General features: G+C 39.2%; 82 protein-coding genes and 1 riboswitch. Of the genes, 49 read left to right on the top strand and 33 right to left on the bottom strand.

Annotated elements, in window-relative coordinates:
* From FY049_RS18045 to FY049_RS18070, 6 genes are all read left to right on the top strand, one after another.
* Nucleotides 1-1,429 (top strand): DUF2345 domain-containing protein (locus FY049_RS18045; protein ID WP_446084127.1); only part of this gene is annotated, 1,429 nt, incomplete at its 5' end.
* A complete protein-coding gene (locus FY049_RS18050) occupies nucleotides 1,429-2,286 on the top strand; it encodes a hypothetical protein (protein ID WP_446084128.1) in 858 nt (285 codons plus the stop codon). The genes FY049_RS18045 and FY049_RS18050, both read left to right, overlap by 1 nt.
* Nucleotides 2,276-5,260, top strand: coding sequence for a T6SS effector BTH_I2691 family protein (locus FY049_RS18055; RefSeq protein WP_446084129.1), 2,985 nt, complete (start codon nucleotides 2,276-2,278; stop codon nucleotides 5,258-5,260). The genes FY049_RS18050 and FY049_RS18055 overlap by 11 nt, the downstream gene beginning before the upstream one ends.
* Complete coding sequence (locus FY049_RS18060; protein WP_446084130.1) at nucleotides 5,260-6,258, top strand: DUF6708 domain-containing protein; 999 nt, start codon at nucleotides 5,260-5,262, stop codon at nucleotides 6,256-6,258. The genes FY049_RS18055 and FY049_RS18060 overlap by 1 nt, the downstream gene beginning before the upstream one ends.
* 96 nt (nucleotides 6,259-6,354) lie before the next feature.
* Entirely contained in the window at nucleotides 6,355-7,347 is a 993-nt protein-coding gene (locus FY049_RS18065) for a DUF6708 domain-containing protein (RefSeq protein ID WP_446084131.1), read from the top strand.
* Nucleotides 7,344-8,324 (top strand): hypothetical protein, encoded by a 981-nt coding sequence (locus FY049_RS18070; RefSeq protein WP_446084132.1) that lies wholly within the window; start codon nucleotides 7,344-7,346, stop codon nucleotides 8,322-8,324. The genes FY049_RS18065 and FY049_RS18070 overlap by 4 nt, the downstream gene beginning before the upstream one ends.
* 160 nt (nucleotides 8,325-8,484) lie before the next feature.
* Here the strand turns inward: FY049_RS18070 and FY049_RS18075 are convergent, their stop codons facing one another.
* From FY049_RS18075 to FY049_RS18105, 7 genes are all read right to left on the bottom strand, one after another.
* Nucleotides 8,485-9,888 carry an efflux transporter outer membrane subunit gene (locus FY049_RS18075; protein WP_096735183.1) on the bottom strand — a complete coding sequence of 468 codons (1,404 nt, stop codon included), beginning with the start codon at nucleotides 9,886-9,888 and terminating at the stop codon, nucleotides 8,485-8,487.
* Between the two features lie 22 nt (nucleotides 9,889-9,910).
* Nucleotides 9,911-11,902: a MacB family efflux pump subunit gene (locus tag FY049_RS18080; RefSeq protein ID WP_446084133.1), complete on the bottom strand. Its 1,992-nt coding sequence runs from the start codon at nucleotides 11,900-11,902 to the stop codon at nucleotides 9,911-9,913.
* 2 nt (nucleotides 11,903-11,904) lie between these two features.
* On the bottom strand, nucleotides 11,905-13,269 hold the full coding sequence (locus tag FY049_RS18085) for a MacA family efflux pump subunit (protein ID WP_004725852.1): 1,365 nt from the start codon (nucleotides 13,267-13,269) through the stop codon (nucleotides 11,905-11,907).
* Nucleotides 13,270-13,380: 111 nt separating this feature from the next.
* Nucleotides 13,381-14,373: a DNA polymerase III subunit delta gene (gene holA, locus FY049_RS18090; protein WP_446084134.1), complete on the bottom strand. Its 993-nt coding sequence runs from the start codon at nucleotides 14,371-14,373 to the stop codon at nucleotides 13,381-13,383.
* Between the two features lie 4 nt (nucleotides 14,374-14,377).
* Nucleotides 14,378-14,911: an LPS-assembly lipoprotein LptE gene (locus tag FY049_RS18095; RefSeq protein ID WP_004725857.1), complete on the bottom strand. Its 534-nt coding sequence runs from the start codon at nucleotides 14,909-14,911 to the stop codon at nucleotides 14,378-14,380.
* Between the two features lie 212 nt (nucleotides 14,912-15,123).
* The gene (gene leuS, locus FY049_RS18100; RefSeq protein WP_105714397.1) at nucleotides 15,124-17,760 is read right to left on the bottom strand and encodes a leucine--tRNA ligase; all 2,637 of its coding nucleotides are present in this window, start codon (nucleotides 17,758-17,760) and stop codon (nucleotides 15,124-15,126) included.
* A gap of 119 nt (nucleotides 17,761-17,879) precedes the next feature.
* Entirely contained in the window at nucleotides 17,880-18,272 is a 393-nt protein-coding gene (locus FY049_RS18105; protein WP_446084135.1) for a DUF4124 domain-containing protein, read from the bottom strand.
* A gap of 576 nt (nucleotides 18,273-18,848) precedes the next feature.
* Between FY049_RS18105 and FY049_RS18110 the strand changes: the two genes are divergently transcribed.
* The 19 genes from FY049_RS18110 (at nucleotide 18,849) to FY049_RS18200 (ending at nucleotide 38,336) form a co-directional block, all read left to right on the top strand.
* A complete protein-coding gene (locus tag FY049_RS18110; RefSeq protein WP_016539389.1) occupies nucleotides 18,849-20,576 on the top strand; it encodes an acetolactate synthase 3 large subunit in 1,728 nt (575 codons plus the stop codon).
* Nucleotides 20,573-21,064, top strand: a complete 492-nt coding sequence (ilvN, locus tag FY049_RS18115; protein ID WP_004725868.1) for an acetolactate synthase small subunit — start codon at nucleotides 20,573-20,575, stop codon at nucleotides 21,062-21,064. Before FY049_RS18110 ends, ilvN begins: the two co-directional genes overlap by 4 nt.
* Nucleotides 21,065-21,213: 149 nt before the next feature.
* Complete coding sequence (gene ilvC / locus FY049_RS18120) at nucleotides 21,214-22,230, top strand: ketol-acid reductoisomerase (protein ID WP_004725869.1); 1,017 nt, start codon at nucleotides 21,214-21,216, stop codon at nucleotides 22,228-22,230.
* A gap of 87 nt (nucleotides 22,231-22,317) precedes the next feature.
* Entirely contained in the window at nucleotides 22,318-23,115 is a 798-nt protein-coding gene (locus FY049_RS18125) for a tetratricopeptide repeat protein (protein ID WP_224964310.1), read from the top strand.
* A gap of 107 nt (nucleotides 23,116-23,222) precedes the next feature.
* On the top strand, nucleotides 23,223-24,053 hold the full coding sequence (locus tag FY049_RS18130) for an XAC2610-related protein (RefSeq protein WP_224964309.1): 831 nt from the start codon (nucleotides 23,223-23,225) through the stop codon (nucleotides 24,051-24,053).
* A gap of 86 nt (nucleotides 24,054-24,139) precedes the next feature.
* Nucleotides 24,140-25,426, top strand: coding sequence for a glycosyltransferase family 4 protein (locus tag FY049_RS18135; protein WP_224964308.1), 1,287 nt, complete (start codon nucleotides 24,140-24,142; stop codon nucleotides 25,424-25,426).
* A gap of 31 nt (nucleotides 25,427-25,457) precedes the next feature.
* The gene (locus FY049_RS18140; protein ID WP_004725875.1) at nucleotides 25,458-26,009 is read left to right on the top strand and encodes a phosphatase PAP2 family protein; all 552 of its coding nucleotides are present in this window, start codon (nucleotides 25,458-25,460) and stop codon (nucleotides 26,007-26,009) included.
* 218 nt (nucleotides 26,010-26,227) lie between these two features.
* The gene (gene iscX / locus FY049_RS18145; RefSeq protein WP_004725877.1) at nucleotides 26,228-26,428 is read left to right on the top strand and encodes a Fe-S cluster assembly protein IscX; all 201 of its coding nucleotides are present in this window, start codon (nucleotides 26,228-26,230) and stop codon (nucleotides 26,426-26,428) included.
* 143 nt (nucleotides 26,429-26,571) lie between these two features.
* On the top strand, nucleotides 26,572-27,003 hold the full coding sequence (ndk, locus tag FY049_RS18150; RefSeq protein WP_004725878.1) for a nucleoside-diphosphate kinase: 432 nt from the start codon (nucleotides 26,572-26,574) through the stop codon (nucleotides 27,001-27,003).
* Between the two features lie 178 nt (nucleotides 27,004-27,181).
* Nucleotides 27,182-28,426 (top strand): 23S rRNA (adenine(2503)-C(2))-methyltransferase RlmN, encoded by a 1,245-nt coding sequence (rlmN, locus tag FY049_RS18155; RefSeq protein ID WP_004725880.1) that lies wholly within the window; start codon nucleotides 27,182-27,184, stop codon nucleotides 28,424-28,426.
* Nucleotides 28,427-28,491: 65 nt separating this feature from the next.
* On the top strand, nucleotides 28,492-29,295 hold the full coding sequence (gene pilW / locus FY049_RS18160) for a type IV pilus biogenesis/stability protein PilW (protein ID WP_004725881.1): 804 nt from the start codon (nucleotides 28,492-28,494) through the stop codon (nucleotides 29,293-29,295).
* Nucleotides 29,286-30,074: a helix-turn-helix domain-containing protein gene (locus tag FY049_RS18165; protein ID WP_446084136.1), complete on the top strand. Its 789-nt coding sequence runs from the start codon at nucleotides 29,286-29,288 to the stop codon at nucleotides 30,072-30,074. Before pilW ends, FY049_RS18165 begins: the two co-directional genes overlap by 10 nt.
* A gap of 21 nt (nucleotides 30,075-30,095) precedes the next feature.
* Nucleotides 30,096-31,211 (top strand): flavodoxin-dependent (E)-4-hydroxy-3-methylbut-2-enyl-diphosphate synthase, encoded by a 1,116-nt coding sequence (gene ispG / locus FY049_RS18170; protein WP_004725885.1) that lies wholly within the window; start codon nucleotides 30,096-30,098, stop codon nucleotides 31,209-31,211.
* Nucleotides 31,208-32,503 carry a histidine--tRNA ligase gene (hisS, locus tag FY049_RS18175; RefSeq protein WP_446084137.1) on the top strand — a complete coding sequence of 432 codons (1,296 nt, stop codon included), beginning with the start codon at nucleotides 31,208-31,210 and terminating at the stop codon, nucleotides 32,501-32,503. Before ispG ends, hisS begins: the two co-directional genes overlap by 4 nt.
* Nucleotides 32,504-32,533: 30 nt before the next feature.
* Nucleotides 32,534-33,235 (top strand): YfgM family protein, encoded by a 702-nt coding sequence (locus FY049_RS18180; RefSeq protein WP_004816992.1) that lies wholly within the window; start codon nucleotides 32,534-32,536, stop codon nucleotides 33,233-33,235.
* A complete protein-coding gene (gene bamB, locus FY049_RS18185; RefSeq protein ID WP_004725891.1) occupies nucleotides 33,235-34,383 on the top strand; it encodes an outer membrane protein assembly factor BamB in 1,149 nt (382 codons plus the stop codon). The genes FY049_RS18180 and bamB overlap by 1 nt, the downstream gene beginning before the upstream one ends.
* A 200-nt stretch (nucleotides 34,384-34,583) precedes the next feature.
* Nucleotides 34,584-35,993 carry a ribosome biogenesis GTPase Der gene (gene der, locus FY049_RS18190; protein ID WP_446084138.1) on the top strand — a complete coding sequence of 470 codons (1,410 nt, stop codon included), beginning with the start codon at nucleotides 34,584-34,586 and terminating at the stop codon, nucleotides 35,991-35,993.
* 59 nt (nucleotides 35,994-36,052) lie between these two features.
* On the top strand, nucleotides 36,053-36,724 hold the full coding sequence (locus FY049_RS18195; protein WP_004725895.1) for a 4'-phosphopantetheinyl transferase family protein: 672 nt from the start codon (nucleotides 36,053-36,055) through the stop codon (nucleotides 36,722-36,724).
* A 379-nt stretch (nucleotides 36,725-37,103) separates the two neighbouring features.
* Nucleotides 37,104-38,336: an ammonium transporter gene (locus FY049_RS18200; protein ID WP_446084139.1), complete on the top strand. Its 1,233-nt coding sequence runs from the start codon at nucleotides 37,104-37,106 to the stop codon at nucleotides 38,334-38,336.
* 84 nt (nucleotides 38,337-38,420) lie between these two features.
* Here the strand turns inward: FY049_RS18200 and rsfS are convergent, their stop codons facing one another.
* From rsfS to FY049_RS18225, 5 genes are all read right to left on the bottom strand, one after another.
* Nucleotides 38,421-38,822, bottom strand: coding sequence for a ribosome silencing factor (rsfS, locus tag FY049_RS18205; RefSeq protein ID WP_016539395.1), 402 nt, complete (start codon nucleotides 38,820-38,822; stop codon nucleotides 38,421-38,423).
* Nucleotides 38,823-38,924: 102 nt separating this feature from the next.
* On the bottom strand, nucleotides 38,925-39,719 hold the full coding sequence (locus FY049_RS18210) for a hydroxypyruvate isomerase family protein (protein WP_446084140.1): 795 nt from the start codon (nucleotides 39,717-39,719) through the stop codon (nucleotides 38,925-38,927).
* Nucleotides 39,720-39,810: 91 nt separating this feature from the next.
* A complete protein-coding gene (locus tag FY049_RS18215; protein WP_004725902.1) occupies nucleotides 39,811-40,686 on the bottom strand; it encodes an NAD(P)-dependent oxidoreductase in 876 nt (291 codons plus the stop codon).
* Between the two features lie 36 nt (nucleotides 40,687-40,722).
* The gene (locus FY049_RS18220; RefSeq protein WP_004725906.1) at nucleotides 40,723-41,511 is read right to left on the bottom strand and encodes a crotonase/enoyl-CoA hydratase family protein; all 789 of its coding nucleotides are present in this window, start codon (nucleotides 41,509-41,511) and stop codon (nucleotides 40,723-40,725) included.
* 332 nt (nucleotides 41,512-41,843) lie between these two features.
* Nucleotides 41,844-44,651, bottom strand: coding sequence for a GacS-like sensor histidine kinase (locus FY049_RS18225; protein ID WP_151802138.1), 2,808 nt, complete (start codon nucleotides 44,649-44,651; stop codon nucleotides 41,844-41,846).
* A 314-nt stretch (nucleotides 44,652-44,965) separates the two neighbouring features.
* On the opposite strand from FY049_RS18225, the gene cysM reads away from it, so the two are divergent.
* The 4 genes from cysM to FY049_RS18245 are packed head-to-tail and all read left to right on the top strand — an operon-like array spanning nucleotide 44,966 to nucleotide 50,504.
* Nucleotides 44,966-45,886 carry a cysteine synthase CysM gene (gene cysM, locus FY049_RS18230; RefSeq protein ID WP_446084141.1) on the top strand — a complete coding sequence of 307 codons (921 nt, stop codon included), beginning with the start codon at nucleotides 44,966-44,968 and terminating at the stop codon, nucleotides 45,884-45,886.
* 59 nt (nucleotides 45,887-45,945) lie between these two features.
* A complete protein-coding gene (locus FY049_RS18235) occupies nucleotides 45,946-46,767 on the top strand; it encodes a 3'-5' exonuclease (protein WP_419279526.1) in 822 nt (273 codons plus the stop codon).
* An 8-nt stretch (nucleotides 46,768-46,775) separates the two neighbouring features.
* Nucleotides 46,776-48,170 carry a 23S rRNA (uracil(1939)-C(5))-methyltransferase RlmD gene (gene rlmD, locus FY049_RS18240; protein ID WP_209828017.1) on the top strand — a complete coding sequence of 465 codons (1,395 nt, stop codon included), beginning with the start codon at nucleotides 46,776-46,778 and terminating at the stop codon, nucleotides 48,168-48,170.
* Nucleotides 48,171-48,197: 27 nt separating this feature from the next.
* Nucleotides 48,198-50,504 (top strand): RelA/SpoT family protein, encoded by a 2,307-nt coding sequence (locus FY049_RS18245; protein ID WP_004725915.1) that lies wholly within the window; start codon nucleotides 48,198-48,200, stop codon nucleotides 50,502-50,504.
* A 146-nt stretch (nucleotides 50,505-50,650) separates the two neighbouring features.
* On the opposite strand, the gene FY049_RS18250 is transcribed toward FY049_RS18245, so the two are convergent.
* Nucleotides 50,651-51,433, bottom strand: coding sequence for an SDR family oxidoreductase (locus FY049_RS18250; protein ID WP_327857773.1), 783 nt, complete (start codon nucleotides 51,431-51,433; stop codon nucleotides 50,651-50,653).
* Nucleotides 51,434-51,538: 105 nt separating this feature from the next.
* On the opposite strand from FY049_RS18250, the gene mazG reads away from it, so the two are divergent.
* From mazG to yjgA, 9 genes are all read left to right on the top strand, one after another.
* On the top strand, nucleotides 51,539-52,318 hold the full coding sequence (mazG, locus tag FY049_RS18255; protein ID WP_446084142.1) for a nucleoside triphosphate pyrophosphohydrolase: 780 nt from the start codon (nucleotides 51,539-51,541) through the stop codon (nucleotides 52,316-52,318).
* Nucleotides 52,311-52,772, top strand: a complete 462-nt coding sequence (locus FY049_RS18260; RefSeq protein WP_446084143.1) for a ComEA family DNA-binding protein — start codon at nucleotides 52,311-52,313, stop codon at nucleotides 52,770-52,772. Before mazG ends, FY049_RS18260 begins: the two co-directional genes overlap by 8 nt.
* Before the next feature lie 147 nt (nucleotides 52,773-52,919).
* On the top strand, nucleotides 52,920-54,401 hold the full coding sequence (pcnB, locus tag FY049_RS18265; protein ID WP_056512336.1) for a polynucleotide adenylyltransferase PcnB: 1,482 nt from the start codon (nucleotides 52,920-52,922) through the stop codon (nucleotides 54,399-54,401).
* Nucleotides 54,395-54,880 (top strand): 2-amino-4-hydroxy-6-hydroxymethyldihydropteridine diphosphokinase, encoded by a 486-nt coding sequence (gene folK / locus FY049_RS18270; protein WP_105714384.1) that lies wholly within the window; start codon nucleotides 54,395-54,397, stop codon nucleotides 54,878-54,880. The genes pcnB and folK overlap by 7 nt, the downstream gene beginning before the upstream one ends.
* A 46-nt stretch (nucleotides 54,881-54,926) precedes the next feature.
* Nucleotides 54,927-55,736, top strand: coding sequence for a 3-methyl-2-oxobutanoate hydroxymethyltransferase (gene panB / locus FY049_RS18275; protein WP_004725927.1), 810 nt, complete (start codon nucleotides 54,927-54,929; stop codon nucleotides 55,734-55,736).
* A 3-nt stretch (nucleotides 55,737-55,739) separates the two neighbouring features.
* Nucleotides 55,740-56,585, top strand: coding sequence for a pantoate--beta-alanine ligase (gene panC / locus FY049_RS18280; RefSeq protein WP_004725929.1), 846 nt, complete (start codon nucleotides 55,740-55,742; stop codon nucleotides 56,583-56,585).
* A 25-nt stretch (nucleotides 56,586-56,610) separates the two neighbouring features.
* The gene (gene rapZ, locus FY049_RS18285) at nucleotides 56,611-57,462 is read left to right on the top strand and encodes an RNase adapter RapZ (protein WP_004725931.1); all 852 of its coding nucleotides are present in this window, start codon (nucleotides 56,611-56,613) and stop codon (nucleotides 57,460-57,462) included.
* Nucleotides 57,459-57,728 carry an HPr family phosphocarrier protein gene (locus FY049_RS18290; RefSeq protein WP_004725933.1) on the top strand — a complete coding sequence of 90 codons (270 nt, stop codon included), beginning with the start codon at nucleotides 57,459-57,461 and terminating at the stop codon, nucleotides 57,726-57,728. The genes rapZ and FY049_RS18290 overlap by 4 nt, the downstream gene beginning before the upstream one ends.
* 2 nt (nucleotides 57,729-57,730) lie before the next feature.
* Nucleotides 57,731-58,270, top strand: a complete 540-nt coding sequence (gene yjgA, locus FY049_RS18295; RefSeq protein ID WP_446084144.1) for a ribosome biogenesis factor YjgA — start codon at nucleotides 57,731-57,733, stop codon at nucleotides 58,268-58,270.
* A gap of 60 nt (nucleotides 58,271-58,330) precedes the next feature.
* Here yjgA and FY049_RS18300 read toward each other — a convergent pair whose 3' ends face one another.
* Nucleotides 58,331-58,951, bottom strand: coding sequence for a hypothetical protein (locus FY049_RS18300; RefSeq protein ID WP_446084145.1), 621 nt, complete (start codon nucleotides 58,949-58,951; stop codon nucleotides 58,331-58,333).
* 138 nt (nucleotides 58,952-59,089) lie between these two features.
* Between FY049_RS18300 and baeS the strand changes: the two genes are divergently transcribed.
* Both baeS and FY049_RS18310 read left to right on the top strand, forming a co-directional pair.
* Complete coding sequence (gene baeS / locus FY049_RS18305; protein WP_056512390.1) at nucleotides 59,090-60,832, top strand: sensor histidine kinase efflux regulator BaeS; 1,743 nt, start codon at nucleotides 59,090-59,092, stop codon at nucleotides 60,830-60,832.
* Between the two features lie 16 nt (nucleotides 60,833-60,848).
* Nucleotides 60,849-61,535, top strand: a complete 687-nt coding sequence (locus FY049_RS18310) for a response regulator (RefSeq protein ID WP_004725942.1) — start codon at nucleotides 60,849-60,851, stop codon at nucleotides 61,533-61,535.
* Nucleotides 61,536-61,738: 203 nt separating this feature from the next.
* On the opposite strand, the gene FY049_RS18315 is transcribed toward FY049_RS18310, so the two are convergent.
* From FY049_RS18315 to FY049_RS18350, 8 genes are all read right to left on the bottom strand, one after another.
* On the bottom strand, nucleotides 61,739-62,119 hold the full coding sequence (locus FY049_RS18315) for an MmcQ/YjbR family DNA-binding protein (RefSeq protein ID WP_446084146.1): 381 nt from the start codon (nucleotides 62,117-62,119) through the stop codon (nucleotides 61,739-61,741).
* 24 nt (nucleotides 62,120-62,143) lie between these two features.
* Nucleotides 62,144-62,743 carry a L,D-transpeptidase family protein gene (locus FY049_RS18320; RefSeq protein WP_151956594.1) on the bottom strand — a complete coding sequence of 200 codons (600 nt, stop codon included), beginning with the start codon at nucleotides 62,741-62,743 and terminating at the stop codon, nucleotides 62,144-62,146.
* A gap of 179 nt (nucleotides 62,744-62,922) precedes the next feature.
* On the bottom strand, nucleotides 62,923-64,380 hold the full coding sequence (locus tag FY049_RS18325) for a protein adenylyltransferase SelO (protein ID WP_446084147.1): 1,458 nt from the start codon (nucleotides 64,378-64,380) through the stop codon (nucleotides 62,923-62,925).
* Between the two features lie 77 nt (nucleotides 64,381-64,457).
* Nucleotides 64,458-64,787 (bottom strand): DHCW motif cupin fold protein, encoded by a 330-nt coding sequence (locus FY049_RS18330; RefSeq protein ID WP_004725953.1) that lies wholly within the window; start codon nucleotides 64,785-64,787, stop codon nucleotides 64,458-64,460.
* A gap of 96 nt (nucleotides 64,788-64,883) precedes the next feature.
* Nucleotides 64,884-66,047 carry an acyl-CoA desaturase gene (locus FY049_RS18335; protein WP_224964302.1) on the bottom strand — a complete coding sequence of 388 codons (1,164 nt, stop codon included), beginning with the start codon at nucleotides 66,045-66,047 and terminating at the stop codon, nucleotides 64,884-64,886.
* Between the two features lie 359 nt (nucleotides 66,048-66,406).
* Nucleotides 66,407-67,129 (bottom strand): glycerophosphodiester phosphodiesterase, encoded by a 723-nt coding sequence (locus FY049_RS18340; RefSeq protein ID WP_224964301.1) that lies wholly within the window; start codon nucleotides 67,127-67,129, stop codon nucleotides 66,407-66,409.
* Nucleotides 67,130-67,242: 113 nt separating this feature from the next.
* A complete protein-coding gene (locus tag FY049_RS18345; protein WP_004725958.1) occupies nucleotides 67,243-67,821 on the bottom strand; it encodes a cob(I)yrinic acid a,c-diamide adenosyltransferase in 579 nt (192 codons plus the stop codon).
* A gap of 108 nt (nucleotides 67,822-67,929) precedes the next feature.
* Nucleotides 67,930-69,789, bottom strand: a complete 1,860-nt coding sequence (locus tag FY049_RS18350; RefSeq protein WP_224964300.1) for a TonB-dependent receptor plug domain-containing protein — start codon at nucleotides 69,787-69,789, stop codon at nucleotides 67,930-67,932.
* Between the two features lie 36 nt (nucleotides 69,790-69,825).
* Nucleotides 69,826-70,033: riboswitch (cobalamin riboswitch) on the bottom strand.
* Between the two features lie 142 nt (nucleotides 70,034-70,175).
* On the opposite strand from FY049_RS18350, the gene FY049_RS18355 reads away from it, so the two are divergent.
* The 8 genes from FY049_RS18355 (at nucleotide 70,176) to ygiD (ending at nucleotide 77,492) form a co-directional block, all read left to right on the top strand.
* Nucleotides 70,176-70,826 (top strand): phosphoribosylanthranilate isomerase, encoded by a 651-nt coding sequence (locus tag FY049_RS18355; protein ID WP_224964299.1) that lies wholly within the window; start codon nucleotides 70,176-70,178, stop codon nucleotides 70,824-70,826.
* Nucleotides 70,810-72,051: a tryptophan synthase subunit beta gene (gene trpB, locus FY049_RS18360; RefSeq protein ID WP_004725964.1), complete on the top strand. Its 1,242-nt coding sequence runs from the start codon at nucleotides 70,810-70,812 to the stop codon at nucleotides 72,049-72,051. Before FY049_RS18355 ends, trpB begins: the two co-directional genes overlap by 17 nt.
* Before the next feature lie 152 nt (nucleotides 72,052-72,203).
* Nucleotides 72,204-72,923: a CPBP family intramembrane glutamic endopeptidase gene (locus tag FY049_RS18365; protein WP_056512353.1), complete on the top strand. Its 720-nt coding sequence runs from the start codon at nucleotides 72,204-72,206 to the stop codon at nucleotides 72,921-72,923.
* Between the two features lie 9 nt (nucleotides 72,924-72,932).
* Nucleotides 72,933-73,466: a DUF1543 domain-containing protein gene (locus FY049_RS18370; RefSeq protein WP_056512356.1), complete on the top strand. Its 534-nt coding sequence runs from the start codon at nucleotides 72,933-72,935 to the stop codon at nucleotides 73,464-73,466.
* A 200-nt stretch (nucleotides 73,467-73,666) separates the two neighbouring features.
* Entirely contained in the window at nucleotides 73,667-73,855 is a 189-nt protein-coding gene (locus FY049_RS18375) for a hypothetical protein (RefSeq protein ID WP_004725970.1), read from the top strand.
* Nucleotides 73,856-74,197: 342 nt separating this feature from the next.
* Complete coding sequence (locus FY049_RS18380; RefSeq protein ID WP_004725972.1) at nucleotides 74,198-75,841, top strand: nitrite/sulfite reductase; 1,644 nt, start codon at nucleotides 74,198-74,200, stop codon at nucleotides 75,839-75,841.
* Nucleotides 75,834-76,319 carry a DUF934 domain-containing protein gene (locus FY049_RS18385; protein ID WP_056512359.1) on the top strand — a complete coding sequence of 162 codons (486 nt, stop codon included), beginning with the start codon at nucleotides 75,834-75,836 and terminating at the stop codon, nucleotides 76,317-76,319. The genes FY049_RS18380 and FY049_RS18385 overlap by 8 nt, the downstream gene beginning before the upstream one ends.
* A gap of 306 nt (nucleotides 76,320-76,625) precedes the next feature.
* Nucleotides 76,626-77,492, top strand: a complete 867-nt coding sequence (gene ygiD, locus FY049_RS18390; protein WP_446084148.1) for a 4,5-DOPA-extradiol-dioxygenase — start codon at nucleotides 76,626-76,628, stop codon at nucleotides 77,490-77,492.
* Between the two features lie 183 nt (nucleotides 77,493-77,675).
* On the opposite strand, the gene FY049_RS18395 is transcribed toward ygiD, so the two are convergent.
* The 4 genes from FY049_RS18395 to FY049_RS18410 all read right to left on the bottom strand — a co-directional run bounded on the left by FY049_RS18395 (nucleotide 77,676) and on the right by FY049_RS18410 (nucleotide 80,735).
* The gene (locus tag FY049_RS18395; RefSeq protein ID WP_004725978.1) at nucleotides 77,676-78,296 is read right to left on the bottom strand and encodes a rhomboid family intramembrane serine protease; all 621 of its coding nucleotides are present in this window, start codon (nucleotides 78,294-78,296) and stop codon (nucleotides 77,676-77,678) included.
* Nucleotides 78,297-78,379: 83 nt separating this feature from the next.
* On the bottom strand, nucleotides 78,380-78,820 hold the full coding sequence (locus FY049_RS18400) for a VOC family protein (protein ID WP_151802158.1): 441 nt from the start codon (nucleotides 78,818-78,820) through the stop codon (nucleotides 78,380-78,382).
* Between the two features lie 143 nt (nucleotides 78,821-78,963).
* On the bottom strand, nucleotides 78,964-79,899 hold the full coding sequence (locus FY049_RS18405) for a mechanosensitive ion channel family protein (protein WP_004725982.1): 936 nt from the start codon (nucleotides 79,897-79,899) through the stop codon (nucleotides 78,964-78,966).
* A gap of 14 nt (nucleotides 79,900-79,913) precedes the next feature.
* On the bottom strand, nucleotides 79,914-80,735 hold the full coding sequence (locus tag FY049_RS18410; protein ID WP_004725984.1) for a hypothetical protein: 822 nt from the start codon (nucleotides 80,733-80,735) through the stop codon (nucleotides 79,914-79,916).
* 111 nt (nucleotides 80,736-80,846) lie between these two features.
* Here FY049_RS18410 and gspE point away from each other — a divergent pair, with 111 nt between their 5' ends.
* Nucleotides 80,847-82,334 (top strand): type II secretion system ATPase GspE, encoded by a 1,488-nt coding sequence (gene gspE, locus FY049_RS18415; RefSeq protein WP_004725986.1) that lies wholly within the window; start codon nucleotides 80,847-80,849, stop codon nucleotides 82,332-82,334.
* Nucleotides 82,335-82,400: 66 nt separating this feature from the next.
* On the opposite strand, the gene FY049_RS18420 is transcribed toward gspE, so the two are convergent.
* From FY049_RS18420 to FY049_RS18450, 7 genes are all read right to left on the bottom strand, one after another.
* Nucleotides 82,401-83,495 carry a hypothetical protein gene (locus FY049_RS18420; protein ID WP_327857765.1) on the bottom strand — a complete coding sequence of 365 codons (1,095 nt, stop codon included), beginning with the start codon at nucleotides 83,493-83,495 and terminating at the stop codon, nucleotides 82,401-82,403.
* Between the two features lie 133 nt (nucleotides 83,496-83,628).
* Nucleotides 83,629-84,054, bottom strand: coding sequence for an organic hydroperoxide resistance protein (locus tag FY049_RS18425; RefSeq protein WP_423853086.1), 426 nt, complete (start codon nucleotides 84,052-84,054; stop codon nucleotides 83,629-83,631).
* An 89-nt stretch (nucleotides 84,055-84,143) separates the two neighbouring features.
* A complete protein-coding gene (locus FY049_RS18430; RefSeq protein WP_105714376.1) occupies nucleotides 84,144-84,581 on the bottom strand; it encodes a MarR family winged helix-turn-helix transcriptional regulator in 438 nt (145 codons plus the stop codon).
* Between the two features lie 87 nt (nucleotides 84,582-84,668).
* Complete coding sequence (locus FY049_RS18435; protein WP_004725995.1) at nucleotides 84,669-85,493, bottom strand: carbon-nitrogen hydrolase family protein; 825 nt, start codon at nucleotides 85,491-85,493, stop codon at nucleotides 84,669-84,671.
* 32 nt (nucleotides 85,494-85,525) lie between these two features.
* Nucleotides 85,526-86,050, bottom strand: coding sequence for an anti-anti-sigma factor GigB (gene gigB, locus FY049_RS18440; protein WP_016539397.1), 525 nt, complete (start codon nucleotides 86,048-86,050; stop codon nucleotides 85,526-85,528).
* A gap of 113 nt (nucleotides 86,051-86,163) precedes the next feature.
* A complete protein-coding gene (gigA, locus tag FY049_RS18445) occupies nucleotides 86,164-87,132 on the bottom strand; it encodes an RsbU family protein phosphatase GigA (protein ID WP_004725998.1) in 969 nt (322 codons plus the stop codon).
* 123 nt (nucleotides 87,133-87,255) lie between these two features.
* Entirely contained in the window at nucleotides 87,256-88,209 is a 954-nt protein-coding gene (locus FY049_RS18450; RefSeq protein ID WP_446084149.1) for an MlaA family lipoprotein, read from the bottom strand.
* Nucleotides 88,210-88,449: the final 240 nt, after the last annotated feature.

Below are 88,449 nucleotides of genomic sequence, written 5' to 3' on the forward strand. Positions count from 1 at the left end.
GAGCAATTGGGTCAATTCAAATGTAGACTCAAACAACCCAGAACGCCAAGCCAATCAATTGGTGCTACAACGCCGTAATATCACCACTGTTCCTGAATACCACCCACGACAACACCGCCCTAGTACCTATCCACAACGAGCCAAAGTGGTTGGGCCAAGTGGAGAAGAAATCCATGTCGATGAATGGGGACGTATTAAAGTTCGCTTCCTGTTTACCCGCAATGAAGATCACAGTCATGATGGTGGTGCAGGGAGCAATGACAACGACACTGATTCCGCTTGGGTGGATGTACTGACCCCGTGGGCAGGTGAGGGCTATGGTGCGCGGTTCTTACCGAGGATTGGTGAGATTGTCGTGATAGATTTCTTTGATGGTAATATTGACCGACCATTTGTGGTGGGGCGTATCCATGAAGCGCAACGAAGTCCAACGAAATTTGATGACAAAGGGCAATTGCCTGATACCAAAAAACTAGCAGGGATCAAAAGTCGAGAAGTTAAAGGCAGTGGCTATGGCCAGCTTAGATTTGACGATACCACAGAGCAAATCAGCAGCCAGCTACAAAGCAGTCACGGTGCGAGTCAACTTAACCTCGGTAATCTGAGTCATCCTAAAGAAACCGATACCAGTGAAGGGCGAGGCCAAGGCTTTGAACTAAGAACAGACCAATGGGGAGCAGTGTGTGCAGGACAAGGTCTATTGCTGAGTACCTATGCTCAAGATTCAGCCTCGGGTAACCATCTCGATGCAACCGCCGCCAAAAGTCAGTTAGAAAGTAGTCTAAATAATTCCAAAGCCTTAAGTGAAGTTGCTAAGAATCAGCAAACTGATCCTTTGGAAGTGTTGGAAAGAATAAAAGGATTTATCAATACACTAGACCAACAAGATCCGAAAAAAGCAGATGCATTTAAGTCTGCGGTGATGATGTTGGCTTCACCTAATTCGATTGCACTTGCCAGTAACGAAGATATTCATCTTTCAGCAGATGGGCAAATCAGTCATACCGCAGGCGACAGTATCAACCTAAGCACACAAATGGCTTTGATTGGGCATGCCAGTGCTAAGATCAGTCTTTTTGCGGCACAGGAAGGGGCAAGGTTATTTGCTGGAAAAGGTAAAGTTGAACTTCAAGCTCAAGATGGTGGTGCAGATGTGATTGCACGCAAAGGGATTCAAATCATTTCGACCGAAGACGCGGTTTATATCATTAGTCCGAAAGAGATTAAGTTGATTGGTGATGGTTCTGAATTAAAGATTAATGGCTCAGGGGTATTTTCAACTACAGGTGGTTTGTTTCAGGTGAAGTCGGGGCAACAGAAGTTTACCAGTGGCGCGAAGATTAATTCAGACATTCCTCAGCTTCCTATTTGTGAAATGCGTGTTTCTGGTGCTGCGGCAAAAGGTGATGCTTCTGTGGAGCTTTCATAATGTTATTAGAGGCTATACATCCAAAAGAGGTGATTGAGTATGATTACGTCATTATTGACCCGAATCTAAATGCGCAATATTTTTATGAAGTGGAAGCTCAACTTAAGTCTTTAGCACCTGATTATGCGAAGAATGTACAGCATGTTTTTCCGTATTTATTGCGTTTAAATTCAGTCGGTGCTTCGCTTGTCGATGAAATAAAGCAACATGATCAAAATCAGATCAAAGCGGGGCTTTCACCTTTTTTTCTAATGACGTTTAAAAGTGTTCCAACTCGAGAACCTGATATTGTTAATCACTTAAAACAAAATTTAGTCTATGAAGTAGGCACTAAGAAGTATTTGTATCGGTTTTTTGATCCGAAAATTTGGATGCTACTCAATTATTTTGAGAGTCAGGATTTTTTATGGATCAATAAATATTTTAAAAATATTGAATTTAATTTCTTAAATGAAACATTGTGCTTTGACGCTGGATCTGAGGGGGATTTTATTCAACAGCCTGATCATGATTTATTGGACAAAATCAGTGTAAACAACAGAGTATTTGAAAAGTTAAAATTCAAGACTGACGATCTGCCAGCATACTTTTTAAAAGTTAGTCAGATTTTTAATTATGCAGACTTAATAAAAAATAAAGGGATTTTGACCAAGGATGATACTGTAGCATCCATTTTTCATGCAGATTTAATCGGTGAAAGCTTTCTTGAAACCCACTTTTTTCAACGTTTAACAGAAAGTCCCAAAGGCTATGAACAGGCAAGCAAACAGCTTTCAACCTCTGAGTGGGATGATTTTTTTAAAAAACAAAATATTGATGATGAAAATTTAAAAAATAAGGTGATGTATGGATTCTAAGAGTTGTGATTTTTGTAAAAGAGATATTGGCTTAAAGATTTTTGTGAATCGCTATATATTTTCATCAACAGGTACAAATATTTCGCTTGATGTCGCTGAAAATCAAAAGGAATTATATGATATAACAGATATAAAATCACAGATTGATGAATATTTATCGAGTTTAGAAAAAACCAAGTTTGATTTTATTAACTCCTATAAGCCATCTAGTCCTCAAGCTTCAACAACTACGTCAGCTTTAGAAGCATCTAGTCATGATTCAACTAATGATCCTGAAGCACCACTTAAGTCCCTGCCTACGATTGAGGTTACAGCTACAGAGGCTAGTTATAGTTATCCTACACACAAAACTGAAACATCAATGGAACAGTATGGTTTTAAAGGGAGTACTTTAAGAAAAGGTTTTTTATATGTTTTCCTAAAGCATTTAAATCAATGGCAAGAATATAAAATTTCTGAAAAGGGCTTTTTAAAACGTATTAATGAATCAAATTATGATCAAGATTACTCATCTAGACCCTTAGTTTTAATGGAGCAGGGTGATGAGCCTTGCATGAATATTAAGCATAGAGCAAATGCTTTAACGATCGTTGTACCCAAACCCAATGAAGCCTCTTTTGTATATTTAAAATATTCTGAAAACGCATGGAGCAAAGCAACGAAGCTGAGAAACAAGTCACCTGAATTTTACGAAAAATATATGGATAAATTTGACGTAAAAAAATTTATTGCAGGACAGTACGCAAAAGGCACATTTCCAATGCAGACGGGAATTGAGAGTTTTTGTGCAGATTCTAAGACAGAATGGGGGGCTGGCGAAAAAGGTGAAGGAACTCTAGAAAACAGTCTGTTAAAAAATAATATATCAAAAGATTTATTTTCATATTCAGAGTATTTTTCCTATCTGTCAGGGAAGACACCTAAAGATATACTTGAAAACACTATGTCTCAAAATGAAGATATTAACCAAGTTAAAACTAATAATTTAGCTTATAGATTATTTTCAGACTCAAGTTTGGATTATTCATTTCTTAAAGAGCATAGCAAAGAGGAACTCACCGCGGCTTTGTCAAATGATGCAAAAACAAGAATACTTTTTGGAGCTGTATTTGCGATTGATGACCCTGTTGGCGTAGTGATGGATATTTCAGCTCAAGTTGCAAATCAAATGATAAGTGACGAAGATTATACTGATGATGAAAAAACCGTAAATACATTAGAAGTGTTAAAAAATAACTTTGGGATTAATGATTATCCTTACTTTACCAATGATGAATTAAAAAGAAATGAGGAAGCAAAACAAAAAATTCGTATGTATGGTGGGCAAGGAGCAATTATTGGTGGACTCATTGAGGACGTGTGGGATGAGAAAAAAACAACAGAAGAACTCAATGCTAAGGAGCGAGCCCAAAAAGCAGCAGAACAAAAAGTAAAAAATCAAGAATGGAATACAGAATATGTCCAGCATATTGATTCAAATAGATTTAATGCAGGTTTAGCCACGCTTAAACAGAAAAAACAAGTGCAGGCAGGCTATGCGGATACGCTCGATGGAATAGGTCAGGAGTTTCTTAAGGAAAGCGTAATTGCGGACCATTTTTTCTTTAACCAAGAAAAAGATAATTTAGTTGATGGTGTTTCTCTTGGCATGTGTGTCAATCTAGTTTTAGAAAGTAGCAAATTATGTCCAAAAATGAATAAATACATGGGGCAATACTTATACAACGCTCGAGATCCTAACAATTATTTTTTAAATTTTCTTGCTTTAAATTCAAGTGCCCTTCGTCAAAAGTTAAATGAACAAATTAATAAATGGTCTCTCACTAATTTAAATGGAGCTTTTGCTACACAGCCTTTTGGGGATTTCATCAATTCATTTCATGGCTTTTTAAGTACAGCTCGAACGGAAGAATTAAAATTTACATTGTTGACGAATATCAGCAAAGCCTTTTTAAATATCACAGGGCTATCTGCCCCGAATGCTTTAGCTGCTCATCCATTCCAGCCTTTAATGATTTCAATGTTTAGTTTGTCTGAAATCAAGTCTGAGCGAATTACTTTTACGAACAAAAGCGATTTCAACACGAAAATGCGAAATTATTATAGATCACATCAAAATATTGTGGGTAAAGATAATGGTCTAGGCAATGTCATAAAAAATAGTGATTGGAACTATCTATATGACAAATACAAACATCTAAAATATATAGATGTGCCACGTTTAGAAGTAAATCCTGAGTTTGAGAGAAATTTACCAAAAAACTTTAGAGAAGCTGTAAAAAAGCATGCTGAGTTATTAAAAAAACAAAGTACGATGAATGTCAGTGTTATTGCTGAAGATGTTATAGAGCCAAGCCCGAGCTCAGATTATTATAAATTCTTTATGATTAAAGTCGCCATTGTTGGCTTACAAGGCTGGGCAATCTGTACTGTTTTTAGTCAAAGCTTTGACAATAAATATGAAAAAGTTGGTCGCAGAAGTGCTGCTGTGATTGGTCTAACCATGTCCACTGTAGAAGCAGTGGGCGCACTGTTGAATTCTAGTGATAAAATCACGTCACAATCTCGGCTGTTAAAGTCAATGAATAGTTTTATTATAAAACTTACTACAGATGATAGAAGTGTTTTAGCAGGAAAAATTTGGCGAGGTTTCGGGTTGTTTGCAGGATTAATTTTTGGTGGATTTGATATTTATAATGGATTTGATGCAATTAGAAATGGTGAGCGAAGCTATGGTACTTACTTAGCCTTGAGTGGTGTTGCTGTTGTATTGGGAAGTTATCTTATATTTGCATTGAATCCATTAGGATGGATTGCAATTGCTGTAGGGATTATTTTTTCTTTAATTGCTTATTTTGTAAAAGAGAACAATATTCAAATATGGATTCAACGATGCCTACTATCGACCAATACTGAAAAGAAAAGATTTAGCGATATCTTCGAGCAAACAGGTCAGTTAAAGACGGTAATGTGATGAAAAGTAAAATTAAAAAACATGCGTTTGGTTATGACGTATTTAAAGAAAATATACCTTTTTCAAAATTGGATGAAGGTGATGTACTTTTATCGCCCTATGATGAATTTAAACGCAATCATAACTGGTCTTTTCTAAGAATGAACGATGATTATATAGAGCTTATTGATCAAACCTATGCGAGGCTTGGGAAGGGAATAAGCCTTTTAGTTTTAAGTTCCCCTATATTATTATTAATATTTTATATTTTATATTTATATTTTACATTTAATGGGGGTACTAATGAATCTATTTCTTTTTCAATATTTGTCGTAATTTCGGGATTGACTATATTTTTTATACCAGTATATGCGTTCTTAAGTCCTTTTTTTAAATATGATTATAAGAAACCGTTATGTAAACCGGTTTTGTTTAATCGAAAAACAGGGAAGGTATTTTTTTATTTAAATGAAGCTGAGTATATCGAACGAGATTGGAAGGATGTTGTTTATGTGATGGGGACAAGTTTCGGGCTTTCAGGATTTACCCTAAGGGAGCTTAGAGCGCATATTGTCGAAGATGGTCTGTTAAAACATACCTTTGTCATTGGCTTTCCAATGATCGGTTGGGATAATACCCAAGGCTTATGGTCATTTATATGTCATTTCATGCATAAAGGACCAGCAGAACTATATCCAAAGCCTAATCCGATGTATGGAACAATAGACCCGTTTACACAATTAACGTTTTGCCAACAGGTCATTGGAGCAAAAGAAAGTTATCGAGATACATGGAAGTCATTTCGAATTATTTATCATGATAACTGGGTTCCTGGGTTATTTTCCTTCCCTTTTGATCTTGGTAATTTTATTGCAAGACGAATATTGCTTAATATAAAGCCTCTACCTGTATGGCATAAAGAGGTTATCCTTAAAAATAAAATGGAAAAAGAACGACCAGAGGAAATTAGTTTTAAAGACAACTTTGAATTTAGTATGTTTGAGATGAAAGATAAATGATAAAGCGCGCAAGCGCTTTGATCTTTAATGATTAAAATGAAAATTATATTTTTTTGTGAGCTTAATATTTGGAAGCATCAGTAAAATGGTTGCATGATGAAAAGTAAAATTAAAAAACATGCGTTTGGTTATGACGTATTTAAAGAAAATATACCTTTTTCAAAATTAGAGAAAAATGATGTACTTTTAACGCCTTATGATGAATTTATACGCAATCATAACTGGTCTTTTTTAAGCATGAATGATGATTATATAGAGCTTATAGATCAATCTTATACAAGGTTAGGGAAGGGAGTCAGTATTTTAATAATGTTGTTTCCTGTATTTTTAATTTCACTTCATTTTATATATTTTATTTTTAATGTAGGTGGGGATAAAAACCTTGGCATCTCATTTTTAATAATGTTTATAATATTTTTGATATGGTTGCTTCCATTAATTTCTACTCTTATACCATACTTTAAGCATGATCATAAAAAACCTATTTGTAAACCGATTTTATTTAACCGAAAAACAGGCAAAGTATTTTTTTATTTAACTGATGCTGAGTATATAGAGCGAGATTGGAAAGATGTTGTTTATGTAATGGGTACAAGCTTTGGGCTTTCAGGATTTACCTTAAGAGAACTGAGAGCACATATTGTTGAAGATGGTCTGTTAAAACATACTTTTGTCATTGGCTTTCCAATGATTGGTTGGGATAATACCCAAGGATTATGGTCATTTATATGTCATTTTATGCATAAAGGGCCAGAAGAATTGTATCCAAAGCCTAATCCGATGTATGGAACAATAGATCCTTTTGCTCAATTAACATTTTGCCAACAGGTCATTGGTGCACAAGAAAGTTATCGAGATACATGGAGGTCATTTCGAATCATTTATCATGATAACTGGGTTCCTGCTTTATTTTCCTATCCTTTTGATGTGTGTAATTTTATTGCAAGACGAATATTGCTTAATATAAAGCCTCTACCTGTATGGCATAAAGAGGTTATCTATAAAAATAAAATGGAACAACAACGTTCAGAGGAAATTAGCTTTAAAGATAATTTTGAATTTAGTATGTTTGAGATGAAAGATAAATGAAAAATCCATGGTATTTTGTTCCTCGTACTAGAGTCGGAGAAAGTGTAAAAAAGTATCAACTTTTTAAACTGGATACTTTTGAACTCAACCGAGTGATCAATCATAATTTTTCATTGGTTCAAATGAATTCTGGTTATATTGAATTAACAAATAAAAATTACGCGTGGAAGGGGAAAGTATTAATATTTTTATCTGTTTTTGCTTTGCCTATTTTTCTATTAATTATTTATCTATTATTTTTTACTTTAAGTGATGGTGTTGAAGATGAAAAAATTATTATTTATTCAAGTGCTATATTACTAGCATTTGGCGGATTATACGTTTTTTTTACAATGTTAATTCCTTTTTTGAAATTCGATTTTTTAAAGCCTATTTATTTACCAGTCGTAATAAATAGAAAAAATAAGACAATGACTGTGTGTTCTGATGGGAATAACACCACTCAGTTTTTATTAAACGATTTGTATTTTGATATCGTTCAATCGCAAGGTGTAGTGGGACTACCGCTATATGAGTTACATGCCTATATACTTGATGGTGAAGTGATAAAACATGATATACAGTTGGGTACACCCAATATTCATAAAGACTATATAGAAGGCTTTTTATTATTTATAAAAACTTATGTAGAGCAAGGCCCTGAACCACTGTATTACAGGAAAGGGATAGATGATCCTGAGCAAGATTATAAAAGTAAATTAACATATTGTTATGATATTCAAGAGAAAAAAGAATCCTCTAAGCAAAGTTGGCAAACCGTGTTTATCAATCATTTTCAGACACCACTCTATGCGCTTATTTTTGCCATACCTGAATTTATTCGGTTCTTTGGACGACGAATCACAGTTCTTTTTTCAAAACCATTTTATTGGAGTGAACAGCTTAAAAAAGATTATTCCGTAGATGAAAATGATCCATATATAGTGACAGCGAAAGACAATTTAAAATTTGGTTTCTTTAGTGTGAAAGATAAATAAAAAGATTAAAATTAATTTTTATCTTTAATTATATTAATAGTTTAGATGTGTTAAGTGGTGCTTTATAATACCCAGTTTATAAGAATAGTAGCGTATTGACTCAAAAAGAAAACATAGCATTAAAAAAAGCCCCTCAGGGCTTTCTCATCTCAACACATTCTTAAGGTAATTGCTTAATCGGACTGCCACCCAAAGCTTGCATCAAAGTGACATAAGCATTGTATTGGCTCTGCTTGGCTTGGACTAAAGACAAACGAGCACTACGCGTGGTTTCTTGAGCATCCAAAACATTTTTTAAAGCAATTGCACCATTACGGTAACGTACATTGGTTAAACGTTCTGTTTTTTCCGCAAGTTCCAAGTTCTTTTGTTGAAAGGCGACTTGTTTATCTAGCTCAGTACGATTCGACAATGCATTTTCAGTATCTGCAAAAGCTTGGTACAAGGTATTGCGATATTGAACAATGGCTTTTTCATAGTCCAGTTCACTGATTTTTAAATTCTTTTGCATATCATTATATTGTAAAAACGGCAGGCTTAAGCTTGCGCCTAAAGTCAGTGCAGGATTTTTCAATAAATTTGTCAATGATGTGCTGGTTGAACCTAAATTCCCCGTCAAACTGATTGAAGGATAATAGCTGGCTTTGGTGGCATCTTTGGTCGCCAAAGATTCACGTAAACGCAATTCGGCTGCTTTTAAATCAGGACGGCGCGACAAGATATCTGCCGGTAAACCCGCTGAGATATTGGGTAGACTGATCTGCGGTAATTGCTGTGGTTCTTGAATATTTAACTGTTGCACAGGTATTTGTAATAACACGGCCAAAGCGGTACGTGTTTCAACACGTTGCTGTTCAATCTGACTTAAACTGGCTTTTTGGCTTTGTACCGATTGCTCAGCTTGGGTCAAATCTAGTCCTGAAACAGCACCAGCACGATATTGAGTACGCACCAATTCAAAGGTTTTTTGAGTAGCAGCTAGGCTTTGTTGGGCAGAGCTGTAACGTTCATTTAAATAACCCAATTGCCAATATAAATTTGCGGTTGTGGCAATTAAGGTCTGCCCAGTGGCTTGTAAGTCTTGTTCAGTGGCTAAAGATTCCCACTTCGATGCTTCAGTTTGACGTGCTAATTTTCCAAACAAATCCACTTCATAACTGACACCCGCACTGAGAGATAGACCTTTGGCAGCATCATCACCTGAATGAAGGTCAAAGCTATGTCCCGTAGATACCCCTGAATTAACACGAGGACCTTGTTGGTCACGCGCTAAGCCAGCTCTTAAACGGGCTGTTTGTAAGTTAATCCCTGCAACAGCCAAATCAGCATTACGTTGAATTACTTGATTGACCAGTTGATTTAACTGAGCATCACCAAATAAGGTCCACCACTGATCTGCATATAAATCTGCCTGAACGTGTTTAGATTTTGCATTGTCATAAACAAAACCATTTGGAATTTGCACAGCAGGGGCCTCGTATGGGGTTTTAACCACAGCCGCACAACCGACCAATGAACTCCCAAGAATCAAGGCGCTTGCAAGTTTACTTAAATTCATTTGCATTAATAATTTCCTTATTCTTCGGTTATTCACGCGAAAGTGCATCAACAGGATTGAGCTGTGCTGCATTGCGAGCTGGGATAAATCCAAATACCACACCAATCAAGGTTGAACATACAAATGCCGCAATGATTGAGGTGCTTGAATACGCCATTTGGAAACTGCCTTTGGCAATATGTCCAATCAACTGTCCAATGCCTAAAGAGAGCAGCACCCCTAAGATACCGCCCAAAATACACACCAAAACAGCTTCGATCAGGAACTGTTGCAGAATGTCACTTTGACGCGCACCTACAGCCATACGCACACCGATTTCTTGGGTACGCTCGGTTACAGACACCAGCATGATGTTCATTACCCCAATACCACCGACAACCAATGAAATCACCGCAATGGCTGAAACCAGTAAAGTCATGGTTTGTGTGGTCTGTTCAATGGTTTGACGAATACTGTCAGAGTTTTGAGTAAAGACATCCTGTGCGCCATGACGTTGTTCCAACAAACTTAAAATGGCATTTTCAGCAACCGCAGTTGGATATTCATCTTTAATACGCACGATGATGCTACGGACATTGGATTGTCCTAACATTCGGCTCATGACGGTTGAATAAGGCAGATAAACATTGAGACTGTCTGAGTTGCCCATAAAACCTTGCTGTGCATCAATCACACCAATGATTCGGCTTGGAACACTACCCAATAATAGCACTTGCCCTACAGGGTTAGTGCCATCTGCAAAGAAGGTCTTTTCAGTATTGGCATCAATCACCACATCCTGTGCTCGCCCAGTGATACTGTTTTTATCAAAAGCTTGCCCAGATTTAAAGGTCATACCACGTACATAGAAGAAATCAGCACTGACACCATTGACGGTTGCAGAAGCTTCGGTGTCTTTAAAACGCGCTGTTACGCTACTATTGACTGTTGGACTGACTGCTTCGACATAAGGTTGCTCTGAGAGTGCTTCAGCATCTGCTGGAACCAAGGTTTTAAACTGTGCTGTTTTCGAGTTATCACCAAAGCCACGTCCCTGAAAGACAGTAATGGTATTGGTGCCTAAACTGCTGATGTTATCAAGAATCTGCTTTTGTGAGCCATTGCCCAAAGCCACCACCGAGACCACAGATGCAATCCCGATAATAATACCCAGCATGGTTAAAAAGGTACGCATACGGTGGGCATTCATTGCCAGCAAGGCCATACGGAAGGCTTCTGCAAAACGATCTAATGCAGAACGCCATTTAGATGACTTTTTACGATTCGATTTAGGTTCTGGATCGACAACAATATCAATCTCATCATCATGTTCGGGAACATTTGGCTTATCCGCGATGATGTTGCCATCACTGATTTCAATGATACGTGTCGCATTTTTTGCCACATTCATATCATGGGTAACCAGGATAATGGTATGCCCTTTAGCATTGAGCTCACGCAAAATACGCATAACCTCAACACCACTGTGCTTATCCAGTGCACCAGTTGGTTCATCCGCAAGGATGACATCACCACCATTCATCAAAGCACGTGCAATTGAAACACGTTGTTGTTGTCCACCCGAAAGCTGATTTGGACGGTTTTCAGTTTTTTCACCGAGTCCTAAGTCAGTCAAGATTTCATGTGAACGCTTTTGACGCACACTCGGATCCATACCAGCATAAATCGCTGGGACTTCAACGTTTCCTGCGGCATTTAAATCACCTAATAAGTGATAGCGCTGGAAAATAAAACCAAAATATTCACGGCGTAATTGCGCGAGCTCATCGGGTTCAAGTTGACCTGTTTCACGTCCATTGACTTGATAACTACCTGATGTAGGTTGATCAAGACAGCCCAAGATATTCATTAATGTCGATTTACCCGAACCAGATTGCCCTACAATAGCAACCAGTTCACCGGGGTAAATTTTAAGGTTAATACTCTTTAAAATCTGAATAGTGGATTCACCCGCAGGGAACTCACGAATCAGATTACTGACCTCAAGTAGAGGTTTGATCTGATGATTGTTCTGATTCATGCTTAGAGTCTCATTGGGCCACTGTTTTTATTGCTTCGTTTTGCAGAGTCATTGGATGTATCTGAACCATCTGCTAGTACAACTTGATCACCTTCATTGAGGCCACGCAGTACTTGGGCGGTTACACGGTTATTTAAACCAATTAAAACTTGTTTACGTTGAGCACTACCATCCGCCTGTAAAACACGAACAATCGAAACCGAAGCTTTACCCTGATCAATCAAAGTCTTTTCATCTGCGGTGAGTTCAAGGCGTTCTGGGCGATCAGCAGCATTTTGTCCATTTTTATTTGCTTGACCTTGAGGTGCAGATGCTGAACGAGTTGAATTTGCACCAGATGCGCCATTTGCGGATTTATTGGCACGTTGTGGGCGGTTTGAAGACTGTAATGCCGCAGCAGGAACAGTCAGTGCATTTTTGGCTTCAGCCAGAATGATATACACCTGTGCGGTCATATCAATTCGGAGTTTACCGTCATCGTTTGGTACATCGAATAGGGCATTATAATAAATCGCTGTACTTGTTGATGATGAAGATGAGTTGCTTGATGTTTCAGTATTAATTGATTCTGGTGCTGGCTCTACTTGACGCAGTGTTGCATAGCGTTTTTTCTCACTATCACCCAGTGTAGTGAAATAAACTTTTTGACCTTCTTGAACTTTCATGACATCTGCTTCAGACACTTGTGCCTTGATGGTCATGGTGTCCAATTTTGCAAGTTTCACAATAGTCGGTGCACTTTGGTTGGCGTTTACCGTTTGACCTTCTTCGGTCACAATGGCTACCACGGTGCCGTCCATAGGTGCAACAATACGGGTATAACCTAAGTTTTCTTGTGATGTTGCAAGTGTAAGTTTGGATTGTTCAATTTGTGCATCCATCGAAGCAATATCAGCTTGTGCTGTTTTAAATGCGGCTAAGGCACTGTCATAATCTGCTTTAGACGTTGCATCTTGTGCAAACATATTTTTTTGGCGGTTATATTCTGCCTCAGCTTTGGCTAAAGTCGCCTGTTTGGTTGTCAGTTGAGCCTGTTGATTTTTAATACTTGCTTCAGCTGTTTTTAAATCGTTGCTTTGACGCACTGAATCAATTTGTGCAATCAGTTGACCTTGTTTAACTTGGTCACCCAGCTTGACGTACATTTTTTTAACTTGACCCGAAACCTGCGCACCAACGCTCACCATCTTGGTTGCTTCTAAATCACCTGTTGCAAGAACTGCATCTTCAATATCACCACGTGTGACTTCTGAGGTTATATACTGCGGTTGTGTATTTTTAGGCTTTAATACATACCATGCGATTGCGGCAATGATGGCAAGACAAACCGCTATAAGAATGGCTTTGGCTGGTTTTATTTTTGGCATAGCGATAATTGGGCTGAGAGAAAAATTGATCAAATTATAATGATTAAATAAGGATAAAGCGTGAATTTTTTAAAATAAATGGAAATGAGAATTATTCTGCATAATATCTATCTAAGCATTGATAAATAAAGTTTTTCCACACAACTCAGCAATACATTGTTGAATGATATGTTCTGGACTTTCTTTGCTGAGTCCTTTGATTGCAGCATCTACACGCAATAACAGTTGTGGCCAAGTTAAAAATGAATGTGGATTTAAGCGTCTAAGTGCTTGTTGATACAAAGAAATCTTGGTTTTCCAAATACCGAGCTGTAAGGCATTTTGTGGTTGTTCATACAACTGCATCAAAAGACGCATTTCTTTACTAATTGTCCATAAAATTAAACTGTTGGGTTCGCCTGACTCCACAAGATATTGGAAAATTTTAATCGAAAGTGCCAAGTTTCCAGCAATCAATGCATCATTTAAATCAAAGGTGCTATAACGTGATTGATCCTGTAAACATTCTTGTAAATGTTCAATTGAAATCTGTTTTTGATCTGGGAAGGTATCGGCAACACGCATCAGGCTATTTTTGGCAGCCAAAAGATTATGTTCATGATGTTGTTCAAGCCAGATCCAGGCATCTTGATTTAATTGGACACCGAGCTGATCTGCTTCGATTGACAATATTCGTTGACGGTCTTGCGGGTAATTTGCGGTTAAAGCAATCACCACACCATTGGCTTCAACGGTTTGAAAGAAACTTGACTTTAGACTACTTGAGTCTTGTTTGGGCATAATGATCACAAGCAAGTTGTGTTCATTATGTTGAATATAGTGTTTGAGTTGTTTGAGTCCATTGGCATCGGGTTTGATATTGCCATGGACTTCAAGTGCAAGATTTTGAGAAAATAAAGATAAGCTATTCAACGCATTAAAGACATTTTTCCAGTCGGAAACGCTATTGAGATCATAGCGTTGTCTTTCTACTTCATGTTTTGCCCAGCTTTTTCTTAAAGCATCGAGTAGGTTTTGTTCTAAAAGTGGTTCTTGACCATGTAAAATCCAAACACCTCGCGCTTCATCAACACGTTTAAGGGCTTGTAAATAGTCAAGTTTCATAGAATTATTGCGCTACAGGTTGGGTCGAAAGAGTACGTGCTTTAGGTAAGCGATTGGCTGCAATTTGACGTGACATTTGTTGTGCAATGTCATCAATCAAAATTTGGCTCAGATATTTATATTGTTGATCATCTGTGTTGACCGTTGCAACATCGTATTGATAACTACGAGATGCATTCAAGGTTCGAGGTTCAGTAATCGGATTTCCTTGTTTATCTTCAATCTGGAAAGTAACACTTAGACGGAGTAGTGTTTCTACCAATTTACCATTTAACTCATGACGAACGGGTTTGTAGTCTAATACTCGTAATACATAAGCATCACTTGAATTACTCAGTTGGACACCTGTCGCAGTTAAATAAACACTGAGTTTCTTTTCAAGATCTTCAGTATTCGCTGGTAACACCAGTTGTAATTTGGTGTAAACCAAAGGCGTTGCTTGGGCATTGGTGCCCTTTAAATGAAAGCCACAACCTACTAAGCCCGCACTCAGACCCAAAGTTAATACAACTGCAGCAACACGTTGAACTAAATGCATGCTTTGTCCTCATGAAATTCCATTGGATATGGAATATTTAATCTTTATAAATTCACGCCATTTTAGAATCAAAGCCCGTTGAATGACAACGGGCTTTGTTTGGGTTTTGTTTATTCTACTAAAGTCCCTTCTCCCTTAGGGAGAAGGTTAGGATGAGGGGAATGACCTCTCCCTAACCCTCTCCTAGAAGGAGAGGGGATTTAAGCAGGAAATTAAACCACCAAATTCACAAGCTTATTTGGAACCACAATTTCTTTCTTGGTTGGACCTGTTAAGAATTGTTGAACCTCAGGCAGCGCTTTAGCCAATGCCAATAATTCATCTTTCGATGCATCAACAGAGACTTCTAACTTGCCACGAAGCTTACCATTGACTTGAACTACGATGGTTTGTGTATTACGTGTTAATGCAGACTCATCAACCGTAGGGAACAGTACCGAAGTTAAATCGATATCAAACTCAGTCAATAAGGTCTGACTTAAGTGTGGTGCAAATGGTGCAAGTAAAGTCAGTAAAGTGGTAATCGCTTCACGTGCTACAGCAACATCGTTGTCATCTTTTGCTTCAAACTTATTGCTGGCATTGAGTAATTCCATCAAAGCTGCAATCGCGGTATTGAATGCATGACGACGTTCGATGTCATCACCCACTTTTTGAATCGTTTCATGGGTCTTACGACGCAGGTCTTGTGCTTCAGTGGAAAGTTTCGAAGCATCAATTGCTGTTGCATGGTTGCCTTTTTCAAGGAAACCTGCAACTAAACGCCATACACGTTTTAAGAAACGATTTGCACCTTCAACGCCCGCATCAGACCATTCTAAAGATTGATCTGGTGGTGCAGCAAACATCATAAATACACGTGCAGTATCCGCGCCGTACTGGTCAATAATCGCTTGTGGGTCGATACCGTTATTTTTCGATTTCGACATTTTCTCTTGACCACCAACCACAACGTCTTGACCGTCACCTGAATATTTAGCAGAAAGTACACGACCTTTCTCGTCTTTTTCTAACTCAATATCCGCAGGATTAAACCAAGTTTTTTTGCCACTTTCCGCTTCACGATAGAAGGTATCCGCTAAAACCATACCTTGAGTCAATAAGTTGGTAAATGGTTCATTGCCTTGTACCACACCCTCATCACGCATAAGTTTATGGAAGAAACGAGCATAAAGTAAATGTAGGATTGCATGCTCTACACCACCAATATATTGGTTTACAGGCAACCAAGATTTTGCAGCTTCAGGTTTAACTAAACCACCCGTGAAATCAGGAGAAGCATAACGTGCATAATACCAAGACGACTCTACAAAGGTATCCAAAGTATCGGTTTCACGACGTGCATCACCACCACAGCTTGGGCATTTTGTTTGATAGAATTCAGGCATTTTATTTAAAGGATTACCTGAACCATCTGGAACCACATCTGTTGGAAGAACAACCGGCAGTTGATCTTCTGGAACTGTGACTTGACCACACTTGTCACAGTTGATCATCGGAATTGGACAACCCCAGTAACGTTGACGAGAAACCCCCCAGTCACGTAAACGGAATTGAACTTTAGCGCTGGCAAGACCTTGTGGTTCTAATTTGCTTAGGAATGCATCAAAAGCAGCTTGGAAGTCTAAACCGTCAAATTCAGCCGAATTGACCAATTTACCTTCTTTAGAACCGTACCATTCTTGCCATTCAGACGCAGAATATTCGGCATCATCTGAGCCTTTGGCATCAATGACTTGTTTGATTGGTAAGTTGAACTTATTGGCAAACTCAAAATCACGTTCATCATGTGCTGGAACGGCCATCACCGCGCCTGAACCATATGACATCAATACATAGTTTGCGATCCAAACAGGGATATCTTGACCCGTAACAGGGTGTTTAACAGATAAACCTGTTGCCATGCCTTTTTTCTCAGCAGTCGCAAGATCCGCTTCTGCAACAGAACCCATACGACATTCTTCAATAAAGGCAGCAAGTTCTGGCTTGCCTGCTTCAGATTGAATCGCAGCAGCTTTGAGCGCTAGAGGATGTTCAGCTGCAACCGCAACATAAGTTACCCCCATCAAGGTATCGGCACGTGTGGTATAAACCGTTAAACCATCTGCATAAACTTCGGGATTTGCTGACGGGAAGGTAATGTCCATACCCGTTGAACGACCAATCCAATTGCGTTGCATGGTTAAAACTTGTTGTGGCCAACCGTCTTTTAAGGTATCTAAATCGTCTAATAATTCTTGTGCATAATCGGTAATACGGAAGTAATACATTGGAATATCACGTTTTTCTACCAATGCACCTGAACGCCAACCACGTCCATTTTCAACTTGTTCATTTGCAAGAACAGTTTGGTCTACAGGATCCCAGTTTACTGTAGACAACTTGCGATAGATCAAGCCTTTTTTATAGAGCTGTACAAATAACCATTGTTCCCAGTGGTAATACTCTGGTGTACAGGTGGCAAATTCGCGATCCCAGTCGACAGATAGACCAAGTTTCTTCAATTGATCGCGCATATATGCAATATTTTCAAAGGTCCACTTTGCTGGTGCAACTTGATGAGCAATCGCTGCATTTTCAGCAGGTAAGCCGAAAGCATCCCAACCCATTGGTTGTAGCACAGTTTCACCTTTGAGACGGTGAAAACGGCTGATCACATCACCAATAGTATAATTACGCACATGACCCATATGCAGTTTGCCGCTTGGGTAAGGGAACATCGAGAGGATATAACGATGTGGACCTTCTACAGTGTCGGCAACTTTAAACGATTTGCGATCTTCCCAGTCTTTTTGGACTTGAGGCTCAATCGCATTTGCTTGATATTCAGGGTCAATATGAGTAGTCATAAATGTATTTGAGAATAATGGTTAAAAAACTGTGCACACAGCATAGCGCAAAATCCATCTAAAAGTGAATTTTGCGCGCTTTTAAATCTGAAAAACTTGTGATTTTACTTTTAATTTAATTATTGAGGCGTCGCAAGGCTAGGAGGAGTATTTTGCTCATTTTGTGGTGCGACATTCGGCTGTTGTGTATTCGGTGGGTTAACCACTGGTGCAGGTGTTACAGGTTGCGCACTTTGTGGTTGTCCATTTTGTGACTGATTTTGTGAGGCATTTGGCTGAGCAGTTGGTGCTGGGTTGGTGGGTCTCGAATCTCCATGATAGCCATAAGTATTCACCTTGCTTTGGCTACGTGCATTCTTCGGCGGCGGTGTGGTGGTGTAATGGGTAGAGCCTTTGCTGTCTACCCATTTATAATACTGTTTTGCATGACTGGCGCTGACCCCAACCACAGAGAATAAGGCAAAAATTGTCGATACAAAAACCGTGTGTGCAAAGCGTTGACGTTGTTTCATTTTATAAAACCTTTGAGTCATTTTTTATTCAGATGAAAACGAAAAATCATTCTGTTATCTAATATACATCGGATTGTTTTCGCTTGATCTGGGTATTTTTAGAAATTGTATTTATTTTATACAGAAAAATAAAATTTTAAATAATTCTTTTGCAATTTTATTGGCTTATAAGTCTTTGAAAGTTTTATTTATAAGACAACCAAAAAAAAGGAATAGTTTTAAAAATAAACGCTTGGTAAATAAACAATAAAAAGCCTGATAGAAACCTTGACTTTGTTCGCTAAAACTACAAAAATGCTTGCTTTAGTTTCAGATGTTTTTTTCGATCACCCTTCGAGTAAAAATATCAAAGCAAGCAATAACATTTTCTCTAAGCCGAGAAAATGACTCTACCGAAGCATGTTTATCCCAACATATTTCAGTGATTCATACAGCTCAAACAGCTGCGTGACGATTTATTTTTTTATTGCTGCAAAAACTAGTAAATATGTGTGCTATAACAGAGCGCACAATCAATGAATGAAACACGGCCTGTGTCTCCCATAGCGCTGTGGAATAAAGATTAGGGTGAATACGTTGGAACTTTTATCTGGTGGTGAAATGCTCGTTCGTGCATTGGCGGACGAAGGCGTTGAACATGTTTTTGGATATCCAGGCGGCGCAGTATTACATATTTATGATGCGCTATTTAAACAAGATAAAATCAATCATTACCTCGTACGTCATGAGCAAGCTGCTGGTCATATGGCAGATGCTTACTCACGTGTGACGGGTAAAACAGGTGTAGTGCTGGTCACTTCTGGACCTGGCGCAACCAACACTGTAACACCAATCGCTACAGCCTATATGGACTCAATCCCAATGGTGATTTTGTCTGGACAGGTTGCCAGCCATCTTATTGGTGAAGATGCATTCCAAGAAACAGATATGGTCGGTATTTCTCGTCCGATCGTAAAACATAGTTTCCAAGTGCGTCATGCAAGTGAAATTCCTGCCGTTATTAAAAAAGCATTTTATATTGCTGCTTCAGGTCGTCCGGGTCCTGTTGTGGTTGATATTCCGAAGGATGTCACCAATCCTGTCGACAAATTTGCTTATGAATATCCTGAAAAAGTGAAGATGCGCTCTTATCAGCCACCTCACCGCGGTCATTCAGGTCAAATTCGTAAAGCCATTGATGAGCTGATTAATGCCAAACGCCCTGTCATTTATACGGGTGGTGGTGTTGTTCAAGGCAATGCTTCTGCATTACTGACTGAATTGGCGCATTTATTGAATTACCCAGTGACCAATACGCTAATGGGTTTGGGTGCATTCCCAGGCGATGATGAGCAATTCTTGGGTATGTTGGGTATGCATGGTACATACGAAGCCAATATGAGTATGCATAATGCGGATGTTATCTTGGCGATCGGTGCGCGTTTTGATGACCGTGTAACCAATAATCCAGCGAAGTTCTGTACCAATGCGAAAGTGATTCATATTGATATCGACCCAGCGACGATTTCAAAAACCATTATGGCGCATATCCCAATCGTGGGTGCGGTAGAGCCAGTACTTCAAGAGATGTTGGTTCAATTGAAACAAATGAATGTTTCTAAACCAAACCCTGAAGAAATCTCGGCATGGTGGTCACAAATCAACGAATGGCGCAAAGTACATGGTTTGCGTTATGCGCCAGGTGAAAATGGTGTGATGAAACCACAACAAGTGGTTGAAGTCTTAGACAAAGTAACCAATGGTGAAGCGATCATTACTTCTGACGTTGGTCAGCATCAAATGTTTGGTGCGATGTATTACAAATACAAACGTCCACGTCAATGGATCAACTCAGGTGGCTTAGGCACAATGGGTGTGGGTTTACCTTATGCCATGGCTGCGAAACTTGCATTCCCAGACCAACAAGTGGTGTGTATCACAGGTGAAGCATCGATTCAGATGTGTATCCAAGAGCTTTCTACATGTAAGCAATATGGCTTAAATGTGAAAATCCTCTGCTTGAATAATCGTGCTTTGGGGATGGTAAAACAATGGCAAGATATGAACTATGAAGGACGTCATTCAAGTTCTTATGTTGAGTCATTACCCGATTTTCCAAAATTGATGGAAGCTTACGGCCATGTAGGTATCCAGATTGACCATGCGGATGAGCTTGAATCTAAGCTTAAAGAAGCAATGGCGATTAACGATAAATGTGTATTCATTAACGTGATGGTTGATCGTACCGAGCATGTATATCCGATGCTTATTGCAGGTCAATCTATGCAAGATATGTGGTTGTCTAAAGGGGAGCGTACTGAATGAGACATATTATTTCTGTACTCGTTGAAAACGAAGCTGGTGCGCTTTCTCGTTTAGTGGGGTTGTTCTCTCAACGTGGCTATAACATTGAAACTTTAAATGTCGCACCAACTGAAGATCCAACCATGTCACGTTTGACATTAACCACCTATGGTGATGACCATAAAATTGAGCAAATCACCAAACAGCTGAATAAATTGGTTGAAGTGGTTAAAGTGGTTGATTTGTCAGAAGGCGCGCACATTGAGCGTGAGCTGATGCTGATTAAAGTCAAAGCATTGGGTTCTGCACGTGCTGAAATTAAGCGCACAGCGGATATCTTTCGTGCTCAAGTGGTTGATGTTACACCAACGACTTATACCATTCAGATTGCGGGTACAACTGAAAAAATTGATGGCTTTATTGATGCTCTTGCAGAAAACACAATTTTAGAAGTTGTTCGTTCTGGTGTATCCGGTATTGCTCGTGGTGAAAAGGTTCTTTCACTCTAGTTGCACCTCAACCAGTAATTAATTATTTGATTTTTTATTCCCTCATGTATAACCTCTCCTCGCAATAGGAGAGGGACTTAGACTAGAAGATTCAAAACAATAATCTTCAGGATAGGAAGAGGAAACACAGCATTTTAGCGGAGACAGCAATGCAAATTTTTTATGATAAAGACTGCGACTTATCTATCATCCAAGGTAAAAAAGTAGCGATCATTGGTTATGGTTCACAAGGTCATGCTCACGCGCAAAACCTTCAAGACTCAGGTGTAGACGTTACTGTTGGTTTACGTGCTGGTTCTACTTCTTGGAAAAAAGCTGAAAATGCAGGCCTTAAAGTTGCTGAAGTTCCAGCTGCTGTTGCTCAAGCTGATTTAGTGATGATCTTGACACCAGATGAGTTTCAATCACAGCTTTATCGTGACGTGATCGAACCAAACATCAAAGAAGGTGCGACTTTAGCATTTGCACATGGTTTCGCTGTACTTTATAACCAAGTTGTTCCACGTAAAGATTTAGACGTGATCATGGTTGCACCAAAAGCACCAGGTCATACTGTACGTTCAGAATTCCAACGTGGTTCAGGTGTACCTGATCTTATCGCGATTCATCAAGATGCTTCTGGTAATGCACGTAACGTTGCACTTTCTTACGCTTCAGGTGTAGGTGGTGGTCGTACAGGTATCATCGAAACTTCATTCCGTGAAGAAACTGAAACTGACTTATTTGGTGAGCAAGCAGTACTTTGTGGTGGTGCTGTTGAATTGGTTAAAATGGGTTATGAAACGCTTGTTGAAGCGGGTTATGCACCTGAAATGGCTTATTTCGAATGCTTGCACGAACTTAAATTAATCGTTGATTTAATGTTTGAAGGCGGTATTGCGGACATGAACTATTCAGTATCTAACAATGCTGAATACGGTGAATATGTGACTGGCGTTGAAGTTATCAACGAGCAATCACGTGAAGCGATGCGTAATGCACTTAAACGTATCCAATCAGGTGAATATGCGAAGATGTTCATCCAAGAAGGTGCATTGAACTATCCATCTATGACAGCTCGTCGCCGTCAAAACGCAGCTCACGGTATTGAAGTGACTGGCGGTAAATTACGCGCGATGATGCCTTGGATTCAAGCCAACAAAATCGTAGATAAAGAAAAGAACTAATTTTTAGTTTTTATCAAAGCCCACTCTTATGAGTGGGCTTTTTTATGCTATATTTTAGCTAAAGTTAATAATAAAGCAGAAAACAACATGACATTAAAAACATATTTCGCCATCGTCAGTCTGCTTGGCTGTTGTGCTATATATCCAGTATATGCACAGAACGCGAGCGTTGATGATTCTATGCAAAAGTCTAGGCAGAATCATAATCAGCTTCAAAATACGCAAAATAAATTACTCGATGAAAAGATTGCGTACAATGCTTTAGAAAAAGCCAAGCAGTCTTTAAATGTGGGTCATCCACAACAGGCCATCGCGGCATTACAGATTGCAATTCAGTATTTTGAAAAATACCAAAACAGTAGTCAAGAAACACTCTATGCTGCCAACGGAACAGCTGAAACCTTGCTATACCTGACACTTGATATGGGAAAGCAAAAAAATATTCGAGTTTTTTCAGGTTGTTGGGCGGACTTATACTTTCAAGCCGCTTATGCCTTTATTGAAATGAATGATCTAAAGAATGCTCAAGTGAAGTTAAAAAGTGCTTTAACGCTATCACCTTTTAATAGTGAGTATTTAAAAGAGGCAGGGTTTATTCAGCAAGCACAAAAACAGTGGCAAGCGTCATTGGAAAGTTTTAAAATTGCTGAACAGTATCTGTATTTGCTTGAGCCTGAAGAAAAAAGATTGGTGATTCAACAGAGTGTAAGACGTAGTTTAGGGGTGAGTTTGATTGAATTAAATCAACTGGATGAAGCTACTCAATATTTTAATAAAGTTTTAAAGGTTGATCCCTCAGACGCAAAAGCGCGTAATGAATTAAACTACATTGAGCAGTTAAAGAAAAAAGGTCATGTTGCTAAGCAGGCAATTGGTCGCGTCTAAATCGCGTTTTTTAAAATCATCTTTTAGGGTAGCAATTTTTAACTAACAAAAATTTATTTTGTGATAAATTACACATTATTGATTCTGGTTAAACGTGGTATTCAAGCATGAAATCTAAACTTCTCATCGCAATGACGACTTTGTCTATTTCATGCTTTAGTTTTGCTGAAACGCAGTCCACTTCGACCAATACCGCACTAAAACCTTTTAGTGGTGTACGCGTATCGATGCAACGTATGCTTAAGTCGAGTGAAGGTCGATACTTTATGAACCTTTATGCGGGGATTGCCCATCCGCACGGTGTGCTGACGGATTTAATGGATGGTACAACAACAGATTTTAAAGGGACACAAAAAGCTGATCAGTTGGATTTAAAGTCGATCACTGCTCAATCAGACCCTTCTGTAAATGGTAGTGATCAATTAACTGGCCTATTAAATGCAAATACAGGCGTGTTTAAAGCATCATTGTTAAAGAAACCAAATACAGCTTGGCAGTCGATACAGTTTGAGCCTGCTTTTAAAGTCAGTAATAAACCCGTTTTTATCTTTAAATTTTATGGTCAAGATGATGCCAATAGCCCTTATGGAAAAACCTTAAAACGTGTTGATGTGTTAAATAAAACCAACAATACAGTGGTACAGAGCTTGACAGGTTTTACTGGTTATCCAAACAGCATTGGCTATATGGATATCAATTTTGATGGTTATTATGATGTCATTGTGTCGGACTTGTCGCAAGGTCGTACAGTCGATGATAAGCGCTATATTTACTGGATGTACAATCCAAAAACACAACAATTTCAACGTTCTCCGCAGCTTGAAAAAATTGTTGGTTTCCCAAGTTTACATGGTGAAAAACAACAAATTGATTTTGGTAATGGACAGCTTTATCAAGTTCAGAATGGTTTGTTAAATCGTATTTCTGATGAAAATTGAAATGGTCAAAAAACTGTCATTAAATAATCATTAAAATGTCAAAAACTTAGCCTAATCTATTCAAAAATGAAGAGATTAGGTATCGTATGAATAAACCGTACGCGAACACCTTGCAATTTAAACAACAAGATTTTCCCGATAACTTTAAATTTTATTTTAATCCAAACAAGAAAAAAATCGATACGAATAAAGACCATCTTATTCGTGACTTATCCCGACCTCGACTGAAAATTGCAATCGTGACTGAAACATGGCCACCAGAAATCAATGGTGTTGCTTTGTCTTTGATGCAACTGTGTAAAGGCTTGCAAAATCAAGGTCATAAAATATTACTGATTCGCCCTGCACAGAAGACCCAATGTCAAGACTTTAGCCCGAATAAAGAGTGCTTGGTGACTGGGCAATCAATTCCGAAATATCCAGACATGAAGTTTGGCTGGCCCCAATTTCTAAAAGTCTCTCAAGCAATTTCGGCATTTTCACCTGATGTGGTACATATCGTGACTGAAGGGCCTTTAGGCTTTACTGCGCTGCATGCGGCAAAGACACGACGAATTCCGGTATCAAGTGGTTTTCATTCACAATTCCAAGAATTTAGCCGTTTCTTTGATTTAGCATTCTTGGTCAAACCAATTCAAAGTTATTTGCGATGGTTCCATAACGCAACGCAACTGACCTGTGTGCCAAGCAGTGATACAGAGCAGGCATTACGTGAGTTTGGTGTGACCTGTCCATTGGTTGTGGTCGGGCGAGGAATTGATACAGAACGCTTTTCATCACAACGCTACTCCGAACAGTTGAGACAACAGTGGGGTGCAGATGAAGACACCACAGTCTTGATCTATGTTGGGCGTTTGTCTTCTGAAAAAGAAGTCAATGTGGTGATTGATGCCTATTCTGAACTGCGACAACAAGCACAACGAAAAGTAAAGTTAGTGCTGGTAGGGCATGGCCCAGATCGCGGTCGTTTAGAAAAAATGCCGGGTGCTGAACATGTGATTTTTATGGGCACTCTAACTGGCACACAACTTGCTGAAGCCTATGCGAGTGCAAATGTTTTTGTTTTTGCAAGTCAGGTAGAAACCTTTGGGAATGTCGTTATCGAAGCGATGGCGAGTGGTTTACCGATTATTGCTTATGACTATGCCTGTGCTCAACTTCATGGCAGACATGCTCAGAATGGCTGGTTATGTCCAATTGGAGACATCAAGCAATTCACTCAACATGTATTAGATCTTCCAGATAACAGCACACTCAAACGTTTCGGGCAACAAGCGATGCATGATGTGCAAAGCATTGGATGGCAACATCCCGTACAACAATTCGAAGAAGCACTATACCAGGTAACGCAGTATGCAAAACGACTGACCTAGTTCATCTCAAATAATGAGAGGAGAGTGGAAAATGAATTTTAAAAATACCAAAATAAAAATGCTCGATCTCGACCTTAGAGGTTGTTTATATCTCAATAATTTATCGCATACCCAAAGTATTGCGACGTTCTTTAAAACTGTGAGCCGTTTGGGAGATGGTCCTTTCTGGTGCGCAATGTTGGTTCTGATTTGGCTACAAAAGAGCTGGATCTATGGTCTGCAACTTCTCTATGTCGTTGTTATGGGTCTTTTAGGAACAGGAATTTATAAGTTCTTAAAACACAAAACAGTGAGACCACGACCTTATCAAGTTCATCAAGTCATTATTCTGGGTGAACGACCATTGGATCATTTTAGCTTTCCGTCAGGTCATACGTTACATGCGGTCATGGTCACTATTGTCTTTGGCTATATTCAACCAGTTATGTTGTTCATTATGATGCCTTTTACCATTCTTGTGGCGTTATCTCGGATGGTTTTGGGTCTGCATTATCCAAGCGATGTCATTGTTGGCGCACTGATTGGTGCAAGTGTCGCGAGTTTGATTGTGTTAAGCGCACCATATTTAGGAGTGATGTTATGATGGTTTACTTACTGCTGGTCTGTAATTTTATTTTTAAAGAATCTGATGATTTTGATCATCAAGGTTTTAACTTTGAATAATTGGCTCAATTCAATCCGTCTTGTAAATTAAACGCTTGAATCCGTGGTGAATCTTGTAAATGTCTAGAATGATTTATTTCTGAATGAATTGAGATTTGATACAGTAGCAGAATTAAATTGAGCAAAGGAAGACCTGATATGGGCTTACGTTGGACAGATACAATTGATATCGCAATTGAACTCAGTGAAGCGCATCCAGATGTGGATCCACAATGGGTGCGTTTTACCGATATGCATGCATGGATTTGTGCATTGCCAGAATTTAGTGATGATCCAACCAAATCGACTGAAGGTCTGCTAGAAGCCATTCAAATGGCATGGATTGATGAAGCGAATTAATGGCTTGAGATGTTGCTGAATGATGCTAAACGTCACAGCGCATCGAAAAATCCAAATTTTTTACAGATTAAAAGCAGAAAATTGTTCATTATTCGGTATAATGCGCCCAAATTTTCGTGTCAATTTGACTAAAGGAGCCACTCATGGCTATTGAACGTACTTTATCTATCGTAAAACCAGATGCAGTTGCTAAAAACCACATTGGTGACATCTTTGCTCGTTTCGAAAAAGCTGGTCTTAAAATCGTTGCGACTAAAATGAAACACCTTTCTAAAGCAGAAGCTGAAGGTTTCTATGCTGAGCATAAAGAACGTGGTTTCTTTGGTGACCTTGTTGCATTCATGACTTCTGGTCCAGTTGTAGTATCTGTTCTTGAAGGTGAAAACGCAGTTCTTGCTCACCGTGAAATTCTTGGTGCTACAAACCCTAAAGAAGCTGCTCCTGGTACAATCCGTGCAGATTTCGCTGTAAGCATCGATGAAAATGCTGCGCATGGTTCTGACTCAGTTGCATCTGCTGACCGTGAAGTAAATTACTTCTTCGCTCAAACTGAAGTTTGCCCACGTACTCGTTAATTCGACGTATCTAGGGTCTCTTTTTCTACACGAATAAATCTCCGATTTATGAATTGATAACAGACCCGAAACCAGATAGGTGATATACTACTTGTCTGGTTTTTTTATTTTTGTTGCTTTATTTGGCTAAATATTGGTCAATATGTTTTATTACTACGGCATGATTTAGGTAATCCCCATGAATTCTGAAGTTGTCGCTTCATCGTTAAATCTAGATGAACAGCAGCCTGCATCATCAAAATCTGTACAGGCTGATCGTATTCAGACTGCAAATGTGCAGAAAGTGAATTTACTTGGCATGTCACGTCCGCAATTGGAAAAATTCTTCGAAGAAATCGGCGAGAAAAAATTCCGTGCTGGGCAGGTAATGAAATGGATGCATCAATTTTTTATCACTGATTTTGCTGAAATGACCAATATTTCAGGAAAGTTGCGTGAAAAACTAGAAAGAATTTGTGAAATCAAAGCGCCAGAAGTGGTGCATCGTAACTATTCGAAAGATGGAACTCGTAAGTGGGTATTCCGTGTTGGTGATGGTGCGGGCTCTTTGGTTGAAACGGTATTGATTCCAGCAGAAGATAAAACAGGCTCACGTAAAACACTGTGTATTTCATCACAAGTGGGTTGTGCTTTAGATTGCTCATTCTGTTCAACAGGAAAGCAAGGTTTTCAGCGTGATTTAACCCCTGACGAGATCATTGGACAGTTATGGGTGGCCAACTATTCTTATATGGAAGAAGTACCTGTTGCTGAACGTGAGCGCTCGGTGACTAATGTGGTGATGATGGGAATGGGTGAGCCATTACTCAACTATGATGCTGTATTAAGCTCAATGAATATCATGTTAGATGATTTTGCTTATGGCATGTCTAAACGTCGCGTTACATTATCAACTTCAGGTGTTGTACCGAAAATTGACCAATTGGCACAAGATATAGATGTGGCTTTGGCGATTTCTTTACATGCGCCAAATGATGAGTTACGTAATGAATTGGTGCCGATTAATAAAAAATATCCATTAGCACAATTGATTGCTGCATGTCAGCGCTATATTGCCAAAGATGGTAATGAAAGTTCTCGTAAACATGTCACTATTGAATATGTGATGTTGGAAGGGGTGAATGATCATCCTGAACATGCACAACAAATGATTAAGTTACTGAAAAACTTACCAAGTAAAATTAATTTAATTCCATTTAATCCATTTCCGCATGCGCCGTATGGTCGTTCAAGTCGAAATCGTATTATTTCTTTCCAAAAAACTTTGTCTGATGCAGGTTTTGTGTGTACGATTCGTCAGACACGTGGTGATGATATTGATGCTGCGTGTGGGCAGTTGGTCGGGCAAGTGGCAGATCGTACCCGTCGTGCAGAGCAGTGGAAAAAGAAAGTTGCTGAACGTGGTGAGATTATCCGTTCATAAGCTTAAAGATTTGTAGACATACATTTATATCAACAAATAATCAGGGGCTGACTTTGAGAAAATCGATGTATCAAAAAGCAGTTGTAATATTGGCAATTGGTTTATCTGCATTGGTCGTACAGGGTTGTCAAACGACAAATTCAGACACAATAATAAAAAAAGATCCTGAAAAAGCCGTTAAAGTACGTACTCAGCTTGCTGCTGAATATATTCGTACAGGTGATTTAGATGCTGCAAAACGCGCACTAGACCAAGCTTTAGAAACTGATTCACGCGATTCTGCGGCAAATATGATGATGGGTGTCTTACTGCAACAAGAAGGCAGTAAGATCAGTATGGAAAAAGCAGACGGCTATTTTAAGCGTGCAATTTCCAGTGACTCAAAAAATGCACAAGCTCGTAATAATTATGGAACATATTTATTTGTTACTGAGCGCTATAATGACGCGATTGAACAGTTGAGTATAGCTGGTGCTGCGCTTGGCTATGATCAGCGTTACAAGGCTTTAGAAAATTTAGGTCGGGTTTACTTAAAAGTGGGTGATGTGGCAAATGCTGAAAAAGCATTCAAACAAGCTTTACAAGTCAATCGCGATTCGATTATTTCTCTGGTAGAGTTATCAGAAATTTTCTATTTGCAACAAAAAAGTGCGCAAGCAAGTCAACTCTATGAGCAATATGTTCGTTTAGTAGGTCAGGACAAACAGGGTGCGAGAGCGCTTTGGATTGGTTTACGTATTGCACGTGCCAATAATGATCAGATGGGAATGCAAGTGTTGGTCAACCAACTGCGTGCATTGTTCCCGGACAGTAAAGAATATCAACGTTATCTGCAATTACAGTACAGTACTGAGGCCGTATGGAAGTAAATCCTAATTCACAGCAACCTACAGGTTCAAACGTAGCATCTAATGGCTTAGGAAATGTTCAACGTCCAGGTGAGTACTTGCGTCAAATTCGAGTCTCCAAAAACCTAGACATTCAAGATGTTGCAAACGAACTAAAAATGCCTGTAAAAACCTTACAAGCATTGGAACAAGATGATTATAAGTCTTTGCCAGAAGCAACCTTTATTAAAGGTTATTATCGTTCATATGCCAAGTTTCTAGGCGTTGATGCAACGGTAGTCATTCAACGCTTTGATGAAATTTATCAAAATGATACTGGGCTTTTGCCAAATCACGCATTGAACAACTCCCCAATCAAGATTATGGGGAAATTGCCTGGATCAAACAGTGATCGTAATAAAAAATGGTTAAAGCGAATTTTAATTGCCATTGTTGCGCTTGCGGTGATTTGGGCTGTGATTGCTGGAATTCAAAAAATGACATCGGGTAAAAGCGCTGATGTCGATGCCAAACCACAAGCCTCAGAAGTAGAAGTGCTGAATTTAAACAATGCAACTGCGACTTCAGGTGACCAAATGGTATTGAATTTCAGTCATCCAACCTCTGTACATATTGTAGATAGTACAGGAAAAGTTTTGGCGACTGGTCGCCAGTCGGCTGCTTTAACCGTTAATGGCCAATCACCATTCCAAATTCGTCTCGATGATGCAACTGCTGTGTCATTAAGCCTTAATAATGAACAGATTTCATTGTCTCCATATACAGTGAACGGAAAAGCAGAATTCCGTTTGTCACGTTAATGGGCAAGAGTAGATAAGATCATGATTGAGAATCCAATCAAGCGCCGTCCTACACGTAAAATACGTGTAGGTTCAGTGTATGTCGGTGGTGATGCACCGATCAGTATTCAAAGTATGACCAATACTGAAACCTGTGATGTCGATGCAACAGTTGCGCAGATTCAACGCTGTGCAGATGTTGGTGCGGACATTATGCGGGTATCGGTACCGACTATGGAAGCTGCTGAAGCTTTTGGTGAAATTCGTAAACGTGTGACGGTACCATTGGTTGCAGATATTCATTTCGATTATAAAATCGCATTGAAAGTCGCAGACATGGGTGCAGACTGTTTGCGAATCAACCCCGGGAATATTGGTTCTGAAGCCAAGATTCGTGAAGTGGTTGCTGCTGCACGTCATCACGATATTTCTATGCGTATTGGTGTCAATGCTGGATCTTTAGAAAAAGATATCCAAAAGAAATATGGTGAGCCGACAGGTCAGGCATTACTTGAATCTGCAATGCGTCATATCGATATATTGGATCGTTTAAACTTCCATGAGTTTAAAATTTCAGTAAAAGCATCTAATGTATTTTTAACAATGGATGCTTATCGTTTATTATCTGCACAAATTGATAATCCATTACATTTAGGTGTAACCGAAGCTGGGATCTATCGTACGGGTTCAGTGAAATCTGCGATTGCTTTAGGTGGTTTGCTGTTGGATGGCATTGGTGACACCATGCGTATTTCATTGGCTGCTGAGCCTGAAGAAGAAGTAAAAATTGGTTTTGATATTTTAAAATCCCTGAGCCTTCGTTCAAATGGGATTAACTTTATTGCTTGTCCAAGCTGTTCACGTCAGGAATTTAACGTGATCAAAGTGATGCAGGCTTTAGAGGAGCGTTTAGAAGATATTCGTACACCAATGGATGTGTCTGTCATTGGTTGTAAAGTCAACGGTCCGGGTGAAGCAAAAGAAGCTGATATTGGTATAGTCGGTGCAAGTCCGCGCTCACTCGTGTATCGTAATGGTGAAAAAAGTCACTTAATAGATACAAATCAGTTGGTTGATGAAATCGAAAGCATGGTTCGTCAACGTGTTCAAGAGCTTGAAAAAGCTAAAGCTAAAGAGATTATTCGTAGTTCATCATGAGTTCAATTGTCGCAATTAAAGGTTTTAATGACTTTCTCCCATCGCAAACACCTGCGTGGAGACGTCTTGAGCAGCATTTAGCATCGCTTATGGATGCGTACGGTTATCAGCAAATCCGTTTGCCGGTGGTTGAACATACCAATTTGTTTAAGCGTTCAATTGGTGATGCAACTGATATCGTTGAAAAAGAAATGTACACTTTTTTCGATAAGGGTAATCCGCCTGAATCTTTAACTTTGCGTCCGGAAGGCACAGCGGGTTGTGTACGTGCAATGTTGGAACATAACTTACTCCGTGGTGCAAATCCTCGTGTTTGGTATGTTGGACCAATGTTCCGCTATGAAAAACCACAAAAAGGTCGTTATCGCCAGTTTCACCAATTTGGTGTAGAAACTTTTGGTGTAGCGACACCTGATCAAGATGCTGAACTGATTCTCATGACTGCGCGTTTATGGAAACGCATGGGTGTTGCAGATAAAGTTCAACTTGAGCTAAATACCTTGGGCGAGTCTGATGAACGTGCAGAGTATCGTGCTGCATTGGTTGAATTTCTTACAGCGCATCATGCTGATTTGGATGAAGATTCGCAACGTCGTTTAACCACCAATCCATTGCGAATTTTAGATTCGAAAGATGCACGAACTCAGCAAATTCTTGAAAATGCACCTAAGTTGCATGATTTCTTAAAAGAAGACAGCTTGAATCATTTTGCTCAATTGCAACAGTATTTAACTGATGCAGGCATTGAGTTTGTCATCAATCAAAAACTAGTCCGTGGTTTAGACTATTACAACAAAACTGTTTTTGAATGGACAACGACACATTTAGGTTCTCAAGGAACGGTGTGTGCGGGTGGTCGTTATGATGGTTTGGTTGGACAGCTGAAAGGTAAGCCTGATCAATCTGTACCAGCAGTTGGTTTTGCCATGGGCATGGAGCGTTTATTATTGCTTCTTGAACAAGTTGAAGACAATACACCTGTGCGTGAATGTGAGTTATTCTTGTTATCGGATCCTGCAACACAAGGTCAGGCTTTGGTATTGGCTGAACAAATTCGTGACCAACTTGAAGCTGTAAATAGTATAATTCGTTTGAAAACAGGTTCACAGGGTTCAATGAAGAGTCAAATGAAGAAGGCAGACCAATCGGGTGCCATCTATGCTTTGATCTTTGGTGAGCGTGAGGCTGCAGCGCAGCAAGTTTTAGTCAAAGAACTTGCGACAGCAGAACAATATGAAATTAAGGCCACTGAAATTGTGCCTTTTTTCATTGAAAAATTTTCGTCAAAATAAGCCGATAATCATAAGGAAAAGGGGAGTCAAATGAGTGCAATGACTGATGATGAGCAACTGGATAGTGTGAAGTCATTTTTTAAGAAATATGGCTCGGCTATGGTGACAGGTGTCCTCATTGCATTGATTGCCTTTTTCGGTTGGGAATATTGGCAAAAGAAAACTTTGGCTGAAAATCAAAATGAAACAGCCAAAGTCCAGCAATTGATGGATGAAGCGCGAGCAGCTAATGGTGATGCTAAAGTCACTGCTGCCTTAGTTGCGTCAGCAGATAAAATTGTCAAAGACAATCCAGATTCTGTTCATGCAATTCAAGCACAAATTGTCATGGCAAAAGTTGCCTATGATAAAAATGACTATGCATTGGCTGAGCGTGAACTGAAAAAAGTTGAAAATTCTAAAATTAAAGACGCTGGTTTGTTACAAGTTGTAAAAATCAAACTTGCCGATGCTCAATTGGCGCAAAAGAAGTTTGATGAAGCCTTGAAAACCTTGTCAGCTGTGAATGATCCTGCTTTTCAGGCAAGTGCTGATGAGTTAAAAGGTGATATTTATGTGGCAAAAAATGACACTGAAAATGCAAAAAAATCGTATCAAGCAGCATGGAATGCAGTCGTTGAGCGTAAACAAGAACGTCAAATTTTACAAATTAAACTCGAAAGTGTTGGCGTATTAGTAGAAGATCCTGATCTTGAACGCCCAATCTTAGCAACACAAGTGGATGAGTCTTAATGGATAGAAATTTTAAAATACCTTTTGCTTTAGCAATCTTATCAATCGCTTTAATCGGCTGTTCAAGTAATAAGACGAAAGAAGTGAAGATTAAGCCAAATCCACTGCCTAAAGTTGCACAAGCTTCAAGCTTGGTTCAAGTATTTTCGACCAGTGTCTCTTCGACCAGCAGTGAAGATGCATTACGTCTACGTTTAGATACAGACAATGGTGTTGTGTTTGCTTTAGACCCAAAAGGCGAAGTGGCTGCCTATAAAGGCAAACAGCGCTTATGGAATGCTAAAGTTACCAAAGACGGCTTAAGTTCTGGTGTTGAAGCAGCAGATGGTGTGGTGATTGTTGGTAACCAAAAAGGGCATGTTTTTGCATTAGATCAAGCGACGGGTGCGACCAAATGGTCTGCGCAATTGTCAGGTGCAATTATCAGTTCTGCTTTGATTCAATCTGGTCGCGTGATTGTGGTTGCAAATGACGGTACGGTTTATGCCTTAGATGTTGCGACAGGTCAGCAAGCGTGGACTTATAAATTACCAAGCGCTTCATTTAGCTTAAGAGGTCAAGCCACTCCAGTTAGTCTAGATCCACGTACCGTGCTTATCGGCACTTCTACTGGCTATATTTTTGCAATAGATAGCCTTGCAGGTGTACCGCGTTTGCAACGTCGTGTTGCGGTATCTGAAGGTCGTTCTGATATTCAGCGCTTGATTGATGTGGACAGTGAGCCTGTCGTTTCAGGACAATATGTGGTTACGACGAGTTTCCAAGGGCAAGTGACTGTTCTAGATTTGGCTTCACAACGCGTTTTGTGGAGTGAAAATTCAAGCAGTATCAACCGTCCAGAAGTGACCGATGGTAAAGTCATCGTATCGCAAACTGATGGTCAAATTATTGCGTATGACTTGATCACAGGTCAGCAGCTTTGGAAAAATGAGCAACTGCTCAATCGTAACTTAAGCAACCCTGTATTGCTCGGTTCAAACCTTGTTGTGGGTGATTTAGATGGTTATTTACATCAAATTGATCCAAATACAGGAACAACGTTAGGTCGTGCTAAAACCAGTGGTGAAGTACGTACGTTGAGAGTGATTGATAATCAAGTTTATGTTTCGACACGCAAAGGTGCAATGAGTATTTGGCAAAGTCGTTAACAGTTAATCAACAGACATGATTAGCATTCTCTATTTTTTTAGTCTTGTGTTAAAATAGAGCAATCCGTATGAATTCCATACACGGGGTGATTGAAAATCAATACCCCGTGTTTTTATTTTAGGTTTTTCCTATTCTTCTTCCTATACATTTCTGATGTTCAGACCAGTCATACTGGCTGATCTTGAATAAAGGTTATTTTATGAAACCCGTAATTGCGCTCATTGGTCGTCCAAACGTCGGCAAATCAACGTTATTCAACCAGATTACCAAGAGCCGTGATGCACTCGTTGCTGATTTTGCTGGTCTTACCCGAGATCGTAAATATGGTGATGCAACTTATGAAAATAAATCTTTCATTGTCGTTGATACTGGGGGTATCGGTGAAAATGAAGGTGGTATCGACTCATATATGGCAGAGCAATCAAAAACTGCGATTAATGAAGCCGATATCATTGTTTTTGTTGTCGATGCACGTGCTGGTCTATTGGCTTCTGATGAGCAGATTGCCCGTGAGTTGCGTACACTTGGTAAAAAGGTTTACTTGGTTGCCAACAAAGTCGATGGTGTACATGCTGAAGCTGCATTAGTTGAATTTTATAAACTTGGTATGGGTGAACCCTTACAAGTTGCGGCAAGTCATGGTCGTGGTGTTCAACAAATGCTTGAGGATATCTTGGTGGATGTCCCTGAAGATGAAAACCCAGAAGAACACGATAAGGCAACAGGTTTACGCTTAGCAATTATTGGTCGCCCAAATGTCGGTAAATCTACTTTGGTTAACCGTTTGTTAGGTGAAGATCGCGTTGTTGCATTTGACCAACCGGGTACAACCCGTGACTCGATTTATATTCCGTTTGAGCGTGATGGTCGTCAATATACCTTGATCGACACAGCGGGTGTACGTCGTAAAGGTAAAGTTGATGAAATGATTGAGAAATTCTCAATCGTTAAAACCCTCCAAGCGATTAAAAATGCACATGTCATCGTGGTAGTTTTAGATGCACGTGAAGGTGTGGTTGAACAAGACCTACATTTGATCGGTTATGCACTTGAAGCTGGCCGTGCCATGGTGATTGCCATTAACAAATGGGACAACATGACAGAGTATGATCGCAAACAATGTAAATTGGATGTTGATCGTCGTTTTGACTTTATTCCTTGGGCAAAAGTACATTTGATTTCTGCTTTGCATGGAACAGGTGTCGGTGAGATGTATCCAACCATTCACCGTGCTTATGATTCATCACACTTAAAAGTTTCACCTGCAAAATTAACTCAGATTTTGAATGATGCAACTGAAGCACATCAACCGCCAATGATCAGTGGTAAACGTATTAAGATGCGTTATGCCCACATGGGTGGACAAAACCCACCAACGATTGTGATTCATGGTAATAAGGTGGATAAGACACCTGCGGACTACCGTCGTTATTTAGAAAATGTCTTCCGTAAAGTGTATAACCTTGAAGGTACACCAGTTCGCGTTGACTTTAAAACAGCTGAAAATCCATTTGAAGGCCGTAAATCTCAAATTGATGAGCGTGTTGCAGCACGTCGTCGTCGTTATGTACAGAAATTTAAAAAGGCTGAAAAGAAATTTAGAAGCTAAATTTAGCGTTGAACACATCAAAACCCAAAGTGATCTTTGGGTTTTTTTGATTTAAGATAATGAAAAATGTTTGGGAATGGATTGTGAATCGTATTATTCAATTGGATGTTAATTCTATTCAAAATATTCTTCCGACTTACCATTCGAGCGATCGAAAGGGGCAGATCCAAGAACTGAAACAGGCGATCTATCAATATAGAAACCAATTGTTGTCCGATATTTTTTCAGTTGAAATCAGTAACCACTCTTTTGAAAAAACAGATTTTGGTAAACCCTATTTAATTGATTATCCAAAGTTTCACGTGAATCATTCACATAGCCAGCAACATTATGCTTTGGCGAGTAGCCAGCAGATACAAGATTTGGGTGTGGATGTTGAGGATTTAGATCGAAAAGTTCGCTTTGAAGCTTTAGCAAAACATGCTTTTCATCCCCAAGAATATCAAGCTTGGCAAGCGTTAGACTTTGATCCTACTTTTTGGTTTAAGGTGTGGACCACCAAAGAGGCGATTTTAAAAGCATCAGGCCTAGGGATTCGTTTGAGTCTAAATGAGCTAAATACTGGAGTGCATGTGGTGAATGATGGTGGGATCTCTACGCATCCGTTATTGGGCAGCTTTGCCTACCAAAATCTCCAGCTGAGCCGAGTCATGCTGACGGTGGCATGGCGTTCTGAATTATCCTGTAAGGGCTTTGCATTTCCACAGATTCAAATCATTCAACATGGTTGATTAAAGACCATATAGACGTTTTCATTCTGCATAACACATAAATCGCAGCAACGTTATTCCGTATTCGATTGTGGTATCTATACGTCTAAGTGCTGAAACTTTCAAGCTTAAGCCACATGTGTTGCAAATCGGCATTGTTTAATAAAAGCAGTTAAATGTAAGCTGCTTATCTTTAAATAAAAATAAATAGTACTCGATCACGATCAACAATCTTGCTCGTCGCGTGTACTTTGTAAGCTATATTTTTTACATAAAAATTAGTTTATTTCTCCATGAAATTCTCTATACTTGATAAATTAAATGATAATTAAGTAGCGAAAATACTAATTATTGTGAATTTAAAGCGATGAAAAAGCGATAGGTTAGGATTAATTATATAGTGCGATTTAAATACTTCATCAGCTTAATTTGCATCATATTTTTTTATCCAAATTTTAGTTTTGCTTCAAGTTTAGAAAGTGATCTTGCTGCTTTTAATCTCATTACCAACTACGAGCTTTTATTCTTTGGTGGAATATTTGTCATTCTGATGCAAGCTGGCTTTGCTGTAGTTGAAGGCGGATATGAAAACACCTATAAGTCAATTTCCGCATTATTGGTCAATTATGTTTCAGCAGTTTTAGGAACGCTTATTTTTGGTTTCTTCTGCGCAAAAATTCTCCTTGCAGGCGATGCCAGCTCCGAAAAATATATGAATGGCATGCTGCATGGTTGGCATTGGAATTTATTATTTTTTTATACCCTAATGGCCACCACAATAACCACTGTGGTTGGGCGAGTGATTCCGAGTAAAGTTCCCTTATTTGTCAACTGGATAACCGGTTTAATGATCGCAGGTGTGATCTTTCCTTTCTTTAGTAGCTGGACTTGGAGAAATATCTTATTCGGTAAGGGCTGGTTAAAAGAGTTAGGATTTATTGATTTTGCGGGTTCAACAGTGGTGCATTCCACCGCAGCATGGATTGTGTTGGCGGGCTACTTAACTTTAAAACCTCAAGACCGACAAGAAATCTTAAAAAAAGACTTAATCTTTGAAGATTATAAAATCTTATCTTTGGCATTGGCTGGCTTTATTCTTTGGCTGGCATGGTCAGGTCTAAATGTAGTTTATATCTCAGCACTCTATGCGGATATTGGAGTCATTGTCATCAATGCCTTTGCTGCACTCTTTGGGGCAATGATTGCCCCCTTGATTTTTTCCTTGGTACTCAACAATAAAATTATTTCATGGGTTGAAATGATTAAAGGTGCTTTGGGTGGCTTGGTGGCGATCACGGCAAGTTGTGGTTTAGTGAATTTGTCATCGGCATTGATTATTGGCTTAGTTTCTGGATTATTCACAATCTATTTACCCCGTTTATTGACCTATTGGATTGATTCTAAGCATATTCGTGAAGTTGTTGTGGTACATGGTATTTGTGGAGCATGGGGCACACTGGCTGTTTCTTTGACAGATAACCCCGTGATTAATTTAGCCAACAAGGCCAGTGTTATCGATCAAAGTATTGGGATTGCGGTAAATTTTGTGTGGAGTTTTGGCGTTGCATTCTTAGTATTTAAACTGATTTGTAAACTGCGTAATGCATACTCAATTAAGTCGTTAAAAAATTGAGTACTTAAAAGCTTTGAAAAAAGCCAAGCACTAAAAAAAGCGACATAAAGTCGCTTTTTTCATATTTAAGTTCTGTATTAAAAGTTAGGCAACACTTTCAGGTGTCGCACGCCATAAACTTTCCAGATCATAAAATTTACGTGCTGTTGGTAGCATCACATGTACGACTACAAATCCTAAATCGATAAGGATCCATTCAGCGTCTCGTTCACCTTCAACACCAATTGGGCGAAAGCCTGCTTTACGTGCTTCTTCAGCAACATTGTCAGCAAGTGCTTTAACATGGCGTGTTGATGTCCCGCTCGCGATGACAATTGCATCTGAAACGTTGCTAATAGCGCTGACATCAAGTTGAATAATATCTTTGGCTTTTACATCAAGTAGAGCTTCTTGTACGACTTTTAAACAAGTCTGTACGTCTTGATTTTGAGTGTTCATTGCAAGTTCGTGAGAATTAGAAGCGCTGGGCGATGGTTCTAAATTCATATAAGGTATATTTTCCAGAAAATATCTCATCTTCTAATATAGCGCTTTTGTCTAAAAAATACAAATTATACAATGCAACCGTTTGCCTAAGCATACACTCATTTAATAGCTATGGTTGTTGGAAAAATATTTTTCTTTCCATGCAAATGACTGATTTGAATGTGATTGTGGCTTGTATTCTGCTGCAATAAAGCCCGTATAGGCGCTTTGTTTTAACCAGAAAAAAATTGCAGAATAATCAATTTGTGCGGTATCTGGTTCATGACGTCCTGGGCAGTCAGCAAATTGGATATGCCCAATCCAATCAATATTTTCTTGTAAGGCTGCCAGTACATCTTCGCCCATCATCGCCATGTGGTAACAGTCAAATTGCATTTTTAATGCAGGATGCTGTACTGCTTCTAACATTTCTTGGCCTTGTGCAATATTTTGAACCAAGAAACGTGGCATGTCTGTACCATTGATCATTTCAAATACAGGCTGAATATCACGATTAGAGAGCAGATGACAAGCCAGTTTTAAATTGTTTGCCAAGGTGTTTAAACAGGGGAGTAAATCGGCATCTTGTGGTTGTTTACCTGCCAAAATATTGACGTTTGGAACATTGAGCGCTTCTGCATATTCAATTGCAAGTTCCAATGCTTGATGAAATGCCAGTTCTTGACCAGGCACACCAGCAAGTCCGTTTCCACCTTGCATCAAGTCACCGGCGGGAACGTTGATCAGGCAAAGGCTGAGGTCATATTGTTCAAGTTGCGCTTGAATCTCTTCAATGCTTAATTCATACGGAAATTGAATTTCGACATTGTGGAAGCCATGAAGATGTGCCAAAGCAAAGCGTTCAATGAGCGGCACTTCAGTAAAAATCAAGGATAGGTTTACTGCGAGTTTAGTCATAAGAACGCTCCTTGCTATATTTGGACTCTCATCTTCAATGTAGTAGGCAATAGATTATTTTTCAACTTATTTATGTGTAGTTCCGTGTATTTTAACCCGATTTATTTTCTACTTGATGAATGACTGTGGCTAAATCCGATTCAGCAAATCCGTTGTTTTGATGGCTTTGTAATTGCCCAAGTGCATGTTGAGCCACAGGAATTTCTAAATCAAATTTTTGTGCAAGTTGAATGGCATTATTTAAGTCTTTAGAAAGCGTTTGTACTTTCCATTGTACTGGTTCAAAAGTATGTGTTGCCATGCGTGGGGCTAAAATTTGGAAAGGTTTTGAGTCGGCAAAACCACCAGCCAAAGCCGGCGCCAGTAGGGTTGTATCTACACCTGCTTTACTGGCAAGCGCAACAGCTTCCGCGATCAAGGTACTATTGGCAGCAACGATAAGTTGGTTACAGATTTTAGTGGCTTGTCCAGTACCTGTTTCACCCATACGGGTGACACGTTGAGAGAGGATATTGTAAACAAGGCTTAGTGCTTGAATCACCTCAGCATTGCCTCCAGCAAAAATGACCAGCGTGCCATTTTCGGCGCCTGCAGTTCCACCTGAAACAGGTGAGTCAATCCAAATCACCTGTTTTGTTGTTGCGCTTTCAGCCAGCTGCTTGGTTTTATCCACAGATAAACTGGAGAAATCCACAATCACTTGCTTGGCTTGTAAATAGGGCTCAATGTGCTCATAGACTAGCTGTACAGCTTTATCATCAGCAAGGCAACTGAGAATAATCGGATATTCTGCAATATTCTCAAGCTGTAATGGGTGAGCGCCTAGATCAATAAGGGCGTCACAAGCAGATGCTGTTCTGTTCCAGACAGCGACATGCAAGCCTGCTTGGATTAATCGGGTTGCCATACGGCTACCCATTAATCCCATCCCTAAAAATGCAATTTTACTGTTACGATCAAAATTCATTTTATAACTCAAAAAGCTTTCAATAATAATTTTGGATTATTTGTATTGGCGCGGTAAAAATTTTAATTCAGGATTTTTATCCTTTTTACGTGCAATTTGACTATTTTTACCCAAGAGTAATTTTAACTGCCAAATCTTCTCTAAACGTAAAGATTTCTGGGGTTGATGTTCCATAGCATCTAAAACACGTTTAGCCGCCATCAGCGCATCTGGTGAGCGTTGCAGCATCTCTTCTGCAATGGCTTGAGCTTTTGCCAACGGTGAGTCGTCTACATGCGTCACCAAACCAATGTCTTTGGCATAATTGCCATCAAAAATACGTGCAGTGAGAGTAAGCTCTTTGGCTAAATCAATACCAATCACGCCCTTGATTGAACGGGTTAAGCCCATGTCAGGCACAAGCCCCCAACGGCTTTCCATGATTGACATTTTAGTCTCTGGGTGTGCAATACGAATATCTGCAGCCAATGCAAGTTGCATCCCTGCACCAAAACAGAAACCTTCAATTGCTGCAATGACAGGGACAGGCAGTTCTTGCCAGATCAAAAATGCTTTTTGGAATAGGCTTTGACCAGGTTTAATCAGTTCCCAAGCAGCAAAGGCTGTATTTTTTGGACTATTTAAGTCAGCAAGGTCAATACCTGCACTAAATACATTGGCTTCACCCGTCAGAATCACCACACGAATACTGCGGTCTTTTTTAATCTGTTGTGCGACGCTTACCAGTTCACGGAGTAAAGCAAAACTCATGGCATTGCGTTTATCTGGGCGATTTAATGAAACTGTTGCGATACCATTGTTTTTTTCTATATGTAGTAGTGCCATGATCTTGACTCATTTTTTCCTTGGTCATCAGCATAGCATGTGAATTGAATAGTTACATGACAGTAGAGTCACCGAAACTGTGTTGATGTGCCAATTGGGTAGTAAAGCCAAAACAGGATTGCAATAGTGACTTGTATAATTTTATTGGATCTTTAAAAAGATGATTGCAATAAAAAGATTGTTCTAATTCATGCTGTTTTAAAGAAACAATAGAAACCATACGCATGATAAAACCCCGAGTCAGTTTGGGTTTTATGCTGACGATTTAAAATAGCTTAAAGCGCGATAAGAAAAGCATTTATAGCGCTGAATCGGCTAGAACTGCGCTGTATTTATGAAGCGGGTAAAATCTGCTGTGCAGCTGTTTCAACTTCATGAATCGCCAATTGAAGTTCATCAAAGCGTTTCATCACGTCTTGGATAAAGGCTTCATCTGCTTTACGGCGCTCTTTGCGTAGCATGGAAATAAATTGTTCAAAATCACCCGTAATGCGTTGCAATTTTGGTGTGCCGACATAACGGGTAGCGCCATATAAGCGATGTAACACATGTTCTAATTGCGGGAAGTCCTCAAGCTCAATGAGTTGCTCAATTTCAGCCAACTCCGTTGGGAAGCTGTCGACTAGCATTTTTAACAAATCTTGTGCGAGATCTTCTTTATTGGCCGCTAAAGCAAGGCTTTGTTTCCAATCTAGAATATAAGAGTCCAGCGCTTCGATATATACTGTATTTTCGATAGGCTGTTGATGTTGAATAAATTTATCGCTTGTCCAATTGGTGAGAATTTGAATAATTTGTTCAATTTGGATCGGCTTGGTTACATAGTCATCCATACCCACTTTGAGTAGTTTTTGTTTTTCATCAGCCAATGCGTGAGCTGTCAATGCAATAATCGGCATTCGCATACCATCTAAGGTAGATTCCAGCGAGCGAATTGCCCGTGTGGTATCAATCCCAGACATGACTGGCATTTGAATATCCATAAAGATAAGATCAAATGGTTTTGCACCTTGTTCAACCCCTTGCTGAATAATGGTTAAGGCTTCTTGACCACTGAGAGCTTTGGTGGTTTTTACATTTAGCTCGCCTAATAGCGCTTCTAGTACGATCAAATTCGGTAAATGATCATCTACTGCTAAAACGTGTAAATCTTGCCCTTTAAAGTCTTTATGATGTTCTTGTTCAAAAACAGGCTGATTACTTAATAGTTGAATCACTGAACTACGGCTCAGTGGTTGATACAATGGACGCGCTTTATATTCAGTCAACATATTTGGATCAAGTGACATTTGATAGCCATATACCGCCAAATGACCTTGATAACGACCACGAATTTCTTTAAGTAAGGCTTCGGTATCTCCACTGTGATCAACGATCAACCATGTATTTTCAGTATTTTTTTCTAGGCTATTTAGGCGGCTAAACAGATCTAAAATCGATTGTGCTTCGGTGTGCTGAACTTGATAGTCTTCTAAGTAATGACGCAATACGTTGGCGGTTGCAGGGTGTGCCAAGAAAGACACCACATTTAAGTTTTTAAATGATGGATGAACAATTTCTTCATCTTCATTTACCGTTAACATAGCGGTAAACCAGAAGGTTGAACCTTTTTCTGTCGGTGCACGTTCTTGGTTATCTTCAAAGCCAATTTGACCATGCATCAAATGTACAAGTTGCTTGGAAATGGCTAAACCGAGTCCTGTACCACCGAATTGGCGAGTGACAGAAGCATCACCTTGAGAGAATGATTCAAATAGTCGTTTACGATCGGTACCACTTAAACCAATACCACTGTCTTGTACACTAAAGTGCAGCAAACATTGCCCGATATCATCGTGTTCCATACGCGCACGGACAATAATTTCACCATCAGGGGTGAATTTAATCGCATTGGAAATAAGATTGGTCAGCACCTGTTTAAAGCGTAAGGCATCGCCAATGACATGTTTAGGCACATTGTCTGCAAAATAGAATGCCATCTCGATATGTTTTTGCGCTGCCAATGGCGAGAGCATATCCATCACATCGAAAATTGCTTCTTCAAGATCAAAAGGTGCGGTTTCGAGTTCTAATTTACCTGCATCAATTTTCGAGAAATCGAGTACATCATTAATCAATGCCAATAAATGTGCAGAAGACTTACGGATGGTCTGTAAATATAAACTTTGATCATTGCTTAAATTGTCTTGGCGCAACATCAAATGAATAAAGCCATCAATACTATTTAATGGGGTACGTAATTCATGACTGATATTGGCAAGGAAGACCGACTTCGCTTGATTGGATGAAATCGCCTGATCACGAGCTTGTTTATAGGTAATGTTCTGGACTTCTAAGGTGTCTAATGTACGACGTAAATCATCTTCTGTCTGTTCAGTATGTTCTTTTAGTTCAAGGAAACTGAAATGTAGCCGTTTCACCACATTGGCAATATCACGCTGTAATAAGCGCAGTTCCCCTGTACTGTTGATCACCATATGTTGATCAAGCGTATCTGCATTTAAACGTTGCAATTGCATCCGAATTTCGTACATCGGTGCAATCCAGCGTCTTGAATAGAAATTTAGACACAATAGAAGCAACAGTAGCGTTAATAAGGCAGTCGTAATCAATACGATCATGACGCGATAATGTGAAATTTCTAAAGGTTGATTATCAAGTTCAATCACCAACCACATATTTTCAGCAGATTTGGTGGGGTTTAGTTTAATCCCATAAATATTGTTGTACTTATTTTGAATTGGTCCAAAGAAAGTGCCTGATTTTGGAATTTTTGGCCAAGCACGTTGATTTTGGTAGCCTACACTTAAATGATTGACGTTATTTTCATCTAAAATCGCTGCGCTGAGTAAATGCTTTTCGTTAAACATTTTTTGTAAAATGCTTTCAGCTTTGGCGTGTTGAATTGGATCCTGTTCCATGACTGCGGTGAGTTGCTCAGCAGTATATTGGTAACGGCTCAATATCGCGATGGCTTGGAAGCGCTGTTTAGACTTGGCCGCAGCTGATGTTTCAGAAAGAACCAGTGCTGTTCCAACACATGCCAAAATCATAATTGGCACGAAAATTAACGCAATAAGTTGACCATAAGCGTGATTGAGTTTTAAGCGTTTAAAGAGTTTTTTATTGAAATTCGACATTGTTCCAGCAACTCATTGCCCATGGCAAAGATATTAACATGCTTTAATCATCCTACATGACAATATGACTAAAAATCTTGTGAATTGAAAATGAGTTATGCTGTTTTATAGATAACTTTATCATTTCTAATTCTAAGTAAAGTTTATTTTTTTATATGTATTTAATTTTATTCAATAAAGAAAATCATGCTCCTACTTGGCTGTGTTGATATATATGAATTTAGTTTGATCATTCCAAGCAAAATGAAGCGGAAAGATGTGCAGTATGTTTCTTTTTTTCATACAATATGCCCACCTCGATATAGGTGCAACCGATGAGTCACACACAACCTGATTTCTTAGCCGACGAATTTTTGTTAGATCACTATGTAGGAAAAACTCCTTTGGTGCGTTTACAACGTTTGGCAAGTCATACTCAAGCAACAGTATTGGCAAAGCTAGAAGGCAATAATCCTGCTGGTTCTGTCAAAGATCGTCCTGCATATAACATGATCATGAAAGCTGAACAGCGTGGTCAAATTAAGCTGGGTGATACGTTGATCGAGGCGACGAGTGGAAATACTGGGATTGCGTTGGCAATGGTCGCCGCAATGCGTGGTTATAAAATGAAATTGATCATGCCGGGGAACTCTAGCCAAGAACGTAAAGATGCGATGCGTGCCTATGGCGCTGAATTGATCGAAGCAACCAATATGGAAGTTGCGCGTGATATGGCTTTGCAAATGCAAAGTGAAGGCCAAGGTTTAGTATTAAATCAGTTTGGCAACCCAGACAATGTGGAAGCACACTACCTGACCACAGGCCCTGAAATTTGGCAACAAACCGCAGGGAAAATCACCCATTTCGTGAGCTCTATGGGCACAACGGGCACGATCATGGGGATCTCTAAATATTTAAAAGAACAAAATCCAGATATTCAGATTATCGGATTACAACCTTCAGAAGGTTCAAATATTGCGGGTATTCGTCGTTGGCCACAAGAGTACTTACCGACTATTTTTGATCCAAGCCGTGTCGATCAGATCATGGATATTCCGCAAATTGAAGCAGAAAAAACCGCACGCCGTTTAGCACGTCAAGAAGGCATTAGTGCAGGAACCTCTTCAGGTGGTGCTGTATGGGCATCGGTTAAAATTGCTGAAGAAAATCCAGACGCAGTGATTGTCTGTATTATCTGTGACAGAGGTGATCGTTATCTTTCTACAGGTTTGTTCTCTGTTGAGGATGAAGAATAGTTGCTTCGAAGTCATAAATTGCTTCATGATGGCAAACTTGAGTATTGAGTAAAGCTTTTATGCGTCTTCCAGTTTTAGTTTTTGATATCGAAACCCTGACCGATCTTAAGTCTGGGGCGCATTTATATGGCTTGGATTTACCACAGGACGATTTAGAACAGGCGTTGGCAAAACTACGCCGTCAAGAATCGGGGATGGATTTTCAGCGCTTGGCTTTACATGAAATTGTTTGTATTTCGGGATTGTGGATTGATGAAAATGGTGTGATGAAACTGTTTTCATTTAGTCGAGAGCACTATACTGAAACTGAAATTTTACAAAAATTTTTATCTATCTTTGATAAAAGACATCCAACACTCGTGAGCTGGAATGGCTCACAGTTTGATTTGCCTGTGATTTTATTCCGCGCCATGTATCATGGACTATCTGCGCCAAGTTTGTTCGATCAAGGTGAGATTGACACACAAAAAAGGTATAATAACTATCAGAACAGATACCACAACCGTCATATTGACTTAATGGATGTCATGGCGATGTTTAATGGACGTCATTTCCAGAAATTGGATGATGTTGCACATTTATTGGGTTATCCCGGTAAACGTGGTATTTCAGGTTATTTTGTTCCCGAATATGTGAATACACAGCAATGGTTGAAACTCACCAGCTATTGCGAAGGTGATGTTTTAAATACATGGTTGATTTTCTTAAGATGGGCTTTGCTTAAAGGTCAGATTTCTTTGCAAGATCACCGTTTATGGATTCAAGCCTCTATTCATTATTTGCAAGGACAAACTCAACAACATGAGTTTTTAAATGTTTGGCGTGAAACCTCACAACGAACCGAATTTACTCAAGCAGATTTTTCCTCCACACCCGATTAGGTATCCCTTTGAAACATAGAGCCAAACCTCGACCATCTCAGCTTCCACAATATATTTTTAAAGTTGAAAGATTGTCACACGAAGGGCGAGGGATTGCGCATTATGGTACAGAACTCAATCATCCAAGTGAAAAGCAGGGTAAAAAAGTTTTTATTCGCTATGCACTGCCTGGTGAAATCGTAAAAGCTCAAGTGACACGTCAAGTATCCAAACTTGAAGAAGCGGACAGTATTGAATTACTCAGTGAGCCAAATCCACATCGTATTCAACCGATCTGCCCACATTTTGGTACTTGCGGTGGATGCAATATGCAACATATTCATCCAGATGAGCAAATTCGCTTAAAACAAGATGTTTTAAAGTCACATCTCAGCCACTTTGCGGGTTTAGTGCCTGAACAGTGGTTAGCGCCATTGCGTTCAACACGTACCGACTATCGACATAAAGCCCGCATTGGGGTGCGTTATTTAGCTAAACAAAATAAATTACTGATGGGTTTCCGTGAAGCACAGAGCAACCACTTAACTGCAATTGAAACCTGTAAAATTTTAGATATTGAATTAGATCAGGCCTTACCTGAAATCAAGGCATTACTCGAAAGTCTAAAAGGCAAAAGCAGCATTGGTCATATAGAATTAGCCAAAGGCGATAGCGAAATTTCATTATTGGTTCGCCATACTGAAAAATTAAAAGCCCATGATGTCAACCTATTGCAACAATATGCGTTACAGAAACAGTGGCAGTTGTATTTGCAACCTGCGGGTGTGGAAAGTGTACAACGTCTAGATGATGCTCAGGCAGACATGCATTTGCATTACCGTTTAAAAGATTTTGATATTGAGTTTGCGTTTAATCCAACAGATTTTACCCAAGTGAATCCCACTGTAAATCCGCAGATGGTTAATCTGGCATGTGATTTGCTTGAGTTGAAAGCAGGTGAAACTGTTTTGGATTTATTTTGTGGATTGGGGAATTTTTCTCTGCCGCTCGCTCAACGTGTGGGTGCTACAGGAAAAGTCATTGCTGTTGAAGGTAGCGAAGCGATGGTGAAGCGTGGTACAGAAAATGCACTGAACAATCGCATAAGCAATGTTAAATTCTATTCACAAGATTTAACAAAAGACTTTTCGCATTATTCTTGGGCAAATCAAGGATTTGATGCATTATTGATTGACCCTCCTCGTGCGGGTGCAGAACAAGTTATGCATTATTTGCCCAAATTTGGTGCGCAAAGAATCGTTTATGTGTCGTGTAATCCAGCAACATTGGCCAGAGATGCTGGAATTTTGGTACAACATGGTTATCAGCTCACTAAAGCCGGTGTGATGGACATGTTTACGCACACAGGGCATGTAGAATCGATTGCTTTGTTTGAAAAGAAATTAGAGATAAACGATTTATAATGAAATATAGAGTTAGAGGAGTAGGGTATGGTCACAGTACGTGAGCAACTTCCTGATCAGCTCAATGAGCTATCAGAGGAAGCGACTGTAGAACATGCCGATGAAGCGCAACAGGCTCTAGCAACTTGGCTAGATCGAGTGCGTGGAATTTTAGACGGTGCTGAACTTAAGCAGTTAGAAGAAGTCGCGCAATTAGTATTACAAAAAGAATTGGCGACCACAGTAAATTCCAGAACCAATACCTTTGCAACAGGCATTGGAATGGCCGATATCCTTGCGCATTTACACGTCGATGAAGATACGCTGGCAGCAGCTGTGCTTTATCGTAGTGTGCGTGAGGATCTCACCACCTTAGAGGAAATACAGCAACAATGCGGTGAGCAGGTTTACAACCTTGTCAAAGGCACTTTGGCGATGGGTAAACTTTCTGAACTGATTGAAAAGAATAAACGTTTAGAAGATCACTTTAATAATAATCAGCGTGAACACCTAACAGGCATCTACAAGATGTTGATTTCTGTGACAGAAGATGTTCGTGTGGTCTTGATTAAACTGGCTGAACGTACCTTTGCTTTACGTGAATTGGCGCATTCTTCAAAAGAGCGTCAAGAGCGTGTTGCACGAGAAATTCTCACCATCTATTCGCCTTTGGCGCATCGTTTAGGCATTGCGCAATTAAAGTGGGAGCTCGAAGATCTTGCTTTCCGTTATTTGGCACCAGAACGTTATAAAGAGATTGCTTCTTTACTCAATGAAAAGCGTCTAGAGCGTGAACAATATATCCAGTTTGTGGTGGATAAACTCAAGAATGAGCTGGCTGGGCATGATATCGAGGCCGAGATTTCAGGTCGGGTAAAACATATTTATTCGATCTACCGCAAAATGAAGAGTAAAAATCTGAGTTTTGATCAGCTTTATGATATTCGTGCGTTACGGGTTTTGGTTAAATCTGTCGCAGAGTGTTATCACGCTTTAGGCATTGTGCATCAAATTTGGCGTCATATTCCTCATCAGTTTGATGATTATATTACTAACCCCAAAGCCAATGGTTATCGCTCTTTACATACTGCGGTGATTGCAGAAAATAAATCTTTGGAAATCCAGATCCGAACCAAAGAAATGCATGAAGAAGCCGAGTTGGGCGTGTGTTCACACTTTAATTATAAAGAAGGCTCGAAAACCACTGACTATTCATTTAATCATCGTTTGCATTCTTTACGTGCAGTGCTTGAGCATTATCAAGAACGTACCGAAACCAGTGCGCATCCCAATGAAGATGAAACAGAAGATTTTGAACAAATTCAAGATTTTGAAGGTTTTGAAAAAATCTATGTGTTTAGTCGTGATGGGGATATTAAAGAATTACCACGCGGATCGACAGTGCTTGATTTTGCTTATCATGTGCATACCGAGGTCGGCAATAAGTGCTATGCATCACGGGTCAATCAACGCTATGTGCCGTTAACCTATACCTTAAAAACAGGTGAACAGGTTGAGATTTTAACCAAGAAAGATCGTGAACCCAATCGTGATTGGTTGGTTAACTCTTTGGGTTATATTAAAACAGCGCGTGCGCGTGACAAGTTGCGCCACTGGTTTAGACAACAAGATCGCAGTAAAAATCTGGAAGTTGGGCGTGAGTTACTCAATAAAGAACTTTCACGTTTAGCGATTCACCCGAAAAGTATTGATTTAAGTGATTATTGTAATCATTTCAATGTGAAAACTGGGGATGACATCCTTGTGTCTTTGGTGAGTGGGGAAATTAGCCTGCATGCCTTGATCAATCAAGTCAATCGCCACATGCACTTAGATCAGGATGAACCAGAGCTGGTTTTAAAACCAACATTAAATCCACGCGCAAGTCATACCTTGTCGGCGCATGGAATTTTAATTGATGGTTTGGACAATGTTGAATTACATATTGCACAATGTTGTCAGCCTGTTCATGGTGAGTCAATTGCTGGATATATCACATTGAATCGTGGTGTCAGTATTCACAAGGTTGCATGCCCAGATTATATGCGCATGATCAAGTTAGAACCTGATCGTGCGGTTGAAGCGGATTGGGAAATGCAACCGACACGTGGGCAAAGTGTGCAAATTGTGGTGGAAGCGTATGATCGCCGTGGTTTGTTAAAAGATTTGACCCAAGTGATTTTTTCAGATCAGATCAATATCCGTCAGGTGAATACGATTTCTGAAGCAGATGGTATTGCTAATATGAAATTGTTGATTGAAGTGAAAGGCTTGGCGCAATTGTCTCGCCTCTTGGCGAGATTGGAACAACAGCCTGGCATTATCAGTGCTCGACGTTTGGTTCAAGGTAATTAAGCTATATTGTCTTGATCAGATTTTATGATTTGAACAGTAAAAAACTCGCGAAATGCGAGTTTTTTACTATCTAATATAATGGATTGTGTTATGAGTTTGATTTGTAAATAGAAAGTTAGTCTCTATTGGGGGCACAGTATTAAAGCTTAGGTTTTAGATTTTCTCGTGAGTATTAAATTGCTCAAGCGATTGATAAATTGAGGGCTAATAGCAGAAAGTGTAAACATTACTTTGGTTTTTAAACCGACTGGGCGATGTGTAGCGGTGAAAAGTGAGCCTTTAGCTTTAACCTGTGCAAACACTTGCTCCGCAACATCTTGGGGCGTGAGACTGACCCCAATATTTTGAATCGCACCTGCATCCATGTCTGTCACCATCGCTGTTTGGACAAAAAGCGGCATCACATCCAGTACGCGAATACCATATTTTTGCCATTCGATATCTAATCCTTCTGTAATACCGCGTACGGCAAATTTACTGGCAGAATAAGAGACTAAATCTGCTTGTCCATAAATGGCTGATGCTGAGGAAAGATTGATGATACGCGCAAATTTTGCTTGTTTCAGATAGGGAAGAGCGGCATGACAGCCATTTAAAACGCCATTGACATTGATATTGATTGTGCGGTGATGGGCACTAATCTCAGTTTTTTCAAAATCTCCAGAATAAAGAATCCCAGCATTATTGACTAAAATGTTGAGACCATTTGCCCATTGAGAAAATTCTTTAAGCGCGGTTTGCCATTGCGCATAATCGCTCACATCTAATTTGCCCGCTTTGGCATTGTCACCCAATTGATCTGCTAAAATTTGAGCCTGCGCTTCATTGATATCATAAATACCAACTTGATAACCTTGTTGGTAGAATAGACGTGCAATCGCAGCCCCAATCCCTTGCGCAGCACCACTAATGAATATGCTTTGACTCATTGCAGCATCCTTTTTAGTTTATTTTGATTGCAAAGAGTTGAACATAAAATATGCATAACAACAAGTGTTGTGCAGTCATTTGTTATTGATCTTAAAGGACATAAAATGCAACAGCTATTCGCCATCATGAAACAATTACGTGCAGAATGCCCTTGGGATCGTGAACAGACACCTGAAAGTTTAACGCGCTATGCGATTGAAGAGGCGTATGAGGTGGAAGAAGCAGTACGTTCTGGTGATATAGATGAAATTAAAAATGAATTAGGTGATTTATTGCTGCAAGTGGTTTTTCAATCACAGATGTACAGTGAGCAGGGGGCTTTTGATTTTAATGATGTTGTCGATGTACTTTGTCAAAAATTGATCCGACGTCATCCACATGTTTTCCAAAAACAACAATTTGATAATTTAACCCCTGAACAAGTGTCGGTGTTGTGGCAGGAAATTAAACAACAAGAAAAACAGGGCAAAACTCAATCTCGATTAGATGCGGTAAAACATGGTCCCGCTTTATCTCAGGCAGAAAACATTCAAAAAAATGTTGCAAAAGCAGGCTTTGATTTTCCTGATGTGGTGCAGGCCTACGATAAAGTCAAAGAAGAACTGGCAGAGTTTGAAGAGGCGTTGCAATCGGAAAAACCCGATGAAATTATGGATGAATTTGGTGATTGTTTATTTTCTTTAATTAATGTAGGGCGTAAACTAGGCATTTCAAGTGAGATGGCTCTGTTAGGAACCATTTATAAATTTAAATCTCGCTTTGCTTATATTGAAGATCAAATCAATTTTAAAAATAAAAGATTAGAAGATGTGTCTTTAGAAGAAATGGATCTCCTTTGGGATCAGGCAAAGCAACAATTAAAATCACAGGTTAGCAATGAGTAATCAGCATTTTTATTTTAATCATGTAGTAAAACTAATTAAATTATCTTTTTTATTGGTGCTTTTGAGTTGCTCCTTGAGTTTGTATGCACAACAGTTTGATCAAGCTTATCTCAACTGGAAAGCACAACAGCAGGCCCATGATGCACAATTAAAAAAAGTCGACGATCAATACTATCTTTCGCGACCGAATAGCCAAACATCACCATCGAATAGCAATCACAAAGGCCCATCATCACCTACTCAATCTTTAAACAGCTCAGCTTTAAAAGTCAGTTTAAACTCTGCAACTGTCGAGCAATTACAACAGCTCACGGGTGTGGGAGCAAAGAAAGCACAGGCGATTATTGCTTATCGCAATCAGAATGGTGGATTTAAAAGTATTGATGACTTAAAAAAAGTGAAGGGGATTGGCGAGAAACTTTTCGAGCAGAATAGGGCACGACTGAGTTTATGATGGGTTTAAGAGCCTGTAGATCGACGAATTATCAATAGTCCATAAATTCAAGTGAAGTTTGCGAGAATCAAATTGCCCTTTAGCTGTGTAAGCGATATCATTAGCACAATTATGATTTTTACGTCCTGACGTAGGAGACAGTGTCTTTTGCAAACTTTGCGTGCGTCAAAGTGTGGGTTATCCACCGCTCAATTACCTTCCTCCATTTTAGATGTTATTGATTCTTTAACTAAAGCTGGCTATGAAGCTTATATAGTCGGTGGTGGTGTACGTGATTTAATGCTTGGCTTAAATCCGAAAGACTACGATGCTGTGACCAATGCAACACCTTCACAGGTGAAAGAGGTATTTGGTCGTCGTTGCCGAATTATTGGGCGACGTTTTGAATTGGCACATGTGTATTCAGGTCGTGAATTGATTGAGGTGGCGACATTCCGTGCCCCACCGAAAAAAGCCATTACCTCTGCACAAGGGATGATTTTACGTGACAACAATTGGGGAACAATAGAGCAAGATTTTGCTCGACGTGATTTTTCCATTAATGCCATGTATTACCAACCTCGAAAAGGGGAAGTGCTCGATTTTTGTAATGCTATTGATGATATAAAAACCAAAACTTTAAGACTATTGGGTGATCCAGCACTTCGTTTTGAAGAAGATCCAGTACGGATGTTGCGTACATTACGTTTTGCTGCGAAGTTAAATTTTAGTATAGATCCTAAAATATTAGACGTTTTTACCCAAGAAATGACGCAATTGCTGCGTGATGTTTCTCCGCATCGTTTATATGATGAGTCGCAAAAATTATTCACCATGGGGCATTTGCATCGTGTGATGCCGATGTTGATTGAATTTGGTATTTGGAAGCAATTATTTGCTGATATTAGCCCTGAGATTACCCAATTTATAGAGCGCGCAGCGAAAAATACCGATCAACGGATTCAAATGGGTAAAACCATTAATCCTGCATTTTTCTATGCGGTATTGCTTTGGAATAATTTCTTAGCGCGTTGTGATTTCTACCATGCTAAAGGTGTAGTTGCTGCAGAAGCACGAGCTCAAGCAGGCTTAGATGTGTTAAAACGTCAAGCGACACGAACCATTATTCCTCGTTTTGCCGAAACCTTTATTCGTGAAGTCTGGGAAATGCAAAGTCGTTTGCTCAACCCGAAACCACAACAGATTGAAGCGCTTTCGGGTCATGCACGTTTCCGTGCAGGATTTGATTTCTTGCTGTTGAGAGAGAAGTCAGGTGATGCTTCTACCAATGGCATGGGTGCATGGTGGGAAGCTTACCAAGACATGTCGACTGATGAGAAAGAACGTGCAATTGGCAGTTATAATCGTCAGCGTGCCAAGAGTCGTAAGAAACTTGCTGAAGTTGCCCCTGTTGAAGATGTAAAAGCAACAGCTTCCACGCAAATTGAACCATTGGTGAAAGAACAAGAATCTCGTAGCCGTCGTTCACGGGCTAAACCAAACTCAACATCATCTCAAGATTTTAGAAGTAGAAGTGATGCTCGAACGGCAGTAAACAAAGGCGAGATTACAGCGGATCATCCAATCACCAAGCGTAGACGCGTACAACGTGATTTAAGCAGTGTGATTTTTGGACCGACCCAATCATGATTAAAACCTATATTGGTTTAGGCAGTAATTTAGGTGATTCTGAGCAAATTCTACGGGAAGCTGTAGAAAAACTCAGAAACTTAGGTGTTGTTACTGTTTCAAAGCTGTATCAAAGCCCACCGATGGGGCCTCAAGATCAGCCAAATTATCACAATGCAGTTGCAGAATTACACACTGATTTAGCGCCTTTGGCCTTGCTGGATGAGTTGCAAGGTATTGAAAATGAATCGGGTCGAGTACGTTTACGCCGTTGGGGTGAGCGTACTTTAGATTTAGATCTTTTGCTTTATGCTGAAAAAAACATTATAAATGAGCGGCTCACAGTACCGCATATTGGTATTTTAGAGCGTGATTTTGTGGTGATTCCATTGTTGGATCTCGATCCTGAGCTTCAAGTCAATGGACAATCATTGCAAAAGTTAGATTTCGTGCAACATTCAACCCTTAGTGTTTTAGCAGATCAGTCATGGGCTGATTAAAGGATTGAATGGGCAGAGGAACTCTCATTGATAGAGGAATATCGTCATGATTAGCCTAAGTGATTTAAGACAATTCAAAACTCAGGGACGTAAATTTTCATGCTTAACTTGCTATGATGCAAGTATGGCAAAAGGTATGGAAGTTGCTGAGATTGACACCATTTTGATTGGTGACTCTTTAGGGATGACAATCCAAGGGCATGATTCTACCTTGCCTGTGACTGTTGCAGATATGGCCTATCATACTGCTGCTGTACGTCGTGCAAATCAACATGCGTTTGTCCTGTGTGATTTACCCTTTATGAGTTATGCCACGCTCAATGATGCATTGCTCAATTCAAAAACCGTGATGCAAGCGGGCGCTCAAATGGTGAAAATTGAGGGCGGTGAGTGGCTGGCTGAAACTGTAGAAGTTTTGACACGAAATGGTATTCCTGTTTGTGTACATTTGGGTTTAACACCACAATCGGTGCATGTTTTTGGTGGTTATAAATTACAAGCGAAAACACGTGAATCAGCAGATCAACTGATTGCGGACTGTAAAGCTGTAGTCGAGGCAGGTGCCGCTGTGTTATTGCTCGAATGTGTTCCGGCACAGATGGGTAAAGAAATTGCTGAATTATTCCCACACGTTCCTGTGATTGGCATTGGTGCTGGTGCAGATACCGATGGTCAAGTACTTGTGGTGCAAGATATGCTTGGTTTGACGTTTGGTAAAGTGGCACGTTTTGTACGTAATTTTATGAAAGAACAAGCAGGGGAAACTGCAATCGTGGATGCATTCAAGGCATATCATGTTGCTGTACAAGAGCAATCATTCCCTGCCAAAGAACATACTTTCCAAGTAGAGCTGTAAAACATGAAAACAGAAACGACCATTCAAGGATTAACAGCATCACTTCAGCCTGCTCGATCGGCACGTAAAATCATTGGTTTTGTACCGACGATGGGAAATCTACATCAAGGCCACTTAAATCTGGTTCGTGAAGCTCGTAAATTATGTGATGTGGTGGTGGTCAGTATTTTCGTCAATCCAATCCAATTTGGACCGAATGAAGATTTTGATAATTATCCTCGTACACTTGAGCAAGACAGTAATTTACTTGCTGAAGTGGGTTGCGACATTGTTTTTGCACCTTCTGTGGAACAAATGTATGGTAAATTCCCGCGCTTAACCAATATCAGTGTGGGCGAAATTACCAATGATTTGTGCGGTTTACAACGTCCCGGTCATTTTGATGGTGTCGCTGTCGTTGTCACCAAATTGTTTAATATTGTACAGCCGAACTTTGCATTTTTTGGACAGAAAGATTATCAACAATTGGCTGTGATTAAGCAGGTTGTTCGTGATTTGAATATGCCAATTGAAGTGATTGGTGTACCAATTGCACGTGCTGAAGATGGTTTGGCCTTAAGTTCTCGTAATGGTTACTTATCTGAACAAGATCGTCAAACAGCTCCTGTTATTTTTAAGAGCTTAACGACTGCTGAACAAGATTTACATGCAGGTAAAGCACTTGCAGATGTCTTGGCGCAAATTCGTGAAAGTTTAAATGATGCAGGATTGATTGTGGATTATGTCGAAGCACGTAGCCCAGCGTTGCAAAAAGTTGAACAATTCGACCAAGATGTTGTATTGTTTGTTGCAGCGAAATTAGGCAAGACTCGTCTGATTGACAATTTACAAGTAAAACATTTTACATAAACTTTGCTTTTAGGATCGCCATGCCATGAAGCGCATACTTATCGTAACAGGACAGTCTGGTTCAGGTAAATCATCTGCTTTGCAGGTGCTTGAAGATTTGGGTTATTACTGTATCGATAATTTGCCTTTGGCATTGCTTCCTGAAATCGTTGAAAAGCTGGATAGAGAAAACAATTTAGAGTTATTGGCACTCGGTGTCGATGTTCGAAGTGCCAAAGAAGATTTACAAGGTTTTGATCAGGTTTTTCAACAGTTACAGAAACATGGTAGTGTAGACGTTATTTATTTAACGACTCGTGATCAGGAGTTGATTTCGCGTTTTAGTGCATCGCGACGTCCACATCCTTTATCAAACCGCTTCCAAAGTTTGAATGAATGTATTCAAGAAGAAAAAAATTTATTGCTCCCAATTCAACTGCGAGCAACAGTACATATCGATACAACGGATAAAAGTGTACACGATTTAAAAGATACCTTATTGTCCAAACTGGGACAGTCCGATAAACTCATTTTAATTTTGCAATCTTTTGGTTATAAACATGGTATTCCATTAGATGCAGATTTTGTTTTTGATGTAAGGCATTTGCCGAATCCACATTGGGATTTAGAGTTACGTAAATATTCGGGTTTAGATGAACCAGTACGTAAATTTTTAGAAGCCAGCGAGCAAGCAAATGAGATGTATCAAGACATCTATCAGTTTTTAAATAAGTGGTTGCCTGCTTTTTCGGAAGGTCATCGTCACTATATTACAGTGTCAATTGGCTGTACGGGGGGGCAACATCGTTCGGTTTATATTGTGGATAGGTTGAAAAAGGCTCTTGAGTCGAAATGGACTATTCAGGTATTACATAGAGAAATGAAGCACTGGTCATGATTGACACAACTGTTGACGTAATTAATAAATTAGGATTACATGCGCGTGCATCTGGAAAACTAATCGAAGTCACGACTAAATTTAAATGCTCTATTCAAATTGGTAAGGGTGACAAGTTAGTCGATGCCAAGAATATCCTTTCTTTACTTATGCTCGGAGCTGGTAAAGGAACCACCTTGCGTCTAGTGATTGATGGTGCAGATGAAGAAAAAGCTTTGTCTGAAGTTCAAGCACTGTTCGCAGATAAATTTTACGAGGCAGAATAATCGTGGCACGTCGTCCGCAACGTTTTACTGAAGATGATTTTGAGTCTTTGGAAGGGCGTGCAAGTAAAACCGAACAGAAAAAAGCTGTACAACGTATGGCTGCTTTAGGTGAACAACTCGCAGAGTTGTCGAAGAAACAAATTGAATCTTTACCTGTTGAAGATCGGTTGATTGAGGCTTTACTTGATGTGCAATTGATCACATCTTTTGAAGCACGTCGCCGTCAATTTCAACGGATTGGTAAGCTTTTGCGTAATGAAGATGAAGCCATCATTTTGTCTTATTTAACCCCTAAACAAGGGATTAAAAAGTTGGCGCAATTGGATCGTTGGGTTGATCGAATGATTGAACAGCGTGATCCTGCAATTAAAGAATTCTGTAAATCTTACAATGCTGCAGAAAGTCATTCTTTACGTCAGCATGTATTGCGCATTCATCGGGATATCACCCGCCAAGCCACTCCTGAAGAATTAGCGGCTTCTAAACTTAAGTTATTAAATTATGCCCAACAAGTGGCTTTGATTTCGGATAATTCCAAGTAAACTATCGTGACATATAAAAACGACCCTTTTGGGTCGTTTTTTATATTTAGCCGAGATAGATTAAACTTTTGATGGCATCATGGGCATGTTTTCTCCTGCTTTAAATTCTGGCTGGAATTTAACAACACATTTACCATCGATGATTTTATCATTCATTTTTACTTGAATTGCCTTGCCATCAGTTTGGCCTGCACATGATTTTTGAATCGCATCCCACTGCGCTTTACGTTCCGCTCGTTTTTGTGCAAATTCTTGCTTAATTTGAGCACGTTGCTCTTCGGTCATATCTTTCATACGTGGTCCTTCATGATGCATCATACGGCCACGTTGTTCTCCATCACGACGGTAATCCTGCTTCATCTCTTTCATCGCCTTGTGATCAGGCTTGAATACGATATTACATGTACCATTAATATTTTGCTGGCCTGATGTCACCTGAACCGTTTGACCAATTGCTTTGCCATCACAGGCTTTTTGCATTTGTTGGCGTAACGCTTTATGTTGAGCACGTTTCTGTTTCATTTCTTCGCGTTGTTCTGGTGACATTTTATGATGTCCACCATGCATCATTGGACGGCCATCTGGACCTTCTTTAGGACCAGGATTGGATTGACAGGCCGTCAAAGCCCCTGCAGTTAAAATACTTGCTGATACCAGTGCGATTTTTGTCATTGCTTTCATTGTTACTACTCCAATGAATATTTTGATGTTCTGTTGATACAGTAAAGATTAAATAATAATGATGTAGAAACAATGGAGAGAATTTTGAGCAACTGTTGGGTACAATGTTGAAATGAGAAGAAAAACGTGAGACCAGTTTTGAAAATACGTCGAGTTCCCATTGCATTACGCTTATTTCTGACCGTTTTATTGACAACTTTAGTCATTACAACAGTGAGCTTGGGTGTTTTACATTGGACCATGCAAAAGAACTTTGCCAGATATGTTGCAGATGTTGAAATGCAGAAACTTGATCATCTGATCGAAAACTTGGCAGATGTATATGGAGTCTATCAAGACTGGGGTAACGCGGTTCAAGCACAGATTTTGCAAATTGAAGGTGATGCTGCGCCTGATGATTATGATAAATTATCACGCTGGTGGCTACGTCGTCAGTATGATATCGCTTTACAGCAACGCTACTTTAAAGAACATACAATGGTGGCGACTTTGGGACAAACGGACGGTGCCGTTCATAAGTCTCAACTGGATAAAGAAGAACTGAAAATTCTCGAAGAAAATTTACCCTCAGCTTATCAACCCTTTGAAGGTTTGAAATTTCCGCTTAGTTCAAATCAAAACTTATATAGACCCTCAGATCGTAAAGCAAATAAACCGCCTATAGGTAAAGATAAAGGTCATCTTTCAGCAGGACACGAAGCACCAGCTTCTGCAGCGAAAGAAGCATCAACGCGAGATCCGATGCGAACGGTAAATCCGCAGAATGGCAAAAAAATATTTGTGTCATTGCCTGACCGTTTGGGTCTGAGTTCACGACTTTCTTTATATGATGCAAAACAACAGTTTATTTTAGGTGAGCCGTCAGATGATCAGGTGTCTTATCGTCCGATTTTAGTCAATGATGAAGTGGTCGGTTACTTGGGTTTAAAACCAGTTTTAGATCAGGATGATGCACTGAGTATTAACTTCTTTAGTAATCAAAAGCGTTATTTAGTGCTGATTTATATCTTCACCTTCTTATCCAGCTTGGTTGCCGCATTGTTATTGGCGACTTATTTTAAAACACCGATTCAACGTTTATTGAACGCAACTCGCGAATTAACCAAAGGTAACTACCAGCATCAAGTGGTGATTAACCGTAATGATGAATTGGGAGACTTGTCGACAGAATTAAATCAACTGGCTGTCATTCTCGACCAGCATGAAACATCACGCCGTCAGTGGGTTGCAGATACTTCACATGAGTTAAAAACGCCATTGGCAGTATTGCAAGCACAGATTGAAGCCATGCAGGATGGAATTCGCAAGCCGACACCAGAACATTTTGAAGCGATGTTACGTCAGGTCACGAGCTTGAAAAAGCTCACACAGGATTTAGCCGATTTGGCGCAAGCTGAAGCACAACAATTAAAATGCTACTTTGCAGAAATTGATCCTTGGTTGGTGGTTTTACAGGAAATCGAGAATTTTAAACCTAAATTTGAACAGGCTGATTTAACAATTTCAGCCACAGGTGAGGGAGCGAAATTACAATTAGATATAGATCGCTTTAAGCAAATTATGGTCAACTTACTTGGAAATAGTATTCGCTATACTGAAGCAGGTGGTGAAGTCCAAGTGCATACAGAGCAAGATGCAGATTCTTGGAGTGTGATCGTTGATGATAGCCCATTGGGTTTGAGTGATGAACAGATTGTACACTTGGGCGAACGTTTCTATCGTGTGGATAATTCACGTACACGTAGTACAGGCGGTACAGGATTGGGATTGGCTTTATCAGGTAAAATTGCACAAACACTCGGTGGTCAGCTTACTTTTGATCATTCGCCATTAGGCGGTTTGCGTTGCAAACTGACATTTTCAAAACATACTAAAGTTTAAAAAGGAATAGTACAACATGAAGCATATCATGCTGGTAGAGGATGAAGTTGAACTTGCGCAATTGGTGCGGGATTATCTAGAAGCAGCGGGCTTTGAAGTCAGTATGTTTCATGATGGTCAAGAAGCTTATGACAGCTTTCTGCAACGCAAGCCAAGTTTAATGGTGTTGGATTTGATGGTTCCGCGTATGGATGGTTTGACCATTTGCCGTAAAGTGCGTGAGCAAACCGACTTACCGATTATCATGGTGACTGCACGAACTGAAGAAATCGATCGTGTCTTGGGTTTAAATATGGGAGCAGATGACTATGTCTGTAAACCTTTTAGCCCAAAAGAGTTGGTGGCACGTGTACAAGCGGTATTACGCCGTTTAGAACGTAAAGCTGAACCTGAAGCCAATGACTTATTTCGTATTGATAAAGCACAACAACGTATCTGGTATCAACAAAAATCGTTGAATTTAACGCCAACTGAATTCCGCCTTTTAGAGCTTTTCCTCGAACATTTGGGACAAGTCTATTCTAGAGCTCAACTTTTAGACCATATTAACCCAGATAGTTTTGATGTTGCTGACCGTGTTATTGATAGTCATATCAAGAACTTACGTCGTAAAATATCTGAAGCAGCGGAAACCGGAAATCGTCATGAATGGGTACAAGCTGTTTATGGCGTAGGCTACCGTTTTGAATATCCAGAAGATTAAGTTTTCGACATTTTAAGTTCATCGTTGTGGATAAACACAGGTTTATCCACAGATATTGTGGGTAAATGTTTATAAATGTAAAAAGTTATGTTTGAAAAATAAACATATAACTTTATGTTTATTGATACATTCTAATTTTGACTGAATCGTGAATAGATAGAGGTTAGGTCTGTTGATCTAATGTGCGATCCAAAGCCCGCTAATTATTTAATGTGTTGATAAACCGCCAATACCTGCTTTTGGGCTTTGGTCAGGCTCTTGCTCACAAGCTCATAAGAGCCTTCAACCAAGTCTTGAATCAGATCAGCACTGATCTGTTCGCCTTCATAGACTGAAATCCAATAACGTTTATTCATATGGTAGCCCACCTGAATCGAGGGGTAGAGATCTCTCAACATTTCGCCATGATCAGGTTCAACTTTTAAATTAATCAGTTTTTTGCCATGCAGTTCAGAGCCTAACATAAACATTTTTCCCATCACTTTAAAAACAGGAACATCCTCACCAAAAGGATAGTCAAGTTCGGATTTAGGCAAATGTGACGCAATCTTAAATGCTAAAGTTCGGATTTCTTCACCAGTCATCACTGTCTCTTTTTAAAATATTCTTTATGAATAAATGCTAATCACTGTTCCATCATCGACCAGCTTCCAAATTTCATCCATGTCTATATTTCTAACGGCAATACACCCCCATGTCCAGTCATTTCTAGGTAAGTAGGTCATTAAACTCGGGAGTTTTTCCACTTGTGAGCGTGTTGCTGAACCATGAATCATAATGTCGCCACCAGGAGAAACGCCAAGTTGGTTGGCTTTAGATTTATCCTGTTGGTTTGGATAGGACACATGCAACGATTTATAAAATGCACTATTGGGATTACGCCAATCTAGAATATAACGACCTTCAGGGGTTTTTCCATCACCTTCTTTAACTTTATGTCCAATAGGATCAAAGCCTAAGCGCATTGGATATGTTCGTATGTCTTGATCATGATGCATGAGTTTAACAATACGATCCGATTTATAAACTTTAACTTCGGTGATTGGCGTGTTTTGACGAAGACGTTGAATCTCTTGCTCAGATAAATTCTGCACATGTATGGCAGCATTTGCGGTTGGAATAAATTGATTATATTTTTGATAAGTCCAGACACTTGCTATAGCTATAGCCAAAAGCATCAAGCATGGAATGAGGTATTTTTTATTCATTTTAGAATACTAATGTTGTAAAACCCTGTATTGCCTAAATTTTATTCATTCTAAAGACAAAAGCTGTAGTTAATTTGTGATTGTGGATTTATCCTGTGGATAAACACAAGTTTATCCACAGAAATTGTGGGTAACTATGATGGGGCAGATCAAAGAAAGTGATTCGGCAATTTATTTGATCAAGACGAACAACTCACCATCACTTCAGGAACATCACTTGGTAAAGGCGCTAAATCTTTGGCTGTTTCCAGATCTATTTGTTTGGTAAAGGGCTGACCAAGCAATTTAAATAGGCGATCAACCTCAGAAAAATCATCACGTTCAGCCTGTTCAATGGCTGTTTGTAGCATATGATTTCTTAAAATATAGACTGGATTGGCCTTTTTCATTTCCGCATCAAGTACATCAACATCTTGCTGCTCACGAATACTGTGATATTGCGTTAAGAAGTTTTCAAATTGAAAGCGATCTAGGCAATCATCTTTAATGGCTTCATATTCTTTATTCTGTAAGCGAAGAAAACTGTCGGTATAGTCGAGTTGCTCACTTTGTAGAATTCTTAAAAATGCCATACCACAATCAAAACTATCTTTGTGGAAGCTGGGTAGTCCAAGTTTTTGGCATAGCCCATGGGTATAATGTTCTAGAAAGGTCGGTTCAAAATGCTCTAAACATTCGACGAGGTCTTGCTTAAATTGTTCTTTATTTTCTGCTTGTGCCAGTGGAATTAAATTGTTTAACCAATTCCATAAGTTCCAATGTGCAATACTCGGTTGGTTTTGGTAGGTATAACGGCCATTGTAATCACTATGATTGTTAATCCAATTGGGACGGAAACGCTCCATAAAACCATAAGGGCCAAAATCAAGGGTAGAACCTGTAATATTGAGATTATCCGTATTCATGACCCCATGCGCAAAACCTACCAATTGCCATTTTGCGATCATGACAGCGGTGTTTTGGATCACTTGCGTTGCAAATGCTAAAACAGTGTCTTCAAACTTTTGCTGTTCAGCACTTAAACATTGTGGATAGTGCCATTCAATACATTTTTGGGTAAATTCAGTGATTAACTCAGGCTGATATTGATTAATCCATTCAAAATGCCCTAAACGGATGTGGCAATCCGAAGTGCGTAACATCATTGCACCAAGTTCAAGTTTTTCTCGTTGTACACCTTGGGTTGAAGAAGTAAAGCCTACGGAATTGCTTGAAGCAACCCCCAGTGCATTGAGTGCATGACCTGCTAGATATTCACGAATCACAGAGCGTAATACAGCACGTCCGTCTCCCATACGAGAGTAGGGGGTTGAGCCTGCACCTTTTAAATGTAGGTCAATGGTTTGACCTTGTCGATTTAAAATTTGCGCTATCAATAGGCCACGCCCATCCCCTAATTGACCTGCCCATTGTCCAAATTGATGCCCTGCATAAACCATGGCAAGGGGATGAAATTCAGCAAAGGTTTTTTGTCCACTACAAATCTCGACCCATTGGGCTTTTTCATCTTCAGACCATTGTAATTCATCCGCAAGCGCAGCATTAAAATGCCCAGCCTTTGCACCTTTCAGTGGACTAGGCATTTGCTCATGGTAGAGCTTTGAATCGAGAGATGGATAACGTGGGGCAAATTGCATAGCGATCGGTCACAATGGTTTTACTTGTCCCTCTCAATATAGCAAAGTTTTAAGCTGTTGAGATAATGTCGACTGTTTTAGTCAACAATAAATAGTTTTGCACCAAATGCGGTAGAAGAACGATGCGCTTCAGCTTGGTCTGCAACTTGATAACTCATCCCTGCTTTTAAGGTAAAGGTACGTCCATCATCAAGTTCAGTGTGCAATTCACCTTCTAAGCAAAACAGGATATGACCTTTAAGACACCAGTGATCAGCCAAATAATCGACAGAATATTCGACCATTCGCACTCGAATATTATCAAATTGTTGTGTACGCCAAAGCGCAAAACCTTGCTCACCCTCATGGCGCGTTGTTGGAACTTCTGCCCAGTTGGTAATACCAAAGGGGATGTTATTAATTTGCATATTATTTTCTCTCAATATTCTCAGTATGAATTTCTGTAAAAAATGGATAAAAGAAAAGCCCCTTTCGGAGCTTTGCTTTTGATGTGTATTGGGAATTTAAGAAACAACGTTCTTTTTGATTCCACGCATCAATGTTTCTAAACGTTCACGATGGAAAGCAAGTTTCTGTTCGACCAATTGGAAATCAACTTTGAGTTTGACATCCATTTGGTGGATTTTTTCAGCAACAGATGCTTTTTTCGCTTGTAGCTCTTGTTCTTTTAACGCAGCCCAATCATTTAACGTATTGGTGAATGCTTCATATTCTTGCGATACTTTTTGTTTCATCGCGATGATGTCTGCATTGACGTTATGACCATAAATCGCTAAATCCTGTTCAGCATATTTAAATCTCATTGCCAATTCCGCTTTTTTGATATTAAAGCTTGGGATACGACGTAGATTCTTGGCTAAACCGATTTTAGAGCACGACCAAATCAACCATTTTGTTGGATCATATTGCCACCATTTCACACCATTACGATAATCGTATTGGAAAATATGGTGATAGTTATGATAACCCTCGCCCCATGTTGCAATGGCAAGAACAAAGTTATCACGTGCAGTATTTTCGTCAGTATAAGGACGTTTGCCCCACATATGGCAGAGTGAGTTAATAAAGAATGTTACATGGTGACTAATGATTAAGCGGAGTAAACCACCCAAGAGTAATACGCCCCACATGTCACCTACAACCCAACCCAGTGGAACTAAAATCGCAGCATGTACAGCAATCACAAGTGGAACATAATACTTGTCTTGGAACATAACCACTTTGTCATTCAACAAATCAGGTGCATTTTTATAATTTGATTCAGCAGCAGGATAATTACGTAACATCCAGCCAATATGAGCGTACCAAAAACCATTGTTAATCGAATACGGATCTTGATCCACATCATCCACATGGCGGTGATGTGTACGGTGACCAGAAGCCCAGAACAAAATACTGTTTTGAACAGCAAAAGTTCCCATGATCATCAAAATGATTTTAAGTGGTAAAGTCGCTTCGTATGCACGATGTGCCCACAAGCGATGATAACCTGCAGTAATACCTAAACTACTGAGACCGAGTAAAACGAATAAACTAATCCAAGCTGCCGCACTAAAATCATGGTGGTAGGCATATAAAGGGATCGCAATTACTGCCACAAGAGGTAAAAAAACCAAGGCAAAAACACCGATCCAATTTATTGGGGCTTTGGGTAGGGGAGCATTCATCTCCAACAGCACTCCTAAGAACCTTAATCAGGTAAAGTTAAACGCATAGCTTCAGCATTTTTCTAGGCTATACTTTCACAGATATTATCATGGGCGAACATGTGTTCACTAGTATTAGTGTACATCTGTATTGTATAAAACAGTAACAGAATAAAACATGAATTCTAGCGGTTTGATCGAAAAAAATGAATGGTTAAAACGTCGTATTTAAATGTCACAATAGTGTAAGAATTTTTCTGTCTTATCCAATTTGATTTTTAGGGGATTAGATAATTGATTCTCAAGTTAAATTTTAATTTTGGAACCCTCAAAAGTTCAAAATAAAATTCTACTTTATTGTGTTATTAAATGGATTTGAGTTATTGAATTTGCGCTAAGGCAAGCTGCATCATTTTTGGGAAATCAGTAATTAATCCATTGATCCCCAAATCTCTTAAATGCTTAGCGCGCTCAATATCATTGACGGTCCAAACACTGATGCCCAAACCTGCACGCTGAGTTGCTTGAATGAGCTCATCTATTGCCAATTGATTCATCCATCCAATCTGGCAGCATCCCAGTTGTAATGCTTGTTCGATCGCACGTTGTTGGATGTCATCTTCAATCAGTAGACCACGTTTAAAACTTGAGTTTTGCTGCTGTAAGGCTTGATGTATTTTTAAATCAAAACTGGTAATCACTGCGACATTTTCAAAACCTCGCAGTTGTTTTTGTAATTCGATGATGAGTTGTTCAGCGTGTTGCAATGTTTCTACAGCTTTCACTTCAACTTCAATATGCTCAAAGTCCTGCATAATCTTTAGGCTTTGGTTTAAGGTTGGGGTAATTTGTTTTTCCCAATCCATCCAGATATTGGCTTGGTTATAGGCCGCTAATTCAGCGCTGTTTAAATCATACAGTACTTGATCTATTCCAGTTGTTCTTAAAAAATTATCATCATGCATGATAATGAGTTCATCATCTTTTAATTGTCGAACATCAAATTCAACTGCGCGGATACCTAAATCGTGAATATATTGAAATCCAGCTAAGGTATTTTCAGGTGCTTCACCACGCGCGCCACGATGTCCGATAATTCTCATAATGAACTCACATACCCATTTTCATCTGTCTAGTAATCGTTTAAGTCTTACTTTTAGCAATAACTTGACTTTATCATACTGTTAAAAATTTACTTTTAGACAGTGATTTATCGTTAAATCGTGTCATTGATGTTCTTTTGCCAAAGCACTTCACTACCGCCCTCTGCGCGTTGTAAGGTGCGTGAAGCAACAAAAAACCAGTCGGATAATCTGTTAATTAATTGTAGAGCAGTTGCTTGAATATTTTGATCACGACTGTGTACAGTCATTAAGCTACGTTCTGCTCGACGACATACAGCACGTGCTTGATGTGCATAACTACATGCTAATGTTCCTGAAGGTAGAATAAAGTCCTTAAGCATTGGTAAGTCTTCATTCATTTTGTCGATTTCCTTTTCAAGAAATTCAACACAAACAGGTTGAAGCAAGTTGTAGTTAGGAATACAGACTTCACCACCCAAATCAAATAGCCAGTGTTGAATCAAGCTCAGTGATTTATCCCAATCGGCTTTATCGACGATGCTACTCATTGAAATTTGTGAACGTAATACACCAACAATAGAATTTAGTTCGTCTACATCACCGAGAGCGGTAATACGTAAGTCATCTTTCGCTACGCGAGAACCATCTCCTAATCCTGTGGTGCCTGAATCGCCTGTACGGGTATAAATTTTACTTAAACGATGTCCCATAATTTTGTCCTAGATGAAAATAAAAAGATAAAGAATAAAAAAGGATAATGTCGGTCAAAACATTATCCATAAACTGCGCTGTTTTAGATATTTTTTTGGGTGTCGCTTTTAGTAGCGGAAAGTTACCCCTGCAGATGCAAGTCGACCACCGTTGATGTAGTAAACACCACTACCGTTGTATGCTGTCTTATAATTAACATCACCAATGTTTTCAATATTGGTAAAGAGTTTAATCATTGGAGTCGCTTGCCAGTAAGCATTGACATTAGTACTAACATAACCAGGCGTTGTGGTTGGTGTAGTCGATGGATAATCTGCAAAATCTTTTGAATTAGATTTTGCGACGACAGATGCAGAAACACCATATACGCCATCATCCCAACCTGTAGTTAGAGTTAAACTTTGGCGTGGTCGGCGAGTCAAATCTTTTTTAGTTTCATCATCTTTTGCTTGAACATAAGCATAAGTTGTAGTTAAAAAGAGTTTATCTTGTTGCCATTTAAATGAAGCTTCACCACCAGTAAAGGTTGCTTTATTTACGTTAACTAATTTACCCGCCTGATAACTAATCAGGTTGTCTACTTTATTGCGATAGATAGATAAACCTAAATCAATATTATGATTGAGTTTTTGATCGACACCGATTTCATAAGAAAAGCTTTCTTCTGGTTTTAAATCAGGATTTGCTCCCCAAGAAATTGCATATAAATCATTGGTTGTTGGTGCACGGAAAGCTGATCCCACATTTGCATAGATGCTTGTAAGTGGTAAAACTTGATAACGGACAGCACCTTGACCCACTGTGTGTGTACCAAACTTATCGTTGTCTTCTACACGAATACCGACTTGAGTTTCTAGACCATTGTGTTGATATTGATGCTGTGCAAAATAGCCTATAGTATCTACAGATTCTTTGTATTTAACATCTTGTCCGCCAAACAGATTTTTCGAATAAACATCACCTTTAATATCTTTAAAGGTTGAGCCGAATAAAATGTTTTGAGCAGATGTCATTTGCCATTTTGTATAGAGCTCAGCTTCTTGGGTTGTACTATGTACATAATCTGGAGAACTATTTTGCTCAATATTGTCTTTAAATTGCGAAAGTCGGGCATGAAGTGCGACATTATCTAAAATATCGACTCGACCTTTTAGATTAATGATTTCGTTTTTAAAATCTTGAGAAACAAGATTACCGTAATTGTCATAATCGCTATAGCCTTGATTTTCACTATAATCGACTGAGGCTGCATAGCGCTCTTTTTCAACACCTATTTTTGCACTATAACCCTTTTGATCAAAACTTGCTTTCTTGTTGTTTTTTGCATCTGTTACAGGAGTACCATCAGTTTCTAGGCGTTGTCCACGAACTTGAGCATAAAAACCATCTTGAGCAAGATCAGCACCAATTACTGCTTTATAGGTGTTATTTTCACCCATTTCACCAGTAACAAAAGCACCCGTTTTTTCAGGTGTTTTGGAAATCAGCTGAACTACACCACCAATCGCATCAGCACCATATAAAACTGATGCAGGTCCCTTTAATACTTCAATTTGTTTAATATCTGTTGTATCAATAAAAGGTAAAGATGCAGAGCCAGCAGTATTTGAGTTTAAGCGAACGCCATCTCTTAAAAGTAAAGTATGGTTAGAGTTTGTACCACGTAAGAAAATAGCAGCTGTTTGTCCATAGCCACCGCTTTGTACCATATTGATTGAAGCATCTGTTTGTAGCAGTTGTGGTAAAGATGCAATTGGTGATTGTTCAAGAATCTTCGGCTCAATAATATTGATTCGAGCAGGAACTTCACTGATTTTTTGCTCAGTACGAGATGCTGTGACAACGATTGTATCGAGTTTCGAATTTGCTTCTGAATTTGAAGAAGTATCTGCAAAAGCAGTAGAAGATAACCCCATCGCAATAGCGACAGCACCTACAAGTGCAGTAGGTTTAAAAATAACAGACATGATATGCTCCATACATTCACTCCCCGTGAATGATTGAGTTTAAGGGCACAACAAGCTGGTATCCGGACTTAAATATAGAACCTAAAGCGATTCAGATTATTCCACCTTCCCACAAAACATTGCAGTGGTGTAAGTCTTTTGACTTATTAAAGAATAATATTTTCATTTTACCGTTGCGGGGGCAGTGTTGGATTTCCACCAACTTCCCAAAGCTTTAAGCTAGACTTGTTGCATTTGTGTGCAGTATAAAGTTTGTTTAGTGTATAAACAATGTAAAACAGATAATCCTATAGAACTTTAACGCAAGTGAATAAATTTACTTTACAATGATTTGCTTAAAATACTGAAAAAATCAGTTTGATCTGAACAAATTCGAGTTCAAAGCTATGCGTACCCGTGCCAAAATTTGTGGGATTACACGACCACAGGATATCCAAGCTGCTGTACAAGCAGGTGTGGATGCGATTGGTTTTGTGTTTTATGAACCTAGTCCACGTTATGTCACGATTGAATTGGCTCAGCAATTGGCACAACTTATTCCACCGTATATCAACATTGTTGGATTATTTGTCAATGCCAGTGCAGAAGACATTGCACAAGTATTAGAACAAGTGCCTTTGGATATTATTCAGTTTCATGGTGATGAAACTGCACAACAATGTCAGCAGATCGCACAGTATAATAAGCGCCGTTGGTACAAAGCGATTCAGATTAAACCTGATGCAAAAAATTCAGATATTATTACGACAATTCAGCAATACCAACAGGCTGGTGCGAGTGCTATGCTTTTAGACGCATGGCATCCTGAACTGAAAGGAGGGACTGGACACAGTTTTGACTGGTCTCAATTCCCTAAACTCGATATTGCTTTAATTTTGGCAGGTGGTTTAAAACCTGAAAATATTGAAGACGCTATACAAACGACTCAAGCGTATGCAGTCGATGTCAGCGGAGGCGTAGAATCCGCAAAAGGTATCAAAGACCAACAACTCGTAGAACGATTTATGCAAGGAGTCCAACGTGGATCAGCAAAGTAATCAACAAAATAGTGTGATTGACTATACCCAATTCCCAGATCAAAACGGGCATTTCGGTATCCATGGCGGACGTTTTGTGTCAGAAACTTTAATGGCAGCTTTAGAGGATTTAGAGAAACTCTATTTCCGTATGAAAGATGATGCGCAGTTTCTGGCAGAATTCGACCGTGATCTCGCTTATTATGTCGGACGTCCTAGTCCGCTTTACTATGCTGAGCGATGGTCGAAAGAGTTGGGTGGTGCGCAAATTTATCTTAAACGTGAAGACTTAAACCATACAGGCTCACATAAGGTCAATAACACCATTGGTCAGGCGCTACTTGCGAAGCTTTCTGGCAAAAAACGTATTATTGCGGAAACGGGTGCAGGTCAACATGGTGTGGCGACTGCAACAATTGCCGCGCGTTTAGGTCTTGAGTGTGTGGTATTCATGGGTGCTGAAGACGTAAAACGTCAGGCCATGAATGTCTACCGTATGCGTTTGCTTGGTGCAACAGTTGTTCCTGTAGAAAGTGGTTCTAAAACATTAAAAGATGCCATGAACGAAGCGATGCGTGACTGGGTAACCAATGTAGATTCGACTTACTACGTGATTGGTACGGTTGCAGGTCCACATCCATATCCGCAATTGGTACGTGATTTCCAGTCGATTATTGGACGTGAAGCACGTAAACAAATTCAAGAGCAAGCAGGTCGTTTACCAGATGCTTTGGTTGCATGTGTCGGCGGTGGTTCAAATGCAATGGGCTTGTTCTATCCATTCTTAAATGATCAAGATGTTAAAATGTACGGTGTTGAAGCCGCAGGTTTAGGCATTGAAACAGGGAAACATTCTGCGCCATTAAATGCAGGCCATGTTGGCGTTTTACATGGTAACCGTACTTATTTAATGTCAGATGAGCAAGGTCAGATTATTGAAACACATTCAATCTCTGCAGGTTTGGATTATCCTGGTGTAGGTCCTGAACATAGTTTCTTAAAAGACATGCATCGTGTGAATTATGTGCCAATTAATGATACAGAAGCACTTCAAGGCTTCCGTGATTTGACTCATATTGAAGGGATTATTCCTGCATTGGAAAGTTCACATGCAATGGCTTATGTGACTAAACTCGCGCCAACAATGTCGAAGGATCAAATTATTATTGCGACGGTATCGGGTCGTGGTGACAAAGACTTAATGACTGTTGCACGTATTGATGGTGTTGAAATGGTCGAGATGTAATTCATTTCACTCGATCAATTTAAAAGCCTCTTTTATAGAGGCTTTTTTATTTCTGGACTAGACAGGATCATGGGGAAACTCTACAAAAAGCACATGGAAATCATGAGCTAAATTACCCAGAATTTACCAAAAATAATCGGTTAATTTTTTATATGCGTTTTTTACAACGGGTTCGAGCTGAACCTTTTCCTGAAAAAATTGCCTGGGGATGGAAAGACACATTTGCGATTTGTATCATCCCTTTAATTATTTTAAATGGCTTTATTTTAGAAAAAATATTTGGAATCTCGATAGCTGTTAGTCTGGGCGATACCATTTTAAGAGGCGTGCTGTTTATTTTAGTGTGCTACTTATATAAGGAAATGTTGCTTACGCATTGGCAAAAGTATAAACAGGCCTTTTGGCGCTCAAGTGTCTTAGTGGTGGTTGGTGCAATCGTGCTACAAGTGGTGATCTCACTGACACGTCAGCTTTTACCCCTCGGGCCGAGTACACAAGAAAAAAGCCTGATTGATCCTGAACATATTCCTTTTCTCAGTCTGTTGATCATTAGCTTGGGTCCACTATTTACTGCGCTTTTAGAAGATATTGTGTTTCGCTATACTTTATTGCAAAAGTTATTTATCCAACCGTGGTTATGGCGCATTGTACTGATTATATTGAACTCTATATTATTTGGTTTGATCCATTATCATAATTTTGACGGAAATTTAATCGCGACAATCAGCTTTATGAGTGCAGGTTTATTTTTAAATCTGATCTATTTGTGGACACGCAATATTTGGCATGTATTACTCATTCATTTTTTGAACAATGCCGTATTATCTGTGGGTGGGATTTTATTATTAAAACTTGTTCAAACATTAACTTAGTGACTGAATATGTCTAGTTTATTTATCGTTATGTTGGGTGGCCGTCATGCACGTGCCAATGTTGAAGTTCATGATGTGGTTCTTGCCGTAGGCGATTCACTTGAAGAGGTTTATCCTCAATTAAAAAATGCGTGGTTTGGTGAGCAACAGGGCTTACACATCGACGCATGGCAAAAATTACAGGCTTTAGTGTTTGAAAATAAGAAATATCAAATACATTTTACTGATGCGCAACCGAATGCATCAGATCAGAAGCTTTGGCTAATTAATTTAGGCGGCTATGATGTAAATGAGTTTGGTGAGTTACACCGCTATATCCTGATTGTTGCTCAAGATGCGATTGAAGCGAAAGCCAAGGGTAAACAGCATTTTGCAGGGCATTGGCAAAAACCACATACCGATCGAGTTTTAGAGGTAGATGATTGTCTGGCGATAGATCAGGTATATGGCCGTTATGTGCAATTGATTGAAGTAGATTTGAATGCTGATTCTCATGCAGAGCTTGACCAAAGTGTTTGGGAGAATACCTATTTGACCATCTGAGTTGTCATCGCTTGATCTGCTTAAAAAGGGCGCTGTATTGCAGCCTTAAAAGATTAAGCGGATCTTAATTTTAAAAAATTGACATCAATCATTGCATTGCTCTCTCATAATCTAGTCAGTGTAACAACAGAAACTTCGCAATGTTTTCAACAAGTTTACATAGACTAAAAACTCAAACAAAACACTGCGGAGTGTGATCAATGAGCGGTTTATTAGACGAGTTAGGTAAAATTGCAGGTGCAGTGATTGCTGAGCAAAGTGTCGATACGTTAGATCCTGATGCTGGCTTTCTAGAAAAAGCAGCTGGCGCATTTGCAGGTTATGAAGCCGCAAAAATTGCCGAAGATAAATTAGAAAATAGTGATGAGCAGCAGAAAGCAGAGGATTAACTCAAGATCGCTAAACTCAGCTTTGGGCATTGATCTTAATCAATCCTGTGTACATATCAATAAGCTACAGGGTTGAATAAGTTCAGTATCGGGATGACAGCTGTGATCAAAGAGAGGGCATATTCGATATGCTCTTTTTATTATCTAAAATAAAGATAAGCAATGAAGAAAATCATCCATAACGTAATAAAAGCATGCTTTGCCCGTAAAGCATTGCCAATTCGATCTTTGCACAATGCTTATCAATAAAACCGCTATAAAATATGGAAAAAAAGCATTTCTTTGATAGATCAATACTCGTTATATTGTGCATCGTTATAATGAAACTACTAGCTGTACGCCATGTATTTATATACTGATTTCGATCAGCAACTGATCAATGAACGTGTTGCACAATTCCGTGATCAAACGGAACGTTATTTAGCTGGAAAACTCACTGAAGATGAGTATCGTCCATTACGATTACAAAATGGTTTATACGTACAGCGTTATGCGCCAATGCTACGTATTGCTGTACCTTACGGTTTAATGAACTCTAAACAATTACGTAAAGTTTCAGAGCTTGCCAAAGAATATGACCGTGGTTATGCACACGTTTCGACACGTCAGAACATTCAGTTTAACTGGCCTGCGCTAGAAAATGTGCCTGATATGCTTGAAGGTTTAGCTTCTGTTCAGATGCATGCGATCCAAACTTCAGGAAACTGTATCCGTAATACCACAACAGACCAATACGCTGGTGTTGTTGCTGGGGAAATTGCAGATCCACGCCCGACGTGTGAATTGATTCGTCAGTGGTCTACATTCCATCCTGAGTTTGCATTTTTACCGCGTAAGTTCAAAATTGCAGTTTCCGCACTTGAAGAAATTGATCGTGCAGCAACTTCATTCCATGACATTGGGGTGTATTTAACTCGTAATGAAGCGGGTGAGTTGGGTTATAAAATCAAAGTGGGTGGTGGTCTAGGCCGTACACCTATCATTGGTTCTATGATTCGTGAGTGGTTGCCACGTGAAGATTTAATTGCTTATTTAGAAGCGGTTCTGCGTGTTTATAACTTGCATGGTCGCCGTGACAATAAATATAAAGCTCGTATTAAAATTTTGGTTAAAGCATTAACACCACAAGTTTTTGCTGAAAAAGTTGAAGCTGAATTTGCTGAAACAATTAAAACCTTGAAAGTTCAACCTGAAATTTTGCAAAAATTAGACGAAGAGTTTATGCCGTTTGATTATCAAAATTATGCAGATGAAGATTTCAGTGGCTTATTTGCTGAATATCCAAAGTTTAAACAGTGGTTCAATATCAATACCAATGCACATAAAGTTGCAGGCTATCGTATTGTCACTATTTCACTAAAACGTGCGGGTATTGCACCAGGTGATATGACTGTTGAAGAAATGAATTTGATTGCAGATCTTGCAGACAAATATACATTTGGTGAATTACGGACCACACACGAACAAAATATTTCATTGGTTGATGTACCACAGAAAGATTTATTTGAATTGTGGCAAACGCTTGAAAAGAATAATCTTGCTCGGGCACATATTGGTTTTATTACCGATATCATTTGCTGCCCAGGTGGTGACTTCTGTTCATTGGCAAATGCTAAATCTATTCCGATTTCTGAAGCCATTACACGCCGTTTTGATGATTTAGATACAGTCTATAACTTAGGCCATATCGACTTGAACATTTCAGGTTGTATGAATGCTTGTGGTCATCACCATGTCGGCAATATTGGTATTTTGGGTGTGGATAAAAAAGGCGCTGAATTCTATCAAATTACCTTGGGTGGAAATGCAGACCATGACGCTTCAATTGGTGATATTTTAGGACCATCATTTGCAGCAGAATCTGTACCTGACATTATTGATGAAATTTTAAATACTTATCTTGATCTTCGTAACGAAGGTGAAGAATTTATTGAAACTTATCGCCGAGTGGGTATTCAACCTTTTAAGGAGCGCGCATATGCTTAATACCGCACTTCAAGTCCTCTCTAAAGATGGCACTGTTGCAGACAATACCTATCAAATCATTGCTGAAGATGGAGTATTGCCACAAGGTGATGTGTTGTTGACCGTTGAGCAGCTGGATCAGCTTGCGAATGTGACGGGAAAAAAAGCACTATTTCTTACCGTAGATGCTTCACCTGAAACCAATGCCTTTCCATTAGATCAGTTAGATGCGATCTTTATCGATTTCGCAGGTTTTAATGATGGTCGTGGTTATTCATTTGCTGCGTTGTTACGTCGCCAAGGCTATACAGGCGACCTTCGTGCAACAGGTGATGTGTTTAAAGATGTCTTAAACTATATGAAGCGTTCTGGTTTCGATACTTTTGTTGTAAAAGAAGGTAAAGATATCCATGAGGCAGCAGCAGGTTTAGGTGATTTTACTCACCCTTACCAAGCATCTACAGCTGTACCAAAAGCACATTATCAAACAGGTGCTTGATTGTTCTAAGTACTGATTTTGAAATGAAAGCCGAACGAAAGTTCGGCTTTTTATTGTTCTCAAGTTAAAGCTGGTGTAGCCATTGCTTATTATGAATATGATATGAACGATATAAATTGGTATTCGGCTTTATTTGTATCGTGCCCAAATCAATATTGATTCAACATAAGATCATCTGTTAGTAAAACCTTTCTCTGATTAAAACTATTGATAAAAATTTCATCGTTGCATTTTTGCAATGTTGTAGGCTGGAAAAGTCTATATATCTACAACAATGAACAGCAGATAATTAAACAAAGATGATTCATGGTGGATGAAATGTTAAATCAAACAATGGGTGACTTATCGCTACTCAAAGGCTGGAACGCAACTTTACCCAATACTGAAGTCATGCCTGTACTATTTTTGGGACATGGTTCACCCATGAATGCGATTCAAACCAATGATTTTACCCGTACTTGGAACAGCATTGGTGCAGAAATGGACGTACAGCCCACAGCAATTTTATGTATTTCCGCACATTGGCTTACCCAAGGTGGTACTGCCGTCACTGCAATGCAACAACCGAAAACTATTCATGATTTTGGTCGTTTTCCTCAAGCTTTGTTTGATGTGCAATATCCTGCTACTGGAAATAAAGCTTTGGTTGAGGCAACAACTGAAGCAATCCACAGTATAGAAATTCATCATGACCATAGTTGGGGATTAGATCACGGGACATGGGGTGTGTTAGGTCATGTATTTCCACAAGCCAATATTCCTGTTGTTCAATTGAGTGTCGACTATAGTCAAGGTGCCCAATATCATTATGACTTGGCTAAACAATTGGCGCAGTTACGTCGTAAAGGGGTATTGATTGTTGCCAGTGGTAATCTCGTACATAACCTAAGCAAAATTGCCTTTGATAAATTTGATGATCATTATGGTTATGATTGGGCTTTAGAAGCTGATGCAAAGATGAAAAATTTCTTAGCCACGCATAACCATCAAGCTTTGATTGACTGGCAAAAGCAAGGTGCTGAGTTTTTATTGTCGATTCCCACACCTGATCACTATTATCCGATGTTATATGCCTTAGGCTTACAGGAAGAGAAAGATGAGTTACATATTTTTAATGATCAAGCCGTTGCTGGTTCATTAACCATGACCTCATTTCGACTTGATCAAAATTAATTTCAAATGTTAAGAATATAAAAGTTGGGTCTAAGGATTCAACTTTTATAGTATTGATGAGATTGAGTTAGTCGTATTTATTCTCTCAAGATAGAACGCTTTTAAGATCATTGCGCAATTTTCAAATATTGAGGTCTTACTTCCTTACAGAGCAGTTTAGATATCACTGAATCCATATGAAATTTAGAATAATGGCGAATTAATAAATTTATAGAAAAATGCTGTAGCTAATGATGGTTCTAACAGTAAAGGAAATAAGAAACCATAGATTGCACCAGCAATATGCGCGCGGTGGTCGATTAATGGCGAATGTCCTGAACGGATTGCATACAGGCTATAGCATAAATAAATCGTGCCAAAAATAATCGCGGGCACAGGTAAAATATAGATATAAATCATGCCCCAAGGATTAAACAGAATCGCACTAAATAATACTGCATTAACGGCACCCGAAGCCCCTAAACTTCGATAGGAATTTAGGGTTCGATTATGCAAATAGCTGGGAATCGCAGCAATGATGATAGCGCTACAATAAAATAAGACAAAGCCCATACCACTTAAGTAATCACGGAAAAACCATTCAACATTTCGTCCAAAGAAGTACAAGGTAAACATATTGAAAAATAAATGCATACCATCTTTATGGATAAAACCATGGGTTAAAAAGCGATCATATTGACCATGCTTAATCGCTGAAACATTGAAAATCAAACGATTCATTACATTGCGTTGCTGCCAAGCAATAAAAGAAATCGCAAGTGTGATTAAAATAATCAGAAGGGTATGGGTAAGACCAGTGATCATATTGTTATAAATGACGTTGTTATCGTAATAGCAATATAACCTATATCATTGTCAATCAATAGGCTATCGCAATATTCTGTTCATTATCCTTCATTCAGTTGGCAGTTCACCATCCAGCGAATACCAAACTGATCGGTGAAAGCACCATATAAAGCACCCCAAAATGTAGGTTCTAGTGCCATTTCAATATGACCATTGGTAGAGAGTGCTGTAAATAATCGCTGAGCTTCATCCGCTTCGTGAGCTTCTAAGTTGATTGAAATATAATGGTTGGTGCCTTTGCTGAATGGCGCACTATTAGGTGCACAGAACTGCTCGCTGGTGTCTGAACCCATCAATACGGTAAACTCATTAATCGGTAAAGAAACGTGTAAAATATAGTTTTTCTCTTGGTCTGGCACTTGGACATCGGGCAGTTCGGAATAACGTTTTAAAAATGAAAATTCACCGCCAAAAACAGATTTATAAAAATTAAAAGCAGCTTCCGTCTGACCTTCAAAGTTTAAATAGTGATTAAGTTGCATTGTGATTATCCATTTTGTTGTTTTGAAGTGATTAATTTATCAGCTGATGGTTTAAAACTTGATAAATATTTTGTAATTGAAAACAAAAATCCCTCAATCATAAATGAGGGACTTTTGTTTTCTAGGTTATCGCTGTTGTCTGCTTAAAGCTGTTTATCTTGTTGTTGCTCTAATTTTAAATCCTGTTTATTGGCATAACCGTCTATATCTTCATTTTGAAGAACTTCATTTGGATTTGGACGATCTACAAAGCCAATTTTTGGTACAGGGATTTCAATCTGATTTTCCACAAAACGATTGCGGATTAACTCATGTATTTCATCTTTGACTTGTAGATAGTTTGCTTGCATACACCATAGCGCAAATAAAATTTCAATGGAGGATTCTCCAAAGGCAGAAACAGTTACACGCGGTTTAGGATCTGCTAATACCAACGGGTAATCGTTGGCAACATCAATTAAAACTTCACGAACTTTATTGATGTTCTCATTAAAGTTAATTGCAACCGTAATCGACAATCGCCGTATCGGGAATTTTGATAGGTTATGTACGGGGGCGCGAATCAATTGCTCATTGGGGAGGCGCACATAGACATTGTCCATGGTCAAAAGCTTCACGGAAAGTAAATCAATGGAAATCACCTCACCTTCAATGGTATGTCCACGAATCAGAGTGATTTGAATGGTATCGCCAACTTCGAATGAACCTTCGCCAATTAAAAATAAGCCACTGATTAAATTTGATGCTGAAGTTTGTGAGGCAAAGCCTAATGCAACAGTTAAAATCCCTGCTGCGCCTAAAAATACGCTGAGTTTAAAGCCTGCTTCTTTTAAGCTGGCAATCACAAACAGTAAGAAAATAAAATAAAAAATACCTCTACGCCAAACCAAACGTTGATGCGCATTAAAGCGCGCACCTATGGTGCGGATAAAGGTATTGGAAATGACGCGTGCCAGCACAAAACCCACAAAGCAGAGGATCAGAGCAACAGCAATTTCACTTAAGCGGTCGACATTTACATTGGTAAAGATGCCTTTTAGGCTATTGGCAATGTCTTTGGGAATATTGGATTCAGCCATTTTTACCTCATCCCTTAGAAAAATGAATCAAACATATTGAACAAAGCGCCGCCTGGTGAGCGTGGCGGATGTACATAAATCACTTCGCCGGCCAAAGGTGGTGTACGATTTTCAATTCTTACACGGGCAGGGCGGTCATTGCCTTCATACACGACCTTGATTTGTGATGTCCATAAACGTCCTGTGCTTTCACTATAAAATAAAGGTAGCGCAGGAACAGGCACATTCATACGGTCAAATCGAAGCTGATGACTACTGACATTGTGGAAATCAATCGGTGTTACTGCACGAAAGGCACGTGGACGTAATAAATTTAATTCGGTACGACCATCGACTGAGGTGGCATAACACATTTCACCTGTACGGTGATCAGGGCCAAACCATGTATCCTTAGGTAAAATTACAGGAATATCAAATAAGGGTTCTTTTTGGGCTTGCACAAAACCTGAAATCCACAGTGGGGTACTGATATAGAGTGTGCCGCGTTGACCTGCTGGAATATAAATTGGATCGACAGGACGAATCACCACAGAGCGATCGGCTAAACGGGGCATGAGTTGAAATGCTTTATGGGTCTCGCGAAACATATAGCGTTCAACATGTACAGGTTCAGGAAAACCAAAGTTTACATCATGAATTTTATGCCATTGCTGTTCATAGTCATATTGGAATTTTGGACGATAATATTCCAAGCGCCATTCTTGTAAACCACGAGTAATGCGCATCATCATAGAACCAAATTGCCATGCTTTGGATTGGTTCAATTCAAACAGTTGTTCTCCCCACCACTTTAAATCAGGGAGTTCTGGTTCCAGATGTTCTTTCTTCTTAGACAAAAGTGTTTATCCCATTCATAAAATCATCATCAAATCTTTAACAAACAGACTTCACGCTGTCATGAGCATAGAGTACACTCAAAGCAATTTAAATCATTAATATAAGTTGTAATGCAAGTTCTCAAACAATTACAAATACCATATAGTTTTGCAAAACGGCATGGAGTGCTGTTGCGTTATGAAGGTGATCAAGTTTTTATTGTTCGCCGTCAGGATACCGCACAAATTGCGATTCAGGAAGCCCGCCGCTATCTCGGTCGTACAGCACAACATCAATTATGTAATGAAACTGAGTTTAATCACATGCTCAGTTCAAGCTATGCTGGTGAAACGGGCGAATCGCAACAGGTTGCAGCTGGTCTTGAAGATCACCCTGATCTATTGAGTCTGGCCGATCAGATTCCTGAAACTGAAGATTTGATGGATCAGGAAGATGATGCTCCAATCGTGCGACTCATCAATGCTTTATTATCTGAAGCGATTCGAGTCGGGGCTTCTGATATTCATATTGAAGCTTTTGAAAAGAAATTATCTGTTCGCTTACGGGTAGATGGGCAATTGCGTGAAATCGTACAGCCTCGTCGTGAACTTGCGCCATTGTTGGTATCGCGTATTAAAGTCATGGCAAAGCTCGATATTGCAGAAAAACGTATTCCACAAGATGGTCGTATTTCTTTACGTCTTGCAGGACGTGAGGTGGATGTCCGTGTTTCGACCTTGCCATCGTCGCATGGTGAACGTGTCGTTATGCGTTTGTTGGATAAACAAGCGGGTCGACTCAACATGACCCATTTGGGTTTAATGAAGCCTGACTATGAGCGTTTAACGCAATTGGTTCATCGTCCACATGGCATTATTCTAGTCACTGGCCCTACAGGTTCGGGTAAAACGACGACTTTGTATGCCGCGCTTTCTGATTTGAATGATGGTTCTAAAAATATCCTCACTGCTGAAGATCCGATTGAGTATCAACTTGAAGGGATTGGGCAGACTCAAGTGAATACCAAAGTGGATATGACCTTTGCCCGTGCGTTAAAAGCCATGCTGCGTCAAGATCCAGATGTGGTGATGGTGGGTGAGATTCGTGATTTGGAAACGGCTGAAATCGCAGTTCAAGCGTCTTTAACAGGTCACTTGGTTTTGTCTACACTACATACCAATACTGCAATTGGTGCTGTGACCCGTTTAAAAGATATGGGGATTGAACCCTTCTTATTATCCAGTTCATTGATTGGGGTGATTGCCCAGCGTTTAGTTCGGACATTGTGTTCTCATTGTCATACGTGGCGTGAAGCAGATGATTTCGAAAAAGATGTGTTTAAACCGGTGAGTTTAGAATCGAATTTAAAACTGCCTGTGCCGAATGGTTGTGATTTTTGTTCCCATACGGGCTTTACAGGACGTACTGCGATTTATGAAATTGTACCGATTGATGAGCAGATGCGCCGTTTGATTCATGGCAATGCAGCAGAGTATGAACTTGAAGAATATGCCCGTAAAGATGCAGGTTCAATTCGAGATGATGGTTTACGTAAAGTATTGGCGGGTAAAACCACAATGGAAGAGGTTTTACGTGTCACCAATGAAGCGGCTGAATGATGATCTTTTTAAGTGAAAAGATGTGCTAGTTAAACACATCTTTTCACTTTTGATATATGGAATAGTTTATTTGTCTAAAATATCTTTTATTTCTTTGGTCAATCTTTCATGAAAATCTTCCAATGTCATTTTTTTAAAAAAACGATGCCTTTGAATATATGGCAGAGCTTCATCAACTAATTGATCATATAAAGGATCATTCATATATTTCGCAAACACCAAACGAGAAATAACCCCTAAACCCGTAATATATTGCTTTTCATCACCATGATTTACCCACTGATTTAAAGTATTTAAATCTTTATGCTTTTCTGCATCATAAATTAAGAAATCATAAACCTGTTGAAGGACAAATTGTAATTGACTAGGATCATCAAAATGACTGGCTTCACCGTCAATACCATGAATATTTGGTAAATATTGTAAAGTATCATCATTTATTGGATGTTGCCGGAGTATTCCAATCGCCTTTTCTAATGAAACTTGAATATAAGTAAATAAATCAACTTCTCGATAAGATATTACATTAGGTTTATTTGAACAAAGTATTGAAATATCTTCATATAATTGAAAATTAAAATCCCTACAATAGCTATTTAATTGATTATGCTGATTCCTTTTTATCTGCCTTGAAAATTTTAAAATTGGTTTATTTATATTCAACCATTGATCTGTAAAAAGACTTAATTTCTCTTTTGTTTGTGGTATAGCTTTGAATTGCAATAACTGTTCTTTTGTTACGGCTTGTATTGCCCCCAACATTTCCTCAATACTTTCTTGATCAGGAAAAATAACATCCTGACTAAAAAACACATAATGTTTTGCATCAAAAGCAACGAGCTTATGTTTACGTAATGTTTCGACTAATATTTTATAAAGATATTTACTCTTTTCTTGTAAATGTTCAATCACAAAAACATTTGATGAAAAATTAAAGAAACCTTGTACTTTAGTAAAAAATTGGATTATTTCTTCATCAAAATTCTCAGCAAGTACAGGGCTTGTGACAATTTGTTCAACATCTAACAACCAGCTTTTTAAGTTTTCAGTGAAACCTAAACCTTGAGGATTGGTTGCAAAAAATTCAGCTTGTTCTAATGTGGAAATTGTTTTTTGCGGATGATGTTGAGTTGCATCCCATATATAAAATAATGCTGCCATTCTTATAAGCTCGGTTGTAATTATTTGACTAATATAGTGTATCTTTTTTACTCTAAAAAATATTTTTTATAAATTTATTCGAGATTTAAGCATCTACCTCAAAACATACTTGATTTGAGGTAGAAACAATAAATTAAACAATCACATTTAACGTAACATCAATATTGCCACGAGTCGCATTTGAATATGGGCAAACGATATGTGCGGCATCTACTAATTTTTGTGCTTCTTCTTGCTCTAAACCTTCTAAATGAATATTTAAAGTTACTTGAATACCAAAACCAGTAGCGATTGGACCAATACCAACATCACCTTCGATATAAACATCTGGGGTAATTTTTAATTGATCACGATTCGCAACAAATTTCATCGCACCAAGGAAGCAAGCAGAATAACCTGCTGCAAAAAGTTGTTCAGGATTGGTACCGCCACCAGCACCACCCATTTCTTTAGGCACTGCTAATTTAACATCTAAAATTCCGTCTGATGATGTTGCACGACCATCACGACCGCCAGTTGCTTTTGCATGTGCTGTATAAACCACTTTTTCTAAAGACATCGGAAATCATCCATTTTTGATTGTGTTCAATTATATCGTATACGATATAAATATTTAAACAAGTAGCGTTTGTGTAAAATTTAATAACTTTATTTTGAAATGTTTTCGCGTAAATTTGAAAGAAGATCTTTCAATTGAGTAATGCTGTCTAAGTCACAGGCACTGGCTTGAGCAACTTGTAACGGAATATCCACGGCTTTTAATTTTAGCGCATGGCCCTGAGCAGTGAGGCTAATAATTACTTGACGTTCATCTTTCGTAGAACGTTCGCGGTTAACAATACCATTACTTTGTAATTTTTTGAGTAAGGGGGTAAGTGTAGATGATTCTAAAAAGAGTTTTTCACCGATTTCGGATACAGTTAGACCATCTTTTTCCCAAAGCACTAACATAACTAAATACTGTGGATAGGTCAGTCCTAGTGGTGTGAGTAATTTACGATAAAGTTGATTTAATGCTAAGTTTGTAGAGTAAACAAGAAAGCAGAGTTGATGATCAAGATTTAAGTTTGAATAGTCTTGTTGCATGCTTGTCTCGTGAAGATATTACGCCTCACAAGTATAACGTTGTTTTGTCTCGTTCAGGAAATAAAAGTCATTAATGGCAATACAGGCTTAGAATGACATCAATTTGCGATGTTGCATTAAAGGCATTGATTCACGAATTGAGCGCTGCTCATTTAAATCAAAAGGAACCGTCATCAATTGCGCGCCTTCTGCATCTGTAATTGCCAAAATCTGCCCACGACTATTGGTTGCGCCAGCATGTCCCCAGGTTTGACGTTTTTCACCATGCCAACCTTGTTGTGCTGCACCTAAAACATGACATTGGCTGTCCATCGCACGTGCTTGAAGTAATAACTGCCAATGCATTTGACCTGTGGTATAGGTAAATGCAGCTGGTGCAGTCAAAATATTTGCACCTTGCGCTCTCAAGGTGAGTGCAAGTTCTGGAAAGCGTAAGTCGTAGCAAACCATCAAACCGATTTGTCCAAAAGGTGTTTTCGCGACAACAACATCACTGCCTGGTTCAAAAAACTGAGATTCTTGATACCCACCAACAGCATCACCCACTTGTACATCAAATAAGTGAATTTTGTCATAACGAGCTTCAGTACCTTCTGGACTGATACATAGGCTGACAGTACGAACTCGACCGTCAGCAATAATTGAACCATCTGGACGGAAAGGGCAAGGTAAAGTCCCTGCAACAATCCATATTTGATAATGGTGTGCTAAGTTTTCTAAACGCTTTTGAATTTCTTCAAAACGTGCAGCAGTTTCCCGTTGTTTACCTGCGGCAAAGCAGACAAAATTTTCAGGAAACACAATCAAAGATGCGCCATCAGCTTTACTTTGTTGTATTAACGACTCAATCACACTGAAGTTTGCTTCAATGTCATTTTGAGAGTTCATTTGAACAACGGAAAGTAAAGTCATGGGCTATCCCTGATAAAGCAATTTTGAAATTATTAAGCGTTTTGCTGGTTTGAAGATACACATTCCATTGTATCTTGCTGCTTTTCAAGTTGTTTAACTAATGGCTCGAACATATTTTGGTTGTTTTCATTGAGCTTCATTAATGTTTTGTGTGCATCGAGAACGGTACACAGCATTGTGCTGTGATTAACGTTATCGTCAATCAAAGCATTGGTGCACACTTGAGGGTCACCACAGTAATTTAAAATGACAAAAACCTGCCCTAAGCCCATGCTATTGGCTAGAGTGGTAATATCTGGATTTGTGGACAGCATCACCGCTTGGATGTGGTGTACTTGTTTCAACTTTAAGCCAAGCTTGGCAAGTATTCCAAGAACTGTACTATCAATAAATGTGGTTTGGGTTAAATCAACAATTGCGCCAATGACGTTTTTCTGTTGTTCAATCCTTGCCAAAAGTTTGTCTAAACTAATACAAGATTGGGCTCGCACTTCACCAATAAGTTTGAAAATATGCGTTCCATTCAAGCTTGCATATTCAACATGACCTGTTGACATATAAATGCCATTTGCAGAGAAGGATAGGAAAATTATCACATAGCGCAAGTCTATACTCAAGCGTTTGCGTATAGGTTATTAGTCTAATTTATTATATGTATTTGATTATGTTGTTAATTCATTCTGCGGAGACTGAGGATTGCAATGTCATCTGCTACATGTTCTGGTGCGCGGAATGATTGATTTTGCAAATGATAGACCAATTGTGAGAACTGTTCATTCAAACCACCTGAGAATGGTTCAAGGGCACCATCAGAACAAATAATGAACCGCGCATGCTTGGTTAAGGTACATTGGAATTCTTCAACCTCTAAATCTTCTGTGAGTCCTAAAGGAAAACTGCTGGTATTTAAGACACGAGGGGCTTGGTTGGGTTCAAAAATGATGGGGGGAGGGTAATGTCCTGCACTTGACCATTTTAAAGCATGTGTTTCTAGATTTAGAATCCCTGCCAACATTGTGATGTGTTTTTCAATGTTTTCTTGAACCAGCATACCATTGAGTTTTTTAATCAACTCCCTTGGTGTTTTCGAGCGACCATGAAAGGCAGCCATCCAAGATGTCAGTAACGAGCTGGTTACACCATGTCCCGACACATCAGCCAAATAGAACATGATCTCTTTATCACTGATTTTCCAGTAGTCATACCAGTCACCAGACAAATACGCAGAAGGCTGGAAAAGCGTTTCAACTTTATAATTTTGTAGTTCAATTGGATTTGGAAGAAGTTTCTTTTGTAGTTCTGCGGCAGAAGGCAAATCGCGGCTATCTTGATTACGTTTATATTGCGCATCAATTTTTAATAAAGAATCTTCAAGATTGGCTGGAAGCTTGGTCCAGATCCAACCAGCAAGAGCGCCAAGTTCCCATGCTTGAGAAAGTTCGCTTCCTTCATTTTCTTGTGCAATGACAATGGTAGGCAAAGCCCATTGGTATTGTAAAAAATCGTGGACGTCTGCAATTGCAATAATTGTTGGATCATAACGATGAATGTCTTCAATGGTAATCATCTGCAAGCTAGGAAGCGTATCTAATACTTGTTCTAAGCTTGAAATTTGGCGACTGGGTTGAATGAAATACATAGAAGAAATGAATGATCCTTAATCGGTATAAAAGCATTATCCAGTAGATTTACTATAGATGACACCACAATGCTAGTAAAACCATATGAATTACTAGCAAATAAGTTTAACAAAATATTGTGGTTATTTGTCTGCGTTTGTATCAGCAGGACTATTGTTATCATCCTCGTCATCATCTACAAACGCGACAGCTTCCTGTCCACGGCCTTTTTTCTCAGCGATTTGGAATGCTAAACGTTGTAAATAGATATCGCGAATTGCTGAGTAACGATCACCTTGCAATACACTTTCAACATCTAGAAGTTTAGAACGAGTATTAATCCCACCTAAAGTACGATTACCCCAGATTAAACCTGTTTGATGGTTATTATCCATTGGGTAAGTAAGTGGATTGGCATAACCTTCAGCAACATAATCAGCTGAGTGACGAAGGGTACTTGGTCCTAAAATAGGTAGCATCACATAAGGACCACTTGGAATACCGTAGTAACCTAATGTTGTACCCAAGCTTTCTTCTTCAGTTGCTAAACCTAAGCGAGTTGCAGGGTCGGCTAAACCTAGAGAGGTGACTGTGTTAATAGTAAAACGACCTAAAGACTTTGCTGCACGACTAAAGCGCCCTTGAGCAAGTTGGTTGACCGCATTCCATGGTTCACTTAAGTTTTTACGAAATAAACTATATGAGGAACGTACATCACCTGGCACTTTCTCTTTGTACTGAACTGCGATAGGTCGAGCCACATTACGGTCGATCATGTCATTAAACGCATAAATTTCACGGTTCAATGGTTGAAGTGGATCTTTTACAGAATCTGGTTGAGCTGCATTGGCATTCACTTTTAAGTCATTTTTTGTGATGTTTTTAAGCTCTTTAAGCGCTTCGATTCTTGGATGTTTTGACGTTGCTTCGTTTTCTAGTGTCGAAGAATTCTCTTGAGACGACTTATCATCTGAAACAGAGTCTGTAGAAACCGCATTGTCAGAATTCTCTTGAGTAGATAATTCGTCTTGAGCAAATACATGGCTAGTCAGACCAATGCTAAGTAAACAAGCCCAGAGTACATGATAAGGACGCATAGAATTCCTTGAAATATTCTTAAAGTAAAAGTAGTCAATAACGATATAGCTATATTAAAGACTTCATAATCGTATTCTAACAGCAGTTATTACATATGTATTAAAGCAAATTTGATTAAAAAGTGTGAATAAATATGATAAACGAACAATATTTGTTCGAACAATTAAAATAATTAAAAAAAGGGGTTGTGTTGGGTTGGGAATGCTGTAGAATGCACATCCATCGGCGGTGATGTTAAA

This window comes from Acinetobacter sp. 1125_18A, from assembly GCF_052824985.1.

What these genes read in the sequence shown, in the direction of transcription:
- FY049_RS18300 (WP_446084145.1), bottom strand. Translation starts at nt 58,951, where the DNA reads ATGAAAGCAATGACAAAAATCGCACTGGTATCAGCAAGTATTTTAACT.
- ndk (WP_004725878.1), top strand. Translation starts at nt 26,572, where the DNA reads ATGGCTATTGAACGTACTTTATCTATCGTAAAACCAGATGCAGTTGCT.
- ilvN (WP_004725868.1), top strand. Translation starts at nt 20,573, where the DNA reads ATGAGACATATTATTTCTGTACTCGTTGAAAACGAAGCTGGTGCGCTT.
- FY049_RS18125 (WP_224964310.1), top strand. Translation starts at nt 22,318, where the DNA reads ATGACATTAAAAACATATTTCGCCATCGTCAGTCTGCTTGGCTGTTGT.
- hisS (WP_446084137.1), top strand. Translation starts at nt 31,208, where the DNA reads ATGAGTTCAATTGTCGCAATTAAAGGTTTTAATGACTTTCTCCCATCG.
- FY049_RS18130 (WP_224964309.1), top strand. Translation starts at nt 23,223, where the DNA reads ATGAAATCTAAACTTCTCATCGCAATGACGACTTTGTCTATTTCATGC.
- FY049_RS18050 (WP_446084128.1), top strand. Translation starts at nt 1,429, where the DNA reads ATGTTATTAGAGGCTATACATCCAAAAGAGGTGATTGAGTATGATTAC.
- FY049_RS18375 (WP_004725970.1), top strand. Translation starts at nt 73,667, where the DNA reads ATGAGCGGTTTATTAGACGAGTTAGGTAAAATTGCAGGTGCAGTGATT.
- FY049_RS18210 (WP_446084140.1), bottom strand. Translation starts at nt 39,719, where the DNA reads ATGACTAAACTCGCAGTAAACCTATCCTTGATTTTTACTGAAGTGCCG.
- holA (WP_446084134.1), bottom strand. Translation starts at nt 14,373, where the DNA reads ATGAAACTTGACTATTTACAAGCCCTTAAACGTGTTGATGAAGCGCGA.
- panB (WP_004725927.1), top strand. Translation starts at nt 54,927, where the DNA reads ATGATTAGCCTAAGTGATTTAAGACAATTCAAAACTCAGGGACGTAAA.
- FY049_RS18345 (WP_004725958.1), bottom strand. Translation starts at nt 67,821, where the DNA reads ATGGGACATCGTTTAAGTAAAATTTATACCCGTACAGGCGATTCAGGC.
- mazG (WP_446084142.1), top strand. Translation starts at nt 51,539, where the DNA reads ATGCAACAGCTATTCGCCATCATGAAACAATTACGTGCAGAATGCCCT.
- der (WP_446084138.1), top strand. Translation starts at nt 34,584, where the DNA reads ATGAAACCCGTAATTGCGCTCATTGGTCGTCCAAACGTCGGCAAATCA.
- FY049_RS18250 (WP_327857773.1), bottom strand. Translation starts at nt 51,433, where the DNA reads ATGAGTCAAAGCATATTCATTAGTGGTGCTGCGCAAGGGATTGGGGCT.
- FY049_RS18215 (WP_004725902.1), bottom strand. Translation starts at nt 40,686, where the DNA reads ATGAATTTTGATCGTAACAGTAAAATTGCATTTTTAGGGATGGGATTA.
- FY049_RS18310 (WP_004725942.1), top strand. Translation starts at nt 60,849, where the DNA reads ATGAAGCATATCATGCTGGTAGAGGATGAAGTTGAACTTGCGCAATTG.
- rapZ (WP_004725931.1), top strand. Translation starts at nt 56,611, where the DNA reads ATGAAGCGCATACTTATCGTAACAGGACAGTCTGGTTCAGGTAAATCA.
- FY049_RS18355 (WP_224964299.1), top strand. Translation starts at nt 70,176, where the DNA reads ATGCGTACCCGTGCCAAAATTTGTGGGATTACACGACCACAGGATATC.
- FY049_RS18425 (WP_423853086.1), bottom strand. Translation starts at nt 84,054, where the DNA reads ATGTCTTTAGAAAAAGTGGTTTATACAGCACATGCAAAAGCAACTGGC.
- leuS (WP_105714397.1), bottom strand. Translation starts at nt 17,760, where the DNA reads ATGACTACTCATATTGACCCTGAATATCAAGCAAATGCGATTGAGCCT.
- bamB (WP_004725891.1), top strand. Translation starts at nt 33,235, where the DNA reads ATGGATAGAAATTTTAAAATACCTTTTGCTTTAGCAATCTTATCAATC.
- ygiD (WP_446084148.1), top strand. Translation starts at nt 76,626, where the DNA reads ATGGTGGATGAAATGTTAAATCAAACAATGGGTGACTTATCGCTACTC.
- rsfS (WP_016539395.1), bottom strand. Translation starts at nt 38,822, where the DNA reads ATGAATTTAGAACCATCGCCCAGCGCTTCTAATTCTCACGAACTTGCA.
- FY049_RS18140 (WP_004725875.1), top strand. Translation starts at nt 25,458, where the DNA reads ATGAATTTTAAAAATACCAAAATAAAAATGCTCGATCTCGACCTTAGA.
- FY049_RS18180 (WP_004816992.1), top strand. Translation starts at nt 32,534, where the DNA reads ATGAGTGCAATGACTGATGATGAGCAACTGGATAGTGTGAAGTCATTT.
- FY049_RS18405 (WP_004725982.1), bottom strand. Translation starts at nt 79,899, where the DNA reads ATGGCTGAATCCAATATTCCCAAAGACATTGCCAATAGCCTAAAAGGC.
- FY049_RS18335 (WP_224964302.1), bottom strand. Translation starts at nt 66,047, where the DNA reads ATGAATGCTCCCCTACCCAAAGCCCCAATAAATTGGATCGGTGTTTTT.
- FY049_RS18385 (WP_056512359.1), top strand. Translation starts at nt 75,834, where the DNA reads ATGCTTAATACCGCACTTCAAGTCCTCTCTAAAGATGGCACTGTTGCA.
- iscX (WP_004725877.1), top strand. Translation starts at nt 26,228, where the DNA reads ATGGGCTTACGTTGGACAGATACAATTGATATCGCAATTGAACTCAGT.
- panC (WP_004725929.1), top strand. Translation starts at nt 55,740, where the DNA reads ATGAAAACAGAAACGACCATTCAAGGATTAACAGCATCACTTCAGCCT.
- FY049_RS18135 (WP_224964308.1), top strand. Translation starts at nt 24,140, where the DNA reads ATGAATAAACCGTACGCGAACACCTTGCAATTTAAACAACAAGATTTT.
- FY049_RS18315 (WP_446084146.1), bottom strand. Translation starts at nt 62,119, where the DNA reads ATGACTGGTGAAGAAATCCGAACTTTAGCATTTAAGATTGCGTCACAT.
- FY049_RS18195 (WP_004725895.1), top strand. Translation starts at nt 36,053, where the DNA reads ATGAAAAATGTTTGGGAATGGATTGTGAATCGTATTATTCAATTGGAT.
- FY049_RS18080 (WP_446084133.1), bottom strand. Translation starts at nt 11,902, where the DNA reads ATGAATCAGAACAATCATCAGATCAAACCTCTACTTGAGGTCAGTAAT.
- FY049_RS18450 (WP_446084149.1), bottom strand. Translation starts at nt 88,209, where the DNA reads ATGCGTCCTTATCATGTACTCTGGGCTTGTTTACTTAGCATTGGTCTG.
- FY049_RS18060 (WP_446084130.1), top strand. Translation starts at nt 5,260, where the DNA reads ATGAAAAGTAAAATTAAAAAACATGCGTTTGGTTATGACGTATTTAAA.
- FY049_RS18380 (WP_004725972.1), top strand. Translation starts at nt 74,198, where the DNA reads ATGTATTTATATACTGATTTCGATCAGCAACTGATCAATGAACGTGTT.
- FY049_RS18260 (WP_446084143.1), top strand. Translation starts at nt 52,311, where the DNA reads ATGAGTAATCAGCATTTTTATTTTAATCATGTAGTAAAACTAATTAAA.
- FY049_RS18105 (WP_446084135.1), bottom strand. Translation starts at nt 18,272, where the DNA reads ATGAAACAACGTCAACGCTTTGCACACACGGTTTTTGTATCGACAATT.
- FY049_RS18220 (WP_004725906.1), bottom strand. Translation starts at nt 41,511, where the DNA reads ATGGCACTACTACATATAGAAAAAAACAATGGTATCGCAACAGTTTCA.
- gspE (WP_004725986.1), top strand. Translation starts at nt 80,847, where the DNA reads ATGCAAGTTCTCAAACAATTACAAATACCATATAGTTTTGCAAAACGG.
- ispG (WP_004725885.1), top strand. Translation starts at nt 30,096, where the DNA reads ATGATTGAGAATCCAATCAAGCGCCGTCCTACACGTAAAATACGTGTA.
- pilW (WP_004725881.1), top strand. Translation starts at nt 28,492, where the DNA reads ATGTATCAAAAAGCAGTTGTAATATTGGCAATTGGTTTATCTGCATTG.
- FY049_RS18235 (WP_419279526.1), top strand. Translation starts at nt 45,946, where the DNA reads ATGCGTCTTCCAGTTTTAGTTTTTGATATCGAAACCCTGACCGATCTT.
- FY049_RS18070 (WP_446084132.1), top strand. Translation starts at nt 7,344, where the DNA reads ATGAAAAATCCATGGTATTTTGTTCCTCGTACTAGAGTCGGAGAAAGT.
- FY049_RS18420 (WP_327857765.1), bottom strand. Translation starts at nt 83,495, where the DNA reads ATGGCAGCATTATTTTATATATGGGATGCAACTCAACATCATCCGCAA.
- FY049_RS18290 (WP_004725933.1), top strand. Translation starts at nt 57,459, where the DNA reads ATGATTGACACAACTGTTGACGTAATTAATAAATTAGGATTACATGCG.
- FY049_RS18085 (WP_004725852.1), bottom strand. Translation starts at nt 13,269, where the DNA reads ATGCCAAAAATAAAACCAGCCAAAGCCATTCTTATAGCGGTTTGTCTT.
- rlmN (WP_004725880.1), top strand. Translation starts at nt 27,182, where the DNA reads ATGAATTCTGAAGTTGTCGCTTCATCGTTAAATCTAGATGAACAGCAG.
- FY049_RS18330 (WP_004725953.1), bottom strand. Translation starts at nt 64,787, where the DNA reads ATGCAAATTAATAACATCCCCTTTGGTATTACCAACTGGGCAGAAGTT.
- FY049_RS18075 (WP_096735183.1), bottom strand. Translation starts at nt 9,888, where the DNA reads ATGCAAATGAATTTAAGTAAACTTGCAAGCGCCTTGATTCTTGGGAGT.
- FY049_RS18395 (WP_004725978.1), bottom strand. Translation starts at nt 78,296, where the DNA reads ATGATCACTGGTCTTACCCATACCCTTCTGATTATTTTAATCACACTT.
- FY049_RS18245 (WP_004725915.1), top strand. Translation starts at nt 48,198, where the DNA reads ATGGTCACAGTACGTGAGCAACTTCCTGATCAGCTCAATGAGCTATCA.
- FY049_RS18065 (WP_446084131.1), top strand. Translation starts at nt 6,355, where the DNA reads ATGAAAAGTAAAATTAAAAAACATGCGTTTGGTTATGACGTATTTAAA.
- ilvC (WP_004725869.1), top strand. Translation starts at nt 21,214, where the DNA reads ATGCAAATTTTTTATGATAAAGACTGCGACTTATCTATCATCCAAGGT.
- gigB (WP_016539397.1), bottom strand. Translation starts at nt 86,050, where the DNA reads ATGTCAACAGGTCATGTTGAATATGCAAGCTTGAATGGAACGCATATT.
- FY049_RS18435 (WP_004725995.1), bottom strand. Translation starts at nt 85,493, where the DNA reads ATGACTTTACTTTCCGTTGTTCAAATGAACTCTCAAAATGACATTGAA.
- FY049_RS18055 (WP_446084129.1), top strand. Translation starts at nt 2,276, where the DNA reads ATGGATTCTAAGAGTTGTGATTTTTGTAAAAGAGATATTGGCTTAAAG.
- FY049_RS18325 (WP_446084147.1), bottom strand. Translation starts at nt 64,380, where the DNA reads ATGCAATTTGCCCCACGTTATCCATCTCTCGATTCAAAGCTCTACCAT.
- FY049_RS18340 (WP_224964301.1), bottom strand. Translation starts at nt 67,129, where the DNA reads ATGAGAATTATCGGACATCGTGGCGCGCGTGGTGAAGCACCTGAAAAT.
- gigA (WP_004725998.1), bottom strand. Translation starts at nt 87,132, where the DNA reads ATGTATTTCATTCAACCCAGTCGCCAAATTTCAAGCTTAGAACAAGTA.
- FY049_RS18370 (WP_056512356.1), top strand. Translation starts at nt 72,933, where the DNA reads ATGTCTAGTTTATTTATCGTTATGTTGGGTGGCCGTCATGCACGTGCC.
- FY049_RS18225 (WP_151802138.1), bottom strand. Translation starts at nt 44,651, where the DNA reads ATGTCGAATTTCAATAAAAAACTCTTTAAACGCTTAAAACTCAATCAC.
- FY049_RS18430 (WP_105714376.1), bottom strand. Translation starts at nt 84,581, where the DNA reads ATGCAACAAGACTATTCAAACTTAAATCTTGATCATCAACTCTGCTTT.
- FY049_RS18165 (WP_446084136.1), top strand. Translation starts at nt 29,286, where the DNA reads ATGGAAGTAAATCCTAATTCACAGCAACCTACAGGTTCAAACGTAGCA.
- cysM (WP_446084141.1), top strand. Translation starts at nt 44,966, where the DNA reads ATGAGTCACACACAACCTGATTTCTTAGCCGACGAATTTTTGTTAGAT.
- FY049_RS18320 (WP_151956594.1), bottom strand. Translation starts at nt 62,743, where the DNA reads ATGAATAAAAAATACCTCATTCCATGCTTGATGCTTTTGGCTATAGCT.
- FY049_RS18095 (WP_004725857.1), bottom strand. Translation starts at nt 14,911, where the DNA reads ATGCATTTAGTTCAACGTGTTGCTGCAGTTGTATTAACTTTGGGTCTG.
- FY049_RS18365 (WP_056512353.1), top strand. Translation starts at nt 72,204, where the DNA reads ATGCGTTTTTTACAACGGGTTCGAGCTGAACCTTTTCCTGAAAAAATT.
- FY049_RS18400 (WP_151802158.1), bottom strand. Translation starts at nt 78,820, where the DNA reads ATGCAACTTAATCACTATTTAAACTTTGAAGGTCAGACGGAAGCTGCT.
- FY049_RS18350 (WP_224964300.1), bottom strand. Translation starts at nt 69,789, where the DNA reads ATGTCTGTTATTTTTAAACCTACTGCACTTGTAGGTGCTGTCGCTATT.